This is a genomic window from Staphylococcus coagulans (assembly GCF_002901995.1).
Taxonomy (GTDB): domain Bacteria; phylum Bacillota; class Bacilli; order Staphylococcales; family Staphylococcaceae; genus Staphylococcus; species Staphylococcus coagulans.
The window spans coordinates 74,142-189,484 of the sequence record NZ_PPQN01000011.1 but is presented as its reverse complement, the minus strand read 5'-3'; the positions used below and the strand labels follow the sequence as shown (position 1 = coordinate 189,484).

The following is a 115,343-nucleotide window of genomic DNA, read 5'->3' as shown; positions in this document are numbered from 1 at the left end:
TTAGAGAGCATGGCATGGGCCATCGCCGAAGGAGCAAGTAACTTGGATTACGAATCTCTCAGGCAAAAGGATAATATTGTGACGCATTCCTGAAGGGATTTCAACAGGGGAGTAGTTCAACTACTCTTCTGTTTTTTTATTAAACAATTAGGAGGGTATTTTCATGTCTGAAGGTTTAAAACAAACCCCGTTATATCAACACTATGTTGATGCTGGTGCAAAAATAGTTGAATTCGGTGGTTGGGCAATGCCTGTTCAATTTTCAAGTATTAAAGAAGAGCATAACGCTGTTCGTTCTAATGTAGGGTTATTCGATGTGAGTCATATGGGGGAAATTATCATCGAGGGTCCTGATGCTGCAAAGTTAGTACAGTATGTACTTTCAAACGACACAGAACAACTAACACTTTCAAAAGCGCAATATACAGCATTGTGCAATGAACACGGTGGTGTAATTGATGATTTAGTTATTTATCAATTGAATACGCAACGTTATTTACTTATTGTTAATGCTGCAAATGTAGAAAAAGACTATCAATGGATTGTTGACCATAGTCAAGATTTTGATGCAAAGATTGAAAATGTATCATCAAGCTACGGACAACTCGCTGTACAAGGTCCAAACGCACGTCAATTAATCCAAGCACAGGTTCAAGATGATATCAGCGACATGAAAATGTTTGAATTTAAAAAAGAGGTAGAATTATTTGATAAAAAAGTCATTTTATCTCAATCAGGCTACACAGGAGAAGATGGTTTCGAAATATATTGCGATAGTACAGACGTTGTTACCATTTGGGAAAAGCTCCTTTCTCTTGATGTGGTACCTTGTGGTTTAGGTGCACGTGATACTTTACGTTTAGAAGCTGGCTTACCTCTGCATGGGCAAGACTTAAGTGAAACGATTACACCTTACGAAGGAGGAATTGCATTTGCCGCTAAACCTCTCATTGAAGCCGATTTTATTGGAAAATCAGTACTCAAAGAACAAAAAGAAAATGGTGCGCCAAGACGTACAATTGGCTTACGAATGATTGAAAAAGGGATACCTCGAACAGGTTATACCATTTACAATTTAGAAGGCAAAGAAATAGGTGAAGTCACGTCTGGAACTCAGTCCCCTTCTACAGGACATTCAATTGGCATGGGAATTATTCAACGTGATGAATTTGAAATGGGAAAAGAAATTATTATACAAGTTAGAAAAAAACAAGTAAAAGCGCAAATTGTTAAAAAAAATCAAATTGAAAAATAGGGAGTGAATCGTGTGAGTCATCGTTATATTCCATTAACTGAACAAGATGAGAAGGACATGTTAGAAATGATTGGGGTAAACTCAATTCAAGATTTATATAGTGACGTTCCTGAAAATATACTTCTAAACCGAGATTTAAATCTCGAAGAAGCTGAACCAGAGACCCAATTGCTAAAGCGATTAAATCGAATTGCAAATAAGAATACAACTAAAGAAACACATACAAGTTTCCTTGGCGCGGGTGTTTATGACCATTATGCACCTGCAGTGGTAGATGCCATGATTTCTAGATCAGAATTCTACACTGCTTATACACCTTATCAACCTGAAATTTCACAAGGTGAACTACAAGCTATATTTGAGTTTCAAACGATGATTTGTGAGTTAACAGGTATGGACGTAGCGAACTCATCGATGTACGACGGCATGACAAGCTTTGCTGAAGCGTGTTTGTTAGCTTGGGGAAAAACTAAAAAAAGTAAAATTGTGGTTTCAAAAGGCTTACACTATCAAGCATTACAAGTGTTACACACATATTCTGCAATTCGTGAGCAATATGAAGTTGTGGAAGTCGATTTAGAAGGTACAATCACTGATTTAGAAAAACTTGAAGCAGCAATCGACGATGACACAGCAGCTGTTGCTGTTCAATATCCTAATTTCTATGGTTCAATAGAAGATTTAGAAGCCATTCAAGCGCTTATTAAAGACAAAAAAGCTTTATTTATTGTCTATGCTAATCCACTTTCATTAGGTTTATTAACGCCACCAGGAGAATTTGGTGCAGATATCGTTGTTGGTGATACACAAGTGTTTGGAATCCCTTCTCAATTCGGCGGACCTCACTGTGGATATTTTGCGACAACGAAGCAATTAATGAGAAAGATACCTGGACGTTTAGTAGGTCAAACACAAGATGATGAAGGTAACCGCGGTTTTGTTTTAACATTACAGGCGCGCGAGCAACATATTCGACGTGAAACAGCTACATCTAACATTTGTTCAAATCAAGCTTTAAATGCTCTCGCATCCTCAATAGCGATGTCCGCTTTAGGTAAACAAGGCATTTATGACATAGCTGAACAAAATATTGAAAATGCAAATTATGCTAAAGCTCAGTTTAAAAGCAATGGTTTTAAAGTCAATGAAGACACTTCTTTTAATGAATTTGTCGTTGAATTCAACAAACCTATCGAAGAAGTAAACGCATCATTACTTGAAGAAGGTATTATTGGTGGCTTCGACTTAAGTGTCGTTGATCCCCAATACAAAAATCATATGCTTGTCGCTGTAACTGAACTAAGAACAAAAGCTGAAATTGATACATTTGTTAAGAAAGCGGGTGATTTAAATGGTAAGTAAATCTAGTCCATTAATATTTGAACGTTCAAAAGAAGGGCGTTTTGCCTATGCATTACCTAAAAAAGAGATAAACGAGAATGTCGCGGAAAAGTTACTAGATTCAAAATTCATTCGTAAAAATAAGGCGGAATTTCCAGAAGTATCAGAATTAGATCTTGTTCGCCATTATACAGAACTATCTCATAAAAATTTCGGTGTAGATACAGGCTTTTATCCACTAGGTTCTTGTACAATGAAATACAACCCTAAAGTAAATGAAAAAGCCGCACGCATACCTGGCTTTGCTGAATCACACCCGCTTCAAGATGTGAATCAAGTTCAAGGTTCATTAGAAATTATTTACAATTTGCAAGAAGAGCTTAAAGAAATTACTGGCATGGATGAAATTTCTTTACAACCCGCTGCTGGTGCCCATGGTGAGTGGACTGCTTTAATGATTTTCAAAGCCTACCATTTACAAAATGGTGACACACAGCGTGATGAAGTCATCGTTCCTGACTCCGCTCATGGTACAAATCCAGCTTCAGCCGTATTTGCTGGCTTTAAAGCAGTCACTGTGAAATCTAATGAAAAAGGTGAAGTCGATATAGATCACCTTAAAGAATTAGTCAGCGATAAAACTGCAGCTATTATGTTAACAAACCCTAATACATTAGGAATATTTGAAACTAATATTATGGAGATTCGAGACATCGTACACGAAGCAGGCGGATTGCTTTATTACGATGGCGCTAATTTAAATGCCATAATGGATAAAGTTAGACCTGGTGATATGGGCTTTGATGCTGTACATCTTAATTTACACAAAACATTTACTGGCCCGCATGGCGGCGGTGGACCAGGTTCAGGTCCAATTGGTGTTAAAAAGGCCCTTCGAGAATATTTACCAAAACCACTTGTTGTTAAAAATGGAGATCGTTTTGAATACGATAATGAAATTAAACATTCGATTGGTCGCGTTAAACCGTTTTATGGTAATTTTGGTATCTATTTACGTGCCTACACATATATTCGCTCAATGGGCTACCAAGGTTTGAGAGAAGTGTCAGAAGCAGCTGTGCTTAATGCAAATTATATGAAAGCGAGACTTAAAGATACTTTTGTCATTCCATTTGACCAATATTGTAAGCATGAATTTGTACTGAGCGGTACAAAACAGAAAAAATTGGGTGTGCGTACATTAGATATGGCTAAACGGCTTTTAGATTTTGGTGTTCATCCACCTACTGTTTATTTCCCTCTCATTGTTGATGAAGGTATGATGATAGAACCAACTGAAACAGAATCTAAAGAAACGTTAGATTATTTCTGTGACGCTTTAATTCAAATTGCTAAAGAAGCAGAAGAAGATCCTGATAAGGTTTTAGAAGCGCCACATACAACGATAATCGACCGGTTAGATGAAACAACAGCAGCACGTAAACCTATATTAAAATTTGAGAATTTAAAAGAAGAAAAATAAAAAGATAACCCTAGTACGTGCAAAGCAGCACACGCTAGGGTTCTTTTGATTGAATATAATGATTTGATTAACTGCAATAGGATACGAAGCATACACAGTTTGATTCGCAATCGAACTGAGTTAAAGCGTGCAATTAAAGTAACAGTAACATTTAAACACGATGATATATAACACAAGCTCATAGAGAGGATGAGCCCAACCTATCTGAGCATTAAAATAAAGCTAGAGCCCCCATCGTCAAGTTGGAGCATTCTAGCTTTAAAAATTACTTTTTAGACTTAATTTTGCCAGTCCACTTTTTGTAACCGCCTTTTAGCATGTATAAGTCTTTATATCCTTTTTTCTTTAACGTTCTTGCCGCACGATAACTTGCGATACCATTGGCATCAACCAAATAAATCGGTTGGTCTTTTCGCAAACCTTGATAGCGTTGACGGAACATGGTCATAGGTATGTTTCTTGCACCATTAATGTGACCATAGTCATAATCTGCTTTTTCACGAAGGTCAATGACTTGTGCTTTTCGAATGCCTTGCTGAAAAGCTTCTTGATCCAATTCTGTAACAGATTTTTTATTAATCAAATAATTAATTACCATCCAAATAATGACGGCAGCCAACACAATCAAAACAATCCATGTTATGTTACTCATCTTGCATCCTCCCTAAAATACCGATATTATTATTATAAGACTGATAGACTGATTTATCAAAATTTTTATATTGTGACATATGTTAGTATTTTTATATAATCACTACATATGCCAAAGTCATTCATAGGAGGCTTTAAATCAAATGACAGAAACTTGGCATTTTATTAATACAGGGAGCCATGACCCATATTATAATATGGCATTAGATGAAGCATTATTAAACTTTGTCTCAAGAGGGGAAATCGACCCCGTCATCAGATTTTACACGTGGAATCCACCGACATTGTCGATTGGTTATTTCCAACGTTTATCAAAAGAAATCGATATCGACAAAGTAAAAGAAAAAGGTTACGGACTTGTAAGACGACAAACTGGAGGTAGAGGTGTCTTACATGATAAAGAGTTAACATATAGTGTGATCGTTCCTGAGTCTCATCCAGATATGCCTAAAACAGTAACTGAAGCGTACCGCGTCATTTCTGAAGGTTTATTGGAAGGCTTCAAGTCACTCGGTTTTGATGCATATTTTGCAGTACCTCGCTCTAAAGAGGAACGTGAGAAACTTAAACAACCACGAAGTTCGGTATGTTTCGATGCGCCAAGCTGGTATGAACTTGTTGTCGAAGGTAAAAAAATCGCCGGAAGTGCGCAAACACGTCAAAAAGGCGTTATCTTACAACACGGTTCAATACTACAAGATGTCGATATCGATGATCTATTTGATATGTTTATTTTTAAAAATGATCGATTAAAAGCCAAAATGAAGGAAGCTTTTGTAGAAAAAGCGGTTGCAATTAATGATTTGTCTGATAGTCATGTATCATTAACCGAAATGGAAGTAGCCTTTAAAGAAGGCTTTAAAAAAGCTTTAGATTTGGAATATCAACCGCTTGAATTGACCGAGGCTCAACAAGAAGAAGTAAAAGCGTTGGAAGAAAAATATCGCTCGGAAGCATTTTTATACAGAAAATAAAATCAATGAATAAAAAGCATGACGCGAATTACTGTGCCATGCTTTTTATTGTTCTTAGTTAATATTTCTCGCTTAGAGGATTATCTGCGGCGTCGATAACGATTTTTCCACACTCTCAATTTATAATTTCTTTGATCGGGCGTTAAAAAGAAAAAGAAATAAATCAAATAAATCACAGCAATCATCACAATAAGCATGATAATTGATTTAAATATTCCAAATAAAACAAGATCTAAATTCAACACTAACCCGATTATCGCAATAATAATCACGATACCAAATAGGATTTTTTGCAAAGCGCTCATCTCTATATACACCTCTTTAATTTTGTTTCAAATTATCATTCTTTACTTGAATGTTTGTCAAATTTTGACGTCCTCTTTGAATAGAAGTCAAATCTTTTTTTGCATAACCTTTTTTAATTTCAGTTAAGGCTGTTTTGATGTCTTTTTGTACTTTCAACACTTGTTTATGTTGTTTTTTTACATTATCATCTTTTTTTACAATCGATAAATCATTCACGCTCTCTTTGTATTGATTAATCGCATCATCATGCGCTTCAATAACACCATCAAGTTGATCCATAACATCTTGATCCTTTTTATTCTTCATAATTTGATTATCAATCGCTTGATAGTCATTAATTGTTTTTGTTACTGAGCCATAATATTTTGAAGATATTTGTAAATAATCTGCAATTTTTTTGTTTGTTTTAGCTTGTCCAGTATTTTCTGAGTCTTTTTTCAACGCATCTAATTGCTTTTGTTTTTTATGATTTTCATTTTTGAGTTCTTGATTTTCTAATTTCAAATCATGATTTTTGTCACTCAAATCCGTACTTTTTTCTTCAAGAGGCAATAAATTTTGACTCCCACACCCCGTTAGTAACAACGTTAGCCCTAAACTCGCAAACATTCTTTTTTTCATAATAAACTCCTAAACATTAATAGTTTTTCATTATACTTGTTTATATTTTAAGGTATCATATAGTTAAGTACAAATATCAAGGAGGAAAATATCATGAAAAATAGAATAAATAAAGTAAGAAGTCTATTACAAGAAAAACATTTAGATGGCCTAGTTGTTCTCACAGATTTCAATAGACGTTATTTATCTGGCTTTACTGGAACAAGCGGCGGCTTATTAATTACACAAGATCAAGCCCGTTTAATTACGGATTTTCGCTATATCGATCAAGCAACTGAACAGGCACCATTATTTGAAATTGTTAAACAAGAAAGTGATCTTTATTCTAGTGTAATCACACAAATTCAAGAATTAAACCTTCAAAATATAGGCTTTGAAGGACACCTTGTTTCTTATGATGCCTTTTTAAAATTAAATCAAGGTCGTCACGATTTAATATCAATAGGAGATGAAATTGAAAAAATTCGTCGCGTAAAAGATGCGGACGAAATTAAATTGATTCAAAAGGCAGCGGATATCGTTGACCAAGCTTACGAACATATTCTGACTGTGGCAAAACCAGGTATGACAGAAAAAGAATTAAAAGCACATTTGGAAAGTAAAATGTTACATCTAGGTGCAGATGATACATCATTTGATACAATCGTTGCTTCTGGTAAAAGAGGCGCACTACCACACGGCGTCGCATCAGATAAAGTAATCGAATCCGGGGATATGGTTACTTTAGATTTTGGAGCTTACTACCAAGGCTACAGTTCTGATATTACGAGAACATTTGCGGTGGGGCAACCTTCTGACGAAATGATCAAAATTTATAACATCGTATTAAAAAGTCAAGAAACAGCAATCCAGGCGATTCAAGCAGGTATGACTGGTAAAGAAATCGACTCAATCGCACGTCAAGTGATTACTGATGCGGGCTACGGCGACAATTTTGGTCATTCATTAGGTCATGGCATTGGATTAGATGTACATGAGCAACCAGCGCTTTCTCAAAAATCTGATACCGTTCTTGAAATCAATCACTGTGTTACGATCGAACCGGGTATATATGTAAATGGTCTTGGTGGTGTTCGTATTGAAGATGACATTTTAATTACAGAAAATGGCGGTCAATGCTTTACTAATTGTCGAAAAGACCTTATTATTTTATAAGAAGAGTGAATCTGAGGAGGAAACTGAATGATTTCTGTAAATGATTTTAAAACAGGTTTAACCATTTCTGTCGATAATGGTATTTGGAAAGTTTTAGAATTCCAACATGTTAAACCTGGTAAAGGGTCTGCTTTTGTGAGATCAAAATTACGTAATTTAAGAACAGGTGCAATTCAAGAAAAAACATTCCGTGCTGGTGAAAAAGTAGAACCTGCTATGATTGAAAACCGTCGTATGCAATATCTATATGCTGATGGGGACAACCATGTATTTATGGACAATGAAACATTTGAACAAACAGAACTTACAACACAATATTTAGAACATGAATTGAAGTTTTTAGTTGCTAACATGGATGTTCAAATTCAAACATATGAAGGCGAAACAATTGGCGTAGAACTTCCAAAAACTGTTGAACTACGCGTAACTGAAACAGAACCAGGTATCAAAGGTGATACTGCGACAGGAGCAACAAAATCAGCTACTGTTGAAACAGGTTATTCATTAAACGTGCCATTATTTGTTAACGAAGGCGACGTCTTAGTGATTAATACAACAGATGGAAGTTACGTTTCACGCGCGTAATTGTATTCATCGTTCAATATCTAACATATACCTAAATAAAAAGGGCTTGCATCATGTTTTATACATCCGATGCAAGTCTTTTTTTGATTTAATGTTTTTCGATATGACAACACATGAATTACGACTTTTCTTGAATTGCCCCTTTCACTCAAGTAAAATAGTAAGGTAGAAATAATCAATCATAAGGGAGTAACCAAAATGAATTTTAAAGAGATTAAAGAATTAATCGATATTCTAGATCACTCTAACTTAACTGAAATTAATATAGAAGATAAAGGGACTATCGTTAATCTAAAAAAAGAAAAAGAAATTGTCACTCAACAAATTGCACCGACGCATCCTGTTGGAGCTCCTAATACATTTACTGAACAAGTATCATCAACACCTGATCAAAATATGAACCAAGCAACTTCAAGTGATGATCAACTTCAAACTATCAACGCACCAATGGTTGGTACATTCTATAAATCACCTTCACCAGAAGAAAGCGCATATGTTCAAGTTGGAGATCAAGTATCTAATGATACGACTGTCTGCATTCTTGAAGCGATGAAATTGTTTAATGAAATTCAAGCTGAAGTCTCAGGAGAAATCGTTGAAATTCTCGTTGAAGACGGACAAATGGTTGAGTATGGCCAAGCCTTATTCAAGGTGAAATAACATGAAAAAAATATTAATTGCAAACCGTGGTGAGATTGCAGTACGAATTATTCGTGCGTGCCACGAATTAGGTATCCAAACAGTAGCGATATATTCAGAAGGCGATAAAGATGCATTACATACTCAACTAGCTGACGAAGCCTACTGTGTAGGACCTAAGCAATCAAAAGATTCATATTTGAATATACCTAACATATTATCGATAGCGACATCGACTGGCTGCGATGCAATTCATCCAGGATATGGCTTTTTAGCAGAAAATGGGGATTTTGCTGAATTGTGTGAAGCGGTTCAACTTAAGTTTATAGGGCCAAGTTATGAATCTATTCAAAAAATGGGAATTAAAGATATTGCCAAAGAAGAGATGAAGCGCGCAAATGTACCTGTCGTACCCGGTAGTGAAGGATTAGTCAATACAATAGAAGATGCGATTCAAACTGCAGATAAAATTGGATATCCTGTTATTATTAAAGCCACAGCTGGTGGTGGCGGTAAAGGTATACGTATTGCACGAGACAAAGATGAATTGATTAATGGCTATAAAATGACTCAACAAGAAGCTGAAACTGCATTTGGTAATGGCGGTCTTTATTTAGAAAAATTTATCGAGAACTTCAGACATATTGAAATACAAGTTATTGGGGATGAACATGGCAATGTGATTCATTTAGGAGAACGCGATTGTACTATTCAACGGCGCATGCAGAAACTAGTCGAAGAATCACCATCACCAATTTTAACTGAAGAAAAAAGGAAAGAAATGGGCGATGCTGCAATAAGGGCAGCAAAAGCTGTTAATTATTTTAATGCGGGTACCATAGAGTTTATTTATGATTTGGATGAAAACCAGTTTTATTTTATGGAAATGAATACGAGAATCCAAGTTGAGCATCCTGTTACAGAAATGGTAACAGGTGTTGATTTAGTGAAACTACAGATAAAAGTTGCCATGGGTGAGCAACTCCCTTATAAACAAGAAGATATCAAGATCAATGGGCATGCGATTGAGTTCCGTATCAATGCAGAAAATCCTTATAAAAACTTTATGCCTTCACCTGGCAAAATCGAACAATATTTGACACCAGGCGGGTTTGGCGTTCGTATCGACTCTGCTTGTTATACAAATTATTTAATACCTCCGTACTATGACTCAATGGTTGCGAAACTTATCGTACATCAACCTACTAGAGCAGAAGCCATTATGTCTGGTTTACGTGCTTTGAACGAATTTGTAGTTTTAGGTATTGACACAACAATTCCATTTCATATCCGATTGTTAAACCATCCTGTTTTTAATGAAGGTTTCTTTAGCACAAAGTTTTTAGAGATATACGATATCATGAATAATGAAGATTAATTTGAATGGAGGTATTTCATATGGTTAAATCAATTGAAAATTTTAACCCAAATCTAGGTACAGTCGAAATCGTTCCCGAAGTTATTTCCTTAATTGCTAGTATTGCTGTTTCAGAAGTAAAAGGGGTACATGGTGTATTTTCTGACTTGAAAAATTCCACATTAGAACGTTTTGGACGCAAAAATTTAAGCAAAGGTATCAAAATTGACACGAAAGACAATGAAATTTTTATCGATGTCTATTGTTCATTACAATATGGCGTTAAAGTGTCAGAAACAGCATTGAAAGTTCAAGAATCCATTCATAGTGCTATTCATACAATGACTGCACTTTCACCACAACAAATTAATGTTCACATTACACATATAGAAATGGCTAAAAAATAGTCACTAATTTTTTAAGAACGGAGCGTAATAAATTGAGTAGAAAACAAGCGAGAAGTCAAGCTTTTCAAACATTATTTCAACTAGAAATGAAAGATACAGAACTAACAATCGATGAAGCCATTAGCTTTATTAAAGATGACTATCCCGATTTAGATTTTGACTTCATTAAATGGCTTGTTTCTGGTGTCAAAGACCACCAAAATGTGTTAGATGAAAAGATTAGCCCACATTTAAATGGTTGGACAATACCACGTTTACTAAAATCAGACCGCATCATTTTAAGAATGGCGACATTTGAAATTGATCATAGTGACACACCAGAAAAAGTTATTATTAACGAGGCTGTTGAATTGGCTAAACAATTTAGTGATGACGACAATTATAAATTTATCAATGGCGTATTAAGTCATATCAAAAGAAATTGAGTGATAACATGGAAAAATATTTAACAATTTCTGCGTTAACAAAATACATTAAATTCAAATTCGACCAAGATCCACATCTCCAATCTGTTCTAATCAAAGGTGAACTTTCAAATTTCAAAAGACATAGCAGTGGCCATCTTTACTTTGCTGTTAAAGATGCAGATAGCGTTGTTGCCGCTATGATGTTCAAAGCCCAAGCGGCACATTTGGATTTTGAACCTAAAGAAGGCGATCAAGTCCTCATTGAAGCACGTGTCTCTGTTTATGAACGTCGTGGTAATTACCAAATCTATGTAAACAAAATGCAACTTGACGGTGTTGGTAACTTATATCAAAAGTTCGAACAGTTAAAACTTAAACTCACAAAAGAAGGCTATTTTGATCAATCACATAAAAAATTAGTGCCAAAATATCCGAAAAAAATTGCAATATTAACCGCAAGCACTGGTGCTGCAATTCGTGATATTCAAAACACACTCAATAGCCGTTATCCTTTAGCAGAGCAGATTAAAATCAGTACCCTTGTACAAGGGGGTCAGGCTAAAAATGATATCATCGAAAAATTGCAATATGCAGATCGTTTAGATGTTGATGTCATCATTTTAGGTCGTGGCGGTGGCTCTATAGAGGATTTATGGAACTTTAATGAAGAAGAAGTGGTTAAAGCTATTTTTTCATGCCAAACGCCTGTCATTTCTGCTGTAGGTCATGAAACAGATACCACATTAAGCGATTATGTGGCAGATTTACGGGCTGCTACACCGACTCAAGCAGCTATGTTAGCTACACCTGATCAAAAAGAACTTTTGCAGATATTGGCAAAAAGTCGTCATTACTTAAATCGTTTTATAAAGCAATATTTAAAGCAAGCAACACAGCAATTGAATCAATATCAATCTTATTATAAATTTAAGCAACCTTCGCTTTTGTACGACCAACAAACACAAAAGCGCGACGACTTAGACCGAATGCTTCATCAGTCTATGCAATATCGTTTTCAATATGAAAAACAGCGCCTTCATATCATTCAGCAACGTATTCGCATCAAGTATTTTTATGATTATATTCAGCGTCAAAAACAGCAATCTTTGGATTTTAAAAGCGCATTGAATAAGCAAATGCAGCGTATCATCACACAAAAGAAGCAGCAGTTTGAACAAAAGTTGCTCACGCTTGATAATTTAAGCCCAACGAAAACAATGTTAAGAGGATACTCGATTGTGATGAAGGACGATAATGTAGTCACAAGTAGCCAAGATATTCACGAAGGTGACAATATTGAAGTCACAATGAAAGATGGGAAGCTAGATGCAACAATTAAAAAGGTAAGGTGGAATAATGACAACAGAAAATAATTCATTTGAAGAAATGATGCAAGAACTCGAATCAATTGTGAATCAGTTAGATAATGATACGATTTCTTTAGAAAAATCATTAGAACTGTATCAAAAAGGAATAGCACTATCAAAGTCATGTGAAACAACTTTAAAAAATGCAGAAAAGAAAGTTTCACAACTTATGGACGAAGAGGCAGATGAAAGTGATGAACCAAAATCTGAGTAACTTATTAGACCAATTTAACGAGGTATTGCATCGTTCAGTTAACGATACGAGTCTAAAAACCCGTTTAGAAGAAAGTATGCGTTATTCATTGGAAGCGGGAGGAAAGCGTATTAGACCCCTACTCTTGCTAGCAACCCTTCAAATGTTAAATCCAAAGCAATTAAAAAGTGGCTTTAGTGTCGCCTTAGGACTTGAAATGGTTCATACATATTCGTTAATACACGATGACTTACCTGCTATGGACGATGATGACTTAAGACGTGGTAAACCGACAAATCATACGGTTTATGGTGAATGGCTCGCAATACTCGCTGGTGATGCATTGCTTACCAAGGCATTTGAAATGATTACGAATAATGAAGACATTAGTGCAGAAAAAAAGGTGAAATTGATTCAATCCCTTAGTAAAGCAAGTGGCCATACAGGTATGGTGGGTGGCCAAGTTTTAGATATGCAAAGTGAAAATCAAGCGATTGATCTTAAGCAATTGGAACAAATTCATTCTCATAAAACGGGGGCACTTATTGTATTTGCAATTGAAGCAGCAACAATTATCGCACAACCCCCAGTTGAAGTAACACAGCAGTTAATTCAATTTTCTAAGCATCTTGGCGTCATATTTCAAATTAAAGACGACCTTTTGGACGTTTATGGTGATGCAGACCAGTTAGGTAAACCTGTAGGTAGTGATGAAGCCAACCATAAAAGCACATATGTTTCTTTACTAGGTCAAGCTGAGGCTGAGGTACAACTTCAAAACCATATTCAAAATGCGGAAGCACTGTTAAATCAGTTGTCCACAAACTATAACACAACCGATTTAATGCAATTATTAACGCTTTTTTATCAGCGACAGAATTAATTTCAATCTATACTATAAAAGTCATGTAATGTTATAATCATAATGACATAAAAATTAAGGGTGATTTCAATGGACGTAAGAAATATACAGGATCCTTCATTTTTAAAAAGTCTTTCTGTAAGTGAGCTTGAATCATTGAGTCACGATATAAGACAGTTTTTAATCCAAACATGTGCTGTAACCGGGGGGCATATCGGTGCTAATCTAGGTGTCGTTGAATTGACGATTGCTTTACACAAGCATTTTAATAGCCCCGAAGATAAAATTATTTGGGACGTAGGCCACCAAAGCTATACGCACAAAATTTTAACGGGTCGTGGTCATGATTTTAATACATTAAGACAATATAAAGGATTATGTGGATTTCCAAAATTAAAAGAATCTGAACATGATGTGTGGGAAGCCGGGCATAGCTCCACATCATTATCAGCAGCAATGGGCATGGCTAAAGCACGAGATATACTAGGTAAGCATAACCACATTGTCCCTGTAATAGGTGACGGTGCCCTAACTGGAGGAATGGCGCTTGAAGCTTTAAACAATATCGGCCATGATCGTACGAATATGACGATTATATTAAATGATAACGAGATGAGCATTGCACCTAACGTGGGTGCAATGCATAATATGTTAGGCCGAATTAGAATGAATCAAAGCTACAATCGTCTTAAAATCGATGCAGAAAGCGTGTTAAGTCGATTACCTGGGGGGAGCCGATTACGTGAATCTGCTGACCGTATTAAAGATAGTTTAAAATATTTAGTTGTAGATGGTGCATTTTTCGAGGAATTAGGTATTCGTTATATCGGACCTGTTGATGGCCACAATTTTGAAGAGTTGGAAAATGCGCTGACAGCTGCCGACTCGATTAATAAGCCTGTATTAATTCATGTGGTAACAAAAAAAGGTAAAGGTTATCATCCAGCCGAAAACGATAAGATTGGAACTTGGCATGGCCTTGGACCTTATAAACTTGATACCGGTGAGCAAATAAAAGGGCAACCTGTAGGACCATCATGGAGTCAATTGATGAGCGACGAAATTCTTTCATATGCTAAAAAGGATAGACGCGTTGTTGCGATTACACCTGCGATGCCAGTCGGTTCTAAACTCACTAAATTCCAATCTGAGCTTCCAGAACAGTTTTTTGACGTTGGTATCGCAGAGCAACATGCGGTTACAATGGCTGCTGGCCTTGCAATGGAAGGTATGAAACCATACGTTGCAATCTATTCAACTTTCTTGCAACGTGCATACGATCAAGTGTTACATGATGTAGATCGTCAAAATTTAAACGTTATTTTTGGTATTGATCGCTCAGGTTTAGTTGGTGCTGATGGCGAAACACATCAAGGTATCTTTGATGTTGGTTTCTTAACGCAATTTCCAAATATGACCGTTATGATGCCTAAAGATGAAAATGAAGCGAAGGATTTAATTTATACTGCTATGCATTATGAGCAAGGTCCAATCGCAATTCGTTATCCTCGTGGCAATGGATTAGGTGTTAAAATTAATGAAAATCGCAGTCATATCCCTATTGGCTCATGGGAAACTCTAACAGAAGGGGACGACATTGCTCTCATTAGTTACGGCCCTACAGTGTCAACACTCACGGAAGTGGCGGATGAATTATCAAAACTTGGCATCAAGGCCCGTGTTATTAATGCACGCTACATTAAGCCAATGGATGAGGCTACATTAAAGCAATTAGGTGAAATCAATATTCCAGTACTTACTGTAGAGGAAGGCATGCTTAATGGTGGATTGGGTAGTCAAATTGCTAATTATTTCACTGATCATTCATTTACAAATCGTGTCAAGCGCCTAGGTATTGATAATATTTATATCGAACATGGGAATGTAGACCAAATTCTTGAAGATTTAGGTTTAACATGCGAACCCCTTGTTCATACAGTACAAGAATTTTTAAATAAAAATCAGTAGTCAAATATGTATGGTTTAGCAGGGTTGGGACGTCAAGAAGTCTCAACCCCTTTTTGTTATTCTTAGTATGCATAAATGACTATACTTACGCATGTCTTGATTAGGTAAATCATATAAGATTATGGTAAAATCAATGTATAAATATTCGTTATGAGGTGTCAAATATGCCTAAAAAATCTGTGAGACATATAAAAATCAGAGAAATTATTTCTAATGAACAAATTGAAACACAAGACGAACTTGTAAAGCGCTTAAATGATTATGAAATGAATGTAACACAAGCCACTGTGTCTCGTGATATTAAAGAACTTCAACTGATTAAAGTTCCAGCCGCTAGTGGTCAATATATTTATAGCTTACCTAACGACCGACGCTATCATCCTTTAGAAAAGCTGGGTCGTTATCTTATGGATTCATTTGTAAAAATTGATAGTGCAAACAATTTGTTAGTATTAAAAACGTTACCAGGTAATGCGCAATCAATAGGTGCCATTCTCGATCAAATTGATTGGGAAGAAGTTCTAGGGACGATTTGTGGAGATGACACATGCCTTATTATTTGTAAAGACCATTTATCGGCAGATGAAATTAAGGCAAGAATATTCAATATGTTATAAGGGTGGATGTTAGATGTTACAAAGTCTCTCTATAAAACAATTTGCAATAATAGACACGCTAGATATTCAATTTTCAGACGGACTTACAGTATTAAGTGGTGAAACAGGTGCAGGTAAATCAATTATTATCGATGCTATTGGTCAATTAATTGGTATGCGCGCATCGTCCGATTTTGTCCGACACGGTGAGAAAAAAGCGATTATTGAAGGCATTTTCGATATTGATCACGCTGAAGAGGCAATACAAGAATTAAATGCGCTGGGTATTGATATTAATGAAGACTTCTTAATTGTAAAACGTGAAATATTTAGTTCGGGTAAAAGTATTTGCCGCATCAATAATCAAACCGTAACGCTACAAGATTTGAGGAAAGTGATGCAGGCATTGCTCGATATTCATGGACAACACGAAACTCAAACTTTACTTAAACAAAAATATCATATCGAATTACTTGATCGCTATTCAGACGGACAATATGCAGAAGCATTAAGCCAATATGAAGAGACATTTAATCAACATCACTCAAAAATTAAAGAGCTTGAAGCACTTGAATCTGCAGACCAAGCTTTGTTACAACGTCTGGACTTAATGAAATTTCAATATGACGAATTAAAAGAAGCCCAATTAAAAGAAGGCGAAATCGAACAATTAGAAATTGATATTAAGCGAATTCAAAACTCAGAAAACTTAAGTGTTGCACTTAATGCGGCTTATGAGACGTTGACCGACGAACAAGCAATCCCTGATAGACTTTATACATTAAGCACACATTTGCAGACAATTGATGAGATATTACCAGAAACATTTCAAAAACTGAAAGAAGATGTCGACCAATTCTACTATACTTTAGAAGATGCAAAACATCAGATCTATGATGAAATTAATCGAACTGATTTCGACGAGCAATATTTAAATGAACTTGAATCACGTATGAATTTATTAAACAACTTAAAAAGAAAATACGGAAAGGACATTTCTGAGTTAATCACGTATCAATCTAAAATCGCTGAGGAAATTGATAAGATTGAAAACTACGAAGAAAGCACTTCACAATTACGAAATGAGATAAAACAGTTATCTGCTCAGTTAATTGAGCATGGTCAGGTTTTGTCCAAAGAAAGAAGACTTGTCGCCCGACAACTGAGAGATCGGATTGTTAATGAAATACAGAATTTACAAATGAAGGACGCAAATCTCGAAATATCATTTAAGCCATACGACCAACCACAAAAAGAAGGTCTTGAACGTGTCGAATTTTTAATTAGTCCAAACAAAGGTGAACCTTTAAAAAGTTTAAATAAAATTGCAAGTGGTGGCGAATTATCACGTATTATGCTGGCATTGAAAAGTATTTTTGTGCGTTCCAGAGGACAAACAGCAATTCTATTCGATGAAGTGGATTCAGGTGTTTCAGGTCAGGCCGCTCAAAAAATGGCTGAAAAAATGAAAGAAATATCTGCTGTGATACAAGTCATCTGTATTTCTCATTTGCCACAAGTTGCGTCCATGAGTGACCATCATTTATATATCTCCAAACAAGAAAAAGAGGGGCGTACAACGACAACCGTACAAGAGCTAAACGGGGAATCTCGTATTACTGAAGTTGCTCGAATGATTTCAGGGGCGACTGTAACTGATCTTACAAAACAAAATGCGAAAGAAATGATAGAACAAAATCAAAGGCTTAAAGGATGATGTGATATGAATTTTAAAGCATTACTAAAAGGGCATCAAAATTTTAGTGGAACCATTGCAATGATTAATGCAACTGAAGAGCCATTAATCAACGTGATTGTTGAAGTTTTGAATAAAACTAAAGCGGAATTTATATTATACAATTATCAAGATGCTTCAGAGATGATACGTTCATTTGACCTATCGCCAGAGTTATTAACACGCATTCATATTCATACATTTGAATCTCAAGATGAAGCAATAGAACACTGTTTAGACGATCTCTATCATCAAAAAGCACATATCTTGATGAAAGGGCAAATCCCGACTGCTCAAATTTTATCAGCAGTGTTAAAAAGAAATGCAGTGGATTCAAAACCTTTTCTCAATCATCTTGCAATATGTGAAATACCGACTTATCACAAATTACTCATGATTTCTGATGTAGCCTTAAATATCGACCCTTCAGTTGAAGATACGAAAGCAATGATTAATAATATTGTCCGTTTTGCGAGACAACTAGACTATGACTCATTAAATATTGCACTTTTATCATCCGTTGAAAAAGTCAGTAGCAAAATCCCTTCAACTTTAAAAGCGCAAACATTACAGCAATTTTATGGGTTGCATCCTATCGATGAGGATATCCTAATTGAAGGGCCGTATGCTTTAGATAATGCAATTGATAAGAAAAGTGCAATCCAAAAAGGGATACACACGAAAGTAGCTGGCAATGCTGATGTCTTAATCGTACCTGGTCTTGATGCAGGAAATGTTCTCTATAAATCGCTTACTTACTTTGGCCATGCAAAAGTTGCGAGCTTGATTTTAGGCGCACGCTTTCCTATTGTACTTACATCTAGAGCAGATAGTATAGAAAATAAAGTGAACTCAATATTGGTTGCGCTAAAATTTATTTAGCGTTCTGTTTCGCAACCATTATATAAAATGGAATTTGTTGAAGTTTTGAAAGAAGGTATTCTATGGTAACGACACTCGTTTTAAATCTTGGTAGTACATCGAGTAAATATGCAATCTACCGTAATGATGAATGTATTTTAAATGAAAATATTAAACATTCAAGTTCAGTTATTAATCAAACTTTGTTAGAACAAGAACAAACACGTCAACAATTGATTGAACAAGATTTATTATCTCATCATCAAACACTTGATAATATAGATATTATTGCCTGTCGTGGCGGTTTACTAAAGCCATTGTCAGGCGGAACCTATGAAGTGAATATAGCCATGTATAACGACCTTAAATCATTTGATTATGGTGCTCATGCTGCGAACTTAAGTGCAATGATTGGTTATCGTTTAGGTCAAAAATATCATATTCCCGTATTTACAACTGATCCTGTTGTTGTAGACGAATTAATCGATGAAGCACGTGTGACAGGGATACCGGATATCCAACGACGCAGTGTTTTTCACGCACTCAATCAAAAAGCGATGGCTCGCAAATATGCGAAAAGCATTAATAAAAACTATGAAGATGTCCATGTGATAGTCGCCCACATGGGTGGCGGGATTAGTATTGGTGCCCATCAACAAGGTCGTGTCATCGATGTCAACGAAGCACTATATGGCGAAGGACCAATGGCTATGGATAGAGCAGGAAGTATACCGAATGATTTACTGATAACTTATATGGAGAGGAATCAGTTATCTGCTGAAAAGTTAAATGCAATTCTCAGTCGTGAATCTGGACTGACTGCGTATTTTGGGACTTCAAATTTGAAAGAAATCATGATGTCTTACGATACGGATGAAAAAGTACGACTTTTCATTGGTGCAATGGCACTTCAAATTTCAAAAGTGATTGGAGAACGTGCTGCTATTTTGAAAGGAAAAGTTGATCAAATTATTTTAACAGGTGGAATGAGTTATAATGAGCAACTCGTTGAATTGATCTCAACTTACGTAGATTGGATCGCACCTATTTCTGTTTATGCCGGAGAACATGAAATGACAACGTTGGCCGACCAATCACAACGTGCATTTAACCAAGAAATATCAATCCAAACGTATCGATAGGAGATAAATATTATGACAAAAGAAAAATATGATGTCGTTATTTTAGGTGGTGGCATTGCAGGTTATTCTGCTGCAATAAGGGCGAGTCAATTAGGAAAAAATGTGGCCTTAGTAGAAAAATCAAAAGTTGGAGGCACATGTTTACATAAGGGATGTATCCCAACAAAATCTTTTCTCAAATCAGCTGAAGTCTATCATTTAATGCAAAATGCCGATCAATATGGGATTCAAGCAGAGCCTTCTACATTTCAGTTTAGCCTCCCACAAGTGATGGAACGCAAGAATCGAATTGTAGAAACAATGCATCAAGGCGTTCAAAGTTTAATGAAGCAACATAAAATCGATGTATTTAATGGGGTTGGTCGCTTGTTAGGTGCTTCTATTTTCACACCGCAAAGCGGAACAGTTTCAGTTGAATATGAAGACGGATCTTCTGAATTATTACCTAATGATTATGTTCTGATCGCAACAGGATCAAACCCACTGGCGCTGCCATTTTTACCTTTTGATCACGAACAAATTTTAAGTAGTGATGACATGATGACGTTAACCGCACTACCTCAGTCAATGACGATTATCGGGGGTGGCGTCATAGGGTTAGAATTTGCATCATTTTTGAGTAGCGTTGGTGTCAAAGTCTATGTCATAGAGGCAGGTCCAAGAATCCTTCCTAGTGAAAGTCAACAGAGTAGTCGTCTGATTCAAAAAGAATTAGAGCAACAGGACGTCACTTTCTATACAAATACAGCACTCAATAAGGAAGATATTGAAATTCATACTGATAAAGTAACTTTTAATGTTGAACATCCTTTCTCTACTGAGAAAGTTCTTGTTTCAATCGGTAGAAGTGTAAATACGCAGGACATTGGGCTTAACAATACAAAGGTTGAGCTAAATGAAAAGCAGATGATTTTAACGAATGCATGGATGCAGACAGCGGATCAACATATTTATGCTGCAGGCGATGTGATTGGTCATCTACAATTAGCGCATGTTGGTGCACGGGAAGGCGTTATAGCCGTTGAACATATGTTTAATGAAAATCCATTACCAATAGACTATAATCAAATGCCAAAATGTGTTTATTCATCACCAGAAATTGCATCTATAGGGGTGAACCAAGAAACAGCGAAACAAAAAGGATTGAACTTTAAAATTGTTAAGGCGCCATTTAGAGCGAACGGAAAAGCGATGATTGAATCAGCCAATCAACCTGAGGGTTTTGCTGAACTTTTATTTGATAAAGATTCAGAAAGTTTTATTGGCGCTACACTCGTGGGTCCACATATGACTGAATTAATTAATGAACTTAGCGTATTACAATTTATGAATGGTTCAGCTTTAGAATTGGGCTTATCTACACATGCACACCCATCGATTTCTGAATTAATAATGGAACTCGGTCTTAAAATGAATAATCAATCTATCCATATATAGATATGAAGGAGGGAAATGAATATGAAAGATTATAAAAGTCTAGGACTAGAAGTTGATGATTTAAAGATAATTTATCAAGCAATGGACTTAGGAAGAAAACTTGATGAGCGAATGTGGTTATTAAATCGAGCAGGTAAAATCCCATTCGTAATTAGTTGTCAAGGGCAAGAAGCAACTCAAATTGGGACTGCTTATGCACTTCAAAAAGGAGATGTAACAGCCCCTTATTATCGAGACCTCGCACTCGTTACTTATTTAGGGATGACTCCATTAGAAACAATGCAATCAGCATTCGGTAAAAGAGACGATATTAGCTCTGGCGGAAAACAAATGCCTTCACATTTTAGTAAAAAAGAAGTAGGGATTATGTCTCAAGGTTCATCTGTTGCCACTCAAATATTACATGCTGTAGGTGCGGCATTGACATTTAAAATGGATAACAAACAACAGGTCGCGTTGACAACACTTGGCGAAGGAAGTTCTAACCAAGGCGACTTTCATGAAGGGCTTAATTTTGCAGGCGTTCACGATTTACCATTTATTTGTTTAATAGAAAACAATAAATATGCAATCTCAGTTTCTAAAGAATTGCAGTATGGCGCTGAACAACTCTCAGACCGTGCTAAAGGTTATGGTATGTTTGGAGAAACAGTTGATGGAAATGATCCTATCGCGGTTTATGGTGCTATTAAAGCTGCTCGAGAACGCGCGATTAACGGTGAAGGCGCTACACTCATTGAAGCAATGTGCACACGATTAACAGCACACTCCTCCGACGATGATGACCGTTATCGTTCTAATGAAGAAAAAGCGCAAGATAAAGAAAATGATTGTAATTTAAAATTCAAATCTTATCTCATCGATAATGAATTAGTCGATTGTGATTGGTTTGATGAAATCGAGCAAGAGAATCAAGCCATTGTAAATAAAGCAACAAAAGAGGCTGAAGCTTCACCTTATCCTGATGCATCAGAAACTTACCAATATGTCTATGAAGAAGGAGGGCTTTAAACATGGCTAAAATTACTTACTTAGAAGCAATTAAACAAGCGTTGGATCTTTCTTTAGAACAAGACCCTCAAACATTTATATTAGGTGAAGATGTGGGTAAAAAGGGAGGCGTATTTGGCGTTACAGCAGGTTTACAAGAGAAATATGGCAAGTATCGGGTATTAGATACACCATTGGCTGAATCAAATATAGTCGGTTCAGCTATAGGTGCAGCCATGATGGGCAAACGTCCGATTGCTGAAATACAGTTTGCCGAGTATATTCTACCTGCAACAAACCAAATTATGAGTGAAGCTGCAAAATTACGTTATCGTTCTAATAATGATTGGCACGCACCTTTAACAATTCGTGCCCCATTTGGAGGTGGCATACATGGCGCTTTATACCATTCCCAAAGTATTGAAAGTGTGTTTGCGTCAACACCAGGTTTAACAGTTGTCATTCCTTCAACACCGTATGATGCGAAAGGTTTATTACTTGCTTCTATCGCATCTAATGATCCTGTGCTCTTTTTTGAACATAAAAAGGCATATCGATTATTAAAAGAGGAAGTACCAGAAACGTTTTACACTGTACCGTTAGGCAAAGCAGATGTTAAGCGTGAGGGTAGAGACATTACAGTATTTTCATATGGACTTGCAGTTAATTATTGTTTACAAGCCGCTGATGTATTAAAAGATGAAAATATTGATGTTGAGGTTGTAGATTTACGGACGGTATATCCACTTGATCAAGAAACGATTGTCCGTTGCGCGAAAAAAACAGGTAAATGTTTGTTAGTTACTGAAGATAATAAAGAAGGAAGTATTTTATCTGAAGTGGCAGCAATTATCGCTGAAAATTGCTTATTTGATTTAGATGCGCCAATTATGCGACTTGCTGGTCCTGATGTGCCAGCAATGCCATTTTCGCCTCCACTCGAAGACGAATTTATGATTAATCCAGATAAAATAAAAAATAAAATGCGTGAACTTGCGCGCTTTTAAGGAGGGTCATCATGGAAATTAAAATGCCAAAACTTGGAGAAAGTGTCCATGAAGGAACGATTGAGCAGTGGTTAGTCAATGAAGGCGATCAAATCGAAGAATATGATCCTTTATGCGAAGTCATTACAGATAAAGTTACAGCCGAAGTGCCTTCTTCATATACTGGTACAATCACTAAAATTATTGCACAAGCAGGCGAAATAATCGAAGTCGGTGCAGTGATATGCGAAATGGAAGTTGTAAATCATGATGCAGATTTATCCGTAAGTACATCTAGTGAACAGCAAGAAGAATCAACATCGACTGAAGCCATACATGCAGCTCAATCTGTAGCTTCTAATCAAGATAAAGCGGATACTAAAGTTAAAAATAACGGCCGTTTTTCACCAGTCGTATTTCGTCTAGCATCGGAACATAATATTGATTTAGCAAATGTAGAAGGTACTGGTTTTGAAGGTCGTGTGACAAAGAAAGATATTGAAGCGCATATCGCAGGCCAAGGGATAGCATCTCAAGCAACGCAAACATCCGAAACATCTGGAACACACAACCAGACTGTTGAAGAACCAGTCGTTCAGGAGCCAGCTACAAATCATGAAAATACGCATGTTTCATCACATGACAAGCATTCACAAACCATTCCAATTAACGGTGTACGCAGACAAATTGCTAAAAAAATGGTACAAAGTGTTCAAGAAATTCCACATGCTTGGATGAAAGTAGAAGTGGATGCCACTGAATTAACTAAAACTAGAAATCACTATAAAGCACAGTTTAAAGCACAGGAAGGCTATAATTTAACTTATTTTGCCTTTTTTGTAAAAGCTGTTGCTGAAGCTTTGAAAAAATATCCACTTCTCAATAGTACGTGGCATGAAGATGAAATTATTCTTCATTCAGATGTGAATATTTCAATCGCTGTCGCGCATGAAGATAAACTATTCGTACCTGTTATTCACCATGCGGATGAAAAATCCATCAAAGGTATTGCGCGTGAAATCAATGAATTAGCGCAAAAAGCACGTCGCCATCAATTAACTCATGAAGATATGCAAGGCGGTACTTTTACTGTCAATAATACAGGGACATTCGGCTCTGTAAGCTCTATGGGCATTATTAATCATCCACAAGCTGCAATACTTCAAGTGGAATCGATTGTAAAGCGACCTGTTGTCATTGATGATATGATTGCAATCCGTCAAATGGTCAATCTCTGTCTATCTATAGATCATCGTATACTTGATGGTTTACAGGCAGGGCAATTCCTAAATGAAGTAAAACAACGTATTGAAAGCTACACTGTAGAGCATACGCAAGTATATTAATCTGAAAATAACGATTCAAATCTTATAGTACAAGCTAAATTCTTTCATTGTACTAGGTCTAGGATAATACAATTTAAGTTATTTAAAAAAGCATCAGCATTTTATATAATAATCATAAAGAAAAGGTTGGGCATGTAGCGCTCAACTTTTTCTTTTTATGAAAAATATACATCTGCTTTTGATGTATTATATAGGGAATCATATCGGTTACCTTCTGTATGAATATTTGCTCGACATTAAAAGCGGACATAGAATGATTGCAGTCCACATGAACGTTTAGTAAAATAAAAATAGTTCAAGCCTAATGTATGGAGGAATGTCAAAATGGATTTAAATTTTGATTTATATATGAATAATGTCGTTCAGCAAGCGCGTTCAGAAATGGACCATGCTGGTTATGAACAATTAACGACAGAAGAAGAAGTGGATCAAGTTTTCAAGCAAGAGGGTACAACTTTAGTCATGGTGAATTCTGTATGTGGCTGTGCAGGAGGAATTGCTCGTCCAGCTGCAATGCACGCTTTACATTACGATGTGTTGCCTGACCGTCTTGTTACAGTATTTGCCGGTCAAGATAAAGAAGCGACTCAACGTGCAAGAGATTATTTCGAAGGGTATGCACCATCTAGTCCTTCTTTTGCACTGATGAAAGATGGCAAAATTACTGAAATGGTGGAACGTCACCAAATCGAGGGACACGATACAATGGATGTCATCACTCAATTGCAACGTTTGTTTGATCGCTACTGTGTTGAAAAGTAGGGTGACGTCGCATGTTACGTTTAAATCCATACCGTATCGGATTAAGAACGATTAAAACTGCGATAGGCATGGCACTAGGTGTAATCATTGCACAGCTTTTAGGGTTGGATAATTACGCATCTAGTGCTATTTTAGTTGTTTTATGTATCAAAGATACAAAAATGAACTCTGTACATGCCATCGTTTCTCGTTTTATTTCCTGTCTTATCGCTATCGCCTTTGGAGCAACGATTTTCACTTTACTCGGTCAACATGCTTGGGTACTCGGCTTAATTGTTTTATTTTTTATTCCTACAACAGTAATGATTAACATGCAAGAAGGTGTCGTCACAAGTATTGTCATTTTACTTCACTTTTTTAATGCAAAAGTAATCAATTTTGACCTAGTAATCAATGAGATTTTATTGTTAATCGTTGGCTTATCCATCGCTTTTACAATGAATACGATTATGCCAAATCTCGATCACGCATTATCGAAATATAAGCGGGAGATAGAATCTCAAATTAAACGGATTTTCTATGTGTACAGCGATGCCTGCGCTCAACATAACAATCATCCTAATGTTTCATTTGTTTCTCTTTCTAAAACAATACAAGAAGCAAAATCACTCGCTTTTAGAGATGTTAAAAATCACTTTGTACGTAATGAAAATAGTTACTATCATTATTTCGACATGCGAGAAGACCAAGTTGAAATTTTAAAACGGATTAAGGATCATATCGAACATATTCATGCTGATGATGTCATGAGCGCGCGTGTCTCTCATTTATTTAAAGAAATGGCGGAAAATGTGAATGAAAATAACTATACAGCGTTACGCCTTCACACACTTTACCAAATTCGTTTGGAAATCGAACAATTGCCTTTACCCACCACACATGAAGAGCTTCATACACGCTCAAGTATGATACAAATTTTATATGATACTGAAGAATATTTAACGATTAAATCTAAATTTGGATCACTAAAAATGCACCACGAAGTTCAATAGTCGCCTGAAATATTCGATAAAAGAAATATAAAAAGCTGATGTCCCCATGAGACATCAGCTTTTTAACATCCACTACATACTTAACAAAGGTGCGACACCTGTTAAAATAAGTGACGCGACGATTGCTAAAAGCATGACAATTAATAAAACTTTTCTAACCTTTTTATTTAACAAAATCTACGCCTCCAAGTCATCATCTCGAAATTTGACTATACATTCATGGTTTTAAAAATGACATCAACTGTACTTCATCCCTCGATGAAAACCATCGATAACATCACAATAAATAGCCAATTCATTGATACTTACGTTAAATACGTCACTATTAAATGAACTTAATACCGTTGACGCTTATCATCAATGACTAATAACGAAATTATAACATTCATTAATTCAAAACGCCAAAGCAATTTTAACTATGCTTCAAAATTAGATATTTTGCATAATGTGGGTTTTTCGATAAAATGACATTAAAGTTAAAAGGAAGGTGACATAATGGTTAATGAAGAAAGATTGTTAAATACATTTCTTGAATTAGTTCAAATTGATTCTGAAACAGGGCACGAAGAAATCATTCAACCCATCTTAAAACATAAATTCGAGACTTTGGGATTAAAAGTTGTTGAAGACCAAGCACGACAAGAAACAGGATTTGGTGCAAATAATTTAATCTGTACATTACCAGCCACTCATACAGAGTATGACAAAATTTATTTTACGAGTCACATGGATACTGTTGAGCCAGGTCGAAGTGTGAAGCCTGTTATCAAAGCAGATGGTTTTATTTATTCAGATGGAACTACTGTTTTAGGGGCAGATGATAAAGCAGGTTTAGCGGTTATATTTGAAGTTCTTGAAGTGATACAAGAGCAAAATCTTCAACACGGACAAATTCAATTTGTGATTACAGTCGGAGAAGAATCAGGCTTAGTAGGGGCTAAAGCATTAAGAAAAGACGATCTAGATGCTGATTATGGATATGCTATTGATTCTTCAGTTCCTGTCGGGCATATCACTACTGGGGCACCTTATCAATCAAAAGTTAATGCAACAATTCATGGTAAAAAAGCACATGCGAGCACACCTGATGAAGGCATTAGTGCTATCAATATTGCAGCAAAAGCCATCAGTCAAATGAAATTAGGACAAATTGATCATGAAACAACAGCAAATATTGGAAAGTTCCAAGGGGGAGGTCCCACAAATGTCGTCACTGATCTCGTTAATATATGGGCAGAAGTACGCTCTCATTCAAAAGAAAAATTAGATGCACAAATCGAACATATGGAGAAAACCTTTCAATCGACTGCAGAGCAATTTAATTGTCATGCAGAAGTTGAAACTTCACTCTCTTATCCAGGCTTTCGAATTCAGCCTGAAGACAAAGTGTATCAAATTGCTGAACAAGCTTCCCGTGCGCTTGGCTTTGATATGCAAGCCAATGTCGGTGGCGGCGGTTCAGACGGCAACATCATTAATAAATTAGGTATTCCTTCTGTCATTTTAGGCGTCGGCTATGAAAAAATACACACGACAGACGAACGTATTTCTAAACAATCTTTAAATGATTTAGCAAATTACGTTCTTAAAATCATTGAAATCGCTAAATAAGATTGCGAAAGTGTTTCATGACTTATTATATGGTACAATAAGTCCGTAATTTATAAATAAGAGAGGTTAGTAAAATGACACAACAAATTGGTGTAGTAGGTTTAGCCGTAATGGGTAAAAACCTAGCTTGGAATATTGAATCCCGTGGCTACAGTGTATCAGTATTTAATCGTTCTTCTGAAAAAACAGATTTAATGGTTGAAGAATCTAAAGGAAAAAACATCGTTCCAACTTATTCAATTGAAGAATTTGTAAATTCTTTAGAAAAACCACGTAAAATATTATTAATGGTTAAAGCTGGTGAAGCTACAGATAAAACAATCGAAAGTTTATTACCTTTACTTGATAATGACGATATTTTAATTGATGGTGGTAATACAAACTATTTAGATACGATTCGTAGAAATAAAGCATTAGCTGAAAGTGGTATTAACTTTATCGGAATGGGTGTTTCCGGTGGTGAAGTAGGTGCCCTAACTGGTCCTTCAATGATGCCTGGTGGACAAAAAGAAGCTTATGAAAAAGTGGCAGACATTTTAGAAGCTATCTCTGCTAAAGCGAAAGACGGAACACCTTGTGTGACTTATATTGGACCAAACGGTGCTGGTCATTACGTTAAAATGGTACATAATGGTATCGAGTATGCAGATATGCAACTTATTGCTGAAAGTTATATCATTATGAAAGATTTACTCGGTATGCAACATGAAGAGATTTCTCAAACATTCAAATCTTGGAATGCTGGCGAGTTAGAAAGTTACCTTATTGAAATCACTGGAGATATCTTTACAAAATTAGATGAAAATGGCGAACCCCTTGTTGAAAAAATCATGGACCAAGCTGGACAAAAAGGTACTGGTAAATGGACATCGATTAACGCTTTAGAATTAGGAGCACCATTAACAATCGTTACTGAATCTGTATTTGCACGTTTTATTTCTTCATTAAAAACACAACGTGTCAATGCTTCAAAACTTTTAAATGGTCCTTCTGCTTCATTTGAAGGGGATAAAGAAGCATTTCTTGAAAAAATCCGTCGCGCTTTATACATGAGTAAAATTTGTTCATATGCGCAAGGATTTGACCAAATGAAATCTGCAAGTGAAGACAATAATTGGAATTTACAATTAGGCGAACTTGCGATGATTTGGAGAGAAGGTTGTATCATTCGTGCGCAATTCTTACAAAAAATTAAAGATGCTTACGACAAAGACAATCAATTACAAAATCTTTTATTAGATGATTACTTTAAAGATATTGTTACAGAATATCAATCTGCATTGCGTGATGTCGTGGCAACAAGTGTTCAAAACGGTATTGCAATTCCTGGTTTTGCAGCAAGTATTAACTACTATGATAGTTATCGTTCAGCTGAATTACCTGCTAACTTAATCCAAGCACAACGCGATTACTTTGGTGCGCACACTTACCAACGTAAAGATAAAGAAGGTACATTCCATACACATTGGACAGAGTAATTCATTTTGGATGATATAAATTGATTAAAAAAAGAGACTTCGCAAGCAATAAGTTGCGAGTCTCTTTTTAATATCTTTATTTAAACGCTATCTGTAACTTCAAATATTATTCATCGTCAATATTGACTGGTACGCAAAGTTGTACTTTCGTAAATGGATCCTCAAAAGAAATCTCAAATGGATAAATTTCAACGTAAAGACTATTACGCTCAAAAGGTAAAGTCAGTTGTAAACTAGTTTCTATGTAATGCCAAGCTTCACTTGTGACATAATCAATCTCTCCTTGTAAATTAAACAATGCAAATTGACGTTCAGCAAAGAAACGATCTTCTAAATGTGCAGGCAAACGCTCACTTGGCACACCTACAAAAACTTCCAAGCCCTGGTCTAAAGGACAGCTTACAACAAATAATTCGCTAGGACTGCGATCATTATAGCGGATCATCTCTTTCAATCGGCCATCTGCTTTCAAATCCTCAAGAAAGTCAGGCACAATAAAATGATTATCTAATTCATTAGAAGGGATAAAACGAGAATGTCCCACTAAAGTATAGCCTCCCATATTATCAAGACGATAAGGAAGTGGGGGACGTGAAGTTGTTGATAATTTCAAATACAATCTTTCTTGCATTTTCAATTGATCTTGCTTCAATTTAGCTTGTAACGGCGAAACCCCATGATAATCACTAAAATCATGTGCAAAATCATTCACATCTTCATAATGATAGCGTTTAGCCACATTGATTAACCGATTTGCACCTTGAATTAAATCTTTGGCAGCTAACGTTAATCGTCTAGCTCGACAATATTCACGAGGGGTTTGGCCTATAATCATCGTAAAAGATTGTTCTAAATGATAAGGAGAAATTTCAACGTATTCACTTAATGTTTGCAAATCAAACGATTCTAAAAGATGATCTTCCATATAGACTATAGCACGTTGCAACTGTTTGATAACGTCCAAAATTTTCACTCCCTATACTCTTAAAACTCACGACATACGATTTTTCGTATCTAGTTATCAATTATATAACAAAAAACAGCTAAGTGATACTAAAACCGTATCTCTTAGCTCATTTTCTATTAACCTTATGTTTTTAAATTATTGAATGTCATTCCACCATTTAAAACCATCTCTGCTTAGCAATAAATCACTATCTAACGGACCATCTGTTCCAGATTCATAATTAGGAAATTCTGGTTCAAATTTATCCCAAGCTTCTTGAATTGAATCGACAAATTTCCATGTTGATTTCAATTCTTCCCAATGCGTAAAGTTTGTCGCATCACCTTTTAAGCAATCATATAGCAAGTTTTCATATGCATCGACCGTATTCATTTTATCTTGTGCACTCATCGCATAAGACAATTGAACGGGTTCAGTTTCAATTCCTTGTACATATTTTTTACCATTCAGATGAATAGAAACGCCTTCGTTCGGTTGAATATTGATGACAAGTAAATTAGAATCTAAATGTTTATCTTTTTGATAATAAAGGTTCATAGGAACTTCTTTAAATTCAACCACAACTTGAATTGATTTACGTTTTAAACGTTTACCGGTACGGATATAAAATGGAACACCAGCCCATCTAAAGTTATCAATGAGCACTTTCCCAGAAACAAAAGTAGGGGTCTTAGAATCAGAAGCAACTTTATCTTCTTCACGATACGCTTTCACTTGTTGACCGTCAATCGTTCCACGATCATATTGTCCTCTAACAAACTGTTGACGTACTTCTTCTGGTTTTAACACGTGCATAGATTTTAAAACTTTAACTTTTTCTGCTCGAATGTCGGCACTATTCAAACTAATAGGCGGCTCCATTGCCAATAATGCTACCATTTGTAACATATGGTTTTGCACCATATCTTTTAAAGCACCACTAGATTCATAATAGCCACCACGATCTTCAACACCTAATATTTCTGATGAAGTGACTTGAATATTTGAAATATATTTATTATTCCATAAAGGTTCAAACATTGCATTACTAAAACGTAAAACTTCAATATTTTGAACCATATCTTTTCCTAAATAGTGGTCAATTCTAAAGATTTCTTCTTCTTTGAAAGAACGTCGTATTTGTTTATTTAATTCTTCCGCGGATTTCAAATCACTACCGAACGGCTTTTCAATGACTAAACGTTTAAAGCCTTCTGTATTTGTTAAGCCAGAAGATTTTAAATAATCTGTTACGATGCCAAAAAATTGGGGCGCCATCGCAAGATAAAAGACACGGTTACCCCCTAAAGAGAATGTACGATCTAAGGATTCACTTAACTCTAATAGTGTTTGATAACTTGCTTCATCATTCACATCATGGGGTTGATAAAAGATATGTTGCATAAATTTGTCTAAATGTTTTGTATCTTGGACATGCGCTTGAATAGATGCTTTTACTTGTGCTCTAAAATCATCGTTAGTCAATTGACGTCTACCGATACCAATAATCGCTACTCTTTCATCTAAATTATCTTGTTGATAGAGATGAAAAAGGGAAGGGAATAATTTACGGTGACTTAAATCACCAGTTGCGCCGAATATGGTAATAAGCGCTGGAATATGATTATTTGTCTTATTCAAGATTCAAAACCTCAATTCTTTTTATATTGAATATGTGTACATTATAAAGCATATCGCACATAATGACATACAATTCTGCTTTCATGATATACAGTCAGATTTCGTTACCGATTCATTGGCAATTATGGTAATATAACGCTAAGGAGGCACGAAGCATGGAAATCACATTTTTTGGTACCAGTGCAGGGTTACCTACTAAAGAGCGTCATACACAATCTATCGCTTTAAAACTTGAGCCTTATTTAACAGATATTTGGCTTTTTGATGTGGGGGAAGCAACCCAGCACCAAATACTCCACCATTCCATTAAACTCGGAAAAGTCAGTCACATTTTTATCACACATATGCATGGTGATCATGTTTTCGGCTTACCGGGCGTTTTGACCAGTCGTTCATTTCAAGGTGGAGAGTCGAAGCCACTGACTGTAATCGGTCCAAAAGGCATAAAAGATTTTATTGAATACAATTTATCATTAACTTATTCACATTTAAATTATCCGTTACACATTATCGAAATAGACAAGCGTCTTGATTTAAGTATTAATCATTTTGAAGTTAATGCTAGGCCCTTAAACCATGGTATTCCTTGCTATGGATATCGTATTAAGGCACCGAATACCCCAGGAAAATTAGACGTTTCGAAATTGAAAGCGTTAGGTATTCCGCCAGGCCCACTCTATCAAAAGATTAAGTCTCAAGATACATTTGAATATGATGGCAAAACCTATGATGCAAATCAATTCAAAGGTCCTGAAAAAACAGGGAAAACCATTGCTATTTTCGGTGATACAAAACCGAGTGAGCATGCACTCGAACTTGCACATCACGTTGATGTATTAGTTCATGAATCCACATATATTGAAGGCGATAAGTCTTTAGCCAATGCTTATCATCATAGTCATATTGAAGATGTCCTTCAATTAATGGCGGATGGTCAAGTTAAACATGGGTTGTTGACGCACTTAAGTGGACGCTACACTAAAGAAGACATTCAATTGATAGAAGCTCAAATCCAAGCAGAATCTGAACAATCGTTTCAGTTTGTTGAAGATTTTGATAGTTATACATTTTAATAGCGATCTCGCAAACAAAAAGTTGCGTCCGTGACATAAAATTCTTGAAAACCTTGTATTCATGAACTCGCTACATGAGGACTGAAATCTCAACTCAATTTGGCTTATTTGAAGCAGAATGGCGGGAACAAGACATCTGAACTCTACAATCTAAGACAGTCGCCCATGAAAGCGAAGTCATACAATACGAGGTTTTATCATAAAAAAGAAGCGCTAAGACGATTTTCAAGTAAAATTCATCTTAGCGCTATTTATGTGAGAATTAATATCCAACTGCAACATTTATATATGAAACATTTTGTAATTACAATTCATCTTCTTGCGCTGATAGTTCGATGCTACGATTGACAGCTGCATTCAAGCAATCTTCAAATATACCTTCTAAATTATATTCAGACAATGCATTTAATCCAGCTTGTGTCGTACCACCTTTTGAAGTGATATTTTTTCTTAATTGTTCCATACTCAAGTCAGAACGCTCAATCATCTTACTAGTCCCTATAATCAACTCGCGTATAGACTCTTCTACTTGAGCTCTTTCAAGACCTAATTTTGTACCTGCCATCACATATTGTTCGAATACATGATATAAGAATGCAGGACCACTTCCTGTTATCGCAGTGACTTGATGCAAATGTGCTTCTTGAACTTCGATTGCAGATCCAAATGCATTGATGACTTCTAAAACTTCTTCTTTAGAAGTTGGACCAAAATTCGAAGAGAAACTCACACCGGTTACAGAATGGCCAACATGTGCATTTGTATTTGGCATAATACGCGCAATCGGAGCATGCGTATCGAGTTTCTGTTTAATATAAGAAATCGGTAATCCTGCCATGATAGAAATGAATTTATTTTGATTATGAATATTTCCTTTAATGCGTGTAGCAAGTTGATCAAAATCATGTGGTTTTGATCCAAGAAAAACATAATCGGCATCTTTTAATAAAGCTTCATCATCATAACTATATTGAATACCTAAATCTTCTTTATAAGATTGCAACATTTCTTCATTAGTACGGTTCGTTAAATAAATATCCTCAGGCGCCAAAATTTTCGAATTAATAATACCCGTAAAAATGGCGTGTGCCATATTGCCGGCACCATAAAAAACGATTTTCATACGACATTTCACTTCCTTATTTAGTACTTTTACATTACAGTTATTCATAGCGCTATGGGAACGATTTAAAAGATAAAGGGTGATTTTATGCAAAAACCACATTTTATTATGGCTGGTAGTACCAGTGGTCTCGGATTCGCATTGGCTCAAGCCATGCTTCAAGACCTTTGTGAATTAACACTAATTGTACGAGATATAAATAAAGCACGTGCGTACTTTTCGAATCAAAATGTCCATTTGATTGAATGCGACCTTTCTGATATCCGACAAGTGCGTGAGATCAATCTTCAATTAAATCCAGACATCCAATATGAGGGTCTTATACATTGTGCAGGTTTAGGCTATTTTAAATCATTGCTTCAGCATAAAGATGTAGAAGTGGTAGAGACTTACCAAATCAATATCGTGCATTTTGCGATTTTACTTAAACGATGTGCACCATTCTTTAAAGCCCATGCAACTGTTGTAGGCATCAGTAGCCTCGCTGCATTTGCTACACAACCTTACGCTGCTCATTACGGTGGTAGTAAGGCAGCGCTCAATCATCTGCTTAATGCGTTACGAATGGAACAGCCTAATTGGCACGTTATGACAGTTAACGTAGGGCCGATTCAAACACCTTTTCATGGTAAGGCGGATCCATCAGGACAATACGCACATCAAGTGAAACGAATCATGCGTCAACCCGAATTTGTAGCCGCACAAATCATCAAAGCGTTGAGACAAAAGAAAATTGAAGTCAATCTTCCAAAAGGGCTCCACTTAATGTTGAAATGGTATCAACTTGCTCCCCGATGGATTGAAAAATTTGCTAAACCTCTTTTTCTAGGTAAGAAAAGGAAGGGTCTGTAAGTTACATTTCCCAATGTTCTGTATAATGAAGGCGTTTCACAACATCCATTGCAGCTTGAAGTTGTTCGTTAGTAACCGTTGAATGATACTGTTGAATATTTTCACTCAGTTGCTCAGGTGTGCTCGCGCCAACGATAATCGATCCTAATACTGCGTGAGACTTTAAGAATTCAAAGGCTAGCGCAGTAAGCTGAGGATTCATCTGTTGAAGCAACTGAATTGTTTGTTTCAATTCTTCGTAACTGTAATCAAAAATTCCTTCTTTAAATTTATTATTCAGAGTGACTTCTGCTTTGTTGGTGAGCAATCCTTTAAAAACTGGGCCTCTAGCTAAAAGTTTCACACCTTTTTGATTGATTTCGTCAAGTAAATCGAGCGGGCGATTATCAATTAAATTAAATTGCGACATGATCGTTTCAATTTGACTATGTTTCAAATAATAGCGTATGACATTAGGGCGTATAGATGAAATACCATAAGCTTTGATCAGTCCTTCTTGCTTCAATTCATCGAATGCACTAATCGTTTCATCTAATGGATCCTCAATTGTTCCACCGTGAAGCATGTAGAGGTCAAGCGTTTCTAAGCCAAGTCTTTTTAAAGATTGTTTAACATTGTTTTTAATGTGTTTTTTTGAAGGATCCCAAAAAGTTTCTCCATTATCTTTTAAGTGATTGCCGACTTTTGTGCCAATAACAATATCACTATTTTGTTGATATTTTTTTAAAACTTTCCCAACAATCTTTTCATTTTCACCTTTATCGTAAATATCTGCCGTATCAAAATAGGTAATACCCGCTTCAATGGCTGTCTCTATAATTTTAGAAGCATCATTTTCATCTGTACCTAGACTCATACATCCCAATCCTAATTCTGATAAAGTCAGACCACTTTTCAATGTGTTTTTTTGCATGTTAAAGCTCCTTCCGATAAAATTTATGTATACTAATGATAGCAAACTGTGAGAAAAATTGAAAAGGGGCATATCACTGATGAATTTTGAAGAAAAAACAATATCAAAAGAAACAATTTACGAAGGCAAAATTATAAATGTAGAGAAACATGAAGTTCGCTTACCCAATCAAAAAACAGCCTATAGAGAAGTCGTAAAACATAATGGTGCTGTTGCGATTTGTGCTGTAACACCAGAAAATGAGGTCATTCTAGTGAAGCAATATCGCAAACCTTTAGAACAAACATTATTAGAAATACCTGCTGGTAAGCTTGAACCCGGTGAAGATAGAAAAGAAGCAGCAATGAGAGAACTTGAAGAAGAAACAGGTTATCAAACTGACCGATTAGATTTGATTGGCGAAGTATATGGTACACCCGGTTTTGCAAATGAAAAAATATCTATTTATTTTACGGACTCACTCCAAAAGGGCACTGTTCATTTAGATGAAGATGAGTTTGTTGAGAAAATACATTTTTCAATGGCCGATGTTAAAAATGCAGTAGAAACACATGAAATAGAGGATGCTAAAACGCTGATTGCATTCCAATACCTATTACTACATTATAATCATTCTAAATAAATAACCGCTATGAGTTGCTTTTTTTCTCAATTACTGGTAATTTATAACAAGTAAAACAATCAAATTGTAATAATTATAATTTTCAGTAGAGGGGTGAGGCTTCCGTGGAGGAAAGACTTAATCGCGTGAAGCAACAGTTACAGCAGTCTTCATATAAATTAACACCGCAACGTGAAGCAACGGTGCGTGTTTTAATTGAAAATGAGACTGATCATTTAAGTGCCGAAGATGTTTACTTAAAAGTAAAAGAAAAAGCACCTGAAATTGGTTTAGCCACTGTTTATCGTACACTAGAACTTTTAGCAGATTTAAAAGTTGTGGATAAGGTGAGCTTTGGTGATGGTGTTGCACGTTTTGATTTACGAAAAGAGGGGTCTAAGCATTTTCATCACCATCTTGTTTGTATGGAGTGTGGTAGAGTAGATGAAATAGAAGAAGACTTATTACCACAAGTAGAAGAACGTGTTGAAAATGAATTTAATTTTAAGATTTTAGATCACAGACTTACATTTCATGGTATTTGTGAAGCGTGTCAAAAAGAGGGCAAAGGCACAAAAGCGCAAATGTAATGATATTGACAAGAATTGAGGTCAATGCATGGAAGAAATTCGAGATGAATATTTAAGATTTATTCAAATAGAAAAAGGTTTGTCCAACAACACAATCGCTGCGTATCGTCGTGATCTTAACCACTATTTAAGCTATTTGAAAGAGCAAAAAATTACTCATTTAAATTTTGTTAATCGGCAAATCATTCAAGAGTGGTTTGGTTTTTTACATGACGAAGGACGTTCAGCGAAATCCATTGCAAGATTCACTTCGACAATTCGAAGCTTTCATCAATTTGCTTTGAGAGAAGGTTATACGACACATGATCCAACTGTCCTTATCTCGACACCAAAATATGATAGAAAGTTACCTGATGTACTATCTATTGATGAGGTTGACCAATTATTAATGGCACCTGACACTTCAAAAATTAACGGTTATCGTGATAAAACAATGCTTGAACTTTTATATGCGACTGGGATGCGTGTATCTGAACTTATTCATATAGAAGTCCAAGATGTCAATCTTATCATGGGCTTTGCAAAAGTGTTTGGTAAAGGGAGCAAAGAAAGAATTGTGCCTTTAGGTGAAACGGTCATCGATTGTTTAGCGCATTATATACAAGAGATAAGACCACAATTGTTAAAACATACGACTACCCATGTTTTATTTTTAAACATGCATGGTAAGCCAATGTCAAGACAAGGCGTTTGGAAGATGATTAAGCAAGTTGGGCTTAAAGCGGGTATTACCAAAAGACTAACACCACATACATTACGTCATTCATTTGCTACACATTTATTGGAGAATGGCGCTGATTTGCGCGCTGTACAAGACATGCTAGGACATTCAGATATTTCTACAACACAATTGTATACGCATGTGACTAAAAATCAGATTCGTAAAATTTACCAAGACTATCATCCTAGAGCTTAGTCCTTAGTTTGAAGTTAGCGTTTGGTCTTTAGAGATGAAAGAATAAAAGGAATAAAACAGAAGTTCATTTAAGAATCATCTGTTTTATTCCTTTTTTCTTTGTGTTAATGCGTGGTGACGTGCTGCGATCACTTCTGTCCGATCTCTCAGTTGATGATGATGTAAAATATAAGGCGTACTAACAACATGCTTTGTTACACAATAATTCGGAAACTCCCCTTTAATTTGTAGTTCCATTTCTTTTGTCAGAGGCAGTTGAATTGGAGAAAAAGGGATTTCTAGAGATGTTGCGTGTATTAAATGCTTTAATACTTCCATATATTCTGAAATATTTAAACCTAAATACACCAGTTCATTCAGTTTATAGGATTGAATGATTTGATAAGCCTTATTAAAGGTTTTGTGGGCACCTTTATAGTTACCTCTACGATAGTGATAGCATCCTGTAGCCAATAGGATTAAACTTACAACAGCATCTTGTTTGGTAAACTCAGACTGCAGTTTCCACGCTTCCTCTAAAATATCATGGCACAAAAAATAATGCTGTTCATAATGAAATTGATAATAAAAATGAACTAAATCATTTTCTTTCATTTTATCACTCCAAAAATTTATTGTTATACATAAACATGCTATAATATTTTTTGTATTTATGCACATGACTTGCAATACGAAATGAGGATCACCCATGTATGAAGTAAAGCTTGATGCCTTTAACGGGCCGTTGGATTTATTGTTGCACTTAATCAATGAATTCGAAATTGATATCTATGATATACCTATGCGTGAATTAACAGAGCAATATATGCAGTACGTTCATGCAATGAAGCAACTTGAAATTAATATCGCAAGTGAATATTTGTTAATGGCTTCTGAACTCTTAATGATTAAAAGTAAAATGTTATTACCTGACACACCTCAAGAGGATTTATTAGAAGAGGATCCACGTGACGAACTTGTAGAAAAATTAATTGAATATCAAAATTACAAAGCCTATTCTGAAATGTTAAACGAACAACGCGAACTTCGTGAGCATTATTATACAAAAGCGCCAACAGATTTGTCACACTATGAGCAATCTGAGCGCATGTCACACGATACTCAAATCGATTTAACTGAGTTGATTGTTGCATATCAAAAAATGAAAACGCGTGTTGCACTTAAAAAGCCAACGACAGTAGATATAAGAAAAGAAACATATACGATTCAACAATCGACCCAACACATATATGATCAGTTAAAAACATCTACTCGCATTTCTTTTTTTGACTTGTTTACATTTCATGAATCTATTGAACATGTTGTTACGCATTTCTTAGCTTTGTTAGAAATGTCTAAAAATGGCATCATTCAATTACAACAAGTCCAAGCATTTCAGAATATCGAAATCAGTAAAGGGGTTAATTATGACACTTAATACAATAGAAGCACTTTCCGCAATTTTGTATACAGTCGGTGAAGATGGTATTGACGAAGCACAATTACTCGAAACACTAGCTATTGATTCAGACACGTTAAACACGACAATCTCTCAATTAAATATACCGGGGCTTGAAATCCATCAATATGGTAATCGTTTTGTTTTAACAACGCAAAGAGAAGCTGAACCTTATATAGAGTCGCTGATTATTAATAAAGCATCAACAAAACTTTCACAAGCTGCCATGGAAGTCTTAGCCATCATAGCTTATAATCAACCTGTTACTAGAAATGATATAGAATTAATTAGAGGCGTCAGTTCAGATGGTCCAGTTAAAACGTTGATTGGTAAAGGCCTAATTGAACCTCGAAATAACCCTGAAGCCCGAGGTCAACAATTATATACAACTGAATTGTTTTTAAATGTGTTTGGCTTAGAAAACTTAGAAGCATTGCCTACAACTGATGAGGAAGAAGAGGAAATCGAATCCTTTTTTAGTCAGTTAGTGAATCAAAAAGGAGAATCATAATGAGCAAAGAATTAGAAAGACTACAAAAGCGGATCGCAAATAGCGGCTATACGTCAAGACGTAAAGCAGAAACATTAATCCAAGAAGGTAAGGTCCAAGTGAATGGTGTTACAGTCACTGAACTTGGAACGAAAGTCCGACCTTCCGATGAAGTCAGTGTAGAAGGGATTCCTCTTGAACTGGAAGATAAATTATATATTTTATTTTATAAACCTGCCCAAGTCATTACGAGTGTTTCAGACGATCGTGGTCGAAAAGTAGTCACTGATTATTTCGACGACCTTGAAACACGCATATATCCAGTAGGTCGCTTAGATTATGATACTTCTGGTCTGTTATTGTTAACGAATGATGGTGCTTTTACGCATCTAATGACACATCCTCGTTTTAAAATACCAAAAACTTACGTTGCTAAAATAGAAGGTTATATTTTAAGAGATCAGGTTAAAGCATTGGAAAAAGGAATTAAGCTTGAAGATGGACTCACACAACCTGCAAAAGTGAAAGTTAAAAAACAAAATAAAGAGAAAAACAGTTCTTTAGTAGAAATTACAATTACAGAAGGGCGTAATAGACAGGTAAGACGTATGTTTGAACATTTTGGTTTTAATGTTCAAAAACTATCTCGCGTTTCATTTGGACCATTGACATTAAAAGGATTAGGTGCAGGAGAGGGTCGAGTCCTATCACCGCATGAAGTTAAATCATTGAGACAACTCGCTGAAAGCGGAACGAATCAATAATTGAACGCACTTTGCTTGTGTGAGGCCAACAAGCACATCTTATTAAATCTTTTGTTTTAAAAAATAATACTTTTTTAAGAATAAAATTACAGGCATACTCTTTTTTATGGAATTTTAATTCAAATTCATTGTTTTATTATCAAGCAGATATTTCGATATGCTATAATAAGCTTTAGGTTATAAATGTCACCATGTGTGGGAGGTATGTCATGATGACTAATGAAATCTTAGTCGTAGATGATGAACATCGTATTAGAAAATTATTAAAATTGTACTTAGAAAGAGAAGGTTACGAGATAGCTGAAGCGAGTGATGGTCGCGAAGCATTAGAACTAGCAACGAAATACGATTATGCATGTATTTTATTAGACCTGATGTTACCTGAATTAGATGGTCTTGAAGTTGCGATGAAATTACGCGAAACGAAAGATACGCCAATTATTATGCTCACAGCTAAAGGTGAAGAAAATAATCGTGTTGAAGGTTTTGAATCCGGTGCAGATGATTATATTGTTAAACCTTTTTCACCTCGCGAAGTCGTTTTACGTGTCAAAGCACTTTTACGCCGGACACAATCGGCAACAGCTGAACAAAATGAACCTCATGCGCGTGACATGGTTGAGTTTAAACACCTCACAATTGACAATGATGCGCATAAAGTTTTAGCGGATGAAACACCAGTGAATTTAACACCTAAAGAATATGAGCTACTCATCTTTTTAGCTAAAACGCCAAATAAAGTTTTTGATAGAGAGCAATTATTAAAAGAAGTTTGGCACTATGAATTTTACGGTGATTTAAGAACTGTGGATACACATGTCAAACGCTTGCGTGAAAAATTGAATCGAGTTTCTGCAGATGCAGCTAAAATGATTCAAACTGTATGGGGAGTAGGCTATAAGTTTGAAGTTATTCAGTCGGATGAAACGACTCAATAATGTCGTTATAAAACTGTGGTTAACTATTTTATTAATAGTAACGACAGTTTTAATTTTATTAAGCGCTGCGCTCATCACATTTTTCCAATATTATTTTACGCAAGAAACAGAACGCTCTCTCTATAAAAGTGCTGAAAATGTAAGTAAAGTGATTGAAAATAGTCATAATCGTAAAATTGCAATTGAACATAGTGAAGACCTATTGGAAAATAATAAAGGTCTCATTATCTTACCCGATCGCCTTCATATCAACGAGCACGATATGGTCAAATCTAAAATGTTAAAAGAAATCAATCACCATGCATTATTTGATAAAGTTTTAACACAAAACAAATCGAAACTTCAACATGTCATGTTTAATATTGATGGGAAAAAGCACACTTTTGTATTGCTTGGGTATCCGTCGAAAGATTCAACCGGCAAAGCTTCTGTTATTTTTATTTATCAAGACTTAAAAAGCATTGATGAAACAAATAACATTATTACCATCATTATTTTAATTACTGCTGTCGTCTTTTTAGCAGTTACGACCGTTTTCGCATTTTTCTTATCAACACGTATTACACATCCTTTACGTCAACTTAAAACGCAGGCAAGAGAGGTCGCACGTGGAAATTATGATAAGCGTGTCCCCGTCCAAACAAAAGATGAAATTGGCGAATTGGCGATGACTTTTAACAAAATGAGTCGAAGCATCCAAAATCATATCGATGCATTAGTCACTTCTAAAAATATTCGAGATACATTAATTAATTCAATGGTTGAAGGTGTGCTAGGGATTAATCACCAACGACAAACTATCATCTCAAATCAGCTCGCGCAACGGATGTTGTCAGAAATGAACGCGCATGATAAAGAGATGTTCGATCAACAGATTGATGATACTTTTAAAAGTCAAAGTACAGAATTCAGAGAATATGAAATGAATCAACGTTTTTATGTGGTCATTATGAGTTACATTCATAATATTCAAACGAATGGTGAAGGTGGACTTGTGGTAATCATCAGAGATATGACGAATGAACATGAGCTTGAACAAGTGAAGAAAGATTTTATTGCTAGTGTCTCTCATGAACTTAGAACACCTATTTCTTTATTACAAGGCTATACCGAGTCAATTGTTGATGGCGTGGTCACAGAACCTGATGAAATTAATGAATTTTTGTCTATCGTTTTAGATGAATCTAAGCGCCTCAGTCGACTCGTTAATGAACTGTTAAACGTAGCAAAAATGGATGCTGAAGGCCTAAATGTAACGCAAGAAGTCCAGCCTATGAGTGATTTAATTAAAAAAATGGCGATTAAATATAGACAACAAGCTTATGAGCTCGATTTACATCTTGATTTTCAACTTGATGGTGAAATGGCGTCACCTTGGTATTATGACTTTGATCGTATGGAGCAAGTACTAACTAACTTAGTTGATAATGCATCTCGATACACACAGCCAGGGGATACGATATCTATTCATGCGAAATCAACTGTAGACCAACAAATTTTAATCGTTAAAGATACAGGTGTGGGTATTCCATCCGAACATTTAGAAAAAGTTTTTGAACGCTTTTATAAAGTTGATGCCGCTCGTAAACGCGGAAAACAAGGTACTGGACTTGGGCTATTTATCACGCGAATGATTATTGAAGCGCATGGTGGCCACATCGATGTTGACAGTCGTATCAACGAGGGAACAATCTTTACCATCACACTGCCTAAAAAGAAGGCATAAAGTTTAAAAAATCATAAAGTGACCGTTTTCTTATCTACTTAATACTTATCACACTTTAGTAGACCAATAAGATTAGGACATCAAATCCAAAATCAATAGTACTCAGATGATTTTTAATAGAAATCGTCTGAGTACTTTCTTTTTATGATAAAACTTCATATTGTATAACTTCGCTTTTATAACGAAGTAACTTAGCCTATAGCTTTTGTCCTCTAAGCAAGCGCGTTCAAGAAGGAAAAGTGATTAAATATTGTATTTCCCAAATTCATATTTGATACAAAAAGCGCACAATCCTTTCTACAATTAGAAGTATCCGACAACTTATAATTAAGGAGATAATACGCTTATATCTGTTTTTTACGTCAATCACAATCGGCATTGCATCATAGTATAAATTTCAAATAAAACCATCCTCTCAAAGAAGCTCACTGTCAAATGATTGCAAAAACATTGTTTTGGACTGCATTCTCATGTACACTATACTCATTAAAATAGAAAAACGAATTCATCTTCGGGGTAGGGTGCAATTCCCAACCGGCAGTAAATTTAAAGCCTGCGACCTGCAAAAAATCAAAATCTTGATGTTTTGTGGCTGATCTAGTGAGATTCTAGAGCCGACAGTAAAGTCTGGATGGGAGAAGATGGAGGTTTATTTGTGTTGCTTTTTAATCCTCCTATTCAACTAAGATGAATTTAATAGGAGGTTTTTTCATGAAACAAAAGCAAACACGACATTTGATTATTGTGGGAATGTTAAGTGCCATATCGGTTGTCTTAATGTTTATTAAATTCCCTCTTCCATTTTTACCGCCATATTTAACGATTGACTTTAGTGATGTACCATCTTTATTAGCTACTTTTACTTTAGGACCCATTGCTGGCGTTTTAGTAGAATTAATTAAGAATTTACTTAATTTCTTCTTCAATGTGAGTGATCCTGTTGGACCAGTTGCCAACTTCTTAGCTGGAACAACATTGTTATTGGTGAGTTATTGGGTATATCAATCACGCCAAACAACACGTCAATTAATCATTGGCCTCGTCGTTGGGACATTAGCTATGACTATTTTACTAAGCATTTTAAATTATTTCGTACTGCTTCCATTGTTTGGTATGATTATGAATTTAGCCGATGTAGCGAATAATCTAAAGCTTATCATTGCAGCGGGCATCATTCCTTTCAATATCATTAAAGGTGCGTTAATATCAGTTATCTTTATATTGTTATATCGACGTATTGGCCACATTCTAAAATAAAAACATATCAAAACGAAGCGCATGAGTGGGTAGTCTGACACAAAGCCGAATCAACCTAGATGACTTTGCTTAACGTTGATGTTGTTATCAAACAAAAAAAGAGATGTATCTTCTACACTTTGTGAAGACGCATCTCTTTTTTATGCGGAAATTTTAATGACAAGGGTAGCTGAATGCACTATTTACAACTTTAAAATAAATAAGTTGAGTAGGATGTACAACATGAAAACATCCACTCAACTTCTGTCTATACTTAGACATTCAATTGTTTTATATTTATATTAAAGACATCTTGTCTCTAGCAATCATCTCTGTTTATTGTCTACTCAAATTTGAGTGCATCGCCGTCAAATGATTCCTCTTCAACTTTAATAGAATCAGTAGGGCAACCTTCAAAAGCATCTTCAAGGTCTTCATACAATTCTTCTGGTACTGGCGTTGTACCTTGGTTGTCATCTAAAATCACATATGCGATACCCTCATCGTCGTAGTCATAAATATCTGGAGCCGCTGCACCACATGCACCACAAGCGATACAAGTATCCATATCAACTATCGTATATTTAGCCAATTTTTTTCGCCTCCCTTTTCAAAGTGCCACACTAACATTATAATTTTATTGTAGTTCTGTGTACTTAAATTTTCAATATATTCGTTTTAGAATGAGGTCTAATGATGAAACACTTAATTAATTATGCATATCATCATGCATCAGCCTACAAAACTAAAAAAAGCATCTTTAATATTATCATAGGAAAAAAATCTCATCAAACTTTTTTTGATGCTGTCTCTTTAAATCTGTTGTCTTTATATGGTTGTGCACCTAAGCTTAAAATGCAAACTTTTGAAGAAATCATTAAAGAAGAACCCTTAACAACCGACCTAAAAATAACAAATCAAGTTACTTTTCCATGTTTACAAGCTTCTTTTAATGCAATACAACTACTCATACAAACTTATTCATATGCCAGACACAATCAAATGACTTTTCAACCGATTTCTTCTCAAACTGAAGTCCATCATGTTGTAAAGCAAATTTATCAATCTGATCAAACAGAAAATATTTTGTCTCAATTAGAGCAAGAATTGCGTACGCTTTATCAAAAATTAGAAGCACAACGAGAAAAAATTTGTACCCATTATTTATTAACAGGTTTTGATGAGCCGATGTATACTTTTACCCAAATCAGTATGATTGAATCTATCGAGAGCGACGATTTATTCAAAATGTTTTACGAAGAACTTGTTCAAATTTATATAATGATAAACGAAAGCAGTGACTTTCCTATACTTTCACAATGTGCACTGAGACTTGACGTTTCACAACCGGTTCATCGGACAGCGCAACTATTGAATCAAGGCTACACCCTCCAAAAAATTGCTCAAATTGAAGGTGTGAGAGAAAATACAATCGAGGATCATATTTTAGATTTATTTATGAAAAATCAAATGCATAACTATCAGGATTTTCTCCATCACTTTAATCAAGAATTTATTAATCAATATAATGCTGAACCGTATCAGCGTTTAAAACGTTATAAAGAACGATTTTATAACATGTCGTACTTCGAAATTAAACTTGCAATTGTAGGTATTGCTAAAGGAGAATTAGATGCTTAAAGCAGCTTTAAAACAATTTTTCGGCTTCACATCATTTAGACCAGGGCAAGAAGAAATCATTTCCAGTGTGTTACAACATCAGAATACGCTGGGTATTTTACCAACCGGTACAGGTAAAACACTTTGCTATCAATTGCCTACTTATATAAAACAACAGCCAACACTTATTATCTCACCTCTTATTTCTTTAATGGACGATCAAGTGATGCAAATGAAAATGAAAGGGGAGCAAAAGGTTGTTGCCATTCATTCTGGTTTAGAAGATGCTGAAAAAAGAGTAGCGCTTGCACAAATAAAATCTTCGCGTTTTGTTTTTGTGAGCCCAGAGTTCATTTTACAACCGCATAACTTCAACCAATTTAAAAATATTTCCTTTGGCATTGTGGTATTAGATGAAGTCCACTGTCTTTCTGAGTGGGGGTTTGACTTTCGACCGCATTATGCTTTAATCGGAAAGATAACGCAACAGTTTGAACAGGCAACTGTTTTAGCATTGACAGCAACAGCGACAACTCACTTACAACAAGATATTGAAAGGGTTATTCAACAACCGATGCACAAGATTCAATTTTCAATGGACCGTCCTAATATTTCTCTTTCCGTAGAATTAATGGCTTCTCATGAAGAGAAAGTTACATGGTTAATTAACAAAATTGCGCATTCAGGACCAACCATCGTTTATGTCTCTTCAAAAAAAGTTTGCTTAGCGCTTGCACAGACCATTTATCAAGCTGGGTATTTAACAGGAATTTATCATGGAGATTTATCTTATCAAGAACGATTAACGGTACAACAGCAGTTTTTAAAAAATGATATTCGCATCATTGTAGCGACGAGTGCTTTTGGAATGGGAATTAATAAACCAGATATCCGGACAATCATTCACTTTCATCTTTCTCCAAGTCCTTCTAGCTATATGCAAGAAATTGGACGTGCTGGTAGAGATGGTCAACAAAGCCAAGCGATTGCATTGTTTCAGCCAGATGACCAATATTTAATGGAAACTCTGGCAACAGGAAATATTATAAGAGAAGAAGATATTCAACAATATGAACTCGGACAATTGATAGACTCAGAAATAATAGAGATTTTAGATGTTTTGAGCGAGGCATTTACACTCGCACAATTACGTGCCATTTTCAAACAAAATGAAGAAATAAAATTGCGCGCTTTCCGCCATATGCATCATTATGTTTTAACTCAAAAATGTAGAAGACAGCATCTCCTTTCTTATTTTCAAATGCCTAATGAAACTACGTCACAATGTTGTGATCGTTGTGAAACAATCGAACCTATATATGAAAAAAATAAGAAAAAAGTGAAGCGAAAGTTAGACTACAATGAAAAATTAGAAAATTTATTTCATTAGTTTTCACAATGCTTTACACAGCGTTTTTAAAACCGCTATAATCAATATAAATACTTAATAGCTATTTCAATCATCGGGATATGTAAACGGTTGGTAAATTTTCTTTAACAATTGAGGTTATCATGTTTTAAATTCCTTAAATATAGCTATATATTTAATATAAGTAGAGAGGATGAATGTATGTGTCAAAAGATAATTTTAAGGATGAATTCGAACAGAGTCGTCAAGAAATTAAATCTCACAATCATGATGAACCATCAAGTGAGATCCATGTAGACGATTCAGAACAACAAACTGAAAACAACCAACAATTCCCACCTCGAAATGCATCAAGACGTCATAGAAAGAGAGAACATGGTCCATCACCTGTAAATGACAAAAATCAAGCAGATCAACAAATTGATTCGAGTGAACAGGAAACTAATGAAAAATCTCAAAAAAGACCTGGGAAAGTAGGGGGCTTTGTCAATCATCAGGATGAACATGGAAAAGCGAAAAACGATCAACCTATCGCCAAAGATGAGGCAACAGAGCATTCAACGCAAGAGGCTCAACAAAATGACCAAAGTATAAAAGATCATAAAGCAGAGCAAACACATGATCAAAATCATACTGCGCAGACAGGTGATCACAAAAAAAGCAATACTAAAGACAAAGCTGCCTTAACAGGTGCTGCCGCTGTAGGGGGTGGCGCTATCGCTAAACATCATCACAATAAAACAACCTCTCATCACGAGTCTTCAGAAAGTGTCCATTCAAACCAAGAGGATGCATCTTTAAGCGATAAAAAAGCGCAGCATGAAAATAAAACAGATAAAGAAAATGCAGTAAGTGATGCAGCAGTAGGAGCAGGCGCGTCACAAACACATCAATCATCACATACAGGTACTGAAAACAGTCAACCCGCTTATGAGACACATGTTTCAAATGGCAGATCAGGCGGTGGTAGATTCAAGAAATTGTTACCTTTATTAGCAGCGATTATTTTATTAGGTACTTTAGCGATTTTTGGTGGTATTTATCTCGTTAACCATAATCAACAAGGCGACCATGCATCACACGTTGCTCAAAAACATGAAACGAAAGAGCACAGTAAATCAGATAAAGAGAAAGATAAATCGACTAAAGACGATGATAAAGCACAATCAGACAGTCAAGATGACAATAATAGCGCTGATAATAACAATGCCACTGATGACTCAAATGCATCAGATCAAAATAACAACAGTGCACAAGATCCTACAGATCAAAATCAACAACAATATAATCAAAGTAATCAACAATATGGCCAACAAAATGGTCAAGCAAATAATCAACAACCACAAAATAATACTGGCCATACCCATACGGTAACAGGTAACCAAAACTTATACCGCATTGCCATTCAATACTATGGAAATGGTTCTCCTGAAAATGTCGAAAAAATTAGACGTGCAAATGGTATCCAAGGTAATAATATTAGAAATGGACAACAATTGATTATTCCATAATTATTATATTTTATATGACTGGGGAGACGCATATACAGTACTATCATCCTCAGCCAATACAGATGATTAAAAATAAGACTAGGAAATCTAAATAAATCAAGATTTCCTAGTCTTATTTATGTTTTAAATTTTGAGGGAGTCAAAATTACAAGTCATATAAAAGAAGGAAAAAACGCATAAACCAGTATTCTAGTCACTTCATTAGCCTGAAAAAATTTAACACTTTATACATACATTTCAATTTAGATTCATAAAAAAACTTGTTATAATACTTAAGGAAAATAACAGTTCTTATAATATACTGTGCTAGTATGTGAATTAGGAGGCTATATAGAACATTAAAGTAGCATAATATGTGGTAACTCACCATCATTTTTTAATGTTCTTGTTTAAAAATGAAAACTGTAGAGAGTATCATCATCGGTGGCGGTCCTTGTGGCTTAAGTGCTGCTATAGAACAAAAGAAAAAAGGGATTGAAACGCTTATTATTGAGAAAGGTAATGTAGTAGATGCCATTTATCATTACCCTACACACCAAACATTTTTCTCTTCAAGTGATAAACTCAGCATTGGTGATGTTCCTTTTATTGTTGAGGAGCTTAAACCTAGAAGAAATCAAGCACTTGTTTATTATAGAGAAGTCGTAAAGTATCATCAGTTAACTATTAATGCTTTTGAAGAAGTTTTAACAGTGAAGAAAATGGACGATCATTTCACTTTAACTACTACGAAAGATGTTTATCAATGTCGTTTTTTAACTGTTGCAACGGGTTATTATGGTCAGCATAACGCATTAGAGGTTGAAGGCGCTGAACTTTCAAAAGTCATGCATTATTTCAAAGAACCCCATCCTTATTTTGACCAAGATGTCGTTGTTATCGGTGGGAAAAATTCAGCAGTCGATGCTGCAATTGAATTAGAAAAAGCGGGAGCACGAGTAACCGTAATCTATCGTGGTGCAGATTATTCACCTTCTATTAAGCCATGGATTTTACCTAATTTTGAATCATTGGTCCGTAGAGGAAACGTAAAAATGCATTTTAATAGTGTTGTCACTCAAATTACTGACAGTCATGTTACTTTTGAAAAAGAGGGTGAACGTATCACCATTCCAAACGATTATGTATTTGCAATGATTGGCTATCATCCAGATTATGAATTTTTGAAATCTATCGGTATCGAAGTGCATACAAACGATTTTGGAACAGCGCCAGTATACCATCACGATACGTATGAAACAAATATCGAAAATTGCTATATTGCAGGTGTTATTGCGGCAGGAAATGATGCGAACACAATTTTTATAGAAAATGGCAAATATCATGGCGATGCAATTGCGCAAGATATTTTAACTAAAAAGCAAGCACCGCTAGAATCATAAATGATACGCTGCCTTTAGCGTATCTAAACAGAGCAGTAGTTGTCTAAGGCAAGCATGACATAGACAACTACTGCTCTGTTGTTTATTTATAATCTTCTCATAAATTCAGTTTTACGTATATTAACCCCAATTTTTGCTTATTTTAAATTAATCAGTCCGCATATAAAACGCATTAAAGAACAAACTTATGTTCCTCAATGCGTTCGCGCATAACGCCAGTTAGACTCATCCACAATCACTTTTATCCTATCTTAAAAAATCCAATTTATATGGTTTTATTCATTAAAATAGTTTTGTATTTGTGGATGCGTCAATTGATTACTTAATGCCACTAACAATTTAAGTCTAGCTTTTTGACCATTTAACCCATTAGAAAAGATAACACCTTTTTCATACAGTTGATGACCGCCACCTTCATACGCATACACAGCACTTACAATACCGTTAAAAGAACGTGAAACTAACACAATGGGTATACCTTGTGCTAAACATACATTCAGACCTTGCATTGCAGTAGGCGGCAGATTACCTTGCCCTAATGCTTCGACGATTAATCCATCTACTTGTGTATCTGCATAAAATTGCAACATTTCACTTCCCATTCCCATATACGCTTTAACAAGTGGAATGTTCAGTGTAGAGTCAATCAAATGAAAATTTTGACTTTCATAAGGTTTATGATGAAAGTAAATGCCTGCTTTCGTTATCACACCAAGCGGCCCGTGATTGGGACTTTGAAATGTATTCGTATTTGATGTATGTGTTTTAGTCACATTACGTGCCGTGTGAATTTCATCATTAAATACAACCATTACACCTTTATTTTCAGAGTCATCCGATATCGCAACACGAATTGCAGCGATAAAATTGTATAGACCATCGGAACCAATTTCATTTGAAGACCGCATGGCACCCGTGATAACAATCGGTTTAGAAGTAGCAACTGTTAAATCTAATAAAAAAGCAGTTTCTTCTAATGTATCTGTACCGTGAGTAATGACAAAGCCATCATAATAATTCAAGTTTTCTGGTGTTTCAATCGTATTTTTTAAAATCTTCACATGCTCTATTGTCATATGTGGCGAAGGCACGTTAAAAGGCATCATTTCATCAATTTTTGCATATTTCGCAATGACATCATGATGATGTGAGATAGGGTTGTCAGCAGTCGTACTGACTTTATTCGATTCATCTTCCGACATACTTATGGTGCCCCCTGTATGTATGACTAATAATTTTTTCATATAAGTTCCTCCTCGTAAAGCCATCCATTCTTATGATAAAATAATGTTAAACAAACGACAAGGAAGGTAACAAATGACAGCGATAAACATTGCATTAGATGGACCAGCGGCTGCTGGTAAAAGTACTATAGCGAAAAGAGTTGCAGGACAACTCGGAATGGTCTACGTCGATACAGGGGCTATGTATCGTGCGATCACTTATTATTACTTACAACATAAGGACCGCATTGTGCATTTTGACAAAATGATGGATCAAATTGATTTACATCTTGCATATGATCCAGAAAAAGGGCAGCGTGTCTATTTAAATGATGAAGATGTCACTGATTTTCTACGAGAAAACGATGTCACGCAAGAAGTATCCTATGTTGCTTCAATCAAAGAGGTACGTGCGTTTTTAGTACAAGCACAACAAAAATTAGCGGCTAAAAAAGGCATCGTTATGGATGGCCGAGATATTGGCACAACTGTTCTTCCTGATGCCGAAGTGAAAGTATATATGATTGCATCTGTTGAAGAGCGTGCTGAGCGCCGCTTCAAAGATAACCAAGAACGCGGAATTGTATCCTCAATCGAACAATTAAAAAAAGATATTGCCGAAAGAGATGCCTATGATATGAATCGTGAAATTTCACCATTAAAAAAAGCAGATGACGCTGTAGAAATTGATACAACAGGATTATCGATTGAAGAGGTCACAGATAGAATTATAGCGCTAGTAAATAAAGTTTGAATTATTTTATTCAAACTTATCTAAATTTCTTGACAATTCAACGCTTTTATAAGAAGTTATTATTATGTAGTAGTATAAGGAGGCATTCATGATGACTGAAGAATTCAATGAATCAATGATTAATGACATTAAGGAAGGCGATAAGATTACAGGTGAAGTACAGCAAATTGAAGATAAACACGTTGTTGTACATGTAAATGGTGGAAAATTTAACGGCATTATTCCTATCAGCCAACTATCAACTTATCACGTGGACAACGCGAATGAAGTTGTTAAAGTTGGAGATGAAATCGGTGCATATGTTACTAAAATTGAAATCGATGAGGAAAATGAAACAGGAAGTTACATCCTTTCTAAACGCAAGTTAGAAGAAGAGAAATCTTATGCGTACTTACAAGAAAAATTAGATAACAACGAAACAATTGAGGCTAAAGTAACAGAAGTTGTTAAAGGTGGCTTAGTTGTGGATGTTGGTCAAAGAGGATTCATTCCTGCATCGTTAATTTCAACTGATTACATTGAAGATTTCTCAGATTATGAAGGTAAGGTGCTTGAACTTAAAGTTGAAGAACTTGAACCTGAAAAAAATCGTGTCATCTTAAGCCGCAAAGCAGTAGAAGCAGAAGAAAATGAGAAGAAAAAAGCAGAACTTTTAAAATCTATTAAAGCTGGCGACATTATCGAAGGAAAAGTAGCACGATTAACTAACTTTGGTGCTTTCATCGATCTTGGTGGCGTAGATGGTTTAGTCCATGTATCTGAGTTATCTCACGAGCATGTAAAAACACCTGAAGAAGTCGTTACAATTGGCGATACTGTAAAAGTGAAAGTTCGTTCTGTAGAACAAGATTCTGAGCGTGTTTCACTTTCAATTAAAGATACTTTACCTAGTCCTTTCGAAACGATTCAAGAAAAATATAGTGAAGGTGACGTTGTAGAAGGTAAAGTTATGCGTTTAGCTTCTTTCGGTGCATTTGTTGAAATCGATCATGGTTTACAAGGCCTTGTTCATATCTCTGAAATCAGCCATAAGCACATTGGTACACCTGGTGAAGTACTTGAGCCTGGACAAACAGTTCAAGTTAAAATTTTAGGTATCAATCCTGAAGAAGAACGTATTTCATTATCAATCAAAGCGGCTTTACCTAAAGAGGAAACTGAAGAAGCTTCAGAGGAAACAACACAACAATACACGCAACAATCAACTGATGAAAATGAAAACAATCCTACATTAGGAGATGTTTTTGGAGATAAACTTAAAGACTTAAATTTATAATATAAATTTATTGAGATTACAATGCGTCAACATAGATCATTAATCAGATATGTGTTGATGCATTCGTCTGTATTCCTGGAGTAAAGTATGAGTCTAAGCAATTACAATTGACTTGTACTTTACTCTTTTTCTTTGAATGCATTAATGAAGAGAAAAAGACTGTTATACGTTCCGTTTATATCCATTACTTCACATGATATAATACGATTGTTGTATTTAGCATAGTGCTTGTAGTCGATGCGCTTACATGGATATGTTAAAATAATAAAGATATTAATAGAGAGGAAGAACAATCATGACGAAACCTGTAGTTGCTATCGTTGGTCGTCCTAACGTTGGAAAATCTACTATTTTTAACCGCATCGTCGGCGAGCGTGTGTCCATAGTGGAAGATACACCTGGTGTAACACGTGACCGTATTTATGCAAGTGGCGATTGGTTAACACACGAATTTAATATTATTGATACTGGCGGTATCGAAATTGGGGATGCACCTTTTCAAACACAAATTCGCGCACAAGCCGAAATTGCGATTGATGAAGCGGATGTCATTATATTTATGGTCAATGTGCGGGAAGGTATCACTCAAAGTGATGAGATGGTTGCACAGATGCTATATAAATCAAAAAAGCCAGTCGTATTGGCTGTCAATAAAGTAGATAATCATGAAATGCGCAATGATATTTATGACTTTTACTCACTTGGATTTGGAGAACCTTTCCCACTTTCAGGCTCACACGGACTTGGACTTGGAGACTTATTAGAAGAGGTCGCAAAACATTTTAAACCTGAAGAAGAAGATCCATATGATGAAGACACAATACGATTATCATTAATTGGAAGACCCAATGTTGGTAAATCTAGTTTAATCAATGCGATTCTTGGTGAAGATCGTGTTATCGTCTCTAATGTAGCAGGAACAACACGTGACGCCATTGATACTGTATACAGCTATGAAGACCAAGATTATGTATTAATTGATACGGCGGGTATGCGTAAAAAAGGTAAAGTCTACGAATCTACTGAAAAATATTCAGTGTTACGCGCATTGAAAGCCATTGAACGTTCTAATGTCGTCCTTGTCGTACTCGATGCAGAACAAGGTATTATCGAACAAGACAAGCGTGTTGCGGGCTATGCACACGAAGAAGGAAAAGCTATCGTTATCGTAGTCAATAAATGGGACACATTAGAAAAAGACAGTAAAACAATGAAAAAATTTATGGATGATGTTAGACAAAACTTCCAATTTTTAGACTATGCACAAATCGCTTTTGTATCTGCTAAAGAAGGTACGCGTTTACGCACGTTATTCCCGTTAATTAACGAAGCAAGTGAAAACCATAAAAAACGTGTACAAAGTTCAACGCTGAACGAAGTCATTACAGATGCCATTGCCATGAATCCAACACCTACGGATAAAGGCCGCAGATTGAACGTATTTTATGCTACACAGGTCGCTATTGAGCCACCAACGTTTGTGGTGTTTGTTAATGATGTTGAACTATTACACTTCTCATACAAACGTTACCTTGAAAATCAAATTAGACAAGCGTTCGGTTTTGAAGGTACGCCTGTTCACATTATTGCTCGAAAACGAAACTAAATCGGAGGGGTTTATATGACAAGCATTACCGTGTTTGGTACAGGCAGTTTTGGTACTGCATTAGCAAATGTTCTAGCAGAGAATGGCCATAACACACTCATGTGGGGGAAAACTTTATCAACTGTTGAAGAGATTAACACGCATCATACCAATCATAATTATTTGAAGAACGTAAAATTAAATCACCATATTAATGCGACAACAAATATCGAAGCGGCAATTGACCATGCAGATATTTTCCTTGTTGCCTTACCAACAAAAGCTATCCGAGAGGTGATGACACAAGTCAATAGATTGTTAACGACTCGCAAATCGTTTATCCATGTTACAAAAGGGATTGAAAACGGAACATTTAAACGTGTATCTGAAATGTTAGCAGACACAATTTCTCCTGAATATAATGCTGGCATTGGCGTTCTATCTGGTCCGAGTCATGCTGAAGAAGTTGTCATTAAACAACCTACAACTGTCGCAGCTGCTTCAAGTGATCCTGAATTACGTAAATGTATCCAAGACCTTTTTATGACAGATTATTTACGTGTTTATACGAATGATGATTTAGTTGGCGTAGAACTCGGAGGCGCTTTGAAAAATATTATCGCTATTGCGAGTGGCGTATTAGTCGGTATGGGCTTTGGTGATAATGCAAAAGCTGCTTTAATGACACGAGGGCTTGCTGAAATAACAAGACTTGGTGTCAAACTGGGAGCTGACCCTCTTACTTTCCAAGGTTTAGGAGGCATTGGAGATTTAATCGTGACTTGTACTTCAACGCATTCTCGTAACTTCACTTTAGGTTATCAGCTCGGTAAGGGGAAAAAGTTGAAAGAAATTATGAGTGAAATGAATATGGTTGCTGAAGGTGTCTATACAACTGAATCTGTTTATCATTTATCCAATGCGGTACAAGTCGAGATGCCAATCACTGAAGCGTTATACCGTGTACTGTTCGAGGATGAGCCTGTTGAACGCGCAGTAAAAGCATTAATGGGAAGAACTAAAAAATCAGAATAACTTTCCTTGAAGGGTGTCATTTTAGTCATAAATCTCTAAAATTTAACAAAATGCGATTAAATCAAGGTTTTTCGCATATAAATCGTTGCAGTCTTGTATGGGCTTGTGTTAAAGTCATACCATAATGATAATTGAATTATCATTACATAACCTTTGAGGAGGTGAATTGACATGAACAAAACTGACTTAATCAACGCTGTTGCTGATCAAGCTGAACTTACTAAAAAAGAAGCTGGTCAAGCAGTTGATGCTGTTTTTGAATCAATTCAAAAAACACTAGCTAAAGGTGAAAAAGTACAATTAATCGGTTTCGGTAACTTTGAGGTACGTGAACGTGCTGCACGTAAAGGACGTAACCCTCAAACTGGTAAAGAAATTGATATTCCTGCAAGTAAAGTTCCAGCTTTCAAAGCAGGTAAAGCATTGAAAGATGCAGTAAAATAATTCAATTATTTACAAGTAAAAAAGCCCTTTATAGGGCTTTTTGCTTTAATTAAGTCATTTTCCATATCTTTTCACAATACAACCATCTCAAAACCTCAATATCTCTTATAGAAAAGTAATTCAGATTTAAATTTTTGAATGATAGTGTTAAGATAGAGAGTGATTAAAAATAGAGGTGGGGCATATGGAAAATACTTTAACGTATTTACAACGACAAATTGATAATCGACTGAATCAATTGAATCAACCAGATAATATACATATTAATAAACCATTAAGTCATTTGTTAGATCAGTTATCAGTCCCTTTAAATGCGAAACTTGCATGCCTTTCAATTGATACATCAATGAAGCATCTAGATCGGATTAGCTTCTATCATTATGAACGGGATGCAATTTTAATAGGTGATTTAATGAGTGCCCACTATTATCAATTAATAGCGGATTTAAAAGATGTTCATTTTCAACTTAAAATGAGTCAGGCGATTGTTAAAATAAATGAACTGAAATCATTCATACAACATCAAGGCAAAGCGCTAAGCCAAAAAGAATTTTTGGAGACAATCATTACGATTGAAACCCTCTTAATTAAAGTTCTAATTGACCGATTCAGCAAAGAAACTGAATTTAATACTCTTCGTGCCTACCTGATTAATCATCTTGAAATTCAACATTTAACCTATCTCATCGATTTTGATACGACTGAAATTGAAGAGACGATTAACCAACTCCAAAATTATATTAAAGAATAAATGAGGTTTCTAAAATGGCTAAAAACAATGTAAACAAAGCCCATGTTCATGAGGTATTTCAAAATATATCCGGTAAATATGACCGATTAAACAACATTATTAGCTTTGAACAACATAAAGTATGGCGTAAAAAAGTGATGAAAGAAATGAACGTTAAGCCTGGTTCAAAAGCACTAGATGTATGTTGTGGTACTGCTGATTGGACAATTGCGTTGAGCAAAGCTGTAGGTCCAGAAGGCGAAGTCACAGGACTTGATTTCAGTGAAAACATGTTAAAAGTGGGCGAAGAAAAGACTGCACATATGGATAATATTCGTCTTGTACAAGGCGATGCGATGGCACTCCCTTTTGATGATAATGTTTTTGATTATGTCACAATCGGATTTGGATTAAGAAACGTTCCAGATTATTCAAAAGCTTTATCTGAAATGCATCGTGTCCTAAAACCAGGGGGCATGGTCGTATGTTTAGAAACAAGTCAACCAACTATTCCAGTATTTAAACAAGTTTATAAAATGTATTTTAAATTTGTAATGCCATTATTCGGTAAAATTTTCGCTAAATCAAAACAAGAGTATGAATGGTTACAGCAATCTGCATTTGATTTTCCAGATCGTAAAAAATTAAAAGGTCTTTTCGAATCAGTGCATTTCCAAAATGTTAAAGTACGTAGTTTTACCGGTGGTGTATCAGCTATGCACTTAGCATACAAACCGAAATCGAAATAATTAAAAGGTGATTATGCATGTCGAAAATAAATTTGAATCAAGAAATTAAAAAAATTGAAAACTCGTTAAAGCAGTTGGTTCAATCGGATGATTCAACACTTGAAAATGCTGCTAATCACCTCTTATCATCTGGTGGCAAGCGTATTCGACCTCTTTTTGTCATTTTAAGCAGTTATGTTGGTCAAAACCCTGTAAATACAGCTGCTTATCAAGTAGCTACATCGCTCGAACTTATTCATATGGCGACACTTGTACATGATGATGTGATTGATTTAAGCGACAAAAGAAGAGGGAAGTTGACGATTGAAAAAAAGTGGGATCAACCTACAGCCATATTGACTGGAAATTTTTTGCTTGCCCGGGCATTAGAACACTTATCTCAAATTGAAGATTATCGCATCCATCAAACGCTTTCACAAGCTATTATTGAAGTTTGTCGAGGTGAATTGTTTCAATTTCAAGATCAATTTAGAGCTACACAATCGATGACCAATTATTTGAGACGTATTAATCGTAAAACAGCATTGTTAATCCAATTAGCAACTGAAGTTGGCGCAATGACAGCTGAAGCCGATACCGAAACTGTAAGAAAAATGCGCAACATTGGTCATAATATTGGAATGAGCTTTCAAATTATTGACGATGTGCTTGACTTTACGAGTACAGAGAAAAAATTAGGGAAGCCTGTCGGAAGTGATTTACGCAATGGACATATGACACTTCCTGTCTTATTGGAAATGAGAAACAATCCGTCGTTTAAAGAGAAAGTTGTGGCTTTAAATCGACAGTCAGATACTGCTGATTTTGAGTGGTGCATAAATCAGATTAGAAATTCTGATGTCATTCAACAATCGCTAGATATTAGTCAAAAATATTTGGATAAAGCGACAAGCTTACTTAATACTTTACCTAAAAGTGATATTACACCGCATTTTAAAAAATTAATTAAACGACTACAAAACAGAATGCATTAGATGAGTTTGTTGTTGAAAGCGCTTCAAACTAATGATAGGATATTCTTGTACTATAAATACACAGGGGGATATCTCAACATGGAAAAAAGCTTTGTAATGATTAAGCCAGATGCTGTTCAACGTAAATTAATAGGTGAAATTGTACAGCGTATCGAGCAAAAAGGTTTAAAACTTGTAGGTGCGAAATTGATGACAGTTTCTAAATCACTTGCAGAAACTCATTATCAAGAACATGAAGGGAAACCATTTTATTCTTCATTAGTTTCTTTCATTACTTCAGCACCTGTATTCGCAATGGTTGTAGAAGGTGAAAATGCTGTTGCAGTCGCAAGACATATTATCGGTAGCACAAATCCATCTGAAGCAACACCAGGCTCAATTCGAGGAGACTTAGGCTTGACTGTTGGTCGTAATGTCATCCACGGCTCAGACTCTGTCGCATCTGCTGAGCGAGAAATTGCATTATGGTTTAACGAAGAAGAAATCAGTACATATCATACACCAGATGAAACTTGGTTGTATGAAGGTTAATTATTAAGAACCCGAGATTTTCGTAAAAACAACGAAATCATCTCGGGTTTCTCTTTTGGATATGCGCCTCATCAGTATTTGCCAACATCCTTTTTATGTCTTTCAAATGAATATATAGTCATTGATACATCTTTCTACTATAATAAGCATTTGTTCGAGCAAAAGCAGTTGTCTTTGAGCAACACATCATTCTAACTATTTCCATCAAATCAATTCATTTAACCTATGTATAGAGCGCTTAATACAGAGCCGCTTCAAAGAATACGATTAAAAAGCGTTATACTAACAAACACTTTAGCCATTAAAAGCGATAAACAAAAAAGACTGAATTGTATTAATTTATCTTTTATTTTATGCTATGATATGAGGCATACGAATTTTAAATTCAATCTATTAATCGCAAATTGATTAGGAATATTAATCTAAGGGGGCGCGTCAGTCATGTTAAGGTTTTTAACTTCTGGAGAATCACATGGACCGCAATTAACAGTTATTATTGAGGGATTGCCTTCAAATATGAAAATCGATATCAATCAAATCAATGAAGAAATGTTTAAACGTCAAGGTGGATACGGCCGAGGTCGCCGTATGCAAATTGAAAAAGACACAGTTGAAATAGTTTCTGGTGTGCGTCACGGCTATACTTTAGGAAGTCCTATCACCGTTGTCATAAAGAACGATGATTTTACACATTGGCGTAACATTATGGGTGCTGAACCTATCTCAGAAGAAGCGCAAGACAATATGAAACGTGTCATTACTAAACCGCGACCAGGACACGCTGATTTAGTTGGCGGGATGAAATACAACCATCGTGATTTACGCAATATCTTAGAGCGTTCATCTGCACGAGAGACTGCGGCAAGAGTGGCTGTGGGGGCACTTTGCAAGCAAATGCTTAAACAATTGGGTATAGACGTTTATAGTCGTGTTGTTGAAATTGGTGGCATTAAAGATCAAGGTATTTATGATATTGAAACAATTATAGAAAATGTAGATCAAAATGATGTCCGCGTGATTGATTCTCAAATTGCTCAAGCTATCCGTGATAAAATCGATCAAGCTAAAAAAGACGGTGACTCAATCGGTGGTGTGGTGCAAGTGATTGTAAATCATATGCCAATCGGTATAGGAAGTTATGTGCATTATGATAGAAAATTAGATGGTCGCATTGCACAAAGCGTCGTTGGTATTAATGCATTTAAAGGTGTTAGTTTTGGCGAAGGTTTTAAAGCTGGTGAAAAGTTAGGCAGTGAAATACAAGACCCAATTTTATTTTCAGAGGAAAAAGGTTACTACAGAGCCTCCAATCATCTTGGTGGTTTAGAAGGCGGAATGTCAAATGGGATGCCAATCATTGTGAATGGTGTTATGAAGCCGATTCCTACCTTGTACAAACCACTCGATTCAGTTGATATTGATACGAAAGCGCCATTTAAAGCAACGATTGAACGTTCAGATAGTTGTGCTGTACCTGCTGCGAGTGTCGTTTGCGAACACGCGGTATCTTTTGAAATATCGAAAGCAATTTTAGAAGAATTTGGTTCACATGATTTCGCACGTTTAGTTCAACTTGTAACAGAGAGACGCGAACTTAACAAAACATTTTAAAAGAATAGGTGATTGACATTGGAATTGACAACCACATACGCACAAAATAATTATCCTATTATTGTCGCACATTCATCCTTAAACAAGCTAACCGAATTCACTTCGAGTTATCAGCACACTTTCGTTTTCGTAGATGCATCAGTTTATAAACTTTGGAAAAGTAAAATCGATCAACTTGTGACCACTCAAGAGATGACATGCATCACGATTCCTTCAGGAGAGCAAGTCAAATATTTCTCATATTATGAAGAGTACTTAGAGTTATTGTTATCTTATCATCCCACTCGAAATACCTGTCTTGTCGCAATTGGAGGTGGCGCTACAGGAGATTTTGTAGGCTTTTTAGCTGCTACACTTTTGAGAGGCGTAGATTTTATACAAGTTCCTACGACACTTTTGGCACACGATTCAAGTATCGGAGGTAAGGTCGGCATTAATACAAAGCAAGGTAAAAATTTAGTAGGCGCATTTCACCGGCCAAAAGCAGTGCTATATGATTTAGACTTTTTAGAGACATTACCTGAAAATGAAATATTAAGTGGCTATGCTGAAGTTTATAAACATGCTTTATTGAGAAATGAAAATGCAACAAAAGCTTTAGAAAATCAATACCCGAGTCAAATAGAGCTCAAATCTTTAAAACAAATCGAAACATACTTAATTCAAGGTATCCAAACAAAATTACAAATTGTCGTTGAAGATGAAAAAGAAAAGGGACAACGCCAGTTTTTAAATTTAGGTCATACTTTTGGTCATGCTGTAGAATATCATCATCGATTACCACATGGTTATGCTGTTATGATTGGCATATTATATCAATTTATTGTATCAAATATTTTATTCAACACTTCGTTTAATCTTCAACACTATTCTCGTTACTTCGAATCATTAGGTTATCCTTTGGAAATCGTCACATCGTTCCAATTTGAACCGTTATATGCGCTGATGTTACACGATAAAAAAAATGACGCTGATGGTGTACGCATGGTTTTATTAAAAGGCATCGGTAGTCCTATTGCAGTCCACGTGAATCGTAACATTTTACATCAAGCATTTATGCAACTTAAGCAACTCCACAAAGAGGTGAATTAAATGGAAACCATAACATTAAAAGGTCCTCTAAAAGGGGAAATCACGGTTCCCGGAGACAAATCAATGACACACCGTGCAATCATTTTTGCTTCTTTAGCGAAAGGAACATCAGTCATCTATCAACCTCTGTTAGGTGAAGATTGTTTACGTACAGCCGAAATATTTGAAAAACTAGGGGTCAAGATGACCATCACATCAGAAAAAATAGTGATTGATTCACCAGGGTATCAAGATTTTAAAACACCCCATCAATGTTTATATACAGGAAATTCAGGTACAACAACAAGATTATTAGCAGGACTATTTGGCGGAATGGGGTTAAGAAGTGTGCTTTCAGGTGATGCATCTATTGCAAAAAGGCCAATGAATCGTATCTTACAGCCACTTCAAAAGATGAATATCAATATTAGTGGTGTTGATGAAAACTATACACCACTCATTGTAATGCCAAGTCAAGTTCGAGGCATAGATTATCAAATGCCCGTTGCAAGTGCGCAAGTAAAAAGTGCTATTTTATTAGCGGGTTTGTTTGCCAATGAAGAAACTGTCATACATGAAATTGAAGTGTCTCGTAATCACACAGAAACGATGTTTGCCCATTATCAGATACCTGTTGAAACAAATCAATTAACAGTGACATTGCCACCGAGAGGGATTGACAACATTGCTGCACGAGATTTTTATGTTCCAGGCGACATCTCTTCAGCCGCTTTTCTTATTGTTGCTGCCTTAATAACACCGAATAGTGATATCACGATAAACAATGTAGGAATCAACCCCACACGTGATGGCATCATTGAAATTGTACAGAAAATGGGAGGCCGCCTTACATTAACTCAACAAACCGACGGACCCGAGCCTACAGCGACGCTTCGTGTACAATATACACCTCATTTACAAGGTATTGAAATTGGAGGTTCACTCATCCCACGTTGTATTGATGAGTTACCAGTGATTGCATTACTCTGTACACAAGCTACGAGTTCAAGTATCATAAAAGATGCTGAAGAATTAAAGGTAAAAGAAACCAATCGAATTGATACGACAGCAAACGAACTGAGTAAACTTGGCTTAAAATTAAAACCGACAGAAGATGGGCTTATCATTGAGCCTTCAACAGTTTCCAAACTTTCAGATCTCGATAGCCATACGGATCATAGAATTGGCATGATGCTAGCAGTTGCTTCATTACTCACTGAACAACCTGTACGTATTCATCAATTTGAAAGTGTAAACGTATCTTTCCCGGGGTTCTTACCTATGTTAAAACAATTAGAAAATGAGGGATAATATGCAAGACATCTATAAATTAATCGATGATATCAATCTACAAAAATTAAACCAGCTTGATTCTCGAGTACAACAAGCATTGGAATCTGACGATGATGATGCGTTGTTCGTTTTAGGTGAGACACTATACAATTTTGGTCTAACACCTCAAGGTCTTGAAGTTTTTAGAACTCTTTATATGAAGTATCCCGATGAAGATGAAATACTGATTTATTTTATTGATGGATTGATTTCCGAAAATCATACAGACGAAGCTTTAGAATATTTAAACGAAGTCCCCCTTACTCCTGAACGTTTAATGTTAGAAGCAGATTTGTATCAACAAATCAGTATGGTGGATATCGCAATAGAAAAAGTACAACAAGCGATTGATATGCAACCTGCGGATCCGATTATACATTTTGCGCTTGCGGAGCTTCTTTATTTCGATGGACAATATTTACGTGCTTCGCGAGAATATGACACTGTTCTTGAAAGCGGTGAATATGAAATCAATGGTATCAATTTGTTTTCTAGATTAGCCGACAGTAGCCTTCAAAGCGGTAATTATACGGATGCATTACGTTGGTTTGATGAAATCAACGAAAAAGAACTTCATTCTGAAGACTACTTGAAAAAAGCAATTGCTTATGAAAAAAATGATTTAACACATGAAGCGATTAAACTCATGAAAACTTTATTACAAAAAGATCCGGATTTCATCCAAGGGTATTATTATTTACAACAACTATATGAAAATGAAAAAAGTTTTCCAGATGCCATTGAGATTGGGCAAGAGGGGTTACGACTCAACCAATTTTATAAAGAATTAATGTATAGTACAGGCGCATTACAAATTGAACATGGCGACCAAAACGAGGGTGTCGAATTGTTAAAACAAGCCCTTGAAGTTGATCCAAGTTATCAAGAACCTTTATTGATGCTTGCGGACTTATTTAGAAAAGAAGAAGAATATGAAGCCATTATTGAGTTGGTGCAATTCGTCAATGAAGAAGATATGGATCCTCAATTTGTATGGCAATTGGCATATGCATTTGGAGAAGAAGAACGCGATAAGGAAGCACAACATTTTTATGAACTCGCTTTTGATACGTATAAAGAAAATATCGATTTCTTAAAAGATTACTATTATTACCTCATCGAAGTCGGTCAGACAGGTCAAGCAAAGGGTATACTCGAAACGCTTATTGAAAAAGATAAAGGTAATGCAACATGGATTGAAGAACAAGAACGTTTAATTTAAGGTGATGATTCATGTATGAAGTGCATTTAAATTACGAAAAAAGAAACATTATTGATTATCTGCTATTTCATTATCAATTTAAATCAAGAATTAGCGTTTGGATCTTAAACCTAATCAAATCAAATAGCGAAAGGCTCGAACGTATTCATTTTGTTGATCATATTGTACAGGGGCATCCCACACTTGAAATTGCAACTGAAGATGCCCCGTTTGTTGCAATTAAGTATCATGATACACATACGAATTTAATGAATTCAAACGAGATTTTTCACAATATTGTAAAGCACGATGACATTATTGATATAAAAATCCATTTTGGACATACATCTCAACGCGATAAGAGAATGGATCGCCTATTATTACATCAAATTATTACTTCTTACAATAGCCATGATTACTTAAAAGATATGTATACTATTGAATTATCTAAAAATATTGAGCATCAGTTAATTCTCACCATTCAATCACAAATTGATTTAAGCCTTAACATGAACGATGTAGAGGCTTTTCATCATTATTCAAACGTTTTGAACTTATTAAAACTACGTCACATGAATGATTAATACGGTCAAATTCAATTTAATTACGAGAGGTTCCACCATGCTATGGAGACAAATCCAAAACATATTATTTTACAATCGAACGCCATTTTTACTTCTTATTTTATTTAATATTTTAGGTACAATTTACGGCTATATTTGGTATCAACCCAGATTGGCCACGACACCTTGGTATTTTTGGCCATTTGTTCCAGATAGTCCAACTGCAACACTCTTTTTAGTAGTGTCACTTGTCCTACTGTATTTTAATAAAAAGAGTGCGCTTATCGATGCGCTAGCTTTTGTAACTTTAATTAAATATGGTGTTTGGGCCGTCTTGATGAATATCATTCTATTTGTGCATGACGAAACGATTTATGGGATGGGTGTTTTGTTGCTATTGATGCATGCTATCATGGCCATTCAAGCCTTTTTATTTTTACCCCTCTTTAAATTTACCGAAAGTAGTATTATTGTCAGTATCCTATGGGTCTTTCATAATGATGTCATTGATTATGTGTTCCATCAATATCCTGTATATGGAGGACTTTCACAATTTGAAACACAAATAGGTTACATGTCGTTTTGGCTTTCAGTCATTTCCATTTTGTTTTTGATTTATTTTACAAGACAAGGTAAAAAGATTGACCCTATTTGAAGTACCACGTAAAATATAGTCTAAAGGAGTGAGCATAATGTCTTTAATGTCTTTAATTATTTATTTTGTAATACTTATGATCCTCCCAATGTATGCACAACACAAAGTTAAATCTAACTATGAAAAATATTCTCAAGTTAGATCGACAAGTGGCAAGACGGGAAGAGAAGTCGCATTAGAAATTTTACATGCGAATGGTATTTATGATGTGGAAGTAAAAGAAGGTCAAGGTTTTCTAACTGACCATTATGACCCTAAAAATAAGGTAGTCGTTTTGTCACCCGCCAACTATAGTCGACCTAGCGTAGCCGGAACTGCAATTGCTGCACACGAAGTCGGACACGCGATTCAAGACTATGAAGGTTACTTCTTTTTACGATTCCGTTCTGCATTAGTACCAGTTGCGAACCTAGGAAGCTCATTGTCATATATTTTCATTATGGCTGGAATTGTGTTAACCGGATTACAAATGGCAATTGGTTCAACTGCTTTATGGATTGGGATTTTCTTAATGGCTTTTGCTGTATTATTTTCAATAGTGACATTACCAGTTGAATTTGATGCGAGTAAACGTGCCATGAATCAGATTCAAAAGTTAAGCATTGTAAATGAAAAAGAATATAAACACGCTGGACGCGTTTTAAGAGCCGCAGCAATGACTTATGTGGCAGCAACAGCAGTCGCAGTCGCTGAGCTGTTAAGATTTATTTTAATCGCGCGTTCATCGGATCAATAAAAATAGAATGCAAAAAGAGTTGGAGAAATTGCTCCAACTCTTTTTTGTTATGCTCTAAAAGCAGTGTTATGCCATGGTTGGAGGTGGAATAACATCAATCTCAAATGACCTATTTTTAAATCATGATGTATTGTGTATACGCATTCACTCATTTTTATTTCATTTAAATCGTATTGAGTTGTATCTTAAAATAGAATGAGTTTGATAGATTGCCCAAATCGATTCATTTCATGTAAGATAAAAGAGAATGAATTTAGAAAGGAAGTCATAAAATGACCAAGTCACTCTCTGAAATGCAAAAAGAAGTTGATACATATATATCACAATTCAAAACAGGTTATTTTTCTCCGCTTGCGAATTTGGCACGCTTAACTGAAGAAGTAGGGGAGCTAGCACGAGAAATCAATCATTTTCACGGTGAAAAGAAGAAAAAAGAGAGTGAAGCTGATAATACGATTGAAGCAGAGCTAGGCGATAATTTATTTGTATTACTTTGTTTAGCTAATTCTTTAAATATTGATATGACGGATAGTTTTAATCAAACGATGCGAAAATTTAATACGCGTGATAAAAACCGTTTTGAAAGAAAATCATAAAGGAGATTATTGACGATGAAAATTGGAATTACTTGTTATCCATCTGTAGGTGGCTCAGGTGTGATTGCAACGGAATTAGGTATATTAATGGCCGAGCGTGGCCACGAGGTTCATTTTATTACTTCAAATATGCCTTTTCGACTTACAAAACCGATTCCTAACATTACCTTTCACCAGGTTGATGTCAATCAGTATTCTGTTTTTCAATACCCGCCTTATGATATTTCGTTAAGTACAAAAATTGCGAACGTCATTAATGAGTATGATTTAGATGTATTACATATGCATTATGCAATCCCTCATGCCATTTGTGGTATTTTAGCAAGACAAATGTCGGGTAAAGATATTAAAATCATGACCACTCTACATGGAACAGATATCACTGTTTTAGGATACGATCATTCGTTAAGAAATGCGATAAAATTCGGAATTGAACAAAGTGATGTCGTGACAAGTGTAAGTCAATCACTTAAAGCACAAACAAATGAGATTATTGCGCCAAATAAAGAAATTATTCCTATCTATAATTTTGTGAGAGAATCAGAATTTCCGACAAGATATAATCCATCCTTTAAAGAAAGCTATCATATTGAGCAAGATGAAAAAGTATTAATCCATGTTTCAAACTTTAGACAAGTGAAGCGTATTGACACTATCATCGACACATTTAGTAAAGTTAGAAAACAAATGAAAGCTAAATTATTATTAATCGGAGACGGTCCAGAATTATTAGATATGCGAATGAAAGTACGTGAACTTGGCTTATCCGATGAAGTGCTATTTTTAGGCAAGCAAGATTGTATGAGTAATTTCTATCAAATTGCAGATATTGTTTTATTAATGAGTGAAAAAGAAAGTTTTGGTTTAACTTTATTAGAAGCAATGAAAACGGGTGTTATTCCAATAGGAACCTATGCAGGTGGTATTCAAGAAGTGATTCAACACGAAAAGACAGGTTATCTTGTAGACATAGGAGATAGTGATACAGCTGCGCAATATGCATTAAAATTATTAAAAGATCCAGTTCTTTATCAAACGATGCAACAACACATGCTAAAAGATGTTGAGACACGCTTTCATTCTCAGAATATCGCAGATCAGTATGAATATTATTATAAACAAATGTTAGGAGAGCTTTAATTCATGAATCGTTTTCAATTTGAAGTCGCTCAACCCATTATAAATCGTCTCACAGACAATGGTTATGAAGCTTATTTCGTTGGTGGCTCAGTACGAGATTACATTATGAATCGCTCTATACATGACGTTGACATTACAACAAGTGCGACACCTGATGAAATCGAATCACTTTTTGAACATACGATTCCTATAGGTAAAGATCACGGCACAATCAATATTGTATGGAATAAAGAAAATTATGAAGTGACGACTTTTAGAGCTGAAGGTACTTATGTTGAACATAGACGGCCTTCTGAGGTTTATTTTGTACGTGATTTATATCGAGATGTTGAAAGACGTGACTTCACAATGAATGCTATTGCTATGGATACTTCTTTTCAACGTTATGATTACTTTGACGGTGAACAAGATATTCAGCAGCGATTGATTCGAACTGTTGGCGACGCTGAGACACGATTTAATGAAGATGCTTTAAGAATCTTGCGTGCAGTCCGCTTCAAGTCGCAATTAGGATTTCATATCGAATCACAAACGTATGATGCGATGCAAAAACGGTTATCAGATATACAATTTTTATCAATTGAACGCATCACGGCTGAACTTACAAAATTACTTAATGGTACTTTTGTTGCTGAGACATTCCCTTTATTACAAGCGTTGAACATTTGGCAATATATCCCTTTTTTCAAAGATATGAATATGTCTTCCTTGAAAATCGTCACACCACTTACGTTGGAAGCATTTTTAGCACTGATCCTGTTAAATAATGGGGAAGCCTCTCTAAAATCGTTGAAGCTTAGTAAAGCCCAAAACCATTTGGTCTCAACAATGATCAAAGCGATAAACACAAGTCAATCGATTGAAACCAAAAATGCATTAAAATTGTTTGTTTATGACTTTGGTTTGGATTTATCACTTGAACTTCTGCGTTTAATGGAAATATGGCAAGCAAACCAAATCTCATTACCCTCACCTTTAATTTATAATGAAGGCACACTTCGAACAGTATGGGATGAACTTCCAATAAAGGATCGTCAGTCTATGGCTATTAATGGCGCTATTTTAATGGATGCACTTCATTTAAAAGGTGGACCTTGGCTTAAAAAAGCCTTGCGGGAAGTTGAATGTGCTATCATTAAAGGCCAACTAGGGAATCAACAAGAAGAAATTATTGAATGGGTGAAAGAACATGTCGAAATATCGTGAAACAATATTAGAACTACTTACCGAAGCAAGACCTGACTATATCTCTGGCCAAAGCATTGCGGAAAAACTGAATATTTCGAGAATGACGGTTAAAAAAACAATTGATCAACTTAGATTAGAAGGAATTTCAATAGATTCTGTCCATAATCGTGGGCATAAATTGAATGAGCTTCCAACCCAATGGCACGAAGGCGTCTTAAATGGGCTTTTTAAAGATTCTACATTTATAGAGAAATTCGAGTGTTATTCGACGGTCGATTCCACACAACAAATTGCTAAAAAATCGATTGTTGATTTTGATGGGACTATGTTGATTTTGAGCGATGCGCAAACTGCGGGAAAAGGGCGATTCAAACGCGTTTGGCAATCCCCAAAAAAGAAAGGGTTATGGATGTCTGTCGTTTTACGCCCAGAAATTTCTTTTTCAATGCTTACGACCTTTAATTTATTTATTTCACTGGCCATCTGTGAAACGATACAAACTTATCTCACAGAGCAAGTTCAAATCAAATGGCCTAATGACATCTATATTGGAAATCAAAAAGTCTGCGGTTTTTTAACTGAAATGATTGCCAATGCAGATGGTATAGAAGCAGTTATTTGTGGTATAGGTATTAATATTAATCATGAAGCTTCAGACTTTGACCCAAGTTTAAATCATATAGCAACAAGCCTTAAAATACATAACGGCAAAGACACTAATCGTTATGACTTTTTGAAAGTGTTAATGCGTAATATTGAGCAACGTTATTTACAATTTTTAAATGAGCCATTCACTGCAATTAAAGATGAATACATTGCACATTCAAATATATGGAATAAACAACTGCGTTTTACAGAAGGTTCACAGCAATTTTATGGTAAAGTCGTTGAAATTGATGACCAAGGCTTTTTACATGTCGTTGATCGTCAAGGTGATCTTCACAGATTAATGAGTGCTGACATCGAATTATAAACGACAATCAGAGAAAGGAGGCACCTTTTATATGGCGCAATCGCCTTGTTATGCCGTCATCGATCTTGAAACGACTGGCAATCAAACAAATTATGATGAAATCATACAAATTGGTATTACATTTGTACAAGATAAACAAATTATTGATAGTTATCATTCAATGATAAAAACAGATATTCAAATACCGACATTTATTCAAGCTCTAACCTCAATAGAAGAAGAAATGTTACAACAAGCGCCTTATTTTCATGAAGTGGCAAAAGAAATTTATTCAAAAATAAAAGATTGTATATTTGTAGCACATAATGTGAATTTTGATTTGAATTTTTTGAAACGTTCTTTTAAAAAGTGTCATATTCATTATCAACCAAAGAAAGTGATTGATACTTTAGAGCTATTTAAAGTAGCTTTTCCTACCGAAAAAAGCTATCAATTAACAGAGCTGTCAGAATCTTTAGGTGTGCCTCTAACGAATGCACATCGTGCGGATGAAGATGCCCGGACGACAGCGCGTATTATGATTTTAGCCTTTGATAAATTTGAAACACTCCCGCTCAATACTAAAAAGCAGCTTTACTATTTAAGTAAACAACTCAAATATAACCTGGATGACTATTTTTTCGAATTGGTTCGATTACACCAACCTTCATTAGAACAAAAGCAGTTACAACAATTTGAGCAGATTTTTTATAAGCCGCAACCCGAATTTCATGAAGCGACATTAAAGTTTGAAGGGGACTTAAATGACCTATATCAATTGATTATCGATCATTGTGGTTATCAATATAGAGAAGAACAACTTTATATGGCACAAGTTGTTTTTGAGCAATTGATGCATAATGATAAAGCCTTGATTGAAGCAAACACAGGAAGCGGTAAATCTTTAGCTTATTTGATCGCTGCATTAATGTATTATATCGAAACAGGCGAACATGTGATGATTTCGACTAATACTAAAATGTTACAAAATCAACTTTTATCTCATGATATTCCGATGTTGAATGATGCTTTAAATAGTACGATTAACGCAACACTTATCAAAAGTAAGCAAGACTATATTTCACTGGGACTCATCAGTCAAGTGTTAAAAGATGAAACATCGAATTATGATGTGAATTTACTTAAGATGCAGTTATTAATTTGGATTTTAGAGACACATACGGGTGATATAGAAGAACTCAATCTACGTGGTGGACAAAAAATGTATTTTGAGCAAAAAGTTGAAACTTATGTGCCGATTCGTAAAGATATTCATTATTATAACCATATACGGACAAATGCTTCGAAAATTCAAATTGGTATTACAAATCACGCACATTTATTATATTCTTCACCTGACCATACGATCTATCAATTGTTTAATCATTGTATTATCGATGAGGCCCATCGATTGCCTGATTATGCGATTGATTGTGCCATGCGTGCTTTTGGCTATTCAGACATTAAATATCAACTGGGGCTCATTGGGAAAACAGAAAACGAAAAGTTACTCAAACAAATTGATCAGTTGGAGCAACAACGAATACTCGAAAAGTTAGATATTCCGCCTATAGATGTCTTTAACGTTAAACAAGATATTAATGCAATACATGATATGAACGAACAGTTTTTTGAAACCTTGTTTGAGATGGTCCATAATGCACACATATATGACGATGAAACGTCAAAACTGTTTTATGTTTATGATATTGATGTCAATGTACTAATACCATCATTACATCACTTTATTTCACAGATTAATTTAACACTCGAAAACTTTAACAGTATGAAACATAAAGTGATTAAGACCATGCGTAAACATTTACTTTATATTGTCGATCAATTACGACACATTGAGAATGGTTTGAAAGATGGACATATGGCTTATCTGTCGCTCAAAAATTTACAACAAAAGTCAACCATCAAAATTCATATTAAAGACCACTCTGTGAAACATCTATTATCAGAGAAAATTCTGAATAAATTTGACTCTATTTCGTTTGTATCTGGAACATTAACTTTTAATCAATCATTTAAAACTTTTAAAAAGTGGTTTGAAGATGAAACATCTTTTCAAACCTATCAAATCCAATCCCAACAAGCATTTCAACCGAATGGTCATATCTTTATTCCAAAAGATATCAAGCGTTACAACTATCAAAACCAAGATGAATATATCCAAACCATTGTCGATTATATCGCGCGATACGTGACAACAGTTGAAGGGAAATGCTTAATATTATTTACAAGTTATAAAATGTTGTATACCGTTATGGATTATTTAAATCAAATGGTTGAATTTGAAGATTATGTGATTTTAACGCAACAACAAAACCAAAATTATAAAATTGCTCAACAGTTTAATCATTTTGATAAAGCGATTTTATTGGGAACAAGCACATTTTTTGAAGGGTTTGACTATCAAGCAGAAGGGATTAAATGTGTAATGATTGCTAAATTGCCATTTATGAATCAACATGCAACGAAGCCTATGCTACTTGCGAATGAGTTTGATAATGTCTTTAAGGATTATGTGTTGCCAGAAGCTGTTTTACGATTTAGACAAGGGCTAGGACGTCTTTTACGAAACGAAAAAGATAAAGGCGTCATCGTATCTTTCGATAATCGCCTCGTTCATAGTCAATATAAACAATTTTTCCAAAACACATTAACACATTACAAACAACATCAAGGTAATATTCAACAATTTGAACGATTACTCAATCGAATGCAATCGAATGATTCGGCAGATTAGTCATTAGGTAGAAGTTCGTAATTACTTTTGTTAAAATAGTAACAGTATTAATAAATAGGAGAATGGTTATGAAAACAACGATTAAAGAAGCAAAAAATAAGATTGGCCAAGAAGTAACTATAGGCGCTTGGTTAGCAAACAAACGTTCAAGCGGTAAAATTGCATTTCTTCAGTTACGTGATGGCACAGGCTTTATGCAAGGTGTTGTAGTAAAAGCAGAAGTGGATGAAGAAACATTTCAACTTGCAAAATCTATAACACAAGAATCTTCACTTTATGTAACAGGTGAAATCACTGAAGATCAACGTTCAGATTTAGGTTATGAAATGCAAGTAAAAAAAATTGAAGTTATCCATGATGCTCATGATTATCCTATTACACCTAAAAATCACGGCACAGAATTTTTAATGGATCACCGTCATTTATGGTTACGTTCAAAAAAACAACACGCTGTGATGAAAATACGTAATGAAATTATTCGAGCAACATATGAATTTTTCAATAATAATGGCTTTACAAAAATTGACCCACCGATTTTAACTGCTAGTGCACCAGAAGGGACAAGTGAATTATTCCACACAAAATACTTTGATGAAGATGCGTTTTTATCTCAAAGTGGTCAACTTTATATGGAAGCTGCAGCGATGGCACATGGTAAAGTTTTCTCATTTGGTCCAACATTTAGAGCCGAGAAATCTAAAACAAGAAGACATTTAATTGAGTTTTGGATGATTGAACCTGAAATGGCATTTACAACACACCAAGAGAGTTTAGAAGTGCAAGAAGCTTATGTTGCTTTTATCGTCAAATCAGTACTTGAAAATTGTAAAATTGAATTAAAAGCACTAGGTCGTGATACTTCTAAATTAGAAAAAGTTCAAACGCCATTCCCACGTATTTCTTATGATGATGCGATTAAATTTTTACATGAAGAAGGCTTTAACGATATTGAGTGGGGCGATGATTTCGGTGCACCACACGAAACAGCTATCGCAAATCATTATGATTTACCAGTATTTATCATTAACTATCCAACTAAAATCAAACCATTTTATATGCAACCGAACCCTGAAAATGAAGAGACTGTCCTTTGCGCTGATTTAATCGCTCCAGAAGGCTACGGTGAAATCATTGGTGGATCTGAACGTATCAATGATATTGATTTATTAGAAGAACGCATTGAAGCACACCATCTCGATGCCGAAAGCTATCAATATTATCTTGATTTACGTAAATATGGTAGTGTGCCACATAGTGGTTTTGGTCTTGGTCTGGAACGTACTGTGGCATGGATTTCAGGAGTAGAACATGTTCGTGAAACTTCACCATTCCCACGTTTATTAAACCGTTTATATCCTTAATTAACAATCGAATTGAAGTTGGGCGCACATGGATAAATTCACTTATCAATTTTCTTGCATGATAAGTCAGTTCGTTATTTTCATTTATCGTCTCCATGTGATAAAGGTCTCAACCTCGTTCGGGGGTGAGATGATGAAACCTGTTTTTGAGAGGTTTCTCACTCACTCTTTTTTTATCGCTCATGTTTGATAGATCACCGCGGACTTCATTTAAATATAGTGAGGGGGAAATGGTATGAATGCACGTGAACTTCAAATTAGACCTGTTGTAATTCGATATGAACTCCTTGAGCATTATCAAAATTTAGGTTTGAATGAGAATGACTTAGTGATACTCCTTAAAATTTTGCATGCTTACGAGCGCTCGAATGAACAACCTTCTATAGATATATTAAAAAAAGGGACAACTATGAAAGCATTCGAAGTGACAACCATCATTCAAAAGCTCATTCAGCTGGGTTTGTTAGAAATGAGAGTTGAAAAAAATACAGAAGGTAAATTCACTGAATATATCAACTTAGAAGGTTTCTATGAACAATTTTCGCAAGTATTATCACAAGTTGAACAAACAACACAGTCTACATCTCAAGAAGAGGCTTTTAAACAATTGTTTCGTCGCATAGAAACTGAATTTGGGCGTCCTTTATCGCCTTTAGAAATAGAACATATTAATCAATGGCTAGATGTTGACCATTATGACATCAAAATTATTGATGCTGCACTGAACGAGGCACTTGCACATCAAAAAACATCGTTAAAATATGTGGATAGAATATTATTAAATTGGCAAAAAAATAATGTGACATCAGTAGAAGATACTCAACCCATCCGTGCAAAATTTAAAAAGCAGTCTCAATCTCAGCAACCCATTAAAAAAATAGAAAACCTTCCAAAATTTAATTGGTTGAAAGGAGAGAATCCTTTTGATAAGTAAAAAGAAAGCACTTGAAATGATCGATGTGATTGATCAAATGTTCCCCAATGCAGAATGCGAATTAGTTCATGATAATCCTTTCGAGTTGACCATTGCGGTTTTATTATCAGCGCAATGTACAGATAATACCGTTAATAAAGTTACGCATTCATTATTTCAAAAATATCATACGCCTGAAGATTATTTAGCTGTTGATTTGGAGGAATTACAACAAGATATTCGTTCGATAGGACTTTATCGTAACAAAGCTAAAAATATACAAAAATTAAGTCAATCTTTACTTGATCAATTCAATGGAGAAGTTCCACATACACATGCTGAACTAGAAAGTCTTGCTGGTGTTGGTCGCAAAACGGCAAACGTAGTGATGAGTGTCGCATTCGGCGAACCTGCACTTGCAGTAGATACACATGTTGAGCGCGTATCTAAACGTTTAGGCATTTGTAGATGGAAGGATAATGTAACTGAAGTTGAACGCCGATTAACTTCAATCATTCCAAAAGAACGCTGGACAAAGAGCCACCACCAACTTATCTTCTTCGGCCGCTATCATTGTCTAGCTAAAAAACCGAAATGTGGTGTTTGTCCTTTATTTGATGATTGTCGAGAAGGTCAAAAGCGTTATCGTGCATCGCTTAAAGCAGCAGGAGGGGAATAGGTGATGGAACAGTTAAATCAAATGACTAGTTTAGAAAAAGAATTAGATCAGTTCGCAAAAACTCGTCAAATAGGAAGCGAACAGGCCAAGCCATTACTTGATCATTATTATGCATTATTAATGGACTATTTTTACGTAATTAACCAAGTCGAACCCACTTCATTAGCACAACTTGATTTGGATTCGCTCACAATCGTTCCATTTAATATTGTTGATCGACTTGCATATATCGAAGAAAGAAAGCATCACTATATGGGTTACCAACAAATGAAAACCCTCAAATCAGAACTGATTAAAATGCATGCCGCTTATCGTGCTCGACATCACATTGAGTAATCCTCCTTCTTCATATATTGATTTCAAACATAAATAAAAGACAAAAAATATCCCAGTTTCCTCGCATTGAGTAAACTGGGATATTTGTATGATTTATCGGTTAAAAAGATGACCGAAAAAACCACCATTATTATTTGAGTTATTGTTACCTTGTTGTTGTGGACGGTTACCATTATTCAAATTCTGGCTTTCATTGTTGCTATCACTTGATCCAGATGTTGAATTGGAGTTAGAACCTCCACTTGATTCTGTAAAGTTACTTGTCGTATGGCCATCCGGTGATTTTGATACATATAAACTTTTACCGCTACCACTGACAGAATCAGGACGTTTGAAATCCTCACCATCGTGTGGACTAATTTCACTCATGACATCTTTAAATAGAAGTTGAGGATATTTTTGTTCACTACTGCCGACGAATGAGTTTTCACCATATTGCTTAACTTTGTCAAAGCCCATCCATACTGACATTGTGTATTTAGGTGAGAAACCTGTAATCCAGACGTCTTTAGCGGCTGAGTCAGGTAAGTTATATTGTTGATAGGCTTCTTGACCATATGTGCCTGTACCTGTTTTAGCTGCCATGTGGACACCTGAAACACTGTTACCATAGGCTGAACCATAAGCTTCAAACGTACCTTTTAAAATTTCAGTAATCATATAAGCCGTATAATCACTCATTGCTTTATGGCTTGTATGATCAAATTCAACTGTATCGCCATTTGCCTCTACAACTTTCTTAATAGAGTGTGCTTTATTATAAGTTCCTCCATTAGCAAATGAAGCATAGGCCGAAGCGAGTTGCGTAGGTGAGAATTCAGAAGATGAACCACCTAGAACTTCAGATGGACCAATATTTGAATTTTCATATTCAAGTCCTACTTTCTCCGCAAAATCAGTTGGTGCTTTACTTCCTGCTTGTTCTTTTACTTGTTGCCAAGTTTTTAAAGCTGGAATGTTAAAACTTTGACGTAATGCATCATAAATCGAAACTGTACCGTGACTCTTCTGGTCATAGTTTCGGAATGTACCACCGTCAATATTGTACGACTGCTCATCTTGGATAGAATGGTTTGTCGCCCATTGTAATTTTTCGATAGCTGGACCATAAGCTAAGAATGGTTTCAACGTAGAGCCTGTAGGATGTGCGTCAGTCGCTTGGTTACGCTGAACAACATCTTTATAGTCTCTACCACCAGAAATAGCTGCAAGGGCACCTGTTTTACTATCTACAATTGTTGAACCAACGAGCTGATCATCATTTTTATAATAGCCGCCATTATCAATATGACTTTGTAAAGAATTTTGAGCATCTTTATCCATATACGTATAAATCTTAATACCGCTATTTAATAAATCAGCTAAATTTTCATTTTTAAATTCAGGATTACCCATTAATTCCTGCTTCACAAAATTGACATAAGAATTGTATTGTTGTGAATCATCATCCGGTTTAACTTGACGCTCTTCAGCTGAACGTTGAACTAAGTTCGCTGTAATCGGCGTATCTTGTGCTTCTTTCTTTTGCTTTTCAGTAATACGGTGGTGATAAGCCATTAAATAAAGCACTGTGTCTTTACGCTTTTCAGCTTCTTTAGGATGATCGTATACATTGTATGTGTTTGGAACTTGTGGTAAACCAGCAAGATAAGCAGATTCTGCTAAATTAAGATCTTTCAAGTCTTTATTGAAATAGTATTTTGCTGCGGCTTTAACGCCATAAACACCATCAGAATAATAAATTTTATTCAAGTACATTTGAAAGATCTCATCTTTAGAGTACTCTTGCTCAAGACGATAAGATAAATATGCTTCTTGCGCTTTACGTTCGATGGATTTTTGGTCAGTCAAGAATGTCCGTTTAACAACTTGTTGCGTTAAAGTTGAAGCACCTTGTGAACCAAAACCACCCGATACATTTTTAAGTACAGCGCCAAATAGACGTTTATAGTCTATCGCACCATGGTCATAAAAACGGTTATCTTCAGTAGCAAGTACAGCATCTTTCATCGTATCTGGAACATCCTTTAAATCAACATGCTCACGTCTTGCACCATTATCAAGCGTCTTGACTAAATCGCCATCTTTATCATAAATTTTTGCCGGACTCGGATCTTGTAATTTTGATTCGTTAAAAGCAGGGGCTTTCCACGCATAGTAAGCGAAAAGCAAAACAGCTAATAACGCTAAAATGACAAATGCCAGAACTAAAAAGCTCAGCACCTTAATAATCGTACGCTTAATATTTTTATTCTTTTTTTGACCGGACTTCTTGTTGGCGTGACTAGAAGTCCCTTTCTTTTCCGTCATAAGCGGTCCTCACTTTCATCTAATATCAACTTATCAACTGCATTGAGGTAATCTAATCTGGGTTGATACTGATAAGGAATATAGTAACCATTTTCTTGAATTTCTTCAACCTTAATTGATTTTTTTCCATTTTTTATGTAACGCTCCCAAAATGGAATAAATCGCTTAAACGATAAAAGATAGACTTCATCGATTCCTTTAAAACGAAATAACAAAAATGCAATACCGCCATGCGCCACAACTTGCTCCATATGTTTCACTTGATGTTCATGAATATTTTGTAATGGAAATGACGTTTTATTTTTTGTTTCTTTCGCTTCAAAATCGATATAAAAGCCTTTGTAAACACCATTATAGTCAGTGGTTGAAGGCGTTCTAAAATAAGCCTCTTTTATTACAGCTTGACTCCGCTTAGGATAATCGACTTGAACAATTTGCACAGGTGTCGGTTTCTTGTGTATCACAGCTTTATTCATTCTCAAATAGAACTGATTAGAACGTTCAATGTCATTTTCTAATGTCATCCCACGGCCACCGTATTTTATTTTACTAGAACTATGACGCACAGGGCTTCCGTCTTGAGTCCGACTTGGCTTGAAAGGCTTACCATTTGGATAATTCATTTTTTCACCTACAGTCCATGCTTGCTGTCCTATTAAACATGATAGGATAGGCGTTTTATAAATCAAAAAACGATTCATAAACTGTCATTATTGTAACATAGATAGGTCTTGACCGTTACCCCTAAACATATCTGGTTAAAACTTTGAATTTGAATATGATAAAATCGAGGTAATCTAACATGAGGTGATACCACTTATGCAATCTGCAATCGAAAAACTTCTTGATGACTTGAACCATATCTCTTTACGTTATCAACAGGCTAGAAAAGGACACCAATTTGAATTTTACGAAGACATTGCACCATTTGTTTCTCAAGTTGATCAAGATGTAGCATCTTTAAATTTGTATCAGAATCAAATTCAAAATCTTCCATATTTTAATCGTCAAAAATTTGTGCGTATGCAATCACTTATTTCAGATCTTGCTGTCAGCTGTCACCAATCCACAACAAGTAAAAAAATATTTATAGATCGATTTAAAGCGGTTCAACACGACTTGAATTATCTCATTCAAAATGGTGGTCATAAACATGTATAAAACGATGTATATTACAGGTTATAAATCATATGAACTTCAAATCTTTGATTCTCAAGCAAAAGAAGTGACCTATTTGAAAAAATTTATTACTCAAAAGCTCATTCAATACATTGAAGAGGGACTTAAGTGGGTATTAATACAAGGACAGTTGGGAATTGAAATGTGGGCTGCAGAATGTGTCATTGAACTTAAAAAGGAATATCCAGAGTTAAAACTCGGTGTCATTACGCCTTTTTTAGAACATAACTCTAAATGGAATGAGGCTAACCAATTACAGTACCAACAAATCATAACACAAAGCGACTATGTTAATAGTATTTACCAGTCTACTTATCAAGGCCCTTATCAATTTCAAGCTGCAGATCAATTTATGTTGGACCATACGGATGTCACAGTCTTAATTTATGATGATGAACAAGAGGCAAGCCCTAAGTTCTTCAAGCAGAAGTTAGTTGATTTTGTTGAAAAAACAAACTATACTTGTGATATTGTGACGTTTGACGAAATTATGAGCTTTATCAATGATTTACAATGGTCAGAAGAAATTTAAATCAAATGAGGTGGAACAAATGTCAGATGTTTCGTTAAAGCTTTCAGCAAAAGACATTTATGAAAAAGATTTTGAAAAAACGATGGTACGTGGGTACAGACCAGAAGAGGTTGATGCATTTTTAGACGATATCATCGCTGATTATCAAAAAATGGCAGACCTAAATAATGAAGTGATTAAATTATCAGAAGAAAATCACAAACTGAAAAAAGAAATTGAAGATCTACGTATTCGTGTTGCTTCAAGTAGACCTCAAGATAATAAGAGTTTCGCTAACCAAAGTTCAACTCAAAACAATAACGTAGACATATTAAAACGTATTTCTAATTTAGAAAAAGCGGTCTTTGGAAAATAGTCATTGCTTTTAAGATTAAAAATGCTATAATTTTTAAGGATATTTCGTGTAATCGCTATATGGTTTACATATAGAGGAAAGTCCATGCTCACACAGTCTGAGATGACTGTAGTGTTCGTGCTTGATGAAACAATAAGTCAAGGCAATATCAATGATATTGACGGCAATGAACTAACCTAAGTCATTAGATAAGGTTATATTAGTTTGAAAGTGCCACAGTGACGTAGCTTTATTAGAAATAATAAAGGTGGAACGCGGTAAACCCCTCGAGTGAGCAATCCAAATTTGGTAGGAGCACTTGTCTAACGAAATTCAACGTATAGACGAGGAAAGGTAATTTCCCTTTCAGACAGATGATTACAACTGGCGTACCAGTGCTACTAGTGCACGTAATGAGTACAATAGTACAGAACATGGCTTATAGAAATATCTCAACTAGTTCGGGCTGGGACATCGAGTTCCAGCCCTTCATTTATGTAAAAAATAAATGAAGTAGCTTAATCGTATGTTAAAATAAAGTCGTGTTAAAAATTCACTAAAAAATTTTAATAGATTACAAAATAATAGTTAAAAATAAATCGCATACTTAAAAATGACGATTAAATTTTTAACTTGCTATGTTGTAGAAGGAAAGCGTAGGAAAATAGAGGTTTATAGGACGAGCCTTTCTTTTGAATCATAATATTATTTCAGAAATTAAGGGCCGTTGACTTAATCACGTATACCTTTAAGTCAATCTCTTTAAAATCCTAGTCTTCCTTACATGCCGGGGGAGGACTTGATATTTTATAGGCAGTTTAATTCCAATTATGTATGTTAGGAGAATGATTGTGTATCAATTATTAGCAGTTTGTCCAATGGGGCTTGAATCGATTGTTGCCAAAGAAGTACAAGAGTTAGGATACGAAACGCGCGTTGAAAATGGACGCATCTACTTTCAAGGTGATGCATCTGCATTAGTTAAAGCCAATCTATGGTTGCGTACAGCAGATCGTGTCAAATTAATTATCGGTCAGTTTGAAGCAAAAACTTTCGACGATTTATTTGAACAAACTAAAAATCTTCCGTGGGAAAACTATATTTCTGAAAACGGACAGTTTCCAGTGCAAGGTCGTAGCTTAAAATCGACGTTACATAGTGTTCCAGATGTCCAAGCCATTACTAAAAAAGCAATTGTTGAAAGACTTAAAAAAGCGTATCAAGTGTCGGGCTGGTTAGACGAAAGTGGTGCGAAATATCCTGTAGAAGTCAATATTTTAAAAGACCGCGTTCTTTTAACAATTGATACATCAGGTTCCGGGCTTAACAAACGCGGTTATCGACTCGCTCAAGGTGAAGCACCGATTAAAGAAACATTAGCCGCTAGCTTAGTCAAACTTGCAAACTGGAAAGGTGATACACCATTAATTGACCCATTTTGTGGTTCTGGCACTATCGCAATAGAAGCTTGTTTAATCGCCCAAAATATTGCACCTGGCTTTAATCGCTCTTTTGTATCAGAACAGTGGGATATGATTCCTGAAGGGCTCTTTGATCAACTGAGAGATGAAGCAGATCAACAGGCTGACTATGATAAAGAAATAGAAATCTACGCTTCAGACATTGACCCTAAAATGGTTGAAATCGCAAAACGAAATGCTGATGAAGTAGGGATTGGCGATATCATTCAATTCGAAGTTAAAGACGTCAATACTTTAACAATAGCGCATGAAGGGCCAATTGGACTAATAGGAAACCCGCCTTATGGTGAACGTATTGGTGATCGCGATGAAGTAGAAGCTATGTATCGCTATTTAGGTACATTACTGCATCAAAATCCTCAACTTTCACTGTATATTATGACAAGTCATAAAGCATTCGAACATTTAGTTAATCGTAAAGCAACAAAACGACGTAAACTTTTTAATGGCTATATCGAAACGACTTATTATCAATATTGGGCAAATAAAAGTGAATAAGCAATTCATGAAAACTTTTTTAGAAAAGAGGGACTGATTTGTATCAAGATCAGGCGTTTAAACGTGGGATTTTTTATTCAGTAATATCTTATGTCATGTGGGGGACACTCCCACTCTATTGGACATTAATTCGTGGGATAGATGCGACTGAAACGTTAATGTTTCGTATTGTATTATCACTCATATTTATGGTTATTTTAATTCCGTTAATAGGCCAACAAAAGCAAGTCTATCAAGATTTTTCAAATTTAATCGCTCAACCACTCAAACTTTTTATCATTATACTAGCGGGATATGTTGTAGCAGTGAACTGGGGGACATTTATCTTTGCAGTTAACTCTGGTTATGTGCTACAAACAAGTTTAGGTTATTACATTAATCCGCTAGTCAGTATTTTACTCGCAATGATCTTTTTTAAAGAACGTTTTAATCGTTTAGAGTGGCTTGCAATTCTCTTTGCTGCTTTAGGTGTCGTTTATATGACCATCAAAGTAGGAGAATTCCCAGTCATTTCTTTACTTTTAGCTTTTTCATTCGGCATATACGGCCTACTCAAAAAATTAGTACCTATGCCTGCAGTAAGTAGTATTACGATTGAGTCATTAGCAACTGCACCGATGGCGTTAATCTATCTTATTTATCTTGGACAAACATCAGGGTTAAGTGTCGGAATCAATACGTCATCATTTTGGCTCCTTTTTTCAGGTGCAGTAACGGCGATACCCCTTCTTGCTTTTTCAGAAGGCGCGATTCGTATTCCGTTGTCGCTCATGGGCTTTATTCAATATATCGGGCCGACGCTTATCTTTATACTTGGTATTTTTGTGTTTAAAGAGCCATTTAATATGGATCAGTTTATTACATTCTGTTTTATTTGGACCGGCATTCTGATTTATGTCATTTCCCAATTACTCAAAATGAAACGTCGTCCAAAGCCGCTTGAATTCCAAGAATAGATACTATTTGATGCTGTATATTAACTCATTAGCATATTCAATACGCTGCAACGTTACATTCATGTGACGTTGTTTTTTTAATCTGCATTTTAATACAAAGTAAGCGTTAACGAGATTGGGATTAATAGGATAAATAAAAACCTTTCATAATGTTTTGACTTCATCATAATGTGTTCCTATCGTTATGCAGGATGCTTTAGGTGATAAAATAAGTATGACTGTACAATGTTACAATTAAATTCATATAATAGAACTAAAGAGTGCTTTATAAACAAGGGGAGTCAGTTTACATGCAGAACCAAGAAGAACTAGATATTTTATATAAATTAAAAAAAGAAGTAGAAAAATCAGATCATCATTCTTTCGTTCAGACTATCAATCAAATGATTAAAAAAGTTTACTTAAATCAATATACCGTGACCTTTGTAGGCCACTTTTCATCTGGAAAATCAACAGTCATTAATCGCCTTATTGGTCAGGAGATATTACCCAGCTCACCGGTTCCAACCACTAGTAATACCGCACGAGTGACTGTTGCTGAGCAATCGGGTATGACCGCGAATATTGAAGGTCAAAAATACACCCTCCTTCAAAATTATGACGAAGTTAAAGCGATGAATCGAGAAAATTATCAAGTTGAATCCATTGATATTCAAATACAAAGTTCAAAGTTCAATAATGGCTTCACTTTTCAAGATACGCCAGGTGTAGATTCCAATGTACAATCACATAGTGCGCAGACCGAGCAATTTTTATATACAAGCAACATTGTTTTTTACACGGTTGATTATAATCACGTTCAATCTGCTTTAAACTTCAAATTTATGAAAAGATTAAATTATGCAGGTATTCCGGTTGTCTTTGTTGTTAACCAGATTGATAAACATAATCATCAAGAAATCGACTTTGAAGCTTTTCAACGTCGCGTGCAACAGTCGATTCAAGAATGGGATATTCAACTTTTGAAAACATTTTATATTACTAAATTTGAGCATCCTTATAATGAATTTGATGCCCTTTCATTATTTATACAAGAACAAGATCAACATAGAGAACCCGTCAAAGATTATGTTGCTCGAATGAAAGACTTTATTCAACAGCATCAAACAGATTATTTACAGCAAGAAATGCAGTTGCTTCTAGAACGTTTGAATATCACGCCTGAACAATTTGATCAAGCGTATCAAACACATCAGAAAAATGAAATGATAAGTGAAGAAGCCCAACTTTTAAACACGCCTTCAGCCCTCAAGCAATATCTAAAAGATAAACGCAGATCTATTATCGATAATGCTTATATTATGACGCATGACATGCGTGAAACTATTCGTTTTTATTTAGAAAGTATGACTAAAAACTTTAAAGCAGGGGGACTTTTTAATAAAAAAAGAAAAACAGAGGAAATTCGCTCTACACGCCTTAATGACGTCATGCAACAGCTGCAAAAGCGGATTGCGCATCAAATTGAAAAGCCTATGCAAGATGACTTGTCATTTTTGACACGCTTTATCAATAATACACAATTGAATCAGCAAATTTTAAAGCAACACATTGAAATTCCTGAAAGCCTCATCACTGAACTTTATCAAACACAAATAGAAATTACGAATCAGTATGTGCTTACTTTCTCAGAACACTTAATGAAAGAAATCAAGCAATATATTTTGAAAATGTCTGAGCCTTTAGATGAAGAAATTATTGCAAATGTTCACGCGGAAGAACATTTAGTTGAAGATTCCACTGATATTCAAGACTATAAGCGCTATATAGATTTGCGGAAATTAAAGCAATCACTAGAAACAGAAAACTATCGCCATTACTATATTCATATGTCAGACTCTCTTGACCAACTGATTGATCGGACACGCATTCATTTCCAACCGGAAAAGAACGTATCTGGCTTAACAAATGAAACCGATAATTATCAAGTTGCGATCACAAATGAGCGAACTTTGCATACAACTCAAATCCAACAAGGTTTAGACGTCGTTCGCAACATCCCACTCTTTAAATCGAGTGTCAAAAACATTGAAGATACATTAACAAGAATGACTCAACAAAAAATTAAAATAGGCGTTTTCGGTACATTCAGCGCTGGAAAAAGTAGCTTGATTAACGCGCTACTAGGTAAAGCTTATTTAACAAGTTCGCCTAATCCTACCACTGCCGCTACGACAGAAATATCATATGGGTCCCATCACAGTGTTACATTTAAAACACCTGATGCCTTATTAGCAGACATTAATGATATGACCCAACTGATGGACGATCAATTTGATTCCATCGCTTCATTTTTAAATACAAATCTTGAACAATTAAAAACAAAGATTGATAAAAATAGTCTTGCTTTTATTAACGCAGTAGAAAAAAATTATGATTTATACCAATCCTATATCGAAAAGGGCATAGAACATCCCATAGATGCTTCAGAAATTTCAAAATGGAGTGCGGAAGATGAATTTGCTACCTTTGTACAAATGGTGCACCTACGTCTACCCATACCTTGGCTAAAAGACAAAGTGATAATTGACTCACTAGGTTTACATTCTAATAACCAGCGACACACGAATGAAACTGAAAAGATTTTGACAACATCAGATCTTATTTTATATGTGAGTTATTTTAACCATGCGTTTACACAAAATGATCAAGCTTTCATACAACATATGAAAGATATGAATCAATTGAAAGCCAATCAGTCCTTTAAAATGGTCATTAATGCTGTTGATTTAGCTGAAAACCATGTTGATCAACAAGCAGTATATGCATATGTCAAAGATGCGTTGTCTAAAGTCCAAATGAACCCTGATATCTTTATGGTATCGAGTCGCACCGCTTTAGAGACGGGTGATGAAGGGATTCACACGTTAAAAGAAAGTATCACACATTTTGCTGAAGTCGATTCTAAATCACTTTTAGAACAGAAAATGTATGATCAATTTGCTTATATTAAGGAAGCTTACGAAACAATCATCAGTGATTTTGAAACCAATACGCAACAAATGCATCAGACTAAACAACAACTTGAACACATGCGCCAAGAAAAACTATTTAAAACTGAACTAATTCAATCAATTGCACAAAAGACCTTTAATGAAATAGAAGATCAAATTTATCATTTAAATGAGCGCTTAAAAATCCAATTAGCAGATGATGTTAAAGCGATTTATAATGGCCAAATGACAAATACCAATCATTTTAATGAAGAAAAAAGACGAAGCACAAAATCATACCTTGACCAAATACACCAAAAACTCTTTTTAGAACAAACATTGTTAATAGAAAGAATTAAGCATTTCTTTAATCAAGCATTACAACAAGAAATGGCACCTAAAATTAAAATACTTCAACAGTATCGAATTATTATACCTGATTACGAAACAATCCAGATTGAACCGTATGAAAAGTCCATTTTAACGCTAGAATTACAACAAATGGTTAATCAATTACCTAAGCAGCTGACAAAGCGAAACCTTTTACAGCCTAAAGTACAAAAACAAATCCAATCAGAAATCAAAGTACACACGATTAACTTACTTCAGCCAAAGTTGACTGAACTACGAAAAGTGTTAGAATCGCTGTTAGACCAACTCACTTCAAAAGCAATTGAAGCGATTGAAACGGCAGAATTAGAAGCACAAAATGAAATCAATGCTATCCTTGATTTCAAAGTTGATGATGCACTTATCAATCAATTAAAAATAAACACGCCAAAATTAGCACAAATTTTAAACTTAAAGGACTGAAACGATGACTCAAAAACTTTTACTTATAGACGGCATGGCCTTATTATTTCGCCACTTTTATGCGACGAGTATCCATAAAAATTTTATGCGAAATTCAGCAGGTGTCCCTACAAATGGGACACAAGGCTTTGTCAGACATGTTTATAGCGCGATTCGTGATATCCAACCTACACATGTCGCAATTTGCTGGGATATGGGGAAGGCGACATTTAGAAACGAAATGTATAAGAATTACAAACAAAACCGCCCAGAACCACCAGAAGAATTAATCCCTCAATTTAATCATGTCAAACATATTTCACAATCACTCGGCTTTTTAAATATAGGCGTTGAAAACTTTGAAGCCGATGACATTATCGGTACACTCGCACGTTCTTTTTCAGAGTCTGAAGAGTATCACGAAGTTTATATTGTGACAGGTGACCGCGATTTACTTCAATGTATTAATGAAAATGTCAATGTTTGGCTGATTAAAAAAGGATTTAATGAATATCACAAATATAATCAAGCCCGCTTTGAAGCGGAATATGGTTTAAAACCGCAACAGCTTATTGATGTTAAAGCTTTTATGGGAGACACAGCTGATGGATATCCTGGTGTCAAAGGAATCGGAGAAAAAACAGCTATTAAATTGATTCAACAATATGATTCAGTTGAAAATGTTATCGAAAACCTTGCAAAGTTAACACCGGGTCAGCAGAAAAAAATCCATGAACATTTATCTGAACTTCAACTGTCTAAACAATTGGCAACGATAGAGTGTTACGTTCCTATCGAATGGACTTCATTACTTGAATCTATGGCACATCAAGTCGAACTTAACCACGTCCTTTCAATTTGTGATCAACATGAGCTTTTTGTCTCGAAACGATTTATTCAGCATTTATAGCATATCTTCAGAATGAGGCATGGATGTCAATATTACAAAAAAGTACCGAGATTAACTTATGAAAAACAGTTAATCTCGGTACTTTTTCATTTGGATGAATCAGACTGTTGCTTAATTGTTTGGTATAACTTATCTTGTGCTAATTGATTTGCTGCTTTATTTTGCTTTCTTGGAACCCATTTCACAAAGCAAAGCGCAAAATGGTTTGATTCATTTAAGTAACTCGCAAGATAAGCTTTAAAGCGCTTATTTTTAACATACTCTCGATTCACAGCATCTTCGATAAGTTGTGAATCCGTATAGATCAGTGCAGTCTCGATATTTAACGCTTTTGCCTGTTCCATTGCAAACAGGAGCGCCTCCCATTCTGCAGTATGATTGTCCATCATCCCTAACACTTTAGTGGCTGTATAACGCTCATGTTCATCTACAATCACGACGCCACATGTGCTTAGACCCGGATTGCCTTTCGTTGCTGCATCAAAATGTATTTTCGCCAATAGAGCTCACCACACTTCAACTTCTTTAAGATTAAATACGATATCGTATTACATTATTACAGAAATCTTCACCCGCAAGATTAATGACCAATTCAAAGTCATTTTCAATTTTAAATTAACACGATTGCTGATCAATAGCCATCATCTTTAATTTTACCTTTACGATAAAGTGATTTTGCCCAATAACCAAATGGCACATTCAAAATTGTAGAAAGCAATTTTAATAAATACGTTGTTATAAATATTTCAAATATAACAGGATTAGGTAGACTGCCATAAAAAGCGATGAGCACAAATAACGCAGTATCAAATATCGAACTTAACGTTGTACTTCCATAAGCACGTATAAAAAATGTGCGATCCGATTTAAATATTCTCTTGATGACATTAAATATGAAGACATCAATATGTTGACCAATGATATAAGCAATGATTGAGGCAAATGCAATACGAGGTACGACATCAAAAATAGATTTCAATGCATTTTGTGCCATATCCGCATCACTTGGTTGAAATGATAGGGAGATTTGCATGACGATAATCATCACTAAAGTGGATGAAAAACCTAACCAAACTGCTCTTTTAGCAACTTTACGGCCATAAATATCATTCAATACATCAGTTGCAAGATAAATAGAAGCAAACATAATGTTACCTAAAGTGGCTGAAATCATAAATATATCCACCGTTTTCAATACTTGGATATTCGCAATAATAGTTCCTATCGCGACCCACGCATATAATCCGGCCTTACCAAATAAACGAAACATTAAAACCATTAATATAAATGTAACTAAAAACGCGACTAAACCTAGCCATTCGTTATACAATGAGAATCCCTCCTAAATTTTGTTAAAGCGGGTGTTTAGAAACCGCTCAACGATATAACTTTACTATTATAAGCAAACCCTGTTGTATTTTCAAGATAGGTTTTTCTGAAAGGATTGAGGGAATCGATAAGTTTAAACATTTCAATGTACCTATCAATCATGTTAATATAGTGAATATTGTATGCATTATATTTTAAAGAGGTGAATTTTGTGCTCACTGAATCTAAGAGAAATGCTATTGCCGAGATTGACCAACTCTCTCAGCAATATTGTGAGCAATGTCTTGTTAAATCATACATTCGAAAAGTAAAAGGGAAGACACAAGCACATCACTTCTGCATCAATGAATGTTCAATTGGAAAGCAAATTCGACAACTTGGAAACGAGTTGCAATAAATGTCATGATTTGATGAGGAGGTTTTTTATGGAAATTGTTAAGGTAGAACCTACGCCTAGTCCCAATACCATGAAAATTGTTTTATCTGAAACAAGGGAAGGTCGTCATTCTACGACTTATACGAAAGTTAAAGAAGGACAACCTCCCTTTATCAATGCTATTTTGAAAATAGAAGAAGTTAAATCTGTTTTTTATGTGTTAGATTTTATAGCGGTTGATAAAACACCTAAAGCAAATTGGGAAGATGTTTTGCCTAAAGTCACTGCGACGCTCAATCATGATCAGCAAGATTCTCTTTCTGAAATTCAACCGGACTCACATTTTGGGGAAATTAAAGTAGAAGTACTAAAGTTTAAAGGAATCCCATATCAGGTTAAATTAACTACAGGGGAAAAAGAGTATAGAGCGCAATTAGAGGATCGCTTTGTCAATGCGATGCTTTCTACACAATTACCTGAAGATAACGTCGTATTTTTACGCAAATGGGCATCACTAGGTGTAAGATATGGTGATATCGAAGACGTTATGGCAGAAGTCATTGAAGAAATGCACGCAGTTTATCCTCAACATGTTTTAGACCAATTGGTTGAAGAAGCTAAAAATACTAATATCACCGTTCCTAAAAAGCATTATACTCATGTTTCTTTAGAGACATATCAGCAAACAGTGGATTGGAAAACACGTCTACGGATGCTTAAATCTTTTCCAACGCCAACCGCAGACGACTATCCTTTACTCGATGTGGCATTAACTGAAAGTAAAGTACCATTAAGAAGAGAAGCTGTTGTCTTACTGAGTATGATTGAAGACAAAGCCACACTTCCATACTTATATAAAGGTTTAAGAGATCAAAGCCCAGCAGTTAGAAGAACAGCAGGAGACAGTATTAGCGACTTAGGCTTTAAGGAAGCTTTACCAGAAATGGAACGAGCGCTCGACGATCCACAAAAAATAGTGAGATGGCGTGCTGCAATGTTTCTTTTTGATGAGGGCGGTCCTGCACAATTGGATAGTTTAAAAGCGCATCAAGACGATTCGGCGTATGAAGTAAAGCTCCAAATTGAAATGGCGATTACGCGTATTGAAAATGGAGAAGACGCGCTTGGATCTGTTTGGAAGCAAATTGCAAATCGAAATCAATAAATGATTAAATAGAGGGAGTGTATTTATAATGAATGCATATGACGCTTATATGAAAGAACTTGCTGCACAAATGAGAGGCGAGTTAACAGAAAATGGATTTGAAAGTTTAGAGAGTGAAGCGGATGTTAGTGAATATATGGCAAATGTGGAAGACGATTCAACGACATTTGTTGTCATCAACTCAACTTGTGGTTGCGCAGCAGGACTTGCGCGTCCAGCAGCAGTGGCTGTCGCTGAACAAAATGAAAACAAACCTAATCATAAAGTAACAGTATTTGCCGGTCAAGACAAAGAAGCAACAGCTAAAATGAGAGAATATATTCAACAAGTACCATCAAGTCCATCATTTGCACTATTTAGAGGAACACAACTTGTGCACTTTATGCCACGTGAACATATCGAAGGTCGAGATATTAATGATATCGCCATGGATATTAAAGACGCTTTCGATACACATTGCCAAGCATAACTTTTTAACAAGGATTGAAACATGCCAAACAAATGCTGTTTCAATCCTTTTTGACGTTCAATAGTAGCGACAGGATATTATCATCTAATAACTCATTGCGACAAATGGAAGGTAAGGTTTCATTAATTAGAAGTAAGCAAAGGCGTCAGACAGGCAAGTAAGAGTATACGTTTATCTAGAAACCAATCACTGGCCAGTAAGCATCTCTTGTCAACAACGTTGTTTTTATTTTTCAAATAGTTAAAAATCGTCTATTATATATACTAAGAGAAAGAGGTGAATGTCATGAATCCATTTGATCAAGCGTATCACAGCTTATGTGAAGAAGTATTAAAAATTGGAAATCAACGTGATGATAGAACAGCCACAGGCACCATTTCTAAGTTTGGTCATCAACTTCGATTCGATCTTTCGAAAGGGTTCCCGTTACTCACTACTAAAAAAGTTTCGTTTAAGTTGATTGCTACTGAATTAATATGGTTTATTCGAGGCGATACAAATTTAAGATATCTTTTAAAATATAATAACAACATATGGAATGAATGGGCATTTGAAAAGTATGTCCAAAGTTCAGACTACCACGGTCCAGATATGACTAATTTTGGTCATCGTGTCCAACGTGACTCAGAATTTGCAAAAATATACCAACAAGAGATGAACAACTTCAAACATCAAATATTGAACGACGATGCTTTCATGGAAAAACACGGAGATTTAGGTAATGTCTACGGTAAACAATGGCGTGATTGGATTGGTGCCGATGGGCAGCATTATGATCAACTTAAAACAGTTATTGAACAAATTAAGACGCAGCCTAATTCGAGACGTCATATTGTGAGTGCTTGGAATCCATCAGAAATTGAAACAATGGCTCTTCCGCCATGTCATACACTATTTCAATTCTATGTAGAGAACAATCGATTGAGTTGCCAACTCTATCAAAGAAGTGCTGACATCTTTTTAGGTGTTCCATTTAATATTGCAAGCTATAGTCTGTTGACGCATCTTATCGCAAAAGAATGTCAATTAGAAGTAGGTGAATTTGTTCATACTTTTGGAGATGCGCACATTTATAGCAATCATATAGAAGCGATTCAAACACAGCTTGAACGAACAAGCTATGCACCACCTCAGTTAAAAATTAATTCTGATTGCTCGATATTTGATATAGAATATGAAGATTTAGAGATTGTTAATTATCAATCACATCCAGCAATAAAAGCACCGATTGCTGTATAAATAAAGGAGCAAACAAATGACACTATCTATTTTAGTCGCACATGATCAACATCGTGGTATTGGATTCCAAGGGCAATTACCTTGGCATTTACCTAATGATTTGAAGCATGTCAAAAAATTAACCACAGGGCATACACTTGTTATGGGACGCGCCACTTTTGAGTCAATTGGCAAGCCACTACCTCAACGTAGAAATGTTGTGTTGACTCGAAATAAGGACTTCCATCATGATGGCGTTGATGTGATACATGACATTGATGAGATACAATCCATTAAAGACGAACATGTTTTTATATTTGGCGGACAATCTTTATTCGAAACATACATCGACAAAGTTGACGACATGTATATCACAGTGATAGATGATGAATTTCAAGCAGATACTTTTTTTCCCCCTTATACATTTGAAGAGTGGAAAGTCGTTTCTGCAGAAGAAGGTACAGTAGACGAGAAAAACAAGTACCCACATACATTTTTACATTTGACTCGAAAGTAAATCTTGGAGGTTTCATACTATGCAACAAATTATTGTTACTGATTCAACATCAGACTTAGAACTATCATTTTTAAAACAACATAATATTCACGTCGTTCCATTAAGCGTTACAATTAATGGCGATTCTTACGAGGATCAAACTGAAATTACAAATGAATCTTTTTCTCAATACTTGGGTAATGATGAAAATGATCTTAAAACAAGTCAACCTCCAATCGGAAAATTTGTAGAGAAATATGAGGAACTTGCTCAAACTGGCGCTGAAATTATTAGTATCCATCTATCTTCAGGTTTAAGTGGCACTTATCAAACGGCTGTCCAAGCAAGTGAAATGGTTGATGCTAAAATTACTGTCATTGATTCAAAATCAATTTCGTTTGGTTTGGGCTATCAATTGAAATGTTTAACACAATGGGTTGAAGCTGGCTTTTCAACAGAAGAAATCCTTAATAAACTAAAAAAATTACAAGAAAATATCAAGTTATATGTCATTATCGGTCAATTAGACCAACTGATTAAAGGTGGACGCATTAGTAAGGCAAAAGGCCTGATTGGTAACTTTATGAAAATCAAGCCAATTGGTGAACTTGTAGATGGTAATTTAGAAATGATTCATAATGCACGTACACAAAATGCATGTATTAAATTTATACTGAAAGATTTAAAATCATTTATCGGTGATAATGCTATTGAATCCATTGGTATATCGCATGCAAAAGCACAAGATTTTATGGATAAATTTAAAGAAAAATTAGACGAAACATTTAATATACAAAAATTTGAATTTGGACATACGACGCCCGTGGTTTCTACGCATACAGGTGCGGGTGCAATTGGTTTAGTTGTCTTGAAAAATTCTAAAGACTTATAAAACACGGAGGTGTCAGAAATGGCGATAGCAACATTAGCAGGCGGATGTTTTTGGTGCCTCGTAAAACCATTTACATCATATGACGGTGTTAAGAGCATCACTTCTGGTTATAGTGGTGGCACTGTTGAATATCCAACTTATGAAGAAGTGTGTACGAATACAACCGGACATGTTGAAGCTGTTCAAATTGTATTTGATGAACAAGTGATATCTTTTAGTGATATATTAGATATTTATTTTAAAACATTTGATCCTACTGACAAAAATGGACAATTTTTTGATAGAGGGGAAAGTTATCGACCTGTCATTTTTTATCATGATGAGGTACAGAAAGAAAGTGCACTGAAGAAAATTGATGCGCTAAATGAGGCAAAAATATTCGATAAACCTGTCGTCACACCGGTAGAACCTTATAAAAATTTCTATCCAGCAGAAGACTATCATCAAGATTATTATAAAAAACATCCCGTTCATTATTACCAATATCAACGTGGATCTGGTAGAAAAGCATTCATCAAAAAACATTGGGGTGATCAAGCATGATTAAAAAAGATAAAAAGGATTTAACTGACTTAGAATATCTCGTAACACAACAAGATGGGACAGAACCTCCATTCCGAAATGAATATTGGAATCATTATGAAAAAGGCATTTATGTGGATAAAATTTCAGGGAAACCACTGTTTACATCCGATGATAAATTTGAATCAGATTGTGGTTGGCCTAGTTTTTCAAAAGCCATTGATGATCAAGATATTATAGAACTTGTCGATAAATCTTTCGGAATGATTCGAACAGAAGTCCGTTCTGAAGATAGCAACAGTCATCTTGGTCATGTCTTTAATGACGGTCCAAAAGAACGTGGTGGATTACGTTATTGCATTAATTCAGCAGCAATTCAGTTTATTCCTTATGAAAAACTTGAAGCACTCGGTTATGGTGATCTCGTAAAACTTTTTGATAAATAAAGGAGTTAACAAGATGTTCAAAAAACTTTTCGGTAAGAATAACGAAGCAAGCAAAGATATTACGGTTTATGCACCTATTAGTGGAGAACTTGTAAAAATCGAAGACATTCCAGATCCAGTTTTTGCTCAGAAAATGATGGGAGAAGGGTTTGGCGTGCAACCTATTGAGGGTACAGTTGTTTCACCTATAGATGGTGTTGTAGATAATGTTTTCCCTACTAAACATGCAATTAGTTTAAAAGCTGATAATGGCCTTGAAGTGTTAGTTCACATTGGCTTAGATACTGTTCAACTTAATGGTGAAGGATTTGAAGTTTCAGTTGAAAGTGGTGATCGAGTGAAAATGGGTGATGCGCTCGTATCGTTTGATTTAGAATTTATTAAACAGAACGCTAAATCTACTGTTTCTCCAATTATCATTACCAATACTGCTAGCACGGAATCAATTCAATTTGAAGAGCCATCACATCTGAGCAAAGGTGAAACTTCAGTGATAGAAGTGAAAATGAAATAATGAAAGATGCATCATTTTATCAATTCGCATTAACTGTACGTGGCCGCAAAGATGCACAAGGAACACTCGCAGAAATGATTTTTGAAGATTTATCATTTCCTAAATATGAGAAAAGTTTCGATGTATTGTCCGAATATATTGAAACGGAAGGTAATTATACTTTACCTATGTCTGTCTTTGATGATTTATATGAAGAATATCAAGAATGGCTACAATTTTAATGTGATGTATATCTTTCCACATATGCGTTTTAAGGGTGCGGACGAGCAATGTCTCACCCTTTTTCCTTTTAGTAATCAGAAAATCAAATAAGAAGGTGAATTACGATTGAGTACGTCTAACAACAATAAAAAGCCGAAACGTTACATATCTTTTAGAACCTTTATTTTAAGTATCCTACTCACTTTTGTTTTAACCGTATTAGTCATCGCAGGGGGACTTTTTTACTATAACCATTCATCTCAAAACCAAAAAGTGACTGCGAATGCCCAGAAACTAAGTGACGTATACGAATTAATTGCGAATGACTATTATAAAAAGCAAGATAAAGATCAACTTCTCGATCACGCAATTAAAGGCATGACAAAAAGCTTAAGCGATCCATACACTGAATATTTATCGCAAGATGAAACTAAATCTTTTCAAGAGGATGTTTCTGGAGATTTTGTCGGAATCGGTGCCGAAATGCAACAAAAGGGAAAACAAATTATTATTACAAGTCCAATGAAAGATTCACCTGCAGAAAAAGCTGGGATAAAACCTAAAGATGAATTATTAGCAATAAATGGTCATTCGACTAAAGACAAAGCGCTCAATGCCATTATTCCTGAAATACGCGGTAAAAAAGGAACTGAAGTCAAACTGACAATTAAAAGAGGCAATGACACAAGAGATATTACGGTTAAAAGAGATAAGATTCATGTAAAAAGTGTCGAATACAAAAAACATGGACAGATAGGTGTGTTTAAAATTAATAAATTCCAAGAAGGCACTGCAGGAGAACTTAAATCTGCCATTCAGCAATCACAAAAAGAAGGTGTCACACAAGTATTATTGGATTTAAGAAATAACCCTGGTGGCTTGTTGGACGAAGCTGTAAAAATGGCAAATATTTTCCTTGATAAAGGAGAAACTGTCGTCAAACTCGAAAAAGGCAATCAAAAAGATGCTGTTAAAACCGCAAATCAACCATTAGATCATATTAAAGATATGAAGATTTCAATTTTATTAAATGAAGGTTCAGCGAGTGCTTCTGAAGTATTCTCAGGTGCGCTACACGACCATCATATTGCCAAAATTTATGGTACAAAATCATTTGGTAAGGGTATCGTACAAACGACACGTGAATTTAAAGATGGATCTTTATTGAAATTTACTGAAATGAAATGGTTAACACCTGATGGTCATTATATTCACGGTAAAGGCATTAAGCCAGATGTTCCTGTTAAAGGTGCAGACTATGAAAATATAAAACCCATTCCGACAGATAAAACTTACCAAACAGGTGACCACGATAAAAATATACGCTCAATTAAAATTGGAATGAAAGCCTTAGGTTATTCAATAGATACAGTTGATGAATCATACGATGCGCAATTAACGACTGAAATTAAAGCATTTCAACAAAAAAATCACATAGAGGCAAATGGGATGTTTAACGAAGAAACAAATCGTCTATTTACAGAAAAGCTAGTAGAAAAAGCAACGAGTGAAGATCCTATGCTTGAACAAACGCTAAAGAAACTTGAGGAGTGATTTCATTGATTAGAAAAGCAACATTACAAGACCTTAATCAAATCGAAGCTTTAACAGAAGAAGCAAAACAATTAATGATTGAGGATAACAATCCACAATGGGATCATCGTTACCCACTTAAAACCCATTTTAAAACAGATATTGAAATGGGTGGCTTATACGTTTATGACGATTCAGAAATAAAAGGTTTTATCGTCATTGACCAAAATGCACCAGATTGGTATGATGCGCTTGAGTGGCCTATTGATAAATCGAATGCTTATGTCATTCATCGCCTTGTCGCATCGCCACAATATCGGGGGATTGCACAACAACTAATGCAATTCGCAATGGACTTGGCAGAATCACATCACGTTCAAATTTTGTTGACAGATACATTTTCACAAAATGAACGCGCACAAGGATTGTTCAAAAAATATGGTTTTGTCAAAACTGGTGAAATGACAAGTACTGAGTTTCCTTTTGATAAAGGTAAACCATTTTATGCATATTATAAAAATTTAACAGAATAGAGGGTTAATATGGTTAAAATTGCATTTACAGGTGGCGGAACTGTTGGACATGTGTCGGTCAACTTGAGCTTAATTCCAGCTGCAATCGAGAAAGGACATGAGGCATTTTATATTGGTTCAAAAATTGGAATAGAACGTGAAATGATTGAATCACAATTGCCCCAAACACCTTACTATGTCATTTCTAGTGGTAAATTGCGGCGCTACTTTTCTTTTGAAAACTTGAAAGATGTCTTTAAAGTGTTAAAAGGGATTTTAGATGCACGTAAAGTCTTAAAACGAGAAAAGCCAGACATCGTTTTTTCAAAAGGGGGCTTTGTCTCCGTGCCAGTTGTATTAGCCGCAAAATCATTGAAAATACCTACAATTGTTCATGAATCTGATTTAACGCCGGGTCTAGCTAATAAAATTGCAATAAAGTTTGCCAAAAAACTTTATACGACATTTGAAGATACGCTAAAGCATGTTCCGAAAGATAAAGCAGATTTTGTCGGTGCTACCATTCGAGAAGATTTGAAGCACGGCAATAAAACACGTGGTTATCAATTAACTGGATTTAATCCAAACAAAAAAGTGTTACTTGTGATGGGCGGCAGTATGGGAAGCCTTAAAATAAACGAGACCATTCGTCGTCATCTTGATACATTGCTTGAAACTTATCAGATTATTCATTTGACTGGTAAAGGTTTAGTCGCGCCACATGTCCAAACTGAAGGTTATGTACAATTTGAATTTGTTAAAGATGATTTAACGGATTTACTCGCGATTACAGATACCGTCGTTTCAAGAGCGGGTTCAAATGCGATTTATGAATTTCTAACATTACGTTTGCCAATGCTTTTAATCCCATTAGGTCTTGACCAATCACGAGGGGATCAAATTGATAATGCGCGATATTTCGAAAAGCAAGGTTACGCTACCATGTTAGATGAGTCTGAACTCTCTAGTGAAACATTGATGGCAGCGCTCAATGAAATTGAAAAAAATAGAGCTCAATATATTAACAATATGGAGAATTTCACTGAAAGTTATACGAAAGATGATTTACTTGAAAAAATAATTCATGATGCACTTGGTTAAGGAGGTTAGTCCATGTCACATTGGAAGCGAATTTCACTTTTACTCATTTTTACACTGATATTTTCAATGATTGCCATGTTTCATGAATCTCGCTTAGGCAAGTGGATTGATAATGAAGTTTATTCATTTATTTATTCTTCAGAGAGTTTTATATCCACTTCTATCTTTTTCGGTGCGACTCAAATTGGTGAAGTTTGGGCAATGATTACATTATCACTCATTGTCGTGACTTTACTTATGCTTTATAAATACAAAATTGAAGCGCTCTTTTTTGCACTGACTATGATAATGTCCGGCGTAACGAATCCGATACTTAAAAATATATTCGATAGAGAACGACCAACTTTGTTACGACTTATTGATATATCAGGTTTTAGTTTTCCAAGTGGACATGCCATGGGTGCAACAGCATTTTTTGGAAGTTTAATGTTTGTTGCACACCGTATTTTAAAAGGGAAATCAAAAGCTTTTGTTATAAGTGCAAGTGCACTATTTATCATTTTGATTTCTAGTTCTCGTGTCTATCTCGGGGTTCATTATCCAACTGACATCATTGCAGGAATTGTAGGCGGTGTGATTTGTATTTTACTGTCTCAACTCATCCTACGTAAACAATTGAATTTATAAAAGCAACAAAGCCGCCGCAAATGAATGCGACGGCTTTTATTTAACGTTTAATATCAACGAATTTTTATACGGGCATATAAAAGGGGATATTATTGAAAATGACTCAATCTTAAGAACGAATTGTAGTGGGGGGTCGTTGTGATTGATAATCATTTTCAATTACATTATAACTCATTGAGAATGATTGTCAATTAAAAATGCAAAATTTTTTAAAAAACTTTCCCGTTTTATAGTTTTAGCATATGATTATGGAAGAGGTGACAAACATGAAAAAAGTACTCATTGTAGAAGATGAAAAAAACTTAGCTCGCTTTATTGAATTAGAACTTAAACATGAAAATTATGATGTAGAAATTAGAAATGATGGCGCTTCAGGATTGAATCGCGCTTTACAACATGATTTTGATCTTATTTTATTAGATTTAATGTTACCTGAAATGGATGGTTTAGAAGTTTGTAAAAGATTGCGTACGCAAAAAGATACGCCTATCATTATGATTACTGCTAAAGGTGAAATAGAAGATAAAGTCACTGGGTTAGATTATGGCGCTGATGATTATATTGTCAAACCTTTTGAAATTGAAGAATTATTAGCTAGGAGTCGTGCATTGATACGACGGTACACAGATGAGCATGCAGCTAAATCAAATGTGATAGAAATAGATGGCATCAAAATAGATAAAAATGCTTTCAAAGTATGGTATGAAAATGAAACTCTCGAACTCACTAAAACCGAGTTTGATTTATTATTACTCCTTGCAGAAAACAAAAATCGCGTCTTGCATCGAGAACAAATTCTTGATCATGTTTGGGGTTATGAATCTGAAGTCGAAACAAATGTAGTAGATGTATATATTAGATATTTAAGAAATAAATTGAAAAAAATCGATAAACAAAAGCTAATTGAAACGGTTAGAGGTGTAGGATACGTGATCAGACAATGAAACAATCAACACTAAAAACCAAATGGACATTTGTGACGACACTCATTACGTTTCTTATCATTTTCATATTTTGCTTACTCATTATTTATGCAATTAGTAGTTTACTCAAGCAAAATGAATTTCAAAAAGCAGAAAGAAGTGCAGATGATCTTTACAATCTATTAGAGACAAAACCTGTAAAAAATATTACAGCTTTAGAGTATAGCTCCGTCACAGATAGCTCTCAAAAAGTCATTCTTTATGATGAACACGGACATAAATTATTAGAAAACTCAAATACAACGAATATCCAGTTCTCACCACCTTTTCATCCTCACGAAACACGAAATATTAAAATTATACGAAATGATAAAGGGTCTTATATTACTGTTTCTAATCCTGTAGATACGAGTCACTTTAAAGGATATGCTACGATTGTTCATTCTCTTGATGTTTACGATGATTTGCTCAATTTTATTACCTACTTAGCACTTATATTTGGTTTTATCGCATTATTTGTAACCGCATGTATTAGTTATTTCTTTTCATCGCAAATCACACAGCCGATTAATATTATTACTGAAAAGATGACTCAAATTAGACGTAATGGGTTCCAAGAGAAACTCGAAGTGCCTACGAATTACGAAGAAACAGATGCGCTGATTGACACATTTAACAGTATGATGGTCAAACTTGAAAATTCGTTTAATCAACAAAAGCAATTTGTTGAAGATGCTTCACATGAATTGCGCACACCGTTACAAATCATACAGGGCCATCTCAATTTAATTCAGCGTTGGGGTAAAAAAGACCCTGACATATTAGAAGAATCATTGAATATTTCATTAGAAGAAATGAATCGAATTACAAAACTTGTCGAAGAATTATTATTGTTAACTAAAGATGACTCACGCTTAACTGACAATCAAACAGAAAAAGTAGATGTAAACGAAGAAATTAAAAATCGAATACATTCTTTACAACAAATTCACCCAGACTATCAATTTGACTTTTCATCTAATTTAGATTTTATCTATTTAGATATTAATTCTTTCCATCTAGAACAAATACTTTTAATCTTTCTCGACAACGCAATTAAATATGATACGAAAAATAAGCATGTATCAATATCAACAAAACTGATTAACAACCAAGTCTTAATTAAAATTACAGATAAGGGGATGGGCATACCTCAAGCAGACCAAGCACATATATTCGATCGTTTCTATCGTGTTGATAAATCTCGTTCTCGCCAACAAGGTGGAAACGGACTTGGTTTATCAATTGCACATAAAATGGTAAAACTATATAACGGTCGTATTTCAGTCAAAAGTGAAGTGGGTCAATTTACAACATTTATCATCAGCTTCGATTCATTGTAATAACTATAATTATCCAATTTTTTGCCTTTAAATGTTCACATTTTAATGCTATTATTGACCTGTAAGCGTTTTTATTTTTTTAAATGTGGAGGGTGGATTATGAAGAACGATAAACAGGTGACAGAGGCACCTGTAAACTTTGGAACAAATTTAGGATTAATTTTAGAACTTTATGATCAATATTTAGATGATCCTAGTTCTGTTACTGAAGATTTACAAGTTCTCTTTAGTACAATTAAAGACGGTGAAGCAACAGTTTCATCAAAACATCAATCAAGCTCAGGGGATAGCACGATAAAACGTGTTATGCGATTAATTGATAATATTAGACAATATGGTCATTTAGAGGCTGATATTTATCCTGTAAACGCGCCTCAACGTACGAATATTCCTAAATTAAATCCAGAAGACTTTAATTTAGACAAACAAACACTTGAGGGTATCTCAGCAGAAATCGTTTCTGACCATTTTAAGGATATTTATGATAATGCGTATGAAGCCATAGTGAGAATGGAAAAACGGTACAAAGGTCCTATCGCTTTTGAATATACACATATTAATAATAATAAAGAACGTGTATGGCTGAAACGTAGAATTGAGACACCTTATAAAGCAAGCCTCAACAAAGAAGAAAAAATTAAACTATTTAAACTTCTCGCGCACGTAGAGGGGTTTGAGAAATACCTTCACAAAAACTTCGTAGGTGCAAAAAGATTTTCAATCCAAGGTGTAAATACCCTCGTGCCTATGATTACTCAAACAATTAAACGTGCAGCAGAAGAACAAATTACAAATATTCAAATTGGTATGGCACATCGCGGGCGTTTAAATGTGCTAACCCATGTACTTAAAAAGCCTTACGAAATGATGCTTTCTGAATTTATGCATACAGATCCGATGAAGTTTTTACCTGAAGATGGCAGTTTAAAAATCACTTCAGGTTGGACAGGAGACGTTAAGTATCATTTAGGTGGCATTAAAACAATTAAAGACCATGGCTTTGAACAACGTATCACATTAGCAAATAACCCTAGCCATCTTGAAGTTGTGGCACCTGTTGTCACTGGACGTACAAGAGCTGCACAAGATCGCACTGACGCCTCAAGTCAAATTGAGACAGATTACAATAGTGCAATGCCAATCATCGTTCATGGTGATGCCGCTTATCCCGGTCAAGGTGTTAATTTTGAAACAATGAACTTGGGTAACTTGAATGGTTTCTCCACTGGAGGTACTTTGCATATTATTACGAATAACCGTATTGGTTTTACAACCGATCCAGAAGATGGCCGTTCAACAACTTATGCAACAGATGTCGCTAAAGGTTATGACGTTCCAATACTACATGTGAATGCAGATAATGTAGAAGCTACAATCGAAGCTATCGATATTGCTATGGAATTTAGAAAAACATTCAACAAAGATGTCGTTATTGATTTAGTTGGCTATCGTCGTTTCGGTCACAATGAAATGGATGAGCCAACTCTTACCAATCCATTACCATATAAAGAAATTAAAAAGCATGACACTTCAGAGGTTATCTACGGTCAACAATTGGTGGATGAAGGCGTGATTAGTAAAGACGAGATGGATGAAGTGATTGAAGGCGTACAAAAAGAAATGCGTCAAGCACACGACAAAATTGATAAGAAAGATACAAATAACAATACTGATATGGCAATGCCTGAAAGTATCACAAAACCGTTAGCAAATAATGATTCTGAATTATCGCTTGAAAGATTAAAAGAAATTAATGAAGCAATGCTCAATTATCCTGAAACATTTAATGTATTTAAAAAGTTAAATCGTATCCTCGAACAACGTAGAGAACCTTTTGAAAAAGAAGGCGGTCTCGTAGACTGGGCACATGCTGAGCAATTGGCATTTGCTACAGTGATGCAAGAAGGAATCCCAATTCGTATGACAGGTCAGGACTGTGAGCGTGGTACATTTAGTCATCGTCATGCAGTCCTACATGATCAAGAAAATGGAGAAACATACATTCCGTTACAACATGTACCTGATCAAAAAGCAACTTTTGATATTCATAATTCACCATTATCAGAAGCTGCTGTTGTTGGCTTTGAATATGGATACAATGTAGAAAATCCATCATCGTTCAATATTTGGGAAGCACAATTCGGTGATTTTTCGAATATGGCACAAATGTATTATGATAACTTTATTTTCTCAAGTAATGCAAAATGGGGAGAACGTTCAGGATTGACATTCTTCTTACCACACGCGTTTGAAGGACAAGGTCCCGAACACTCATCAGCACGTTTAGAACGATTCTTGCAACTGGCAGCAGAAAACAATATGACAGTATGTAACTTATCAAGTTCAAGTAACTATTTCCATTTGCTACGTGCACAAGCAGCAAGTTTAGCCACAGATGCGATGAGACCTTTAGTCTTAATGTCACCAAAAAGCTTATTACGTAATAAAACCGTTGCACAGCCTATTGATGCATTTACAAGCGGTGGATTTGAACCTATTCTTACTGAAAATCACGACGCAAATAAGATTAAAAAGGTCATTTTAGCATCAGGAAAAATGTTTATTGATTTGAAAGAACGTCTAAAAGAATCACCAAACGATGAAATTTTAATTGTAGCTGTTGAAAGACTTTATCCATTTCCAAAAGAAGAAATTGAGTCGCTATTAAAAACATTACCAAAACTTGAAACCATTGCATGGGTTCAAGAAGAACCGCAAAACCAAGGTGCCTGGTACTTTGTTCACCCTATTTTAAATGAACTTGCAGGGGATCAATATCAACTCATTTATCACGGCAGAAAACATCGTGCTGCACCTTCTGAGGGTGATGGAGAGATTCACAAACTTGTTCAAAATATCATTATTGAAAATAGTTTAAATATTTAGGGGGCATATTTAAAATGGCAGAGGTAAAAGTTCCAGAGTTAGCAGAATCAATTACAGAAGGTACCATTGCAGAATGGTTAAAACAAGTAGGTGACACTGTTGAAAAAGGTGAAGCCATACTTGAACTAGAAACGGATAAAGTAAACGTTGAAGTCGTTTCTGAAGAAGAAGGTACAATTCAAGAATTACTTGCAGAAGAAGGCGATACAGTTGAGGTCGGTCAAGCAATCGCTGTTGTAGGCGAAGGTGGCGCAAAAGCATCAAATACAGATGATTCTAAAAAAGAAGCATCATCAAAAGAAAAAGATGATAAAGAAGAAAGCCAGTCTGATCAAAAAGCAGTAGCAAAATCAGATAAACAAAATGAAGTCGCACAAACTGCTTCAAATGAACGAATCAATGCCACACCGTCAGCTAGACGTGCTGCACGTGAAAAAGGCATCAGTTTGAGTGAAGTGAGTAGCAAAGCGAACGATGTTATTCGTAAAGAAGATGTTGCTCGTGGCCCTCAAGAACAACAAGCAACAAAATCATCAGATAAGCAAAATGAATCAAAATCACAAGCACCACAAAATCCGAACAAACCAGTGATTCGTGAAAAAATGAGCCGTAGAAAGAAAACTGCAGCTAAAAAATTATTAGAAGTGAGCAACAATACAGCAATGCTGACAACTTTCAATGAAGTTGATATGACAAATGTTATGGAATTGCGTAAACGTAAAAAAGAAAAATTTATGGAAGACCATAATGGTACAAAGTTAGGCTTTATGTCATTCTTCACAAAAGCTGCAGTTGCCGCTCTTAAAAAATATCCAGAAGTTAACGCAGAAATTGATGGCGACTATATGGTAACGAAACAGTTTTATGATATCGGTGTGGCCGTTTCGACACCAGGTGGATTATTAGTTCCAAACGTTCGTGATTGTGATAAAAAGAATTTTGCAGAGATTGAAGAAGAAATTGCACGCTTAGCTGCTAAAGCACGTGACAATAAACTCTCTCTCGATGATATGGTCAATGGTTCATTTACAATTACTAATGGTGGTATCTTCGGTTCAATGATGTCAACACCAATTATTAATGGTAACCAAGCTGCAATACTAGGTATGCATTCTATTATGACAAGACCGATTGCAATTGATAAAGATACGATTGAAAATCGACCAATGATGTACATTGCTTTAAGTTACGACCATCGAATTATCGATGGAAAAGAAGCAGTAGGTTTCTTAAAAACGATTAAAGAACTGATTGAAAATCCTGAAGATTTATTATTAGAATCATAAAAAGAAACTACTTTACACATTAAAATACAACGGTGTCATGCACCGTTGTATTTTTACATTCGACCAACTTAATAAGCTTTATTTTATCTCTATGTCGCTATGCTATTCATTACATTGAATAGTGAAAAATGATAAGCATTTATTTTTAAATGAATAATCATTATATATTCAATTGTCAATACATATTCAAACTTTGCTATATACGTTACAATAAAAGATAAGTGCATTAAGAAAGGATTTGACAAATGAATCGTAAATTAATAGTGCCTGTATTAACAGTGGGCATTTTCCTAATTTTAATCAATATAGGGTTGATGATAGCAAGTCTAGTTGGTTCTATTTATTACTATCCTATTTTCCAAACGATAGGCTTAGCATTACTCGTACTATATGGTTTTGATATGATGAAATACAGTCATGCGAAGTCCATATATTTATGGGCAGGAATTCTTTTTATTATGTTTGGTATTTTCTTTAAATAATAATAGCGATAACGTAACTTTAAGATGAAATTCAAAACGGACTTAAGAAAGAAGGAGAATCATTTATGTCTCATATTCGAAGTATTACACTTGCGACTGAAAATATAGACAAAACGATTGATTTATTTCATAATGTGTTAGGAATGACTTATCAAAAAAAGAATCACACTGTTCAATTTGGTGATGCAGCAATTAATCCAGGAACAAGAATACAATTTGTTGAAGTGAATCAACCTATTCAACCAGAGCATCAGCATTTTCAACTGATTGGATTGCGTACACCTTCAGATGAAGGAATTCGGGAATATGAAGATATTTTTCATCAACATCGTCTTGATTTTCAAGAACCCACATTCATGAATGGTCATTCACACCTCGCTTTTTATGATTCCAATGAACAACGATTTGACATTTTTTCAAATGAAAACAATACGGGTGTGGGTCTAGGTATACCAAATGAAGAGAGTACCGTTAATCCACTTCATCAACTTCAAGGCGTGGGCCCAGTGATTATTAAAACAAATGAGTTGATGATTACGATTGCTTTATTAACGCAAATATTCAATTTTGAAGTTTTTGCAGAATACGTGACACCACAAACACAAATACGCACAGTTGTATTACAATCTCAAAATGGTGGCTTAGGCGCTGAAATTCACGTGTTTGAATCAGAAGAAACCGTAATACTCCCAGAATATGGCATTGTAGAGCAAGTCGAATTTACTGCACAAAATATTTCTGAATTTAATGATGCAATTAATAAATTAAAAGCGCATCAAATGCCTTACGAAAATTTAAAAAATGATCAACAACATACACGTTCTATTCGCATTAATGATGCGAACGGTATTTCATATATCTTAACTATAGAACAACAAGAGGAAGGATGAAATTAGATGTTACACGAAACTTGGAAAGAACAAACACCCCAAAAGCAAGTTAAAGTCATTCATACAGATGCAAAGAAATTTACAGTAAGTGATATGCTAACTATTGGTAATACATATCCAGTCGTTAATGAAACAGAAGAGTATTATCAAATTATTGATAATTCTGGTCATGTCGGTGGATACTATAAAACTTATTTTGAAGAAGTTTAATACAAACGGACATAGAAAATAGATGTGACAAAAAGCGGGGGTATCTTTTTACTCACGTCTTTTTTCATGCACTGAATTAGAAAGGATTTTGGGAATGATGAAAGAACAATTTACAAGTTATATAAACTCAGATGAAACAGTATTAGGAGATGCTGAAAAATTATTTGCTTTAAATAAAAACATTTTACTTAAAGGACCAACAGGATCTGGTAAAACTAAATTAGCCGAAACATTAAGTCATATCACTCAATTGCCTATGCATCAAATTAACTGTTCTGTGGATTTAGATGCTGAAAGTTTACTCGGCTTCAAAACAATTAAAACTTCAGAAGAAGGGCATCAAGAAATTGTCTTTATTGATGGGCCAGTCATTAAAGCGATGCGTGAAGGACATATTTTGTATATTGACGAGATTAATATGGCCAAACCTGAAACACTACCGATTTTAAACGGTGTTCTTGATTATCGAAGACAACTTACGAATCCTTTTACTGGTGAGGTCATCAAAGCCGCACCCGGATTTAAAGTGATTGCTGCAATTAATGAAGGGTACGTCGGTACATTACCCATGAATGAAGCTTTAAAAAACCGCTTTGTGGTCATTAATGTGGACTATATCGATGGAGATACATTGCATGATGTCATTAAAGCACAAAGTCTTTTGCAAGACGACCGATTAATCCATCAAATTATTAAATTTAATGAAGATCTGCGCACGATGACACAACAAGGTCAGCTTTCTGAAGAAGCAGCCAGTATACGTGCTTTAATTGATATGAGTGATTTAGCAACAGTGATGCCAATTGAAAGAGCCATACAACGTACCATTATTGATAAATTAGAAGATGAACGTGAGCAACAAGCGATAATGAATGCAGTAGAACTTAACTTTTAGAGGGTGATTTGATGAGCGATCGTTTTATCATGTTTAATGATGAACAACTTGATGCAATGAAAGTGATGATGCTCCAAGACCTTGCAAGGTTGTTACTGAAAAATGAAGACACGCAAGTAAAAATTCATAAATTTCCATATTATGACGCTATCCAAAATGAAGTGATCTGTAGTTCTTTTTGGGCACATCGACCTAAAACCATCGAACATACAGGCCTGAAAACTGATATTTTACTTGCAACGTATAGTTATTTTCATATGGATCCGCAAGTAGTCAATGAAGTTTTAAATAATGAAGAAGATTTTAAACATCCTAAACTGTATCGTCAATTATTTAAAATGATTGAGGAAATGCGTATTTTAAACTTAATTATCAAACAACGACCGATGACACAACGGATGATACAAGTCAGAAAGCAGATTCGCAAACAGTATTGTGAGTCACAAATCAATGTATACCGCACTAAAACATTATTCACTGACTTACTGTTTCTAAATTTAGAATTATCATTTTTACAAGATGATTTCTACACTGTACCGGATATTCATATTGAGTTAGATGGCATATTAAATAGAATGTATCAATATCTGCCTGATGCTTTTCAACTTCGTTCTAGTGAAGAGACAATGTACCTTGTACAACGGATTATGTTTCAAGTGGACGACTGGCTCAGTGAAGATATGCTCAATGAATATTATCATATTCCTCGCCATATTTATGAAGCTTTATCAAATCTTACACTTGAAGATTTAAAGCGGACAGATGCTGCACAAACAGATGGCCATCGAGATGAAGAAGAGGAAGTTGAAGCAGAGCAGATCGAGTCTAAACATGCAGATAGCGACACTGCTGGTGGTGCCTATCTCGAAATGGAATTACACGAAGGTGAAAACAGTGAGGTGTTAAGTGATAATGACACCGCAAGAGAAGGCGATAGTACAGACGATATGACTGATATGATCAGTAAAAAGGGACGCGGCTCTAAAGATACGAAGGAAAATGAAGAAGGCGGCGAACAAGGTCCATCAAATCACTTACTCAGTTTATCGGGTATCAATCAATATGTTGATATTAAGTGGAATGTACCGGAGATACAACCTGAATATTTCGAGGCTTATCGTCAAGTTCAGAGTGAAGTGCAATATGAGATAAAAGATTTAATTCAAATTATTAAAAAAACTATCGATCGTGAGTATCAAGATGTTCGCACGCATCTCACTAAAGGACGTTTACAACGCAATTTAGTGAATTGGTTTATTGATGATCAATATAAACTTTTTTATAAAAAAGCTGATCAGAGTCGAACATTCGATGCAACTTTTACATTACTCATCGATGCCTCAGCGAGTATGCACGACAAAATGGAAGAAACGATTAAAGGGGTCGTACTTTTTCATGAAACTTTGAAATCTCTTAATGTTAAACATGAAATTTTAGCGTTTAATGAAGATGCTTTTGAAGCAGATGATGAATATCAGCCTAATATTATTGATGAAATTATTCATTATCACCAATCTACGTTTAATACAGAAGCGCCAAGAATTATGTCATTAACACCTCAAGATGATAATCGTGATGGTGTAGCTATTCGAATTGCGAGTCAACGCTTATTAACACGTTCAGAGCAACAACGATTCTTAATTGTATTTTCTGATGGTGAGCCTTCTGCCTTCAATTATAGTCAAGATGGAATTTTAGACACGTATGAAGCTGTAGAAATAGCACGTAAACTGGGGATTGAAGTTTTCAACGTTTTCCTTAGCCAAGAACCTATTACTGAATCTATTGAACAAACCATTCATAACATTTATGGTCAATATGCGATATTTGTGGAAGGGGTTCAACATTTACCGAGTATGTTGTCTCCATTATTAAAAAAATTATTATTGAAATCATTTTAATACAAAACTTGAAGTTACATTTGTAATTTTCAGAAATTTTATAGACGATGGCAAATTCTTGTGATAGAATGAATCATATTTATTTAAAGGAATTTGAAGGAGTAGCAATATGAATAAAAACACTTTAATCATTGGCTTTATGTTATTTGCCATCTTTTTTGGCGCAGGAAATCTTATATTTCCACCAAACTTAGGCCTCGATAGCGGCCAATATTTTTGGCCATCCATTCTTGCTTTTGTACTAACAGGAATTGGTTTGCCATTACTCGGCGTTGTCGTTGGTGCATTAGATAAACAAGGTTATATCGGATCAATTAATAAAATACATCCTGCATTTTCAGTCGTATTTTTAGTTTCTATCTATTTAACAATAGGGCCTTTATTTGCAATACCTCGAACAGCTTCAACATCTTTTGAGATGACAGTAACACCAGTTATCCATTCGAGTAATCCTTTGTGGCTATTCATCTTTTCAGTTATATATTTTCTAATTGTTTTATATTTATGTTTGAATCCAGGTAAAATCGTTGACCGTATTGGTGCCATTTTAACACCTTTACTTTTAGTGACAATTATCGCAATGATTGTTAAAGGTTTTATCGATTTTGGAGGCAAACCGCAAAGTAGTGCAAATCCTGAAACTTACACTTCTGCTTTAGGTGGTTTTTCAAAAGGATTTACAGAAGGGTATTTAACAATGGATGCAATTGCAGCGATTGCATTTTCAATGATAGTGGTGAATGCAGTTAAAGCAACAGGTCTTAAACATGCAAATGCCATTTTCAAACAAACAGCAATGGCAGGTATCATTGCAGCAATTGCCTTAGCCGTTATTTATATCTCACTTGGCTTTATCGGTAATCACATGATTATCCCTGAAGATACAATGAAACGATTAGTAGATAACGATCAAAATATTGGGGCTTATTTATTAATTACAATGGCAGATGCGGGTTATGGTGCATTTGGTAAATATTTACTAGGTATTATCGTTGCACTCGCATGTTTAACAACAGCTTGTGGATTGGTTGTCTCTGTCAGTGAGTATTTCAATAGCATTTTACCTAAAATCTCTTATAAAGCATATGTTTACATTTTTACTTTAATTAGTTTTGTATTATCAAACTTAGGTTTAAATGCTGTAATCAAAATGTCTATACCGGTTTTACTCATTTTATACCCAATCGCGATTACGACAGTATTGTTAATTTTAATCGCACGTTTTATTCCAACACGACGAATTACGCAACAAATCACGGTGGCTGTTGTCACAATTGAATCTGCTTTAAGTGTTATGAATACAAACGGATGGTTAAAATTAAGCTTTATTAATCAACTTCCTTTACATCAACATTCACTTGAATGGTTCCCAATTGCTGTAGTTGCACTAATCATCAGCTATGTCATTGGTGCATTTGTAAAAAGGTCTAATATTATCGTTTACGAAAAAGAATAATCGCGAGTCATAATGAAACCACCGCATTCCTATTATGGATGCGGTGGTTTATTAAATGTTTTCATGCTGATTATTGCTGGTTTCTTTGAACTTTAGCTGTCGTCAGTCTTTCTTTTAAGTCACTTTCTAATAGCTTCAAGTCCGCTTCAGCTTGTTGTCTTTTTTGTCTACCTTCTTCTTGAATTTGCAGCGTTTCTTCAATCGTTTGTATAATGTTATCTTGAGTTGTCTTTAACGTTTCAATATCAACAATGCCACGCTCATTTTCTTGCGCAGCAATATTAGCGTTTTGATGCAACATTTCAGAGTTACGTAAAAGCATTTCGTTAGTTGTATCTGTTACTTGCTTTTGTGCAATAGCGGCTTTATGTTGACGTTGTAAAGTAAGCGCGATCGCCATCTGATTTTTCCATAAAGGAATACTTGTTAAAATTGAACTTTGAATTTTTTCAGCGAGCGCACGACTCACATTCTGAATCATTCGAATTTGTGGCGCCGATTGTAAAGAAATCTGTCTTGATAATTTCAAGTCATAAATTCGCTTATCTAAGCGATCTAAAAATTGTTCCATATCTGCAACTTCTTGAACTTTCATTTGATCAGATGTGCCTTTAGCTTCTTCACGCATTTGAGGCAATAGCTCTTTCTCAATCTCTTTCTTTTTCTGTTCACCAGCTTGAATATATAAGTTTAAAATATCAAAATAATCTTTATTTTGTTGATACAAGCCATCTAACATTTGGATATCTTTTACTAATAGTGATTTGTTTTTATCGAGTTCTATCGAAATACGATCTACTTGAGCACTTACCGATTGCATTCGTGAAAATAGTTGTTGCATTGAATTTTTTGAACGCTTAAAAATTTTCTTTAAAAATGAATCGTCTTTTTGAGATAACGACTCAGGGTCGACTTCTTTAAGTTTTTTCATCAATTGCTCTAGTGTATCACCTATAGGGCCTACATCTTTAGATTGTATTTCATTCAACATTTGATGCGAAAAAGTTGAAAGCTGTGTTTGCGCATTAGCTCCAAATTTCAATAAACTTTCATGATTTAAAGGCTCAATTTGTGCAGATAAACTATTAATCTTTTGACGATCTTGTTCTGATAAATGTTTATCTAACTCTGATGATGTTTCTAAAGCTTGTACCTGACTTTGAGACGTCATTTCTTGGTCAAAAGATTTGAAATAATCATCTAAAGGATGAGCTGTCATTTCTTTAGAAAGGTCATTTTGTGTCATCAATCATTCTCCATTTCTTTCATATTTCTTTTCTGATATAGCTGATTAAGTTTTATTTCAGTGTCTAGTTGATTATAATCTTGTTCATTAATTTGTTTTAGATCAGCAATCAGCGTACGTTTGACTTCTTCTAATGTAATACGCGTTTGTTGTAATTTTTGTTGTTCTTCTGCCGATTTTAAAGGCATTTTCGCAAGACGCGTGTAACTTTCAACAAGATTAAGCGCATTATCAATATGTGAATAATAAAAACTCTCTATTTTATAAAATTGAAAAGGCCGTTGCTTAACGAGCGCGTTAATCGTACGACTCAAGCGAAAGATGTCATTAATCAACTTGAAATCTTGTACAGACCGCACACTTATAAATGTTTTTAAAATTCTTTTGATTTTACTTTGCGCTTGGTGAATTTGATGCACGATATAACGATAGTCTTTGCGCGACAAATTCATTTCTTGTAAATATGCACGTGACGTGAGTCTTTGTGTTGGAACATAACCTACAACAAATCCTGTAAAGCCTATCAACGTGTCTAAAATAAAATTCAAATCTAAGGCAAAAATACTTGTCAGCAGTGCGATGATAGAAACCGGAATACCGACAAAAACACCCCAAATACGAGAAAATATATACTTCATATTCATCTTCCTTTAAGATATCACTTTAAAATCTCTAAAATCTTTTTCTATTTCTAGTTCGTCAACAGAATAGTGTGTAACCCTTGAAGCAGGGGAGGCACCCTTTGATACAGCCTTAGTAAAGCTTTCAAGTTGTGTTTCATTCCCTTGAGCATGAACTTCTACATAATCATCTTTATTTTTTACATTGCCAACGATTTCATATTGCATCGCAAGTCGTTCAGTAAAATATCTAAACCCTACACCTTGCACCCGACCATATACACGGATTAAATAGTGCTTCATTTAACATCACCTCTTACAGTTAATTATAAGGATTTTCAGCCTAAAACTCTAATAATAAAGCTACATCACATGCCTAAGCTTTAAGTCCTTTAACTTGATTTTTAAATTTAAAAATATTATTTTTGATGAAAGGCATTTCTTGTATTTAGGGGGATAATTTCATGTGGGAAGTTGCTAAGATTCGTGCAGACTACGAAGGTTGGTGGTTATTCGATGACTGGCCAGAACACATCGTAGATACACAGAAGTTTGATTCGTACGACGCATTTATACAAGCATACCAACAGTTGATACAACAAGCGAAAGGCTATTATGACAATTACATCGTTGGCAAGCATAATATTTACGCATTTTATAATAATTGTGACATGAACTATTGCGAAGACTGTGAGGAAGATCTTCAAATCTTTTATAGCTATATTACATTAAAAAACGAAAAAATTTATTTAAATTTACCAATAATAGACTAATCGATAAATTTTAAATTCTATATTGCAAATCATGCACAATT

General features: G+C 35.2%; 117 protein-coding genes, 1 other RNA gene and 2 riboswitches (2 of these 120 cut by a window edge). Of the genes, 100 read left to right on the top strand and 18 right to left on the bottom strand.

Translation table 11 applies throughout. The features are described from left to right. The 4 genes from CD118_RS03220 to gcvPB form a co-directional block, all read left to right on the top strand. Nucleotides 1-4 carry the final stretch of a shikimate kinase gene (locus tag CD118_RS03220; protein WP_240621893.1) on the top strand. Its footprint begins 524 nt before the window's first position, so 4 of the gene's 528 nt are visible here — the last part of the coding sequence; its start codon lies beyond the left edge, outside the window; it ends in the stop codon at nucleotides 2-4. Beyond that, nucleotides 1-84: riboswitch (glycine riboswitch) on the top strand; it begins 10 nt to the left of the window's first position. Its footprint overlaps the gene before it by 14 nt. Before the next feature lie 79 nt (nucleotides 85-163). Continuing rightward, nucleotides 164-1,255: a glycine cleavage system aminomethyltransferase GcvT gene (gene gcvT / locus CD118_RS03215; protein ID WP_103356230.1), complete on the top strand. Its 1,092-nt coding sequence runs from the start codon at nucleotides 164-166 to the stop codon at nucleotides 1,253-1,255. A gap of 12 nt (nucleotides 1,256-1,267) precedes the next feature. Further along, complete coding sequence (gcvPA, locus tag CD118_RS03210) at nucleotides 1,268-2,617, top strand: aminomethyl-transferring glycine dehydrogenase subunit GcvPA (RefSeq protein WP_060829863.1); 1,350 nt, start codon at nucleotides 1,268-1,270, stop codon at nucleotides 2,615-2,617. After that, nucleotides 2,607-4,079 carry an aminomethyl-transferring glycine dehydrogenase subunit GcvPB gene (gcvPB, locus tag CD118_RS03205; RefSeq protein ID WP_050330819.1) on the top strand — a complete coding sequence of 491 codons (1,473 nt, stop codon included), beginning with the start codon at nucleotides 2,607-2,609 and terminating at the stop codon, nucleotides 4,077-4,079. Before gcvPA ends, gcvPB begins: the two co-directional genes overlap by 11 nt. A gap of 265 nt (nucleotides 4,080-4,344) precedes the next feature. Here the strand turns inward: gcvPB and CD118_RS03200 are convergent, their stop codons facing one another. Beyond that, complete coding sequence (locus CD118_RS03200) at nucleotides 4,345-4,677, bottom strand: rhodanese-like domain-containing protein (protein WP_371317743.1); 333 nt, start codon at nucleotides 4,675-4,677, stop codon at nucleotides 4,345-4,347. A gap of 196 nt (nucleotides 4,678-4,873) precedes the next feature. Here CD118_RS03200 and CD118_RS03195 point away from each other — a divergent pair, with 196 nt between their 5' ends. After that, nucleotides 4,874-5,704 (top strand): lipoate--protein ligase family protein, encoded by an 831-nt coding sequence (locus tag CD118_RS03195; RefSeq protein WP_060829864.1) that lies wholly within the window; start codon nucleotides 4,874-4,876, stop codon nucleotides 5,702-5,704. 80 nt (nucleotides 5,705-5,784) lie between these two features. Here CD118_RS03195 and CD118_RS03190 read toward each other — a convergent pair whose 3' ends face one another. Both CD118_RS03190 and CD118_RS03185 read right to left on the bottom strand, forming a co-directional pair. Next, a complete protein-coding gene (locus CD118_RS03190) occupies nucleotides 5,785-6,000 on the bottom strand; it encodes an SA1362 family protein (protein ID WP_037559273.1) in 216 nt (71 codons plus the stop codon). A 25-nt stretch (nucleotides 6,001-6,025) separates the two neighbouring features. Continuing rightward, nucleotides 6,026-6,631: a hypothetical protein gene (locus CD118_RS03185; RefSeq protein WP_060829865.1), complete on the bottom strand. Its 606-nt coding sequence runs from the start codon at nucleotides 6,629-6,631 to the stop codon at nucleotides 6,026-6,028. 93 nt (nucleotides 6,632-6,724) lie between these two features. Between CD118_RS03185 and CD118_RS03180 the strand changes: the two genes are divergently transcribed. From CD118_RS03180 to CD118_RS03085, 20 genes are all read left to right on the top strand, one after another. Beyond that, nucleotides 6,725-7,786 (top strand): M24 family metallopeptidase, encoded by a 1,062-nt coding sequence (locus tag CD118_RS03180; RefSeq protein ID WP_060829866.1) that lies wholly within the window; start codon nucleotides 6,725-6,727, stop codon nucleotides 7,784-7,786. A gap of 27 nt (nucleotides 7,787-7,813) precedes the next feature. Next, nucleotides 7,814-8,371 (top strand): elongation factor P, encoded by a 558-nt coding sequence (efp, locus tag CD118_RS03175; protein WP_016425158.1) that lies wholly within the window; start codon nucleotides 7,814-7,816, stop codon nucleotides 8,369-8,371. A 198-nt stretch (nucleotides 8,372-8,569) separates the two neighbouring features. Next, nucleotides 8,570-9,031, top strand: a complete 462-nt coding sequence (gene accB / locus CD118_RS03170; protein ID WP_060829867.1) for an acetyl-CoA carboxylase biotin carboxyl carrier protein — start codon at nucleotides 8,570-8,572, stop codon at nucleotides 9,029-9,031. A gap of 1 nt (nucleotide 9,032) precedes the next feature. Next, the gene (gene accC, locus CD118_RS03165; protein WP_050345583.1) at nucleotides 9,033-10,388 is read left to right on the top strand and encodes an acetyl-CoA carboxylase biotin carboxylase subunit; all 1,356 of its coding nucleotides are present in this window, start codon (nucleotides 9,033-9,035) and stop codon (nucleotides 10,386-10,388) included. A gap of 20 nt (nucleotides 10,389-10,408) precedes the next feature. Continuing rightward, nucleotides 10,409-10,774: an Asp23/Gls24 family envelope stress response protein gene (locus tag CD118_RS03160; protein ID WP_050330825.1), complete on the top strand. Its 366-nt coding sequence runs from the start codon at nucleotides 10,409-10,411 to the stop codon at nucleotides 10,772-10,774. Nucleotides 10,775-10,806: 32 nt separating this feature from the next. Next, nucleotides 10,807-11,199, top strand: a complete 393-nt coding sequence (gene nusB, locus CD118_RS03155; RefSeq protein ID WP_050330826.1) for a transcription antitermination factor NusB — start codon at nucleotides 10,807-10,809, stop codon at nucleotides 11,197-11,199. 8 nt (nucleotides 11,200-11,207) lie between these two features. After that, nucleotides 11,208-12,554: an exodeoxyribonuclease VII large subunit gene (gene xseA, locus CD118_RS03150; protein ID WP_060829868.1), complete on the top strand. Its 1,347-nt coding sequence runs from the start codon at nucleotides 11,208-11,210 to the stop codon at nucleotides 12,552-12,554. Then, entirely contained in the window at nucleotides 12,538-12,762 is a 225-nt protein-coding gene (locus tag CD118_RS03145; protein ID WP_016425152.1) for an exodeoxyribonuclease VII small subunit, read from the top strand. Before xseA ends, CD118_RS03145 begins: the two co-directional genes overlap by 17 nt. Continuing rightward, nucleotides 12,743-13,624: a polyprenyl synthetase family protein gene (locus CD118_RS03140; RefSeq protein ID WP_103356229.1), complete on the top strand. Its 882-nt coding sequence runs from the start codon at nucleotides 12,743-12,745 to the stop codon at nucleotides 13,622-13,624. The genes CD118_RS03145 and CD118_RS03140 overlap by 20 nt, the downstream gene beginning before the upstream one ends. 69 nt (nucleotides 13,625-13,693) lie before the next feature. Then, nucleotides 13,694-15,571, top strand: a complete 1,878-nt coding sequence (gene dxs / locus CD118_RS03135) for a 1-deoxy-D-xylulose-5-phosphate synthase (RefSeq protein ID WP_103356228.1) — start codon at nucleotides 13,694-13,696, stop codon at nucleotides 15,569-15,571. Nucleotides 15,572-15,735: 164 nt separating this feature from the next. Then, on the top strand, nucleotides 15,736-16,188 hold the full coding sequence (ahrC, locus tag CD118_RS03130) for a transcriptional regulator AhrC/ArgR (protein WP_050330830.1): 453 nt from the start codon (nucleotides 15,736-15,738) through the stop codon (nucleotides 16,186-16,188). Nucleotides 16,189-16,201: 13 nt separating this feature from the next. Beyond that, complete coding sequence (gene recN, locus CD118_RS03125; protein ID WP_050345587.1) at nucleotides 16,202-17,884, top strand: DNA repair protein RecN; 1,683 nt, start codon at nucleotides 16,202-16,204, stop codon at nucleotides 17,882-17,884. Nucleotides 17,885-17,890: 6 nt separating this feature from the next. Further along, nucleotides 17,891-18,784, top strand: a complete 894-nt coding sequence (locus tag CD118_RS03120) for a phosphate acyltransferase (RefSeq protein ID WP_060829870.1) — start codon at nucleotides 17,891-17,893, stop codon at nucleotides 18,782-18,784. Nucleotides 18,785-18,846: 62 nt separating this feature from the next. Further along, the gene (gene buk, locus CD118_RS03115) at nucleotides 18,847-19,905 is read left to right on the top strand and encodes a butyrate kinase (RefSeq protein WP_103356227.1); all 1,059 of its coding nucleotides are present in this window, start codon (nucleotides 18,847-18,849) and stop codon (nucleotides 19,903-19,905) included. A gap of 12 nt (nucleotides 19,906-19,917) precedes the next feature. Then, nucleotides 19,918-21,342, top strand: a complete 1,425-nt coding sequence (gene lpdA, locus CD118_RS03110; protein WP_103356226.1) for a dihydrolipoyl dehydrogenase — start codon at nucleotides 19,918-19,920, stop codon at nucleotides 21,340-21,342. 21 nt (nucleotides 21,343-21,363) lie between these two features. Next, on the top strand, nucleotides 21,364-22,353 hold the full coding sequence (locus CD118_RS03105; protein WP_103356225.1) for a thiamine pyrophosphate-dependent dehydrogenase E1 component subunit alpha: 990 nt from the start codon (nucleotides 21,364-21,366) through the stop codon (nucleotides 22,351-22,353). A gap of 2 nt (nucleotides 22,354-22,355) precedes the next feature. Continuing rightward, complete coding sequence (locus CD118_RS03100; protein WP_050330836.1) at nucleotides 22,356-23,339, top strand: alpha-ketoacid dehydrogenase subunit beta; 984 nt, start codon at nucleotides 22,356-22,358, stop codon at nucleotides 23,337-23,339. Between the two features lie 11 nt (nucleotides 23,340-23,350). Continuing rightward, nucleotides 23,351-24,664, top strand: a complete 1,314-nt coding sequence (locus CD118_RS03095; RefSeq protein ID WP_103356224.1) for a dihydrolipoamide acetyltransferase family protein — start codon at nucleotides 23,351-23,353, stop codon at nucleotides 24,662-24,664. A 324-nt stretch (nucleotides 24,665-24,988) separates the two neighbouring features. Beyond that, complete coding sequence (brxB, locus tag CD118_RS03090; RefSeq protein ID WP_016425141.1) at nucleotides 24,989-25,426, top strand: bacilliredoxin BrxB; 438 nt, start codon at nucleotides 24,989-24,991, stop codon at nucleotides 25,424-25,426. An 11-nt stretch (nucleotides 25,427-25,437) separates the two neighbouring features. Continuing rightward, nucleotides 25,438-26,418, top strand: coding sequence for an aromatic acid exporter family protein (locus CD118_RS03085; RefSeq protein WP_103356223.1), 981 nt, complete (start codon nucleotides 25,438-25,440; stop codon nucleotides 26,416-26,418). A gap of 72 nt (nucleotides 26,419-26,490) precedes the next feature. Here CD118_RS03085 and prli42 read toward each other — a convergent pair whose 3' ends face one another. Further along, nucleotides 26,491-26,592 (bottom strand): stressosome-associated protein Prli42, encoded by a 102-nt coding sequence (gene prli42 / locus CD118_RS11950; RefSeq protein ID WP_155976431.1) that lies wholly within the window; start codon nucleotides 26,590-26,592, stop codon nucleotides 26,491-26,493. Between the two features lie 321 nt (nucleotides 26,593-26,913). On the opposite strand from prli42, the gene CD118_RS03080 reads away from it, so the two are divergent. Further along, entirely contained in the window at nucleotides 26,914-28,029 is a 1,116-nt protein-coding gene (locus CD118_RS03080) for a tripeptidase T (RefSeq protein ID WP_103356222.1), read from the top strand. Between the two features lie 74 nt (nucleotides 28,030-28,103). Beyond that, nucleotides 28,104-29,507: an NADP-dependent phosphogluconate dehydrogenase gene (gene gndA, locus CD118_RS03075; protein WP_103356221.1), complete on the top strand. Its 1,404-nt coding sequence runs from the start codon at nucleotides 28,104-28,106 to the stop codon at nucleotides 29,505-29,507. A 106-nt stretch (nucleotides 29,508-29,613) separates the two neighbouring features. Here gndA and CD118_RS03070 read toward each other — a convergent pair whose 3' ends face one another. Continuing rightward, nucleotides 29,614-30,471 (bottom strand): AraC family transcriptional regulator, encoded by an 858-nt coding sequence (locus tag CD118_RS03070; protein WP_103356220.1) that lies wholly within the window; start codon nucleotides 30,469-30,471, stop codon nucleotides 29,614-29,616. Between the two features lie 138 nt (nucleotides 30,472-30,609). Beyond that, nucleotides 30,610-32,094 carry a glucose-6-phosphate dehydrogenase gene (gene zwf / locus CD118_RS03065; protein ID WP_050330843.1) on the bottom strand — a complete coding sequence of 495 codons (1,485 nt, stop codon included), beginning with the start codon at nucleotides 32,092-32,094 and terminating at the stop codon, nucleotides 30,610-30,612. 155 nt (nucleotides 32,095-32,249) lie between these two features. Here zwf and rnz point away from each other — a divergent pair, with 155 nt between their 5' ends. Next, nucleotides 32,250-33,167: a ribonuclease Z gene (rnz, locus tag CD118_RS03060; protein WP_050330844.1), complete on the top strand. Its 918-nt coding sequence runs from the start codon at nucleotides 32,250-32,252 to the stop codon at nucleotides 33,165-33,167. Nucleotides 33,168-33,471: 304 nt separating this feature from the next. Here rnz and proC read toward each other — a convergent pair whose 3' ends face one another. Then, a complete protein-coding gene (proC, locus tag CD118_RS03055; RefSeq protein ID WP_050330845.1) occupies nucleotides 33,472-34,290 on the bottom strand; it encodes a pyrroline-5-carboxylate reductase in 819 nt (272 codons plus the stop codon). Between the two features lie 87 nt (nucleotides 34,291-34,377). On the opposite strand from proC, the gene CD118_RS03050 reads away from it, so the two are divergent. Then, the gene (locus tag CD118_RS03050; RefSeq protein ID WP_103356219.1) at nucleotides 34,378-35,142 is read left to right on the top strand and encodes an SDR family NAD(P)-dependent oxidoreductase; all 765 of its coding nucleotides are present in this window, start codon (nucleotides 34,378-34,380) and stop codon (nucleotides 35,140-35,142) included. A gap of 1 nt (nucleotide 35,143) precedes the next feature. On the opposite strand, the gene CD118_RS03045 is transcribed toward CD118_RS03050, so the two are convergent. After that, nucleotides 35,144-36,055 carry an aldo/keto reductase gene (locus tag CD118_RS03045; protein WP_060829879.1) on the bottom strand — a complete coding sequence of 304 codons (912 nt, stop codon included), beginning with the start codon at nucleotides 36,053-36,055 and terminating at the stop codon, nucleotides 35,144-35,146. Nucleotides 36,056-36,134: 79 nt separating this feature from the next. On the opposite strand from CD118_RS03045, the gene CD118_RS03040 reads away from it, so the two are divergent. From CD118_RS03040 to xerD, 3 genes are all read left to right on the top strand, one after another. Further along, the gene (locus CD118_RS03040) at nucleotides 36,135-36,677 is read left to right on the top strand and encodes an NUDIX hydrolase (protein ID WP_050332250.1); all 543 of its coding nucleotides are present in this window, start codon (nucleotides 36,135-36,137) and stop codon (nucleotides 36,675-36,677) included. A gap of 104 nt (nucleotides 36,678-36,781) precedes the next feature. After that, nucleotides 36,782-37,246 (top strand): ferric iron uptake transcriptional regulator, encoded by a 465-nt coding sequence (gene fur, locus CD118_RS03035; protein ID WP_016425130.1) that lies wholly within the window; start codon nucleotides 36,782-36,784, stop codon nucleotides 37,244-37,246. A gap of 28 nt (nucleotides 37,247-37,274) precedes the next feature. Next, on the top strand, nucleotides 37,275-38,162 hold the full coding sequence (gene xerD, locus CD118_RS03030) for a site-specific tyrosine recombinase XerD (protein WP_060829880.1): 888 nt from the start codon (nucleotides 37,275-37,277) through the stop codon (nucleotides 38,160-38,162). 84 nt (nucleotides 38,163-38,246) lie between these two features. On the opposite strand, the gene CD118_RS03025 is transcribed toward xerD, so the two are convergent. Further along, complete coding sequence (locus CD118_RS03025; protein ID WP_103356218.1) at nucleotides 38,247-38,756, bottom strand: DUF309 domain-containing protein; 510 nt, start codon at nucleotides 38,754-38,756, stop codon at nucleotides 38,247-38,249. Nucleotides 38,757-38,850: 94 nt separating this feature from the next. On the opposite strand from CD118_RS03025, the gene CD118_RS03020 reads away from it, so the two are divergent. The 6 genes from CD118_RS03020 to CD118_RS02995 all read left to right on the top strand — a co-directional run bounded on the left by CD118_RS03020 (nucleotide 38,851) and on the right by CD118_RS02995 (nucleotide 44,775). Beyond that, nucleotides 38,851-39,579 carry a segregation and condensation protein A gene (locus tag CD118_RS03020; protein ID WP_050330850.1) on the top strand — a complete coding sequence of 243 codons (729 nt, stop codon included), beginning with the start codon at nucleotides 38,851-38,853 and terminating at the stop codon, nucleotides 39,577-39,579. Further along, on the top strand, nucleotides 39,569-40,111 hold the full coding sequence (scpB, locus tag CD118_RS03015; protein ID WP_050330851.1) for an SMC-Scp complex subunit ScpB: 543 nt from the start codon (nucleotides 39,569-39,571) through the stop codon (nucleotides 40,109-40,111). Before CD118_RS03020 ends, scpB begins: the two co-directional genes overlap by 11 nt. Then, nucleotides 40,111-40,854: a pseudouridine synthase gene (locus tag CD118_RS03010; protein ID WP_050330852.1), complete on the top strand. Its 744-nt coding sequence runs from the start codon at nucleotides 40,111-40,113 to the stop codon at nucleotides 40,852-40,854. The genes scpB and CD118_RS03010 overlap by 1 nt, the downstream gene beginning before the upstream one ends. A gap of 212 nt (nucleotides 40,855-41,066) precedes the next feature. Beyond that, nucleotides 41,067-41,792 (top strand): response regulator transcription factor, encoded by a 726-nt coding sequence (locus tag CD118_RS03005; protein WP_050331964.1) that lies wholly within the window; start codon nucleotides 41,067-41,069, stop codon nucleotides 41,790-41,792. Then, nucleotides 41,776-43,518, top strand: a complete 1,743-nt coding sequence (locus CD118_RS03000) for an ATP-binding protein (RefSeq protein ID WP_060829884.1) — start codon at nucleotides 41,776-41,778, stop codon at nucleotides 43,516-43,518. The genes CD118_RS03005 and CD118_RS03000 overlap by 17 nt, the downstream gene beginning before the upstream one ends. Before the next feature lie 503 nt (nucleotides 43,519-44,021). After that, nucleotides 44,022-44,165: riboswitch (FMN riboswitch) on the top strand. 64 nt (nucleotides 44,166-44,229) lie between these two features. Continuing rightward, nucleotides 44,230-44,775 (top strand): ECF transporter S component, encoded by a 546-nt coding sequence (locus CD118_RS02995; protein ID WP_103356217.1) that lies wholly within the window; start codon nucleotides 44,230-44,232, stop codon nucleotides 44,773-44,775. 322 nt (nucleotides 44,776-45,097) lie between these two features. On the opposite strand, the gene CD118_RS02990 is transcribed toward CD118_RS02995, so the two are convergent. Further along, complete coding sequence (locus CD118_RS02990) at nucleotides 45,098-45,346, bottom strand: ferredoxin (protein ID WP_014613875.1); 249 nt, start codon at nucleotides 45,344-45,346, stop codon at nucleotides 45,098-45,100. 104 nt (nucleotides 45,347-45,450) lie between these two features. On the opposite strand from CD118_RS02990, the gene CD118_RS02985 reads away from it, so the two are divergent. The 4 genes from CD118_RS02985 to ypdA all read left to right on the top strand — a co-directional run bounded on the left by CD118_RS02985 (nucleotide 45,451) and on the right by ypdA (nucleotide 50,636). Beyond that, complete coding sequence (locus CD118_RS02985) at nucleotides 45,451-46,395, top strand: helix-turn-helix domain-containing protein (RefSeq protein ID WP_103356216.1); 945 nt, start codon at nucleotides 45,451-45,453, stop codon at nucleotides 46,393-46,395. Then, entirely contained in the window at nucleotides 46,388-47,764 is a 1,377-nt protein-coding gene (locus tag CD118_RS02980; protein ID WP_060829886.1) for a RecQ family ATP-dependent DNA helicase, read from the top strand. Before CD118_RS02985 ends, CD118_RS02980 begins: the two co-directional genes overlap by 8 nt. 182 nt (nucleotides 47,765-47,946) lie before the next feature. Continuing rightward, nucleotides 47,947-49,254, top strand: coding sequence for a LysM peptidoglycan-binding domain-containing protein (locus tag CD118_RS02975; protein WP_103356242.1), 1,308 nt, complete (start codon nucleotides 47,947-47,949; stop codon nucleotides 49,252-49,254). 395 nt (nucleotides 49,255-49,649) lie between these two features. Then, nucleotides 49,650-50,636, top strand: coding sequence for a bacillithiol disulfide reductase YpdA (gene ypdA / locus CD118_RS02970; protein WP_103356215.1), 987 nt, complete (start codon nucleotides 49,650-49,652; stop codon nucleotides 50,634-50,636). Between the two features lie 275 nt (nucleotides 50,637-50,911). On the opposite strand, the gene CD118_RS02965 is transcribed toward ypdA, so the two are convergent. Next, nucleotides 50,912-51,880, bottom strand: coding sequence for an asparaginase (locus tag CD118_RS02965; RefSeq protein ID WP_103356214.1), 969 nt, complete (start codon nucleotides 51,878-51,880; stop codon nucleotides 50,912-50,914). A 73-nt stretch (nucleotides 51,881-51,953) separates the two neighbouring features. On the opposite strand from CD118_RS02965, the gene cmk reads away from it, so the two are divergent. The 25 genes from cmk to CD118_RS02840 all read left to right on the top strand — a co-directional run bounded on the left by cmk (nucleotide 51,954) and on the right by CD118_RS02840 (nucleotide 77,026). After that, complete coding sequence (gene cmk, locus CD118_RS02960; RefSeq protein ID WP_060829890.1) at nucleotides 51,954-52,613, top strand: (d)CMP kinase; 660 nt, start codon at nucleotides 51,954-51,956, stop codon at nucleotides 52,611-52,613. Nucleotides 52,614-52,704: 91 nt separating this feature from the next. Then, nucleotides 52,705-53,889, top strand: a complete 1,185-nt coding sequence (gene rpsA / locus CD118_RS02955) for a 30S ribosomal protein S1 (protein WP_037559132.1) — start codon at nucleotides 52,705-52,707, stop codon at nucleotides 53,887-53,889. Nucleotides 53,890-54,184: 295 nt separating this feature from the next. Continuing rightward, entirely contained in the window at nucleotides 54,185-55,495 is a 1,311-nt protein-coding gene (gene der / locus CD118_RS02950) for a ribosome biogenesis GTPase Der (RefSeq protein ID WP_060829892.1), read from the top strand. A gap of 15 nt (nucleotides 55,496-55,510) precedes the next feature. Then, entirely contained in the window at nucleotides 55,511-56,509 is a 999-nt protein-coding gene (locus tag CD118_RS02945) for an NAD(P)H-dependent glycerol-3-phosphate dehydrogenase (protein WP_060829893.1), read from the top strand. Nucleotides 56,510-56,680: 171 nt separating this feature from the next. Then, nucleotides 56,681-56,953: an HU family DNA-binding protein gene (locus tag CD118_RS02940; protein ID WP_016425112.1), complete on the top strand. Its 273-nt coding sequence runs from the start codon at nucleotides 56,681-56,683 to the stop codon at nucleotides 56,951-56,953. A gap of 184 nt (nucleotides 56,954-57,137) precedes the next feature. Further along, nucleotides 57,138-57,704: a heptaprenyl diphosphate synthase component 1 gene (locus tag CD118_RS02935; protein WP_016425111.1), complete on the top strand. Its 567-nt coding sequence runs from the start codon at nucleotides 57,138-57,140 to the stop codon at nucleotides 57,702-57,704. A gap of 14 nt (nucleotides 57,705-57,718) precedes the next feature. Next, nucleotides 57,719-58,432, top strand: coding sequence for a demethylmenaquinone methyltransferase (locus tag CD118_RS02930; protein ID WP_050330865.1), 714 nt, complete (start codon nucleotides 57,719-57,721; stop codon nucleotides 58,430-58,432). A gap of 17 nt (nucleotides 58,433-58,449) precedes the next feature. Then, complete coding sequence (locus tag CD118_RS02925; protein WP_103356213.1) at nucleotides 58,450-59,406, top strand: polyprenyl synthetase family protein; 957 nt, start codon at nucleotides 58,450-58,452, stop codon at nucleotides 59,404-59,406. Between the two features lie 78 nt (nucleotides 59,407-59,484). After that, nucleotides 59,485-59,937, top strand: coding sequence for a nucleoside-diphosphate kinase (gene ndk / locus CD118_RS02920; RefSeq protein WP_016425108.1), 453 nt, complete (start codon nucleotides 59,485-59,487; stop codon nucleotides 59,935-59,937). A gap of 441 nt (nucleotides 59,938-60,378) precedes the next feature. Beyond that, the gene (gene aroC, locus CD118_RS02915; RefSeq protein ID WP_103356212.1) at nucleotides 60,379-61,548 is read left to right on the top strand and encodes a chorismate synthase; all 1,170 of its coding nucleotides are present in this window, start codon (nucleotides 60,379-60,381) and stop codon (nucleotides 61,546-61,548) included. An 18-nt stretch (nucleotides 61,549-61,566) separates the two neighbouring features. After that, nucleotides 61,567-62,640 carry a 3-dehydroquinate synthase gene (gene aroB / locus CD118_RS02910; RefSeq protein WP_060829896.1) on the top strand — a complete coding sequence of 358 codons (1,074 nt, stop codon included), beginning with the start codon at nucleotides 61,567-61,569 and terminating at the stop codon, nucleotides 62,638-62,640. Next, entirely contained in the window at nucleotides 62,641-63,930 is a 1,290-nt protein-coding gene (gene aroA / locus CD118_RS02905; protein WP_060829897.1) for a 3-phosphoshikimate 1-carboxyvinyltransferase, read from the top strand. A gap of 1 nt (nucleotide 63,931) precedes the next feature. Further along, on the top strand, nucleotides 63,932-65,173 hold the full coding sequence (locus CD118_RS02900; protein WP_060829898.1) for a tetratricopeptide repeat protein: 1,242 nt from the start codon (nucleotides 63,932-63,934) through the stop codon (nucleotides 65,171-65,173). 11 nt (nucleotides 65,174-65,184) lie between these two features. Beyond that, nucleotides 65,185-65,736 carry a YpiB family protein gene (locus CD118_RS02895; protein ID WP_060829899.1) on the top strand — a complete coding sequence of 184 codons (552 nt, stop codon included), beginning with the start codon at nucleotides 65,185-65,187 and terminating at the stop codon, nucleotides 65,734-65,736. A 37-nt stretch (nucleotides 65,737-65,773) separates the two neighbouring features. After that, the gene (locus tag CD118_RS02890) at nucleotides 65,774-66,370 is read left to right on the top strand and encodes a DUF1405 domain-containing protein (protein ID WP_060829900.1); all 597 of its coding nucleotides are present in this window, start codon (nucleotides 65,774-65,776) and stop codon (nucleotides 66,368-66,370) included. Between the two features lie 37 nt (nucleotides 66,371-66,407). Next, complete coding sequence (locus tag CD118_RS02885; protein ID WP_060829901.1) at nucleotides 66,408-67,106, top strand: zinc metallopeptidase; 699 nt, start codon at nucleotides 66,408-66,410, stop codon at nucleotides 67,104-67,106. Nucleotides 67,107-67,378: 272 nt separating this feature from the next. Next, nucleotides 67,379-67,702 carry a nucleotide pyrophosphohydrolase gene (locus CD118_RS02880; RefSeq protein ID WP_060829902.1) on the top strand — a complete coding sequence of 108 codons (324 nt, stop codon included), beginning with the start codon at nucleotides 67,379-67,381 and terminating at the stop codon, nucleotides 67,700-67,702. Between the two features lie 15 nt (nucleotides 67,703-67,717). Continuing rightward, complete coding sequence (bshA, locus tag CD118_RS02875) at nucleotides 67,718-68,842, top strand: N-acetyl-alpha-D-glucosaminyl L-malate synthase BshA (RefSeq protein ID WP_060829903.1); 1,125 nt, start codon at nucleotides 67,718-67,720, stop codon at nucleotides 68,840-68,842. 3 nt (nucleotides 68,843-68,845) lie between these two features. Then, entirely contained in the window at nucleotides 68,846-70,048 is a 1,203-nt protein-coding gene (locus CD118_RS02870) for a CCA tRNA nucleotidyltransferase (protein ID WP_050345614.1), read from the top strand. Further along, a complete protein-coding gene (locus tag CD118_RS02865; RefSeq protein WP_103356211.1) occupies nucleotides 70,032-71,003 on the top strand; it encodes a biotin--[acetyl-CoA-carboxylase] ligase in 972 nt (323 codons plus the stop codon). Before CD118_RS02870 ends, CD118_RS02865 begins: the two co-directional genes overlap by 17 nt. A 31-nt stretch (nucleotides 71,004-71,034) precedes the next feature. Continuing rightward, nucleotides 71,035-73,737 (top strand): helicase C-terminal domain-containing protein, encoded by a 2,703-nt coding sequence (locus CD118_RS02860; RefSeq protein ID WP_103356210.1) that lies wholly within the window; start codon nucleotides 71,035-71,037, stop codon nucleotides 73,735-73,737. Nucleotides 73,738-73,805: 68 nt separating this feature from the next. After that, nucleotides 73,806-75,098: an asparagine--tRNA ligase gene (gene asnS, locus CD118_RS02855; protein WP_060829907.1), complete on the top strand. Its 1,293-nt coding sequence runs from the start codon at nucleotides 73,806-73,808 to the stop codon at nucleotides 75,096-75,098. 235 nt (nucleotides 75,099-75,333) lie between these two features. Further along, nucleotides 75,334-76,032: a DnaD domain-containing protein gene (locus tag CD118_RS02850; protein WP_050345617.1), complete on the top strand. Its 699-nt coding sequence runs from the start codon at nucleotides 75,334-75,336 to the stop codon at nucleotides 76,030-76,032. Then, nucleotides 76,022-76,690: an endonuclease III gene (gene nth / locus CD118_RS02845; RefSeq protein WP_050330885.1), complete on the top strand. Its 669-nt coding sequence runs from the start codon at nucleotides 76,022-76,024 to the stop codon at nucleotides 76,688-76,690. The genes CD118_RS02850 and nth overlap by 11 nt, the downstream gene beginning before the upstream one ends. A gap of 3 nt (nucleotides 76,691-76,693) precedes the next feature. Then, the gene (locus CD118_RS02840; RefSeq protein WP_050346220.1) at nucleotides 76,694-77,026 is read left to right on the top strand and encodes a YpoC family protein; all 333 of its coding nucleotides are present in this window, start codon (nucleotides 76,694-76,696) and stop codon (nucleotides 77,024-77,026) included. Between the two features lie 93 nt (nucleotides 77,027-77,119). Here CD118_RS02840 and CD118_RS02835 read toward each other — a convergent pair whose 3' ends face one another. Beyond that, nucleotides 77,120-79,336 (bottom strand): transglycosylase domain-containing protein, encoded by a 2,217-nt coding sequence (locus CD118_RS02835; RefSeq protein ID WP_050330886.1) that lies wholly within the window; start codon nucleotides 79,334-79,336, stop codon nucleotides 77,120-77,122. Continuing rightward, nucleotides 79,333-79,959, bottom strand: a complete 627-nt coding sequence (recU, locus tag CD118_RS02830) for a Holliday junction resolvase RecU (protein WP_060829909.1) — start codon at nucleotides 79,957-79,959, stop codon at nucleotides 79,333-79,335. Before recU ends, CD118_RS02835 begins: the two co-directional genes overlap by 4 nt. A 196-nt stretch (nucleotides 79,960-80,155) precedes the next feature. Here recU and CD118_RS02825 point away from each other — a divergent pair, with 196 nt between their 5' ends. The 8 genes from CD118_RS02825 to CD118_RS02790 all read left to right on the top strand — a co-directional run bounded on the left by CD118_RS02825 (nucleotide 80,156) and on the right by CD118_RS02790 (nucleotide 88,951). Beyond that, complete coding sequence (locus tag CD118_RS02825) at nucleotides 80,156-80,497, top strand: DUF1798 family protein (RefSeq protein ID WP_060829910.1); 342 nt, start codon at nucleotides 80,156-80,158, stop codon at nucleotides 80,495-80,497. Continuing rightward, the gene (locus CD118_RS02820) at nucleotides 80,490-81,047 is read left to right on the top strand and encodes an SLOG family protein (protein ID WP_060829911.1); all 558 of its coding nucleotides are present in this window, start codon (nucleotides 80,490-80,492) and stop codon (nucleotides 81,045-81,047) included. The genes CD118_RS02825 and CD118_RS02820 overlap by 8 nt, the downstream gene beginning before the upstream one ends. A gap of 19 nt (nucleotides 81,048-81,066) precedes the next feature. Further along, nucleotides 81,067-81,402 (top strand): cell division regulator GpsB, encoded by a 336-nt coding sequence (gene gpsB, locus CD118_RS02815; protein ID WP_050331966.1) that lies wholly within the window; start codon nucleotides 81,067-81,069, stop codon nucleotides 81,400-81,402. 40 nt (nucleotides 81,403-81,442) lie between these two features. Beyond that, nucleotides 81,443-81,828, top strand: an RNA gene (gene rnpB / locus CD118_RS02810) — RNase P RNA component class B. Nucleotides 81,829-82,232: 404 nt separating this feature from the next. Then, a complete protein-coding gene (locus tag CD118_RS02805) occupies nucleotides 82,233-83,360 on the top strand; it encodes a THUMP domain-containing class I SAM-dependent RNA methyltransferase (protein ID WP_060829912.1) in 1,128 nt (375 codons plus the stop codon). Between the two features lie 38 nt (nucleotides 83,361-83,398). Next, a complete protein-coding gene (gene rarD / locus CD118_RS02800) occupies nucleotides 83,399-84,316 on the top strand; it encodes an EamA family transporter RarD (protein ID WP_103356209.1) in 918 nt (305 codons plus the stop codon). A 290-nt stretch (nucleotides 84,317-84,606) separates the two neighbouring features. Then, the gene (locus tag CD118_RS02795; RefSeq protein WP_103356208.1) at nucleotides 84,607-88,062 is read left to right on the top strand and encodes a dynamin family protein; all 3,456 of its coding nucleotides are present in this window, start codon (nucleotides 84,607-84,609) and stop codon (nucleotides 88,060-88,062) included. Nucleotides 88,063-88,066: 4 nt separating this feature from the next. After that, nucleotides 88,067-88,951, top strand: coding sequence for a 5'-3' exonuclease (locus CD118_RS02790; protein ID WP_060829914.1), 885 nt, complete (start codon nucleotides 88,067-88,069; stop codon nucleotides 88,949-88,951). A gap of 86 nt (nucleotides 88,952-89,037) precedes the next feature. Here the strand turns inward: CD118_RS02790 and CD118_RS02785 are convergent, their stop codons facing one another. After that, nucleotides 89,038-89,451, bottom strand: coding sequence for a ribonuclease HI family protein (locus tag CD118_RS02785; RefSeq protein WP_050330894.1), 414 nt, complete (start codon nucleotides 89,449-89,451; stop codon nucleotides 89,038-89,040). Between the two features lie 131 nt (nucleotides 89,452-89,582). Further along, a complete protein-coding gene (locus CD118_RS02780; RefSeq protein WP_060829916.1) occupies nucleotides 89,583-90,281 on the bottom strand; it encodes a queuosine precursor transporter in 699 nt (232 codons plus the stop codon). Nucleotides 90,282-90,491: 210 nt separating this feature from the next. Between CD118_RS02780 and CD118_RS02775 the strand changes: the two genes are divergently transcribed. The 24 genes from CD118_RS02775 (at nucleotide 90,492) to brnQ3 (ending at nucleotide 112,663) form a co-directional block, all read left to right on the top strand. Beyond that, nucleotides 90,492-90,677 carry a zinc-finger domain-containing protein gene (locus tag CD118_RS02775; RefSeq protein ID WP_050330897.1) on the top strand — a complete coding sequence of 62 codons (186 nt, stop codon included), beginning with the start codon at nucleotides 90,492-90,494 and terminating at the stop codon, nucleotides 90,675-90,677. Between the two features lie 28 nt (nucleotides 90,678-90,705). After that, nucleotides 90,706-91,821, top strand: a complete 1,116-nt coding sequence (locus CD118_RS02770; RefSeq protein WP_103356207.1) for a virulence factor — start codon at nucleotides 90,706-90,708, stop codon at nucleotides 91,819-91,821. Between the two features lie 28 nt (nucleotides 91,822-91,849). Further along, nucleotides 91,850-92,290: a bacilliredoxin BrxA gene (brxA, locus tag CD118_RS02765; protein WP_050330899.1), complete on the top strand. Its 441-nt coding sequence runs from the start codon at nucleotides 91,850-91,852 to the stop codon at nucleotides 92,288-92,290. A 285-nt stretch (nucleotides 92,291-92,575) separates the two neighbouring features. Then, the gene (locus CD118_RS02760; protein WP_050345624.1) at nucleotides 92,576-93,529 is read left to right on the top strand and encodes a thymidylate synthase; all 954 of its coding nucleotides are present in this window, start codon (nucleotides 92,576-92,578) and stop codon (nucleotides 93,527-93,529) included. A 16-nt stretch (nucleotides 93,530-93,545) separates the two neighbouring features. Beyond that, nucleotides 93,546-94,025: a dihydrofolate reductase gene (locus CD118_RS02755; protein WP_060829918.1), complete on the top strand. Its 480-nt coding sequence runs from the start codon at nucleotides 93,546-93,548 to the stop codon at nucleotides 94,023-94,025. Nucleotides 94,026-94,044: 19 nt separating this feature from the next. Then, nucleotides 94,045-94,896 carry a DegV family protein gene (locus CD118_RS02750; RefSeq protein WP_060829919.1) on the top strand — a complete coding sequence of 284 codons (852 nt, stop codon included), beginning with the start codon at nucleotides 94,045-94,047 and terminating at the stop codon, nucleotides 94,894-94,896. An 18-nt stretch (nucleotides 94,897-94,914) separates the two neighbouring features. Then, the gene (msrA, locus tag CD118_RS02745; protein ID WP_050330903.1) at nucleotides 94,915-95,439 is read left to right on the top strand and encodes a peptide-methionine (S)-S-oxide reductase MsrA; all 525 of its coding nucleotides are present in this window, start codon (nucleotides 94,915-94,917) and stop codon (nucleotides 95,437-95,439) included. Further along, nucleotides 95,436-95,864, top strand: a complete 429-nt coding sequence (gene msrB / locus CD118_RS02740) for a peptide-methionine (R)-S-oxide reductase MsrB (protein WP_050330904.1) — start codon at nucleotides 95,436-95,438, stop codon at nucleotides 95,862-95,864. Before msrA ends, msrB begins: the two co-directional genes overlap by 4 nt. Nucleotides 95,865-95,877: 13 nt before the next feature. Continuing rightward, a complete protein-coding gene (locus CD118_RS02735; RefSeq protein ID WP_050330905.1) occupies nucleotides 95,878-96,378 on the top strand; it encodes a PTS sugar transporter subunit IIA in 501 nt (166 codons plus the stop codon). Then, nucleotides 96,378-96,599: a YozE family protein gene (locus tag CD118_RS02730; RefSeq protein WP_060829920.1), complete on the top strand. Its 222-nt coding sequence runs from the start codon at nucleotides 96,378-96,380 to the stop codon at nucleotides 96,597-96,599. Before CD118_RS02735 ends, CD118_RS02730 begins: the two co-directional genes overlap by 1 nt. 106 nt (nucleotides 96,600-96,705) lie before the next feature. Further along, on the top strand, nucleotides 96,706-98,133 hold the full coding sequence (locus CD118_RS02725) for a S41 family peptidase (protein ID WP_103356206.1): 1,428 nt from the start codon (nucleotides 96,706-96,708) through the stop codon (nucleotides 98,131-98,133). Between the two features lie 5 nt (nucleotides 98,134-98,138). Beyond that, nucleotides 98,139-98,645 carry a GNAT family N-acetyltransferase gene (locus tag CD118_RS02720; protein ID WP_016425069.1) on the top strand — a complete coding sequence of 169 codons (507 nt, stop codon included), beginning with the start codon at nucleotides 98,139-98,141 and terminating at the stop codon, nucleotides 98,643-98,645. A 9-nt stretch (nucleotides 98,646-98,654) separates the two neighbouring features. Continuing rightward, nucleotides 98,655-99,725 (top strand): undecaprenyldiphospho-muramoylpentapeptide beta-N-acetylglucosaminyltransferase, encoded by a 1,071-nt coding sequence (locus CD118_RS02715; RefSeq protein WP_103356205.1) that lies wholly within the window; start codon nucleotides 98,655-98,657, stop codon nucleotides 99,723-99,725. A gap of 12 nt (nucleotides 99,726-99,737) precedes the next feature. Continuing rightward, nucleotides 99,738-100,352, top strand: a complete 615-nt coding sequence (locus CD118_RS02710; protein ID WP_050330909.1) for a phosphatase PAP2 family protein — start codon at nucleotides 99,738-99,740, stop codon at nucleotides 100,350-100,352. Nucleotides 100,353-100,618: 266 nt separating this feature from the next. Then, nucleotides 100,619-101,296, top strand: coding sequence for a response regulator transcription factor (locus tag CD118_RS02705; RefSeq protein WP_050332182.1), 678 nt, complete (start codon nucleotides 100,619-100,621; stop codon nucleotides 101,294-101,296). Next, the gene (locus CD118_RS02700; RefSeq protein WP_050330910.1) at nucleotides 101,293-102,657 is read left to right on the top strand and encodes a HAMP domain-containing sensor histidine kinase; all 1,365 of its coding nucleotides are present in this window, start codon (nucleotides 101,293-101,295) and stop codon (nucleotides 102,655-102,657) included. Before CD118_RS02705 ends, CD118_RS02700 begins: the two co-directional genes overlap by 4 nt. A 99-nt stretch (nucleotides 102,658-102,756) precedes the next feature. Next, entirely contained in the window at nucleotides 102,757-105,543 is a 2,787-nt protein-coding gene (locus CD118_RS02695) for a 2-oxoglutarate dehydrogenase E1 component (protein WP_103356204.1), read from the top strand. A 14-nt stretch (nucleotides 105,544-105,557) separates the two neighbouring features. Further along, entirely contained in the window at nucleotides 105,558-106,829 is a 1,272-nt protein-coding gene (sucB, locus tag CD118_RS02690) for a dihydrolipoyllysine-residue succinyltransferase (RefSeq protein ID WP_103356203.1), read from the top strand. Between the two features lie 245 nt (nucleotides 106,830-107,074). Then, entirely contained in the window at nucleotides 107,075-107,311 is a 237-nt protein-coding gene (locus CD118_RS02685; protein WP_060829927.1) for a hypothetical protein, read from the top strand. A 65-nt stretch (nucleotides 107,312-107,376) separates the two neighbouring features. Next, a complete protein-coding gene (locus tag CD118_RS02680) occupies nucleotides 107,377-108,201 on the top strand; it encodes a VOC family protein (protein ID WP_060829928.1) in 825 nt (274 codons plus the stop codon). Between the two features lie 6 nt (nucleotides 108,202-108,207). Further along, nucleotides 108,208-108,411 (top strand): DUF6501 family protein, encoded by a 204-nt coding sequence (locus CD118_RS02675; protein WP_016425060.1) that lies wholly within the window; start codon nucleotides 108,208-108,210, stop codon nucleotides 108,409-108,411. A gap of 97 nt (nucleotides 108,412-108,508) precedes the next feature. Next, nucleotides 108,509-109,306, top strand: a complete 798-nt coding sequence (locus CD118_RS02670; protein WP_371317742.1) for an ATP-binding protein — start codon at nucleotides 108,509-108,511, stop codon at nucleotides 109,304-109,306. Between the two features lie 11 nt (nucleotides 109,307-109,317). Further along, nucleotides 109,318-111,207: a nitric oxide reductase activation protein NorD gene (locus tag CD118_RS02665; protein ID WP_060829929.1), complete on the top strand. Its 1,890-nt coding sequence runs from the start codon at nucleotides 109,318-109,320 to the stop codon at nucleotides 111,205-111,207. A 109-nt stretch (nucleotides 111,208-111,316) separates the two neighbouring features. Continuing rightward, the gene (gene brnQ3 / locus CD118_RS02660) at nucleotides 111,317-112,663 is read left to right on the top strand and encodes a branched-chain amino acid-like transporter carrier protein BrnQ3 (RefSeq protein ID WP_050330918.1); all 1,347 of its coding nucleotides are present in this window, start codon (nucleotides 111,317-111,319) and stop codon (nucleotides 112,661-112,663) included. Nucleotides 112,664-112,733: 70 nt separating this feature from the next. Here the strand turns inward: brnQ3 and CD118_RS02655 are convergent, their stop codons facing one another. The 3 genes from CD118_RS02655 to CD118_RS02645 are packed head-to-tail and all read right to left on the bottom strand — an operon-like array spanning nucleotide 112,734 to nucleotide 114,832. Beyond that, nucleotides 112,734-113,909: a toxic anion resistance protein gene (locus CD118_RS02655; RefSeq protein ID WP_103356202.1), complete on the bottom strand. Its 1,176-nt coding sequence runs from the start codon at nucleotides 113,907-113,909 to the stop codon at nucleotides 112,734-112,736. Then, nucleotides 113,909-114,547: a 5-bromo-4-chloroindolyl phosphate hydrolysis family protein gene (locus CD118_RS02650; protein WP_050332183.1), complete on the bottom strand. Its 639-nt coding sequence runs from the start codon at nucleotides 114,545-114,547 to the stop codon at nucleotides 113,909-113,911. Before CD118_RS02650 ends, CD118_RS02655 begins: the two co-directional genes overlap by 1 nt. A 12-nt stretch (nucleotides 114,548-114,559) precedes the next feature. Then, a complete protein-coding gene (locus CD118_RS02645; RefSeq protein ID WP_050330921.1) occupies nucleotides 114,560-114,832 on the bottom strand; it encodes an acylphosphatase in 273 nt (90 codons plus the stop codon). Between the two features lie 161 nt (nucleotides 114,833-114,993). On the opposite strand from CD118_RS02645, the gene msaA reads away from it, so the two are divergent. Then, nucleotides 114,994-115,302, top strand: a complete 309-nt coding sequence (gene msaA, locus CD118_RS02640; RefSeq protein WP_050330923.1) for a regulatory protein MsaA — start codon at nucleotides 114,994-114,996, stop codon at nucleotides 115,300-115,302. The last annotated feature ends 41 nt before the right edge of the window (nucleotides 115,303-115,343 follow it).

Excerpts from the sequence above, each read along its gene's own strand:
- gcvT (WP_103356230.1), top strand. The coding sequence starts at position 164 with ATGTCTGAAGGTTTAAAACAAACCCCGTTATATCAACACTATGTTGAT.
- gcvPB (WP_050330819.1), top strand. The coding sequence starts at position 2,607 with ATGGTAAGTAAATCTAGTCCATTAATATTTGAACGTTCAAAAGAAGGG.
- CD118_RS03200 (WP_371317743.1), bottom strand. The coding sequence starts at position 4,677 with ATGGTAATTAATTATTTGATTAATAAAAAATCTGTTACAGAATTGGAT.
- CD118_RS03195 (WP_060829864.1), top strand. The coding sequence starts at position 4,874 with ATGACAGAAACTTGGCATTTTATTAATACAGGGAGCCATGACCCATAT.
- CD118_RS03185 (WP_060829865.1), bottom strand. The coding sequence starts at position 6,631 with ATGAAAAAAAGAATGTTTGCGAGTTTAGGGCTAACGTTGTTACTAACG.
- CD118_RS03180 (WP_060829866.1), top strand. The coding sequence starts at position 6,725 with ATGAAAAATAGAATAAATAAAGTAAGAAGTCTATTACAAGAAAAACAT.
- efp (WP_016425158.1), top strand. The coding sequence starts at position 7,814 with ATGATTTCTGTAAATGATTTTAAAACAGGTTTAACCATTTCTGTCGAT.
- accB (WP_060829867.1), top strand. The coding sequence starts at position 8,570 with ATGAATTTTAAAGAGATTAAAGAATTAATCGATATTCTAGATCACTCT.
- accC (WP_050345583.1), top strand. The coding sequence starts at position 9,033 with ATGAAAAAAATATTAATTGCAAACCGTGGTGAGATTGCAGTACGAATT.
- CD118_RS03160 (WP_050330825.1), top strand. The coding sequence starts at position 10,409 with ATGGTTAAATCAATTGAAAATTTTAACCCAAATCTAGGTACAGTCGAA.
- xseA (WP_060829868.1), top strand. The coding sequence starts at position 11,208 with ATGGAAAAATATTTAACAATTTCTGCGTTAACAAAATACATTAAATTC.
- CD118_RS03145 (WP_016425152.1), top strand. The coding sequence starts at position 12,538 with ATGACAACAGAAAATAATTCATTTGAAGAAATGATGCAAGAACTCGAA.
- CD118_RS03140 (WP_103356229.1), top strand. The coding sequence starts at position 12,743 with ATGAACCAAAATCTGAGTAACTTATTAGACCAATTTAACGAGGTATTG.
- dxs (WP_103356228.1), top strand. The coding sequence starts at position 13,694 with ATGGACGTAAGAAATATACAGGATCCTTCATTTTTAAAAAGTCTTTCT.
- ahrC (WP_050330830.1), top strand. The coding sequence starts at position 15,736 with ATGCCTAAAAAATCTGTGAGACATATAAAAATCAGAGAAATTATTTCT.
- recN (WP_050345587.1), top strand. The coding sequence starts at position 16,202 with ATGTTACAAAGTCTCTCTATAAAACAATTTGCAATAATAGACACGCTA.
- CD118_RS03120 (WP_060829870.1), top strand. The coding sequence starts at position 17,891 with ATGAATTTTAAAGCATTACTAAAAGGGCATCAAAATTTTAGTGGAACC.
- buk (WP_103356227.1), top strand. The coding sequence starts at position 18,847 with ATGGTAACGACACTCGTTTTAAATCTTGGTAGTACATCGAGTAAATAT.
- lpdA (WP_103356226.1), top strand. The coding sequence starts at position 19,918 with ATGACAAAAGAAAAATATGATGTCGTTATTTTAGGTGGTGGCATTGCA.
- CD118_RS03105 (WP_103356225.1), top strand. The coding sequence starts at position 21,364 with ATGAAAGATTATAAAAGTCTAGGACTAGAAGTTGATGATTTAAAGATA.
- CD118_RS03100 (WP_050330836.1), top strand. The coding sequence starts at position 22,356 with ATGGCTAAAATTACTTACTTAGAAGCAATTAAACAAGCGTTGGATCTT.
- CD118_RS03095 (WP_103356224.1), top strand. The coding sequence starts at position 23,351 with ATGGAAATTAAAATGCCAAAACTTGGAGAAAGTGTCCATGAAGGAACG.
- brxB (WP_016425141.1), top strand. The coding sequence starts at position 24,989 with ATGGATTTAAATTTTGATTTATATATGAATAATGTCGTTCAGCAAGCG.
- CD118_RS03085 (WP_103356223.1), top strand. The coding sequence starts at position 25,438 with ATGTTACGTTTAAATCCATACCGTATCGGATTAAGAACGATTAAAACT.
- CD118_RS03080 (WP_103356222.1), top strand. The coding sequence starts at position 26,914 with ATGGTTAATGAAGAAAGATTGTTAAATACATTTCTTGAATTAGTTCAA.
- gndA (WP_103356221.1), top strand. The coding sequence starts at position 28,104 with ATGACACAACAAATTGGTGTAGTAGGTTTAGCCGTAATGGGTAAAAAC.
- rnz (WP_050330844.1), top strand. The coding sequence starts at position 32,250 with ATGGAAATCACATTTTTTGGTACCAGTGCAGGGTTACCTACTAAAGAG.
- proC (WP_050330845.1), bottom strand. The coding sequence starts at position 34,290 with ATGAAAATCGTTTTTTATGGTGCCGGCAATATGGCACACGCCATTTTT.
- CD118_RS03050 (WP_103356219.1), top strand. The coding sequence starts at position 34,378 with ATGCAAAAACCACATTTTATTATGGCTGGTAGTACCAGTGGTCTCGGA.
- CD118_RS03045 (WP_060829879.1), bottom strand. The coding sequence starts at position 36,055 with ATGCAAAAAAACACATTGAAAAGTGGTCTGACTTTATCAGAATTAGGA.
- CD118_RS03040 (WP_050332250.1), top strand. The coding sequence starts at position 36,135 with ATGAATTTTGAAGAAAAAACAATATCAAAAGAAACAATTTACGAAGGC.
- xerD (WP_060829880.1), top strand. The coding sequence starts at position 37,275 with ATGGAAGAAATTCGAGATGAATATTTAAGATTTATTCAAATAGAAAAA.
- CD118_RS03025 (WP_103356218.1), bottom strand. The coding sequence starts at position 38,756 with ATGAAAGAAAATGATTTAGTTCATTTTTATTATCAATTTCATTATGAA.
- CD118_RS03020 (WP_050330850.1), top strand. The coding sequence starts at position 38,851 with ATGTATGAAGTAAAGCTTGATGCCTTTAACGGGCCGTTGGATTTATTG.
- scpB (WP_050330851.1), top strand. The coding sequence starts at position 39,569 with ATGACACTTAATACAATAGAAGCACTTTCCGCAATTTTGTATACAGTC.
- CD118_RS03010 (WP_050330852.1), top strand. The coding sequence starts at position 40,111 with ATGAGCAAAGAATTAGAAAGACTACAAAAGCGGATCGCAAATAGCGGC.
- CD118_RS03005 (WP_050331964.1), top strand. The coding sequence starts at position 41,067 with ATGACTAATGAAATCTTAGTCGTAGATGATGAACATCGTATTAGAAAA.
- CD118_RS03000 (WP_060829884.1), top strand. The coding sequence starts at position 41,776 with ATGAAACGACTCAATAATGTCGTTATAAAACTGTGGTTAACTATTTTA.
- CD118_RS02995 (WP_103356217.1), top strand. The coding sequence starts at position 44,230 with ATGAAACAAAAGCAAACACGACATTTGATTATTGTGGGAATGTTAAGT.
- CD118_RS02985 (WP_103356216.1), top strand. The coding sequence starts at position 45,451 with ATGAAACACTTAATTAATTATGCATATCATCATGCATCAGCCTACAAA.
- CD118_RS02980 (WP_060829886.1), top strand. The coding sequence starts at position 46,388 with ATGCTTAAAGCAGCTTTAAAACAATTTTTCGGCTTCACATCATTTAGA.
- ypdA (WP_103356215.1), top strand. The coding sequence starts at position 49,650 with ATGAAAACTGTAGAGAGTATCATCATCGGTGGCGGTCCTTGTGGCTTA.
- CD118_RS02965 (WP_103356214.1), bottom strand. The coding sequence starts at position 51,880 with ATGAAAAAATTATTAGTCATACATACAGGGGGCACCATAAGTATGTCG.
- cmk (WP_060829890.1), top strand. The coding sequence starts at position 51,954 with ATGACAGCGATAAACATTGCATTAGATGGACCAGCGGCTGCTGGTAAA.
- rpsA (WP_037559132.1), top strand. The coding sequence starts at position 52,705 with ATGACTGAAGAATTCAATGAATCAATGATTAATGACATTAAGGAAGGC.
- der (WP_060829892.1), top strand. The coding sequence starts at position 54,185 with ATGACGAAACCTGTAGTTGCTATCGTTGGTCGTCCTAACGTTGGAAAA.
- CD118_RS02945 (WP_060829893.1), top strand. The coding sequence starts at position 55,511 with ATGACAAGCATTACCGTGTTTGGTACAGGCAGTTTTGGTACTGCATTA.
- CD118_RS02940 (WP_016425112.1), top strand. The coding sequence starts at position 56,681 with ATGAACAAAACTGACTTAATCAACGCTGTTGCTGATCAAGCTGAACTT.
- CD118_RS02935 (WP_016425111.1), top strand. The coding sequence starts at position 57,138 with ATGGAAAATACTTTAACGTATTTACAACGACAAATTGATAATCGACTG.
- CD118_RS02930 (WP_050330865.1), top strand. The coding sequence starts at position 57,719 with ATGGCTAAAAACAATGTAAACAAAGCCCATGTTCATGAGGTATTTCAA.
- CD118_RS02925 (WP_103356213.1), top strand. The coding sequence starts at position 58,450 with ATGTCGAAAATAAATTTGAATCAAGAAATTAAAAAAATTGAAAACTCG.
- ndk (WP_016425108.1), top strand. The coding sequence starts at position 59,485 with ATGGAAAAAAGCTTTGTAATGATTAAGCCAGATGCTGTTCAACGTAAA.
- aroC (WP_103356212.1), top strand. The coding sequence starts at position 60,379 with ATGTTAAGGTTTTTAACTTCTGGAGAATCACATGGACCGCAATTAACA.
- aroA (WP_060829897.1), top strand. The coding sequence starts at position 62,641 with ATGGAAACCATAACATTAAAAGGTCCTCTAAAAGGGGAAATCACGGTT.
- CD118_RS02900 (WP_060829898.1), top strand. The coding sequence starts at position 63,932 with ATGCAAGACATCTATAAATTAATCGATGATATCAATCTACAAAAATTA.
- CD118_RS02895 (WP_060829899.1), top strand. The coding sequence starts at position 65,185 with ATGTATGAAGTGCATTTAAATTACGAAAAAAGAAACATTATTGATTAT.
- CD118_RS02890 (WP_060829900.1), top strand. The coding sequence starts at position 65,774 with ATGCTATGGAGACAAATCCAAAACATATTATTTTACAATCGAACGCCA.
- CD118_RS02885 (WP_060829901.1), top strand. The coding sequence starts at position 66,408 with ATGTCTTTAATGTCTTTAATTATTTATTTTGTAATACTTATGATCCTC.
- CD118_RS02880 (WP_060829902.1), top strand. The coding sequence starts at position 67,379 with ATGACCAAGTCACTCTCTGAAATGCAAAAAGAAGTTGATACATATATA.
- bshA (WP_060829903.1), top strand. The coding sequence starts at position 67,718 with ATGAAAATTGGAATTACTTGTTATCCATCTGTAGGTGGCTCAGGTGTG.
- CD118_RS02870 (WP_050345614.1), top strand. The coding sequence starts at position 68,846 with ATGAATCGTTTTCAATTTGAAGTCGCTCAACCCATTATAAATCGTCTC.
- CD118_RS02865 (WP_103356211.1), top strand. The coding sequence starts at position 70,032 with ATGTCGAAATATCGTGAAACAATATTAGAACTACTTACCGAAGCAAGA.
- CD118_RS02860 (WP_103356210.1), top strand. The coding sequence starts at position 71,035 with ATGGCGCAATCGCCTTGTTATGCCGTCATCGATCTTGAAACGACTGGC.
- asnS (WP_060829907.1), top strand. The coding sequence starts at position 73,806 with ATGAAAACAACGATTAAAGAAGCAAAAAATAAGATTGGCCAAGAAGTA.
- CD118_RS02850 (WP_050345617.1), top strand. The coding sequence starts at position 75,334 with ATGAATGCACGTGAACTTCAAATTAGACCTGTTGTAATTCGATATGAA.
- CD118_RS02840 (WP_050346220.1), top strand. The coding sequence starts at position 76,694 with ATGGAACAGTTAAATCAAATGACTAGTTTAGAAAAAGAATTAGATCAG.
- CD118_RS02835 (WP_050330886.1), bottom strand. The coding sequence starts at position 79,336 with ATGACGGAAAAGAAAGGGACTTCTAGTCACGCCAACAAGAAGTCCGGT.
- recU (WP_060829909.1), bottom strand. The coding sequence starts at position 79,959 with ATGAATTATCCAAATGGTAAGCCTTTCAAGCCAAGTCGGACTCAAGAC.
- CD118_RS02825 (WP_060829910.1), top strand. The coding sequence starts at position 80,156 with ATGCAATCTGCAATCGAAAAACTTCTTGATGACTTGAACCATATCTCT.
- CD118_RS02820 (WP_060829911.1), top strand. The coding sequence starts at position 80,490 with ATGTATAAAACGATGTATATTACAGGTTATAAATCATATGAACTTCAA.
- gpsB (WP_050331966.1), top strand. The coding sequence starts at position 81,067 with ATGTCAGATGTTTCGTTAAAGCTTTCAGCAAAAGACATTTATGAAAAA.
- CD118_RS02795 (WP_103356208.1), top strand. The coding sequence starts at position 84,607 with ATGCAGAACCAAGAAGAACTAGATATTTTATATAAATTAAAAAAAGAA.
- CD118_RS02790 (WP_060829914.1), top strand. The coding sequence starts at position 88,067 with ATGACTCAAAAACTTTTACTTATAGACGGCATGGCCTTATTATTTCGC.
- CD118_RS02770 (WP_103356207.1), top strand. The coding sequence starts at position 90,706 with ATGGAAATTGTTAAGGTAGAACCTACGCCTAGTCCCAATACCATGAAA.
- brxA (WP_050330899.1), top strand. The coding sequence starts at position 91,850 with ATGAATGCATATGACGCTTATATGAAAGAACTTGCTGCACAAATGAGA.
- CD118_RS02760 (WP_050345624.1), top strand. The coding sequence starts at position 92,576 with ATGAATCCATTTGATCAAGCGTATCACAGCTTATGTGAAGAAGTATTA.
- CD118_RS02755 (WP_060829918.1), top strand. The coding sequence starts at position 93,546 with ATGACACTATCTATTTTAGTCGCACATGATCAACATCGTGGTATTGGA.
- CD118_RS02750 (WP_060829919.1), top strand. The coding sequence starts at position 94,045 with ATGCAACAAATTATTGTTACTGATTCAACATCAGACTTAGAACTATCA.
- msrA (WP_050330903.1), top strand. The coding sequence starts at position 94,915 with ATGGCGATAGCAACATTAGCAGGCGGATGTTTTTGGTGCCTCGTAAAA.
- msrB (WP_050330904.1), top strand. The coding sequence starts at position 95,436 with ATGATTAAAAAAGATAAAAAGGATTTAACTGACTTAGAATATCTCGTA.
- CD118_RS02735 (WP_050330905.1), top strand. The coding sequence starts at position 95,878 with ATGTTCAAAAAACTTTTCGGTAAGAATAACGAAGCAAGCAAAGATATT.
- CD118_RS02730 (WP_060829920.1), top strand. The coding sequence starts at position 96,378 with ATGAAAGATGCATCATTTTATCAATTCGCATTAACTGTACGTGGCCGC.
- CD118_RS02715 (WP_103356205.1), top strand. The coding sequence starts at position 98,655 with ATGGTTAAAATTGCATTTACAGGTGGCGGAACTGTTGGACATGTGTCG.
- CD118_RS02710 (WP_050330909.1), top strand. The coding sequence starts at position 99,738 with ATGTCACATTGGAAGCGAATTTCACTTTTACTCATTTTTACACTGATA.
- CD118_RS02705 (WP_050332182.1), top strand. The coding sequence starts at position 100,619 with ATGAAAAAAGTACTCATTGTAGAAGATGAAAAAAACTTAGCTCGCTTT.
- CD118_RS02700 (WP_050330910.1), top strand. The coding sequence starts at position 101,293 with ATGAAACAATCAACACTAAAAACCAAATGGACATTTGTGACGACACTC.
- CD118_RS02695 (WP_103356204.1), top strand. The coding sequence starts at position 102,757 with ATGAAGAACGATAAACAGGTGACAGAGGCACCTGTAAACTTTGGAACA.
- sucB (WP_103356203.1), top strand. The coding sequence starts at position 105,558 with ATGGCAGAGGTAAAAGTTCCAGAGTTAGCAGAATCAATTACAGAAGGT.
- CD118_RS02685 (WP_060829927.1), top strand. The coding sequence starts at position 107,075 with ATGAATCGTAAATTAATAGTGCCTGTATTAACAGTGGGCATTTTCCTA.
- CD118_RS02680 (WP_060829928.1), top strand. The coding sequence starts at position 107,377 with ATGTCTCATATTCGAAGTATTACACTTGCGACTGAAAATATAGACAAA.
- CD118_RS02675 (WP_016425060.1), top strand. The coding sequence starts at position 108,208 with ATGTTACACGAAACTTGGAAAGAACAAACACCCCAAAAGCAAGTTAAA.
- CD118_RS02670 (WP_371317742.1), top strand. The coding sequence starts at position 108,509 with ATGAAAGAACAATTTACAAGTTATATAAACTCAGATGAAACAGTATTA.
- CD118_RS02665 (WP_060829929.1), top strand. The coding sequence starts at position 109,318 with ATGAGCGATCGTTTTATCATGTTTAATGATGAACAACTTGATGCAATG.
- brnQ3 (WP_050330918.1), top strand. The coding sequence starts at position 111,317 with ATGAATAAAAACACTTTAATCATTGGCTTTATGTTATTTGCCATCTTT.
- CD118_RS02655 (WP_103356202.1), bottom strand. The coding sequence starts at position 113,909 with ATGACACAAAATGACCTTTCTAAAGAAATGACAGCTCATCCTTTAGAT.
- CD118_RS02650 (WP_050332183.1), bottom strand. The coding sequence starts at position 114,547 with ATGAAGTATATATTTTCTCGTATTTGGGGTGTTTTTGTCGGTATTCCG.
- CD118_RS02645 (WP_050330921.1), bottom strand. The coding sequence starts at position 114,832 with ATGAAGCACTATTTAATCCGTGTATATGGTCGGGTGCAAGGTGTAGGG.
- msaA (WP_050330923.1), top strand. The coding sequence starts at position 114,994 with ATGTGGGAAGTTGCTAAGATTCGTGCAGACTACGAAGGTTGGTGGTTA.